Raw genomic sequence first — 113,458 nt, forward strand, 5'->3', positions numbered from 1 at the left:
GCATGATTTCCCCTCCATATGACAAGGATACATGCATATATATAATAAGTCTTATTATTTATGACGCACTACACTAGCAAACTGCGCCCACTTCCCATGCCACCGCCACTGACAGCCATGCTAACGAGCCTGCGTACCCTGCCCCCGCGCATTTACTGGGGCGCCTGGGCGCTTGCGGGCGGCTACAATTTCTTGCGCGCGATCTTCGACGTGCCGCTGTATATGAACTTCGTCTTCAATGCCGCGCACTTCGGCGCCTGGGCGCTGCTTGGCTTGCTGGTCCTGCCGCTGATCCGGCGCTATCCGCTGCGCATGCACTGGCGTTCGTGGCTGTTTCATCTTCTGCTGGGCGGCGTCACCACCCAGATCGACATCACGCTGGGGCACTGGCTGTTTGCCGGCCTGACCACGGCGTTCATGGACAAAACCGCCTACCAGCTGATCTTCATCGCCTTTCAAAACTGCTTCCACATTGGTCTGCTGACCTACTTCGGCTTTGTCGGCATCGTCCAGTTGAACGACGCTCTCAAGCTGGCGCGCCGGCGCGACTTGCAGATCGCCGAACACAAGACCGCCTGTGTGCGCGCGCAGCTGCAAAGCCTGAAGCTGCAGCTGCAGCCGCACTTCCTGTTCAATACCTTGCATGCGATCGGCTCGCTGATGCACTATGACGTTGCCACCGCCGACCGCATGCTCAATCGCCTCAGCGATATGCTGCGCACCTCGCTGCGCGAATCGGACAAGCCGCTCGTCACGCTCAAGCAGGAGATAAGCTTCATCGAGGCCTACCTAGATATCGAAAAAATCCGCTTTGAGCAGCGCCTCGCGGTCGAATGGGCGATTCCCGACCATTTGCAGGACGAGTCGATTCCGCCCTTTATCTTGCAGCCGCTGGTGGAAAACGCGATCAAGTACGGCGTGGCGCCGCGCGCCGACGGCGGGCGCATCGTGATCCGCGCCTACGCGCGGGGCGCCTCGCTGCTGCTGGAAGTGGAAGACGACGCCCCGCCCCAGGCGGCGCAGCAGAAAGGCTTCGGCATCGGCCTTAGCAATACGCGTTCGCGGCTGGAAGCGCTGTATGGCGCCGCCCAGGAACTGGCGCTGGTGCGCTCGGCGTGCGGCACCATCGCGCGCATCAGCATTCCCCTGCGCGCGCCGCTGCGCGCGGCGGCATGAGCGCCCCTATCCGCGTGCTGCTGGCCGATGACGAAACGTCGGCGCGCAAGCGCCTGTCGCAGTTCCTAGCCGGCCATATTGATTGCGAGGTGGTGGGCGAATCGCGCAACGGGCGTCAAGCGTGCGACGACATCGCGCGATTGACGCCCGACCTGGTGTTTCTGGACGTGGAAATGCCGGAGCTGAACGGGCTGGAAGTGGCCGCGCGCATCGGCGCGGCGAACATGCCGGCGACCATCTTCGCAACCGCGTACGACCATTATGCGCTGGGCGCCTTCAACGCCAACGCGATGGATTACCTGGTCAAGCCGTTCGACCAGCAGCGCTTTACGGTGGCGATGGACAAGGCCAGGCGCTGGCTGGGCGCCGGGCAGGAACAGTTCCGGGATCAATTGGGGGCGGTGCTCAAGGAAGTGGCCGCAGCCAGGTCCGGACAGGACCGCATTCTGGTGCGCAGCGGAGAGGCGCAACACCTGGTGCGCGCGGCGGACATCATGCATATCAGCGCCGAGGGCAATTACATACGGCTGCATACGGTCGGCGGCGAGCACCTGATGCGCGAACGGATGGCGGGGATCTTGGAGCGGCTGGACGGAACCGTGTTCAGGCGCATTCACAGGTCGCATATCGTGAACCTGGACCACGTGAAAAAGCTGCTGCCGTGGTTTGGCGGGGATCTGTTGGTGATGATGAGCGACGGGAGCAGGCTGACGCTGAGCCGCAATTACCGGGAGGCGCTGCGGGAGTTTGGCACCGCGGGAGCGGCGTTGTAGGTCGGAAAAGCGAAAGCGCATTCCGACCTACTCTTTGCACAAGCCCCTGCCAGGAATCAGTACAGCACCACCGACCGGATCGACTCGCCGCTCTTCATCAGATCAAACCCTTCATTGATCCGCTCCAGCGGCAGCCGGTGCGTGATCAGGTCGTCGATATTGAGCTTGCCTTCCATGTACCAGTCGACGATCTTGGGCACGTCGGTGCGCCCGCGCGCGCCGCCGAACGCGGAACCCCTCCACACGCGCCCCGTCACCAGCTGGAACGGCCGCGTCGAGATCTCTTGCCCAGCCGCCGCCACGCCGATGATGATCGACTGGCCCCAGCCCTTGTGGCAGCACTCGAGCGACTGGCGCATGGTCGTCACATTGCCGATGCACTCGAAGCTGTAGTCGGCGCCGCCGTCGGTAAGACCGACGATGGCATCGACCACGTTCTCGACCTCGGTCGGGTTGACAAAGTGCGTCATGCCGAACTTGCGCGCCATCTCCTGGCGGCCCGGGTTGATGTCGACCCCGATGATCTTGTCGGCGCCGACCATGCGCGCGGCCTGGATCACGTTCAGGCCGATTCCGCCCAGCCCGAACACGACTACGTTGGCGCCCGCCTCCACCTTGGCCGTAAACAGCACCGCGCCCACGCCGGTGGTCACGCCGCAGCCGATGTAGCAGATCTTGTCGAACGGCGCATCCGAGCGCACCTTGGCCAGCGCGATTTCGGGCACTACGATGTAGTTCGAGAACGTGGACGTGCCCATGTAATGGAAGATCGGTTTGCCGTCGATGGAAAAGCGGCTGGTGGCGTCGGGCATCAGGCCGCGGCCCTGGGTCGAGCGGATCGACTGGCACAGGTTGGTCTTTTGCGAGAGGCAAAATTTGCACTGGCGGCATTCCGGGGTATACAGCGGAATGACGTGGTCGTCCTTGCGGATGCTCTTTACGCCCGGGCCGACATCAACCACGATGCCGGCGCCTTCATGCCCCAGGATGGACGGGAAAATGCCTTCCGGGTCGGCGCCCGAGAGCGTGTAGTAATCGGTATGGCAAATGCCGGTGGCCTTGATTTCGACCAGCACTTCGCCTTCTTTCGGGCCTTCCAGTTCTACCTCTTCAATTGTCAGCGGTTGTCCCGCCTTCCATGCGATCGCTGCTTTGGTTTTCATGTTTTTTCCGGGCCTGAAGAATGGGTGTTCACCATCATAGCAAGCCGGGGCGCGCCATGCCAGCGCATCCTCAAGTGAGCGCAGCCTCGTGCTTGTTCCACATGGAATGCAACTGGCCCGTCAGGCGCATCGGCAGCACCGGCTTCGGGATCACGCCGATGGCGCCGGCGTCCATGTAGCGCGCGATGTCGGCTTCCGAGGTCAGGCCCGTGACGAACAGCGCCGGCACGTGCGCCAGGTGCGGCATGCGGCGCAGCATGGTCAGGGTAGTGACGCCGTCCAGCTCGGGCATGAGCACGTCGAGCAAAATCAGGTCGGGCGCGAAGTCGCGCGCGGCCAGCAGCGCTTCGCGCCCCGAGCTGCAATCGCGTACGTCGAACTTGCCGATCACTTCCATCACCAGCTTGGCAGTGGTGCGTACGTGCAGGTCGTCTTCCACGTACAGGATCGATTTGAGCACTTTGCTCATCCTTAGTCTCCCGCGCTCAGTGCGCTTGTGTTCCACAGCATGGCGGACATTGCCGTCCACAGCTGGCGCGCCGTGGTCGACGATTTCGACAAACGCACGCTCGGCAAAGCGTCGCGCCAGGCAACAGGCTGGTCGGTATAGACCAGCAAGGGCGTGCCGTCCAGCAGCGTTTGCAGCTCCGGCAGCGCGCTCGCGGCGGCGTCCGGCAAGGCAGGATCGAGGATCACCAGCGAAAAAATCTGCTCCTGCAGCAGCCGGCGCGCCTGCGCCAGCGTGCCAACGTGGGTGACGTGCACGCCGCTGCCAAGCAGGCTGGCGAGCACGGCGGCGGTGCCGGTTTGGGTGTCGATATGCAGCACGCGCGGAAACCCAGTGTCGGCCGGCGCCAGTTGCCGATATTGTTTGGCGGCGCCCCGGGTAGCGCAAGCAACAGCAACAGTTAGAGCAACATCAACAGCGGCAACAGCGGCGACGAGGGCGGCATCCGCCTGCCCTGGCGCCGTCCGGTGACGCGCCGGTGTGTGGGCGCAGGCCAGCGTGCCGGCCTTGCCGCTACGCACCAAGTGGCGGGCGGCTGACAGGCAATGGGTGGCAGGGTGCGTCGGCTTCATGGCAACTTCCTTTCGTATTCGGACAAACAAACGGCCGAATCCGGGCGCGCCAAGCTGTGCGCGCATCAGGTTCGGGAACTGAAGCGGCGGAGCTGGGCCGACAGGAAGATACTTGGCGCCGCGTGCACAAGGCGGCTGGGTTGGGTCGCGCGGCGTGCGCGTTTTTGGGGCGAACACCGTGGGGACAACGAGCGGCAAACAAATTAGACGCCGCTGAACAGATCATAGCGCAAGCCTGCCTTGCACTGATGCAACTTATCGATAGAATTTGTCTATTCTGCGCATAGTAGAAATTCCATCAATATTCCAGCGCTCAGGATGACTTTGCTTTCAGCCGCTCGGCAAAGGCGCTGTGCAGGCTGTTGAGCGTCTCCTCGGCCGCCAGCAACTGGTCGGCCACTTCATTAATCTTGCGCCGGCTCGAACGGGCATGGTCGCGCAGCACCTCGAAGGCGGTGTTGCGGTCGGTCTGAAACTTGCCCATCAACAGGCCCACCGCCACGCTGGTTTCGCGCCCGGCGACCAGCGCCGCATTCAGGTTCACTTCGGTGCGGCGCAGCTGGCGGATATCGTCGGCGCGCGCCAGGCCTGCTTCGAAAGCCGGCATCAGGCGCGCCGCGTCAACCGGCTTGACCAGGTAGCCGACCGCGCCGTGCGCCGCCGCCTGGCGCGCCGACTCGCTGTCGTCCACGGCCGAGAGAAACATGAACGGCACGCTGGTGTCTGCCTTCAGCCTTGCCGCCAGCTCCAGGCCGCTCATGCCGGGCATGGTGATGTCGAGCAAGGCCAGGTCGGGCTCGCCCGTGGCGATGACGGCCAGTGCTTCCTCGGCGCACGAGGCGGTGACGGTGTCGTAGCCGGCGTGGCCGATGACTTCGGTCAGGAAAGTGAGCAGGAGCGGATCGTCATCGACGACGAGGATGCGGCGTTTGACGGCGGGAGCGGCGCTCATGGGCAAGATTTCCTCGATTACATCGTGTTGGTGAGCCAGAAGTTTGCCCTATATTGTTGCCCTGTGTCCAGCGCGCGCGAACAGTGCGTCGAAAGCGCGCACGGCCGCCCCCGGATCGTCGGCCATGTAGACACTGGTAATGGCCGCGACCAGGGCCGCGCCGCGCTCGACCAGCGGGGCGGCGTTGGCGCTCGTCATGCCGCCGATGACCACCACCGGCACGGCCAGTGCGGCGCGCGCGTGCAGCACGATGTCGGGCTCGGTGCTGACGCTGTACTGCTTGACGGTGGACGGGTAAAAACCGCCGAAGGCGGCGTAGCTGGCGCCGGCCCGTTCGGCTTCGCGCGCCAGCGCCAGGTCGCCGTAGCAGGAAGCGCCGACGATTTTGTCGGGCCCCAGCGCGGCGCGGGCCTCGGCCACCGACACATCGGTGCCGCCCACGTGCACGCCATCGGCGTCGAGCGTCAGGCACAGCGCCACATGGTCGTTGATGACCAGCGGGCGGCGGTAGCGGCGGCACAGCGCCAGCAAGGCGGCGCCCTGCTGGCGCAGCAGTTCGGCGCCGGCGTGCTTGTGGCGGTACTGGACCAGGGCGGCGCCGGCGGCCAGCGCGCGTTCGGTACAGGCCAGCAGTTTTGCGGTGTCGTCCCAGTTGGGGGTGACCAGGTACAGGCCTTGCATAGTATTTACCATCGATCGATTCCGGGTTCAGGGTCCAAGCTTGGGGTCCAGGATTGGATGCGGCGCGGGATGCGCTGGCCGGGGCCGATGCTGTAGGCCCCGGCCAGCGTGGCGTGCACAAAGGCCTGGGCGGCGCCGAGCGCGGCGCCGATGTCGTCGCCCAGCGCCAGCCGGGCCGCGATGGCGGCGGCCAGCGTGCAGCCGCTGCCGTGAAACTGGCCGGGCAGGCGCGGCCAGCGCCAGAGTCGATCGTGGTGACCGTGGCCCGCGCCCAGATAGCGGTTGATCACGAACGGGCCGTCGCCGTGGCCGCCGGTGACCAGCACGTGCGGGCACGGCGAACAGTCAAGCGCCGCGGCCTCGGCCAGATTGGGCACGACCAGCGTGGCCAGCGCCAGCAGCGGCGCCAGCGCGGCGCGCGCGTCGCCCACGGCGAGCGCGTCGCCATGGCCGCTGGCCAGCACCGGGTCGAGCACCACGGGCAGGCGCGGGTTCTTTTCACGCAGGCGGGCGATGATGCGGGCGATGACTTCAGCGTTGGCGCCGCTGCCCGGGATGCCGATCTTGACGGCGTCGATGCGCAGCGCGCCCGTCAACGCGTCGGCCTGGCGCCCCAGCATGGCGCTGTCGACCGGCTCGACGCCATACACACGGTTCTGGTCCTGCACCGTGAGCGCCGTGATGATGGGCAGCGCGTGCACGCCGTGCGCGGCGATGGCGGCCAGGTCGGCCGCGATGCCGGCCCCGCCCGAAGGATCGAGGCCGGAAAAGACCAGCACCGAAACGCAGGTGCCCCCGCTCGTCACGTCATGCGCCCGGCCACGGGCGACGAGGGCGAAGCGGCAAAGCGGCGCGGCATGCGCCCGGCTAGAAACGCTTCACGCCCGCCCTGCACCGCAAGACGCATGGCGCCGGCCATGCGCACCGGGTCGCGCGCGAGCGCGATGGCGCTATTCATCAGCACCCCGTCGCACCCCAGTTCCATGGCGATGGCCGCGTCGGACGCGGTGCCCACGCCGGCGTCGACCAGCACCGGGACCTTGGCCTGCTCGATAATCAGCGACAAATTCCACGGATTGAGGATGCCCATGCCCGAACCGATCAGGGACGCGAGCGGCATGATCGCCACGCAGCCGATGCCTTCCAGGATGCGCGCCTGGATCGGGTCGTCGCTGCAGTAGACCATGACGTCAAAGCCGTCGCGCACCAGCGTTTCGGCCGCCAGCAGCGTTTCTGGCATGTGCGGAAACAGCGTTTTTTCGTCGCCCAGCACTTCCAGCTTGACCAGTTTGCGCCCGCCGAGCAGTTCGCGCGCCATTTGCAGCGTATAGACCGCATCCTTGGCGTTGTAGCAGCCGGCGGTGTTGGGCAGGATGGTGTACTGGTCGGGCGGCAGCACGTCGAGCAGGCTGGGCGCGTTCACGTCCTGGCCGATGTTCACGCGCCGGATCGCCACCGTCACGATCTCGGCGCCGGCCGCGTCGGTGGCCGCGCGCGTTTGCGCCAGGTCGCGGTATTTGCCGCTGCCCACCAGCAGGCGCGATCGGTAAGCCTTGCCGGCGATGGTCAGCATGTCGTCTTGTTTCATGATTGTCTCCATGGGTTTCAGCCGCCGCCAATGGCGCGCACGATGTCAATTTTGTCTTGCGCGAGCAGCACCCGCATTTTCCACAGCTGGCGCGGCACCACGTTGCGGTTGACCGCCAGCGCCACGGCCTGGTTGGGCACGGCGAGGTGCTCGATCAGTTCCTGCAGCGTCATCCAGGTGGCCACGGTTTTGGGTTCGCCGTTTACTTCGATATCGATCATGGTTACGCCTTGCGGTACAGTTGCGCGCCGTTTTTCACGAACTCGATGGCTTTGACTGCCATGCCCTGCTTGAGCGCGTCGACCTCGCTCACGCCAAAGGCGGCGGCGTATTCGCGCACTTCCTGGGTGATCTTCATCGAGCAGAAATGCGGGCCGCACATCGAGCAAAAGTGCGCCACCTTGGCCGAATCCTTGGGCAGCGTCTCGTCGTGAAATTCGCGCGCCTTGTCCGGGTCCAGGCCCAGGTTGAACTGGTCGTCCCAGCGAAATTCAAAGCGCGCCTTGGACAGCGCGTTGTCGCGGATTTGCGCGCCCGGATGGCCCTTGGCCAGGTCGGCCGCATGGGCCGCGATCTTGTAGGTGATGATGCCGTCCTTGACGTCCTGCTTGTTGGGCAGGCCCAGATGCTCCTTGGGCGTCACGTAGCACAGCATGGCGGTACCGTACCAGCCGATTTGCGCCGCGCCGATGCCCGAGGTGATGTGGTCGTACCCGGGCGCAATATCGGTTGTCAGGGGGCCGAGCGTGTAGAACGGCGCCTCGCCGCACTGCTCGAGCTGCAGGTCCATGTTTTCTTTAATGAGCTGCATCGGCACGTGGCCGGGGCCTTCGATCATGACCTGCACTTCGTGCTTCCAGGCGACCTGGGTCAGTTCGCCCAGGGTTTTCAGTTCGGCCAGCTGGGCTTCATCGTTGGCGTCGTAGATGGAACCGGGGCGCAGGCCGTCGCCCAAGCTGAAGGCGACGTCGTAGGCCTTCATGATTTCGCAGATATCCTCGAAGTGGGTGTACAAAAAGGATTCCTTATGGTGCGCCAGGCACCACTTGGCCATGATCGAGCCGCCGCGCGAGACGATGCCGGTCAGGCGCTTGGCCGTCATCGGCACGAAGCGCAGCAGCACGCCGGCGTGGATGGTGAAGTAATCGACGCCCTGCTCGGCCTGTTCGATCAGGGTGTCGCGGAAAATCTCCCAGGTCAGGTCTTCGGCCTTGCCGTTGACCTTTTCCAGCGCCTGGTAAATGGGCACCGTGCCGATCGGGACCGGGCTGTTGCGGATGATCCATTCGCGCGTTTCGTGGATGTGCTTGCCGGTGGACAGGTCCATCACATTGTCGGCGCCCCAGCGGATGGCCCAGGTCATTTTTTCCACTTCCTCGCCGATCGACGACGTCACCGCCGAATTGCCGATATTGGCATTGATCTTGACCAGGAAATTGCGCCCGATGATCATCGGCTCGCTTTCCGGGTGGTTGATGTTGGCCGGGATGATGGCGCGGCCGCGCGCGATTTCCTCGCGCACGAATTCGGGCGTGATCAGATCTGGAATGCTGGCGCCGAACGACTGGCCCGGGTGCTGGCGGCCCATCAGCGCGGCGGTGCGCTTGCCCATCGGGCCGGACGCTTCGAGTTCGATCAGGTACTCCTGGCGCCGCAGGTTTTCGCGGATCGCGACGAACTCCATTTCGGGCGTGACGATGCCGCGCCGCGCATAGTGCATCTGGGTGACGTTGGCGCCGGCCTTGGCGCGGCGCGGCGTGCGGTGCAGGTGAAAGCGCAGCTTGGCCAGCTCGGCGTCTTGCAGGCGGGCGCGCCCGTAGGCCGAGCTGGGGCCGTCGAGCTGAACGGTGTCGCCGCGCTCGACGATCCAAGGCAGGCGCGGCGCGGCCAGGCCCGAGCGGATATCGATCGCCGCGCGCGGGTCCGAGTAGGGGCCGGAGGTGTCGTACAGGTAGACGGGCGGATTGGGCTCAGCGCCGAACGAGGCGGCCGTATCGGCCTGGCTGACGGCGCGCATCGGCACGCGGATATCGGGCCGGCTGCCTTCGACATAGATCTTGCGGGAATTGGGCAGCGGCGTGATGGCGGCCTGGTCCACCACGGCGGTGGCGGAATCGAACTTCAGTGGGGCATTCATGTGGCTCCTTTTGCTTGCAGGAGCCAGCAAAAGAAGACAGGAGCGGCACGCGTCCCTGGAAGGCAAGCGTGCCGCTCACAAGCTTCCCTTCGCTGGCATTATCCAGATCAGGTTCAGAGGGTGTTTCTCACCCGCGCATCGCAACATTGCGACTTGCAGGACCCCTAGCGTGTGTGCCACCTTGCGGCAGCGGAATGCATTATAACCGCATGCATCCATGGCACTATAGAAATTCCCACATCCCTGCCTTTCCCCAGGGAAGCTCGTTGCCTGTACACCAGGGTCAGACCACTTTTGCAAAACGGCAAAAGTGGTCTGATCCTGGTGTACTGGCAACAGAGGAAACAGGGTGGAGGCAAGCGTACGGGCCGCTTTGGGGGACTTTTTTTTGCGCTGCAGCGTTGACCGATGGCAGTCCTACTATAATGGTTCCTTTCGCAAAAATTACACGATAAAACCATGGAATTAGCCAAGTCTTTCGAGCCAGCCGACATTGAACAGTTCTGGCGCACCGAGTGGGAACAGCGCGGTTACTTTGCCGCCACCCAAGATGCTGCCAAGCCATCCTTCTCGATCCAGTTGCCGCCGCCGAACGTCACCGGCACCTTGCACATGGGCCACGCCTTCAACCAGACCATCATGGATGGCCTGACCCGCTACTACCGTATGCGCGGCTTTAATACCGCGTGGATTCCGGGCACCGACCATGCGGGCATCGCCACCCAGATCGTCGTCGAACGCCAGCTCGATGCGCAGAAAATCTCGCGCCACGACCTCGGCCGCGAGAAATTCGTCGAGAAAGTGTGGGAGTGGAAGGAGAAATCGGGCAACATCATTACCGGCCAGATGCGCCGCATGGGCACCTCCCCCGACTGGGCGCGCGAATATTTCACGATGGATGAGCCACGCTCGAAGGTTGTCACCGATGTCTTCGTGCGCCTGTTCGAACAAGGCTTGATTTACCGCGGCAAGCGCCTGGTCAATTGGGACCCGAAACTGGGCACCGCCGTGTCGGACCTGGAAGTGGTGTCGGAAGAAGAAGACGGCTTCATGTGGTACATCCGCTACCCGCTGGCCGACGGCGGCGGCGCCATCACGGTGGCCACCACGCGCCCTGAAACCATGCTCGGCGACGTTGCCGTGGCGGTCGACCCGACCGACGAGCGCTACAGCGCGATGGTCGGCAAGATGCTCAAGTTACCGTTATCGGACCGCGAAATCCCCCTGATCGCCGACGAATACGCCGACAAGGCATTCGGCACCGGTTGCGTCAAGATTACCCCGGCCCATGATTTCAACGATTACCAGGTCGGCCAGCGCAACAAGCTGCCGATGATCGAGGTGCTCACGCTCGACGCCAGGATCAGCGATGCCGCTCCCGCCGCCTACCGCGGCATGGACCGCTTCGCTGCGCGCAAGCAAATCGTGGCCGACCTCGACGCCCAGGGTTTCCTGGTCGAGGTCAAGCCGCACAAGCTGATGGTGCCGCGGGGCGACCGCACTGGCGTGGTCATCGAACCGATGCTGACCGACCAGTGGTTCGTGGCAATGAGCAAACCTGCGCCGGAAGGCACTTTCTTTCCAGGCAAGTCGATTGCCGAAGTGGCGCTGGAAAAAGTGGCGAATGATGAAGTCAAGTTTGTTCCGGAAAACTGGAGCACGACCTACAACCAGTGGCTCAACAACATCCAGGACTGGTGCATCTCGCGCCAACTGTGGTGGGGCCACCAGATCCCGGCCTGGTACGACGACGCCGGCAATATTTTCGTGGCCAAGACCGAGGCCGAAGCCACCGCCAAGGCGCTCGCCGCCGGCGTGACGGCGCCGCTGCGGCGCGACGACGACGTGCTCGACACCTGGTTCTCGTCCGCGCTGGTGCCGTTCTCGACCATGGGCTGGCCAGAGGAAACGCCGGACATGAAGATGTTCCTGCCCTCTTCCGTGCTGGTGACGGGCTTTGACATCATCTTTTTCTGGGTTGCGCGCATGGTCATGATGACCGCCCACTTCACCGGCAAGGTGCCGTTTGAAACCGTGTATGTGCACGGCCTGGTGCGCGACGCAAGCGGCCAGAAAATGTCCAAGTCGAAAGGCAACACGCTGGACCCAATCGATTTGATCGACGGCATCGATCTTGAGTCGCTGGTGGCCAAGCGCACCACCGGCCTGATGAACCCGCGCGACGCGGAAAAAATCGCCAAGGCTACGCGCAAGGAATTCCCGGCGGGCATCGCGCCGTATGGCACCGACGCCGTGCGCTTCACGATGGCCAGCTACGCTTCGCTTGGCCGCAACATCAACTTTGACCTGGGCCGCTGCGAAGGCAACCGCAACTTTTGCAACAAGATGTGGAATGCGACCAAGTTCGTGCTGATGAATACCGAAGGCCACGATTGCACGCCGAACGACGCGGCCTTGTCGCTGGCCGACCGCTGGATCCTGTCGATGCTGCAGCGGGTTGAACTGGAGGTGGCGAAAGGCTTCGCGGATTACCGCTTCGACAATATCGCCGCGGCCATCTACAAGTTTGTCTGGACCGAGTATTGCGACTGGTACCTGGAAGTGTCCAAAGTCCAGGTCTCGCAGGGAACGCCGGCGCAGCAGCAAGCTACCCGCAACACGCTGCTGCGCGTGCTGGAAGTGGCGCTGCGACTGACGCATCCGCTGATGCCGTTCGTCACCGAAGCGTTGTGGCAAACCATCGCCCCGTTGGCGGGCAAGCAACTTGATACAGATTCTGGCTCAATCATGCTGCAGCCGTATCCTATTGCCGACAGCGCGCTGATCGATGAAGCGGCCGAAGCCTGGATGGGCGAACTCAAAGCGCTGACGGACGTTCCGCGCAACTTGCGCAGCGAAATGCAATTGGCGCCCTCGGTGCGCGTGCCGCTGTTTATCGAGGCCCACGATCCGCTTGAGCGCGCGCGCCTGGAATCGTTCGCGCCCTATATTGCCTCGCTGGGCAAGCTGTCGGAAGTGAACATCGTCGATGCGCTGCCGGATTCGCCGGCGCCCGTGTCGGTGGTCGGCACCACCAAGCTGATGCTCAAGGTCGAGATCGACGTGGCCGCCGAGCGCGAGCGGATCGGCAAGGAAATCGTCCGCATCGACGGCGAAATTGCCAAGGTCAACGCCAAACTGGGCAATGAGAGCTTTGTCGCGCGCGCGCCGGCGGCCGTGGTGGCGCAGGAAAACGAGCGGCTCGTCAATTTTTCAGCAACACTTGCCAAATTGCGCGAGCAACTTGCTAAACTGTAGGGCTGTATTGACGACCTTTCCCGGAGACCGACCATGAAGACCCTGTTTTGCGCCAGCCTGATCATCTTGCTGGCGGCGCCTGCCTTTGCGCAAGACGCATCCCCGGTCGGACTCTGGAAAAATATCGATGACGTCACCGGCAAGCCCAAGGCCTTGATCCGGATCACCGAAAACAAGGGTGAAGTGCGGGGCCAGATTGAAAAACTGTTCCTGGCCGCCGGCCAAAACCCCAATCCGCGCTGCGACAAGTGCCAGGGCGCCCACAAGGATCAGCCGGTGCTGGGCATGGTGTTCATGTCCGGCTTGCACAAAAACGGCGATGAATACAGCGGCGGCGAAATCCTCGATCCCGATTCCGGCAAGGTCTACCGCAGCAAGCTGACGCTGCTCGACGGCGGCAAAAAAATGAGCGTGCGCGGCTATGTCGGCGTGCCCATGCTGGGCCGTTCGCAGACCTGGGTCCGCCAGGACTGAGGCCTCACCGCGCCCAATGCGCACCGGCCAGAGTTTGTCAATCCGAAAAAATTGCCAGAACTGCATTTGCACCGCATAATCGGCCTGCATTTCGCACCGGACAAACTCAAGGGATTCACATGCACACTGAAGACGGCATCGTCACGCCAGACAAGGTTACCACCATTCGCCACGTCGACATCAACCGCGGCATCGAATGGATCGCGGCAGGCTTTAACTTGTTTATGAAAAAACCTGGCGAGCTGATCATTGCTGGCCTGGTGCTGTTCATCGTGACCTTTATCCTCCAGAAGATTCCCCTTGTGGGCAGCGGGCTGGCCACCATGCTGGGCGTTCTCGCCACCGGCGCCCTCATGCTCTTTTGCCGCGCATGCGAGGATGGGCAGGACGTGCTGGCCGCCGCGCAAAAAGCGGCCAACATCACACCGCTGTGGATGCTGGCGCTGATCGCCGCCGGCATGGGCGTGGCCATTGCGTTTTTGGGCTCGGTGCTGGGCGCGGCCGTGCTGGTCTCCGTCTTTGCCAGTCCATTGCTTGCCATGGCCCTGGGCGCCATCAGTTTGCTGCTAATGATGCTGCTCTCGATTCCCGTGGTCATGGCGCTCTGGCTCGCCCCCGCCCTGGTGGTCCTGAAGGGCACCGCGCCAGTCGATGCGATTCGCCTCAGCTTTGCCGCCGCAGTCAAGAACTTCCCCGCGTTCATTATTTTCTATGTGCTGTCCTGGGTTGCCACCTTCGTCGGCAGCCTGCCGCTGGGCATCGGATTGATTTTTGTGTATCCGGTCGTGCTGTGCGCTACCTACATGGCGTACAAGGAAATTTTCGCCACGGCAGGCAATGGCGAAGCGGTCGGCTTCATGCGGGACGCGCCTTAACATTACACGGCCGCCATTCACGGCAGCGCTATGTGAGCTGCCTGTTTGCTCATTGGCGTTTGGCGTGGCGGTGCAGGTGGCGGTCGAGCTGATTGGCAAAGTGCTGGCGGTCGGCCTGGCCGAAGGGCGCGGGGCCGCCCGTATCGACACCACTGCCGCGCAATTCATCCATGAATTTGCGCATCGTCAGTTGTTGCGCGATATTGTCCACCGTATAGAATTCGCCGCGGGGATTGAGCGCGAAGCCACCCTTGGCCAGCACATCGGCGGCCAGTGGAATGTCGCCCGTCACAACCAGGTCGCCCGGCGCCAGCAGGCGTACGATCTCGGCGTCGGCCACATCAAATCCCGCAGGCACTTGCACGGCGCGCACGAAGCGCGATGCAGGTACGCGCATCAATTGATTAGCCACCAAGGTAACGTTCAGCTGCAGCCGTTCCGCCACGCGGTACAAGATCTCCTTGATGACGACCGGACAGGCGTCGGCATCGACCCAAATTTGCATCATGTGCGACTTGCCTTTCATATCCACAGCAATAGCGCTGCCCAGCACTGCTAGCCGTTGAGGTTATCCCACAAGTCGCCGCTCGGGCTGGTGCGCGGGGCGGCCACGCCAAAGTGCTGGTAAGCGAGCGGCGTGGCGATGCGTCCGCGCGGCGTGCGCTGCAAATAACCTTGCTGGATCAGGAAAGGCTCGAGCACGTCTTCAATGGTGTCGCTCTCTTCGCCAATCGCCGCCGCCAGATTGCCGATGCCGACCGGGCCGCCGCCAAACTTGAACAGCACCGCTTCGAGCAGCTTGCGGTCCATCACGTCAAAGCCCACTGAATCGATGTCGAGCATAACGAGCGCGGCATCCGCCATGGGCTTGGTAATTTCGCCATTGCCTTTGACTTCTGCATAGTCGCGCACCCGGCGCAGCAAGCGGTTGGCGATGCGGGGCGTACCGCGTGCACGCATGGCAATTTCGCGCGCGCCTTCTTCGACGATCGGCGCGTTGAGCAGCGCTGCGCTGCGCGTGACGATGCGGGTCAGCTCGGCCGGATTGTAAAATTCGAGCCGCGCGACGATACCGAAACGGTCGCGCAGCGGATTGGTCAGCATGCCGGCGCGGGTGGTGGCGCCAACCAGCGTGAACGGCTGCAGGTCGAGCTTGACGGAGCGCGCCGCCGGCCCTTCGCCGATCATAATATCGATCTGGTAGTCTTCCAGCGCCGGGTACAAGATTTCTTCGACCACGGGTGAGAGGCGGTGGATTTCATCGATGAACAGGACGTCGTTCGCTTCCAGGTTGGTCAGGATGGCGGCCAGGTCACCCGGGCGTTCCAGCACCGGGCCCGAGGTTTGGCGCAGGTTCACGCCCATTTCACGGGCGATGATGTGCGCCAGCGTGGTCTTGCCCAGGCCGGGCGGTCCGAACAGCAAGGTATGGTCCAGCGCTTCCTTGCGCTTGCGCGCCGCCGCGATGAAAATTTCAAGCTGGCCGCGGATCTTTTCCTGCCCCACGTATTCATCGAGATGCTTGGGCCGCAATGCGCGCTCGATCGCCTCTTCATTGGGCGAAGCCGGTGTGGCGGCAATAATACGCTGCTCGCTGAAATCGTCGGTCTGAATGCTCATGACGTACTGTTAACCTTTGGATAGCGCCTTGAGCGCAAACTTGATACCGTCGGAAACGGTACTGCCAGCCGGCATGTTCTTCAGCGCGGCCACTGCTTCCTTGTCAGAATACCCCAAAGCGAGCAGCGCATTGAGGATATCCGATTGGGCGTCGTGCTGCACCACGCCGCCCGGCGTGCCCAGTTCCGCGCCCAGCTTGCCTTTCAATTCCAGCAGCAAACGCTCGGCTGTTTTTTTGCCGATGCCGGGAACTTTGACCAGGCGCCCGGCTTCTTGCAGCGTGACCGCTTGCGCCAGGTCGGCGATCGTCATGCCCGACAGAATCGACAGCGCCGTACGCGCACCAACGCCGGTAATCTTGATCAGTTGGCGAAAGACGGCGCGCTCGGCTGCATTGCCAAAGCCAAACAGCAAATGCGCATCTTCGCGGATCGCCTGGTGGGTAAACAGCGTGACCTTTTCGCCCAGTTGCGGCAGGTTGTAATAGGTGCTCATCGGCACGTCGACTTCGTAGCCTACGCCATTGCAATCGACCAGCAATTGCGGCGGATTTTTTTCAAGCAAAATTCCGGAAATACGTCCGATCATGGGAACCCTTATACGAGACGGCCGCGCTTCATGCGCAGGCCGGAAAGCGATGGCGCCAAGGCGCCGAGCAGCGCCAGCGCATCGACACTGTTGGCGTGACAAATGGCAACGCCGAGTGCGTCGGCGGCATCGGTGCCGGGCAAGCCAGGCAGCACCAGCAGGCGCGCGACCATGGCCTGCACCTGATCCTTGGCGGCCTTGCCGTGGCCTGTGACAGCTTGCTTCACTTGCAGCGCGGTGTATTCGGCTACATCAAGGTCGGACGCGACCAACGCCGTGATCGCCGCGCCGCGCGCTTGCCCGAGCAGCAAGGTGGACTGGGGATTGACGTTGACAAACACTTTCTCTACCGCCGCGCAATCGGGCTGGTAGGTGCGGATGATCTCGGCGATACCGTTGAGAATGATCTTGAGGCGACCGGGAAGCTCGCTTTCGGACACCGTCTTGATGGTGCCGGAGGCGATGTAGCGCAACTTGTTGCCCTGCTTTTCAATCAGACCGAAACCCGTGGTGCGCAGGCCTGGATCAATGCCAAGAATAATCATCTCCGAATGTTATACCGGCGAGCAAGGTTTGGTGGGAAATTTGGTAAGGAAATTTCGAACCATGCATCAACGTCGCCCTCACGCGAGGGCGACGCAGTGGGCCAATGTCAGGGCTGATTAATGGCGGAAATGGCGCGCGCCCGTGTACAGCATGACCACGCCCCGCTCATCGGCGGCGTCGATCACTTCCTGGTCGCGCATCGAGCCGCCCGGCTGGATCACGCAGGTCGCGCCCGCATCGACCACCACGTCGAGGCCATCGCGGAACGGGAAAAACGCATCCGACGCAACGGCCGAACCTGCCAGCGTCAAGCCCGCATTTTGCGCCTTGATCGAGGCGATGCGGGCCGAATCGATACGGCTCATCTGGCCGGCGCCCACGCCGAGCGTCATGCCGTTGGCACAGAATACGATCGCATTCGACTTGACGAACTTGGCCACGCGCCAGGCGAACATCATGTCCTGCAATTGTTGCTGGGTAGGCTGAGCCTTGGTGACCACGCGCAATTCGCCCAGGCCCACATTTTTAGCGTCCGGCAACTGCACCAGCAAGCCGCCGCCAACGCGCTTGACGTCGTACGGATTTTGTCCGGCGCCCAAGGCAATTTCCAGCAAGCGAACGTTTTGCTTGGCCGCCATGATGGCGCGCGCTTCGCTCGAGAACGACGGGGCGATCAAGACTTCCACGAACAGCTTGGCAATCGCTTCGGCGGTCTTGCCGTCCAGCTCCACGTTGAGTGCAATGATGCCGCCGAAAGCGGACGTCGGATCAGTCTGCAGCGCGCGGCTGTAAGCGTCGAGCGCATCGACGCCGATGGCCACGCCGCAAGGATTGGCATGCTTGACGATGACGCAACCGGCGCTCTGGCCCAGGCCGCCCAGCGACTTGACACATTCCCACGCGGCATCGGCGTCGGCAATATTGTTGTACGACAGCTCCTTGCCTTGCAACTGGGTGTAGGCGGACAAGGAGCCGGCCGCCGGCGCCAGGTCGCGGTAAAAGGCAGCCGACTGGTGCGGGTTTTCGCCGTAGCGCATGTCCTGCACTTTTTCAAACGTCATGTTCAGCGTCTGCGGATAGGCGGCGCGGGTCGCGTGCGCCTTGTCTTCACCCAGGCTGGTCAGATAATTGGTGATGGCGCCGTCGTATTGCGCCGTGTGCGCGAAAACCTTTTTTGCCAGCATGAACTTGGTGTCATAAGCAATCTCGCCCGCGTCCATTTCTTCCAGCACGCGCTGGTAGTCGGCCGGGTCGCAGACCACGACCACATCCTTGTGGTTCTTGGCCGCCGAACGCAGCATGGTCGGGCCGCCGATGTCGATGTTCTCGATCGCGTCTTCCAGCGAGCACGCTTCCTTGGCCACGGTGGATTGGAAGGGATACAGGTTGACCACCACCATGTCGATGGTGGGAATATCGTGTTCCGTCAGCTTGGCGACATGCTCGGGGAAATCGCGGCGGGCCAGGATGCCGCCGTGCACTTTTGGGTGCAGCGTCTTGACGCGGCCATCGAGCATTTCCGGAAAGCCCGTGTAGTCCGCCACTTCGGTAACCGGCACGCCATTGTCGGCCAGCAGCTTGGCGGTGCCGCCGGTGGACAGGAGCTTGACGCCCTTGGCGGACAAGGCGCGCGCGAACTCGAGTACGCCGGTTTTATCGGAAACGGAAAGGAGAGCTTGTTTGATCATAAGAGTGGCCTAGTTGATGAGAATTCGATGCACTGGCGCGCCACGCGCGATTGGCTCGCGCGACGGTAGCACGGGCCACTCAGTGTGCTAATGCTGTTAGAGCAATCCGTGTTCCTGCAGCTTCTTTCGCAAGGTATTGCGATTGATGCCCAGCATCTGGGCCGCGTGGGACTGGTTGCCCTCCGCGCGCGTCATGACGACTTCGAGAATCGGCCGTTCGACGGTCAGCACGACCATATCGTAGATGTTCGTCGCTTGCTGTTCGCCCAGGTCATTGAAATACTCTTCAAGACTTTTCTGGACGACTTCCTGGATACTTTCTTTGCTCATGTTTTCGTGCTTCACTTGGCTGGATTAGTTTCTAAGCGCTGCTCTTGCTGGCAGCGTTGCCCCACATGCTTGTTTCCTGGCGTTTTTATTCTGCCAATTTATGCTGCCAATGCAACTTGCGAAATGCTGGCGGGCCGGTATTGTAACCGCTCGTCGAAACTATGTTGAGATTCGAAAAAAACATCTACTGCGCGCAACTGTTGTTCTGTGGACTCCAACAAGTTCATTTGCTGCCGGAACTCTTCACCGCCGATAAGATCGCGCACGTACCAGCCGATGTGCTTGCGCGCCGTGCGCACGCCTAAAAATTCGCCGTAAAACGCGTAGTGCGCCTGCAAGTGTTCGTCCATCAAGGTGCGCACTTCATCGACCAAGGGCGCCGGCAAGTATTCGCCTGTGCGCAGGAAATGGTCGATCTCGCGGCAGATCCACGGCCGCCCTTGCGCCGCGCGCCCGATCATGACGGCGTCGGCGCCAGTCTGGGCCAGCACCAATCGCGCTTTTTCGGGGGTCGTGATGTCGCCGTTGGCCACCACGGGAATGCGCACCGACGCCTTGACGGCGGCAATCGTGTCGTACTCGGCTTCGCCCTGGTAGCCGTCGGCGCGCGTGCGTCCGTGCAGCGTCAGCATCTGGATGCCAGCCTGTTCGGCAATGCGGGCAATGCGCAGCGCATTTTTGTTTTCGCGGTTCCAGCCGGTGCGAAACTTGAGGGTGACCGGCACATCGACGGCGCGTACCACGGCGTCCAGGATTTTTTCGACCAGGTCTTCATGTTGCAGCAGCGCCGAGCCACACCAGCTGTTGCACACCTTCTTGACCGGGCAGCCCATATTGATATCGATGATCTGGGCGCCGCGGTCGACGTTGAATTTGGCGCAGTCGGCCAGGTCTTGCGCCACGGCACCGGCGATCTGGACCGCCTTCGGTTCCATTTCACCTTCATGGTCAAGGCGACGCGTGCTTTTTTCGGTGGCCCACAGGCGCGGGTTGGACGCCGCCATTTCGGAGACGGCATAGCCGGCGCCGAGCTGCTTGCACAGTTGCCGGAACGGCCGATCCGTCACGCCCGCCATGGGGGCAACGAAAACATTATTGCGCAACAAGTAAGGACCAATATGCACAGGCAAAGACCGGAAGGTTGGAGGGAACCGACTATTTTACCCGATTTACTGCTCAAATAATAAGCACTATTTATTATGAAGCAAATGCTTTCTAGATCGATTGAATGCTTGCAAAGTCTTCAAAAGGCAGGTCCCCGGGGCCTGCCGCGCCGTTAGCCGCGCTGTTAGCCAAGTTCGTCCAGCACGCCGGTTTTGAGGTGGGCTACTTCGCCCCAGCTGTGCAGCGACAACACCCCGCCGTGCACGCTGAAACGGTTGATGCTCGCGTTCATCACGGGAAAGTCGCGCGGCGTTTCCAAGGACAGTCCCAGCGCCGAGCGGTAAGCGCACTCGAGCACGCCGCCATGGGCAACCAGCGCCAGCTTGCGCCCGGGATAACGCTCGGCAATGCCTGCAATGGCGTCCACGCAGCGCCGGTAAAACTGCCGAAAGCTTTCCGCCTCGCGCACGCCGGCCGGCATCACGCTGTCGATGTCGCGCGCCTGCCAGGCGGCAAATTCACGCGGGAAGCGCAGTTCGATCTCGGCATACAACAGCCCTTCAAAGCCGCCGTAACAGCGTTCGCGCAGGCCGCTGTCGGCATGCACCAGCATGCCTTGCCGCCTGGCCAGCGCCTCTGCCGTCTGGTGAGCGCGCTGCAGGTCGCTGGCATAGATGGCGTCGAAGTGCTCCGCCGCCAGCGCGCCGGCCAGGGCAGCGGCCTGGCGCAAGCCTTCCCCGTTCAAGGCGATGTCGATATGGCCCTGCAGGCGGCGTTCGGCGTTCCAGGCGGTTTCGCCATGGCGGATCAATACAATTTGTGTGATGGGCATTTAATCGAGCGTGTCGGCAAGGTCGGGATTGAGCGAATACACGCCAAAAATTTGTGCTTCATCAAGAATGTGGCCGCGGATGGCGCGCCGCGCCTCGGCCCCGGTAAAGCGCCCTTTCAGGCCCAGCTGCGGCACATCGAGGGCGTACAGGCAAAACAAGTAGGTGTGCACACGCTCATCGTTCCACGGCGGGCACGGGCCGTCATAGCCGTAATATTCACCGGCCATGGCCGGATCGGCGAGGAACCAGCTGGTGTAGTCGTTGATGCCCTGGCGCAGCTGATGCTCCGTGCCGTTTTTAACCGTGAACGGCACCAGCGGCCCGCTCTTGCCGTGCGGCGTGACCAGTTCGGAAAACATGCCCAGCGCAATGAAGCGCATGGCCACGGGAATATCGACCAGCGTCCAGTGATAAAAATCGACGCGCGGCAACTCCAGGGGAACCACCCGCCTTTCCTGGTTGACATCGGTGGCGATGGAAGGGGCATCGATGTCGCGGCACAGCAAGACCAGCGACTGCGTGCCGGCCGGCACGTCATCCCAGGCCAGGTGCGGATTGCGGTTGCTTGCCAGGCGCACGCGCGTGGTCGGATCGATGACGGCGAATGCGCATTCCGCCGGTATGGCCCCGCCTTCGGTAAAAGAATCACTCCACAATCTCATCGCAACCTCCCTGCCCTGATGATATTGACCACAAATCGGTCCACAGGTTTCACTTGGGCGCCACCTGCAACCAGAAAGTCACCGGGCCGTCATTGGTCAGCGACACTTTCATGTCCGCGCCGAACTGGCCGGTCTGCACTGTTGCGTGGCGTGCTCTTGCCTGGCCAACAAAATAGTCGAACAGGCGCAAGCCGTCGGCGGGCGCTGCCGCCGGCGTAAAAGATGGCCGGGTGCCCGACTTGGTGTCGGCCGCCAGCGTAAATTGCGGAACCAGCAACAAGGCGCCGGCCACGTCGGCCACGCTCAGGTTCATCTTGCCCGCGGCATCGCCAAACACGCGGTAGCCGAGCAACTTGACCAACAGCAGGTCAGCTTCCTTTTCGCTGTCGCCCCGCTCGGCGCACACCAGCACCATCAGGCCGGCGTCGATCGCGCCGATCAACTGGCCGTCGACCAAAACGCTGGCCTGGCTGACCCGTTGCAGCAAAGCGATCATGCGCTTAGGGTAACACGGGCGAACTTGCGTTTTCCCACTTGCAGCACAATCGTGCCGGCCTGCACTTGCAATGCCTTGTCGGTGACGACGGCGCCATCGATCCGCACCCCGCCCTGGTCCACCATGCGCATCGCTTCGCCGGTGGAGGCGCACAGACCGGTGTGTTTCAGCAAGTGCGCCACGCCCATGGGTGCGCCCGACACTGCCACTTCGGGCACATCGTCGGGAACGCCGCCCTTGGAGCGGTTGACGAAATCGGCCAGCGCATCGTCGGCCGCTTGTGCGCAATGGAATCGGGTGACAATTTCCTTGGCGAGCGCCACTTTTGCGTCGCGCGGATTGCGGCCACCGTCGGTTTGCGCCTGCAGCGCAGCAATGTCGGCCAGGGAACTAAATGACAGCAATTCGTAATAACGCCACATCATGACGTCGGAAATGCTCATCAGCTTGCCGAACATCATATTGACAGGCTCGGTGATACCTATATAGTTGTTCTTCGACTTGGACATCTTGTCGACGCCATCGAGGCCTTCCAGCAAGGGCATGGTCAGGATGCACTGCTGCTCCTGGCCATAGTCCTTCTGCAGCTCGCGGCCAACCAGCAAGTTGAATTTTTGATCTGTTCCACCCAGCTCAAGGTCAGCCTTTAAAGCAACCGAATCGTAGCCTTGCATCAAAGGATAAAGGAACTCATGGACCGAGATCGGTGTCCCACTCTTGTAGCGCTTGGTAAAATCGTCCCGTTCCATCATCCGGGCTACCGTGTAGCGCGACGCCAGTTCGATCATGCCGCGCGCGCCCAGCGGGTCGGACCATTCGGAGTTGTAGCGAATTTCCGTGCGCGCCGGGTCGAGCACCAGCGACGCCTGCTTGAAATAGGTCATCGCATTGAGCTCGATTTGCTCCTTGGTCAGGGGCGGGCGCGTAATGTTGCGTCCCGAGGGATCGCCGATCATCGACGTGAAGTCGCCGATCAGGAAGATCACCTGGTGACCCAGATTTTGCAATTGCCGCATCTTGTTCAGTACCACCGTGTGCCCCAGATGCAGGTCGGGCGCGGTGGGGTCCAGGCCCAGTTTGATGCGCAGCGGCTTGCCGGACTGTTCCGACCGGGCCAGTTTTTGAGCAAATTCGCTTTCGATGAGCAGTTCGTCCACACCGCGTTTGGTGATTGCAAGTGCTTCCAAAACACTGTCCGTCAGGGGCAAGGAAGGGGTGGCGACAGTCTTGGAGGATACAGGAATGGTCATGTTTAACTTATAACAGAATGAGGCGGAATAACGAAAAAGTTGGGCTACTTCAATTATTTGATATAATGCTCGATCCGATTAATCTTGCCCGACGAAAACTAAACATAATAACAACAAGAAAAAGTAGCGCTCTTCGTGAATGTTCAAGCGGCAAATTTTAACTGATTGCATGAACCCTATACATAAAATCACAGCCAAAAGCTGGACCGGACTACTAGGAAGCACACGCAAGGCCCGCATCACGCGCGCTGGTGCGGTCTTCCTCACGGTGTGCGCCTTCGGCGCCGCGGGCGTAGCGCCTCTGGCTCCCGACGCGTCGGACCTGCCGGTCAAGTCGATCGCGCAAGACCTCGAACTGCCGAACCTGGCCGATCAGATCGCTGCGCTTCAAAAAGACGAGCAGAGCTTCATTCACGAAGAGAAAATCCGCGCAGGCGACACGCTTGCCGTTCTGCTCCAGCGCCTCGGCGTTGACGATCCTGCCGCAGCCCAGTTCATCAAATCCGACAAAACCGCCAAGACCATCATGCAGCTCAAGACCGGCAAGCGGGTCCAGGCGCAAACGGATGAAAACGGCGACCTGCAATGGCTGCGCGGCACCCTCGTCGATGCCAGCGACAACCCGGTCACCCAGGTGATGATCACCCGCCAGGGCGACAAGTTCGTGGCCAAGGCGTCCCCGGTGCAGCTCGAGCGTCGCGTCGAAATGCGCGCCCGCGAAATCACCACGTCCCTGTACAGCGCGACGGACTCCACCACCGACGGCGGCAAGCTGCCCGATACCATCGTGGCCCAGATCGTTGAAATGTTCTCGACGAGCATAGACTTTCGTACCGACCTGAAAAGAGGCGACCGCTTCAACGTCGTCTACGAAACGTTTTGGCAAGACGGCGAAATGGTACGCGCAGGCCGCATCCTGGCTGGCGAATTTACCAACCGCGGCGTGACGTATCAGTCCGTCTGGTATGAAGATCCGGTCACCAAGCAGGGCGGCGGCTACTATACCTTCGACGGCAAGGCGCTCAAGAAGGGCTTCCTCAAGTCGCCGCTTGAGTTCTCGCGTATTTCGTCGGGTTTCTCGAACCGCGTGCACCCGATTACCGGCGAATGGAAAGCCCACAAGGGCATCGACTTTGCCGCCTCGCTCGGTACGCCGATTCGCGCCTCGGGCGACGGCGTGGTCGATTTCGCCGGTGTTCAGGGCGGCTACGGCAATTTCATCGTCCTCAAGCACTGGGCCAACTACACCACCGCCTACGGCCACATGAGCCGCTTTGCCACGGGCATGCGGCGCGGCCAGCAGGTCAAGCAAGGTGATGTTATCGGCTATGTCGGCTCGACCGGCTGGTCCACGGGCGCCCACCTGCACTATGAATTCCGAGTTGGAAACGAAGCACGCGACCCGCTGTCGGTCAAGGTACTGGCACAGGCACCACTGTCGAGTTCGGAAATGGCTCGCTTCCAGATGGCCGCCAACGACATGACGCATCGGTTTGCCCTGCTGCGGCCAACCGGCACGGCGATGGCAGTGCGCTGACGGAAACAGTCGTGCAACGGTAGTACAAAAATTTGGGCCCGGTTTTCCGGGCCCTTTTGTTTTTCCGCGCACCCTGTATGATTGGGTGCATGACGACTTCCTCCCTTTTCATCGGTTTAATGTCCGGCACCAGCATGGACGGCGTCGACGGCGTGCTGGCCGACTTTGCCGACGACAGCATCTCGACCATCGCCGCCGCCTTCATTCCTTTCAGCACCGAACTGCGCGCCAGCCTGATGGCCCTGCAAGCGGCCGGCCCGGATGAAATCTTGCGCCAAGCCATCTCCGCCAACAACCTTGCCGTTTGCTACGCGGCCTGCGTGGAAGTGCTCAAGCCCGCCGCTGACCGGCCCATCGCGGCAATCGCCGCGCATGGCCAGACCATCCGCCACCGTCCGGAACTCGGCTTTACCGTGCAGGCCAACAATGCCGCCCTGCTGGCCGAACTAACCGGCCTTGACGTCATTGCCGATCTGCGCAGCCGCGACGTGGCCGCAGGCGGCCAGGGCGCGCCACTGGTGCCCGCGTTTCATCAGGCATGCTTTGCCAAGGCGGGCTCAAACCGCGTCGTGGTCAACATTGGCGGCATTGCCAACATCAGCGTGCTGCACGCGGACGGGCGCGTCAGCGGTTGCGATACCGGCCCCGGCAACGCTCTGATGGATGCATGGATTGGACGCCACCAAGGCTGCGATTACGACGCTGACGGAGCCTGGGGCGCCGCCGGCAGTGTCAACCACGACCTGCTGGCGCGATTCCTGGGTGAACCCTATTTTGCCCGTCCGGCGCCCAAGAGCACGGGCCGCGACCTGTTTCATGCTGCGTGGCTGGACGCCATGCTGGACCAGGCTGGCCCGCTGGCCGCGCAAGACGTGCAGGCCACGCTGGTGGCGCTCACCGCGCACAGCATTGCCGACGCCATCCTGGAAAGTGCGCACGAAGTGGAAGCGGTGTACGTCTGCGGAGGCGGCGCGTACAACAGCGCCCTGCGGCGCGCCTTGACGGCGGCGCTGGGTGGGAAAACACGGGTGGAATCGACTGCGGTGCTGGGCGTGGAGCCCAACCGGGTGGAAGCGCTGGCGTTTGCGTGGCTAGGTTACCGCTTCACCCAACGCGAAGCGGGCAATCTGCCGGCCGTGACGGGAGCAAAGGGACCCAGAATCCTGGGCGCCCTGTACCCCGCGTAAAGCGTGACTGCGGCCGTCACGCCGAGAACGACGAACCGCAACCGCAGGTCGAGGTGGCGGTCGGGTTCTTGATGACGAACTGCGCACCTTCGAGGTCATCCTTGTAATCGATTTCCGCGCCCACCAGATACTGGTAGCTCATCGAATCGATCAGCAGTTGCACGCCATTCTTGACCATGGTGGTGTCGTCTTCGTTGACGATTTCATCGAAGGTAAAGCCGTACTGGAAGCCGGAACAGCCGCCACCTTGCACGAAAACGCGCAATTTCAGGTCGGGATTGCCCTCTTCCTCGATCAGCTGAGCAACTTTTTGGGCTGCGCTGTCGGTGAAGATGATCGGGGCTGGCATTACGTCTGGGGCTTCGGCAACTGCGTTCATGTGATACTCCTACTGGAAACAATTTGAGTCATTATAGACTGTTGGCGTCCCTCACGCTTCGGATACCTTGAAGATACTGGGGGGCGACATCGCAAGATGGAATTCCGGCTCGCCCGACTCCTGGTGGGTGAGCGTCCCGGCGACGGTGGCGCCGCTGTGCATTTCGAGCCGCTTGTAGTGGACATTGCCTATGATGCGGCCTTTCGGCTGTAATTCAAGTAGTTCGGTCGCATACACGTCGCCTGCGATATAGCCTTCGACGATCAGCGTGGCGCAGTGCACGTTGCCGGCGATGCGCGCATGTTCCGACACGATCAGCACGTTTTCGGCACTGTCGCCGCCGATCACATCGCCATTGACTTCGCCGTCAATGCGCAGCCCCCCGGTGAAACACAGGTTTCCTTCGATCCGGGCGGAAATTCCGACCAGGCTGTCAATTTCCGTCTTTGCGTTACGACCGAACATGATTGGCACTCCTCAAAGCGACAGGTTGCTGAATCGCACCTGCCCGTCGAGGGCCGCGTGCGGACAATGTGGGCCTTGCCAAATCGACCAGAGCCAGAGTTAATTTACCGCCATCACTACCGGGCGGCGTTGATCTGGATCGCGTGCGCGTCTGGCAACTTGCCGATAGCACCACAAAGTTCCACACAGCTCACGGCTGACCGGGCCTTACGGCAGCAGCGCGACGATCTGCAAGCCCTTGCCCTCGTCCAGGCCAAACATCAGGTTCATGCACTGAACTGCCTGGCCGGAAGCCCCCTTGACCAGGTTGTCCTGCACCACCAGGATGACGACCGTATTGCCGTTCCCGGGGCGATGCAGCGCCAGGCGCAGCATGTTCGAGCCGCGCGTGGAACGGGTTTCCGGGTGCGATCCGAACGGCATGACGTCGACAAATGGCGCGTCCTTGTAGGCATCTTCAAACAATGCCTGCAGCGCCTCATTGTCGATGCTGGTGGTCAGGCGCGCGTACAGCGTCGAATGCATGCCGCGGATCATCGGCACCAGGTGCGGCGTGAAGATCAGCGCAACCGGCATGCCCGTGTAGCGCTGCAACTGAGCAACCGTTTCGGGCGTGTGGCGGTGTCCCGACACGCCGTAGGCCTTGAAGTTGTCGCTGGACTCTGAAAACAGCGTGCCGATCTCGGCCTTGCGTCCGGCGCCGGACACGCCGGATTTGGCATCGGCGATCAGCGCGCTGGTATCGACCAGATTCGCCTTGAGCAAGGGATAAAAACCGATCTGCATCGTGGTCGGGTAGCAACCGGGATTGGCGACCAGGCGCGCGCCCTTGATGGCTTCACGGTTCAGTTCCGGCAAGCCGTACACTGCCTCTTCCAGCAATTCCGGGCAGGTATGGGGGATTTTGTACCACTGCTCGAAGCTTGCCTGATCCTTCAGGCGGAAGTCAGCCGCCAGGTCGATGACCTTCACGCCGGCAGCGAGCAACTCGGGCGCCTGGGCCATGGCAACGCCGTGCGGGGTGGCAAAAAAAACGACATCGCACTGCTTCAGATCGACCTTGTCGGGTGCCGAAAACGCCAGGTTCACCCGTCCGCGCAGCGAGGGAAACATGTCGGCGACGGGCAAGCCATCTTCCTTGCGCGACGTGATGGCGGTAATTTCCACATCCGGGTGGACCGACAGCAGCCTGAGCAGTTCAACGCCCGTATATCCCGTACCGCCGACGATGCCAACTTTGATCATGATATTCCTTGAAGAAAATAGTGGGCCAAGCCCGAAGAAATGCAATTTTAACAGTGCCGGAAAAACCCCGCGCTCCGAACCAAAGCCGGGGTCAGACCACCTCTATAAAACTATTGTTTAATTGGGGTCAGACCTCAAGAATGTGGAAATTAAGTTCATTTTAGCAACAAAACGCGCGTTTTTTCTTCCACCAATCCAAAAGTTCCCGTGCAAGTAGCAGTAGTTCGTGAGAATCTGGATTCTGTTGCTCGAACCGCGAGGTCTGACCCCAATTAAAAAACACTTTCACAAAGGTGGTCTGACCCCGGTTGGGAGGCAATAAAAAAGCCGCACGGCTTTGCAGCTGGCGGCTTTTTGGATGCAGCACCCGAAGGCGCTGCGAAGGAAACGAATTAACGCTTCGAGAATTGCTTTGCGCGACGTGCTTTGCGCAGACCGACTTTTTTACGCTCGACTTCACGTGCATCGCGGGTAACGAAACCGGCACGTGCCAGGTCGCCCTTCAATGCTGCGTCATAGTCGATCAGTGCGCGGGTGATGCCGTGGCGAACTGCGCCAGCCTGGCCGGACTCGCCGCCGCCGTGAACGTTGACCTTGATGTCAAAACGCTCGACATTGCCGGTCAGTTCCAGTGGTTGACGAATGACCATCAGGCCCGTCTCGCGCGAGAAATAATCCTGCGCCGGCTTGCCATTAACGATGATTTGGCCAGTGCCAACCTTGATGAACACGCGAGCGACTGCACTCTTGCGACGGCCGGTGCCGTAATTGTAGTTACCGATCATGTCAGTTCCTTACTTGAAGAGCACGAGTGCTTTAGGTTGCTGGGCCGCGTGCGGGTGGGAACCTTCTGCGTACACTTTCAGCTTCTTGATCATGGCGTAGCCAAGCGGGCCCTTAGGCAGCATGCCCTTGACCGCTTTTTCAAGCGCACGACCCGGAAAACGCTCTTGCATTTTCTTGAAGTTGGTTTCGTAGATACCACCTGGGTAGCCGGAGTGACGGTAGTACGTCTTCTCGGTTGCCTTGGTACCGGTCACGCGCAGTTTGCCTGCATTGATGACGACGATGAAATCGCCCGTATCGACGTGAGGAGTAAATTCCGGTTTGTGTTTGCCGCGCAATCGGAGTGCCACTTCGCTGGCAACACGTCCGAGGATCAGATCCGTCGCGTCAACCACTAACCAATCGCGCTGGACTTCATGGCCCTTAGCGGAAAAAGTTTTCATGTTGACTTCCTAAATATAAAACTTATTAAATCGCTCAAATGGTGGTTCCGCCCTTGTTGCCTGCGTACTCTGCCTTATTAGTCTTTCCTGAGCAAACGGAAAGCTGACTACTATAGCCTGCTTTGCCTAGCGCCGTCAACCCCGCCCCGCGTTCCTGCCTGGCGCCGCAACGAGACGTCACAACTAGATGTAGCGCAACCGCCCCAGCCGGACCTCGCCATAGACTCTCACATATTCTCCATGGGAAATATTTTAAGCGCCAAGCGCTCTGCGGCACGGCCGTTTTGTGTGCATACCAACTTTTCATTGACTGCGCAAAGAGCCGACCTTTAGTATGTCTGAGCAACCAACGACGGAGACCTAGTGAAACCAAGCCTGATCCTGACCTTCTCGCTGTGCGCGCTGCTCGCTTTCCCCGCCGGCGCCAAGCCCGTCTCGCAGCAAGGCCGCAGCTGCCACCTGCCCGGCTCCGAAGAAGCGCTGCGCTGCGTGACCGTGCCCCTGCCGCTCGACTACGCCAAGCCCACCGGCCCCACCCTCAAGCTGCACGTGACCGTCGCCCCGGCCTTTCGCGAGGCCGCCCGCCCCGATCCGCTGTTCATTCTGGCCGGCGGCCCGGGCCAGGCCGGCACCGATGTGCTGGTCCTGCTGAACCACTCGTTTCGGCGCGTGCGCGCCACGCGCGACATCGTCGTCATCGACCAGCGCGGCACCGGCCTGTCCGACAAGCTCGATTGCCCGGCCGTCGCCAACGAAGAGACCATGCCCGCGGCCGAACAGGAGCAGGCCGCGCGCAATTGCATCGCCGCCGTCAAGCGCCCGTTTTCCGCCTACGGCACGGCCAGCGCCGCGCGCGACATCGAACAGGTGCGCCTGGCGCTCGGCTACGACACCATCAACCTGTGGGGCGCCTCGTACGGCACGCGCCTGGCCCAGCATTACGCGCGCGCCTACCCGGCCAAGGTGCGCGCCCTGATCCTCGACGGCGTGGTCGCGCCCGACCAGGTCATCCCGGCCGGCGGGCGCGACGCCGCCGCCGCGCTCGAACTGGTGTTCTCCGACTGCGCCGCCAATCCCGCGTGCCAGCTCGCCTATCCCGCCCTGCGCCAGGAATATGCGGCCGTGGCCGCGCGCGTGGCCAGCGGCGCGGTCGAACTCGAGCTGCCCGATCCACGCACCGCGCGCGCGGTCAAGGTGCAGATGAACAGCGAGCGCTTCCTGGGCACCGTGCACGGCATCCTGTACAGCGCGGCCGACACGCGCCGCTTGCCGTTCCTGATCCACAGCGCCTATGCCGGGCGCTGGCAGCCGTTCGTGGCGCGCCGCAACGCCGCCGGCGACTTTTCCTCGGAAGGCCCGGTGGCCCAATTGCTGCACCTGGCCGTGGTGTGCGCCGAAGACGTGCCGCGTCTGACGCCGGCGCTCAGAAAGGACGACGACTCGCCGTTGACGGCAGCGCTCACCACGCGCATCACGTCGCTGTGCGCGCTGCTGAACGTGGTGCCGGCCGCGCCGCAGGCGAGCACCGCGATCAAGGCGCCGGTGCTGATGCTGTCGGGCGAAAACGATCCGGTCACGCCGCCGCGCCGCGCGCGCGCCGCCGGCGAACTGATGGCCCGGGCGCAGCACTTGACGGTGGCCCACGTCGGCCACGGCATTTCGCAACTGGGCTGCTCGCCGCGCCTGTTGCGCGAGTTTCTCGACAAGCCGGAGCAGCAGGTCGACGCCGCCTGCCTCAAGGAGATTCCCGCGCCCACCTTCCAGCTCGGCAGCGCCGGGCCGCAACCCTGACAGCGAGGCCGCCATGATTGACGTGAACGATGTGCGCAAAAAATTCGGCGCCGTGCAGGCGCTCGGCGGCGTGAGCTTTTCCGCGCGCGACGGCCAGATCACCGCGCTGCTCGGCCCCAATGGCGCCGGCAAGACCACCTTGCTGCGCCTGCTCGTGGGCCTGCTGCGGCGCGACACCGGCACCATCCGCATCGATGGCGTGGACCCGGAAGTGGACCCGATGGCGGTGCGCACCAACATCGGCTTTCTGACCGACCAGTTCGGGCTGTACGAGCGCATGTCCACGCGCGAATACCTGCTCTACTTCGGCGAGTTGAACGGCATGGCGCCGGCGGCGGCCAACCGCCGCATCGACGAAGTGTCGCAGCTGCTGGTGATGGACGATATCCTCGAGCGCCGCTCGAAGGGCTTTTCGCAGGGGCAGCGCATCAAGGTCGCGCTGGCGCGCACGCTGCTGCACCGTCCGCGCAACCTGCTGCTCGACGAGCCGTCGCGCGGACTCGACGTCATGAGCACGCGCGCCTTGCGCAGCGCCCTCGAAGTGCTGCGCGCGGACGGCTGCTGCGTCATCATGGCCACCCACGTGATGCAGGAAGTCACCCACCTGTGCGACGACGTGATCGTCATCGCCAAAGGCCACACCGTGGCCCAGGGTTCGCCCGCCGACCTGTGCGCGCGCACCGGCATCGCCAATCTGGAAGACGCTTTTGTGAGCCTGGTCGGCACCGACGAAGGAATCGCCGCATGAAGCCGAAGGCGCAGGCAAGGCAGCAGTTAAAATCGAAATTCACCATCGTCTTTTTGAAAGAACTCAAGGAGCACATGCGCGACAAGCGCTCGCTGGTGATGCTGGCGGTGTTCGTGTTGATGTTCCCGCTGATGATAGGCTACATGCTCAACACCATGATCGAGCGCAGCACCAAGCCGGAGCGCGAAGGCATGGAGCTGGCCGTGATCGGCGGCGCCCAGGCGCCCACGCTGATGGCCCAGCTCAAGCAAAAGAACATCACCGTCAAGCAGCTCACGCCCATGAGCGAAGAGCAGATCGGCGCCCTGCTCAAGGAGCGCCGCGCCGTCGCCGTGCTCAAGCTCGACCCCCAGTACGCGGCCGACTACAACGATATGCGCCCGGCCAAGATCGAGCTGTGGTACGACTCTGCCAGCGACGACGCCCCGCGCCGGCGCGATATCGAAGACGTGCTCAATGCCTACAGCTCGAACATCGCCAGTGCCCGCATGCTGGCGCACGGCGTCTCGCCGGCCACACTTTCGCCGCTGCGGCTGCAGCGCTACGACACCGGCAGCAACGCCTCGCGCTCGGCCCAGTTCATCGGCGTGCTGCTCGGCGTGCTGTTTTTGCCCGCCTTTACCTGCTGCCTGTCGGCGGCGGTCGACAGCACCGCCGGCGAGCGCGAACGGCGTTCGCTCGAAGTGCTGATGGCGCAGCCGGTCAGCCCTTACGTGCTGGTGGCGGGCAAATGGATGGCCGCTGCCGCGCTGGGCGTGTGCGGCCTGTGGCTGGGCCTGGGCTTGATGCATGCGATCCTGTCCTGGCTGCCGCTGGAAGAAGTGGGCATGTCGTGGCGCGTCACCTCGGCCGACCTGGTGCGTGTGTGCTTTGCCGCCATTCCCCTGTGCCTGTTCGCGGCGGCGGCCGAAATCACGATGGCGATGAATTCGAAGTCGTACAAGGAAGCGCAAAGCGTACTGAGCTTTTTCACGCTGCTGCCGATGGTGCCCGGCCTGGTGGTGTCGATCATGGAACTGGAAACCGACACCTGGATGTACACGGTGCCGATGCTGGCTAACCAGACGCTGCTGCGCGAGCTGGCCAAGGGCCAGGACATGGGCATGCTGCCGTTCACGCTCACGTTCCTCAGTTCCCTGTTGCCGGCGCTGGCCATCATCGCGTTTGCCGGCTGGCGCATGAAGAGCGAGCGCTACGTTCTGGCGGTCTGAAGCGGACACTGCACGCCGCGGCACGGCCTCCTTTACAATACCGGCATCGCTTATTGGAGAATGCAATGGAAGTCAAAGTCAGCTGGAACGGTCCGGCAGGAATGAGTTTCCGGGCCCAGACGGGTTCCGGCCACATGGTGGCGATGGATGGCGCGCCCGAAGGCGGCGGCCACAACCTGGCGCCGCGGCCGATGGAAATGGTATTGCTTGGCACGGGCGGCTGCACCGCCTACGACGTGATCCTGATCCTCAAGCGCGGGCGCGAAGACGTGCGCGGCTGCGAAGTGACGCTCAAGGCCGAACGCGCCGAGATTGACCCCAAGGTATTTACCAAGATCCATTTTCACTTTGTCGTGACGGGGAAAAACCTAAAACCGGCTGCGGTCGAACGCGCGGTGAGCCTGTCGCATGACAAATACTGCTCGGCGTCGATCATGCTGGCGCAAATGGCCGCAATCACCCACACCTTCGAGATCGTCGAGGGATAAAGTCAATCGGCTACGCGCTTTTCCGCCCTACATTTTGCTCTCGGCCGGTCAGATGTAATACGCGGTCGTGGTCATCACCTTGGCCATCACCGACATCACGCCGCGCACCGGCGCCGGCGCCTCGAGCGCTCCCAAGTCCCTGGCCGCCTGCCCGTGCGCCACTTCATCGACGCGCATCTGCTCGACAATCGCGCGCGACTTGGCGTCTTGCAGCGGCAGCTTGTCCAGGTGCCCGGCCAGATGCTCCTCCACCTGGCGCTCGGTCTCGACCACAAAGCCCAGGCTGCGCTGGTCGCCCAATTGCGCGGCGACGGTCCCCATCACATACGCCCCCGCATACCACAGGGGATTGAGCAGCGACGGCTGCGAGCCCAGCTCGGCCAGGCGCTGCGCCGTCCACGCCAAATGGTCTTCTTCCTCACGCCCGGCCTGCGCAAACTGCGCCTTCATGGCGTCGCTCTTGGCAAAGCGCGCCTGCGCGTTGTACAGCGCCTGCGCGCATACCTCCCCCACGTGATTGACGCGCATCAGGCCGGCGGCATGGCGCTGTTCGGCGCTGTCGAGCTGGCCGTCGGCGGCACGCGCGGCCGGCGTGGGGCGCGAAGCGGACGCCACCCCGGCGATCACGCGCAGCGCCTTGTCCATGCCGACGATCAGGTGGTCGAACGGATTGCTGGAACGGGTGTCTGACATGGGATGCTCGCTTGCTGTGAAAAGGTGATTATAGGACGTCCGAAGGCGATGGCGCGCCATCTTGCACGGGCGTGGGCTGGCGCTCGATCCAGTCGAGCAAGGCGCCGCCGATATCAACCTTGGAAATATTCTTGGCCACGCCCAGGTTCAGCGACAGCAAAAACGGAATCGACTTGGCCGGCACTTGGGGGCAATGCGCGGTAAAGGCGGCAATAAAACGGGGGGAATCGACCACGGCCACGACTTTTTCGCCACTCATGAATTGCAGCACGCTGGTGATGCTGTGCCCCTTGCCGATCGACTGGTAAATGAAGCGGTTAAAATCCTTGTCGATCAGCTTGAAGTCAAGCGCCTCATCGGTCATCAAGCCGGTCAGGTAGTGCAGGCCAAGGGCGACCCGGAACCACGCGGTCGCTTCTTCGGCGCCGCGTCCGCAGCGCGTGACGGCCAGTATACTTTGTTTGACATCGCTATCCATGCGGCCATTATCCACGTTTCCATACAGATGTGTGATGCATCAAGTGTTGCTGGTACGAATTTTTGCACGAGCCGCACATCGTCACCCTGAATGAACCGACCACGCCTGGACGTGATGTCGGCCACAATCGTGGTCCATGTTCAAGAAGTCCGAAAACGCTGAGCTGACCTGCGCCGTGTTCGGCAAGGCCAAGTTCCTGGCGTTGTCGACCGTGGGCCGGTATCGCGGGGATTCTCGGTATATTTATACAGCGAACTTCCAACTCGGGACACTGGTGGCATGCCGATCGTGGTTCAACCGGGAACAAGCCTTGTTCCGCACGTAAATGTCAACCACAGCGCGCGCCCCGCTCCCCCGTTTGTGCACTCTGGGGCAGCCAAATGACCGTGCGTCGCAAGGCGATGCCCCGGCCCTGCTCGAATTTAATACAATGCAACTATAAAAGCAGAGCCGGCGCACTTGCCGGGCCGCACTTAGGAGTCAGGAATGGAATTACGCATCCGCAATTTGTCCAAGACCTACGCCAATGGCGTGGTGGCATTGGACAAGGTCAGCCTTACCATCCCCGCCGGGATGTTCGGCTTGCTCGGCCCCAACGGCGCCGGCAAGTCGACGCTGATGCGCACCCTGGCCACCTTACAGGAATGCGACGCCGGTTCGGTCTTCTTCGGCGAACTCGACGTGCTTGACGACAAGGACGACATCCGCCGCCTGCTCGGCTACCTGCCGCAAGACTTCGGCCTGTACCCGAAAGTGACGGCCTACGAGCTGCTCGACCATTTCGCAACCCTGAAAGGCCTCTCCGGGCGCGGCCGGCGGCGCGAAATCGTCGACGGCCTGCTCCAGCAAACCAATCTGTTCGAAGTGCGCCACCAGCGCCTGGGCGGCTTTTCGGGCGGCATGCGCCAGCGCTTCGGCATTGCCCAGGCGCTGCTGGGCGACCCGCAACTGATCATCGTCGACGAACCCACCGCCGGCCTCGACCCGCAGGAGCGGGTGCGCTTTCACAACCTGCTCTCGGACATCGGCGAAGACAAGACGGTGCTGCTGTCGACCCATATCGTGTCCGACGTGTCGGACCTGTGCGCCAACATGGCCATCATCAACAAGGGCCAGGTGCTGCTGTGCGGCGAGCCGCAAAAGCTGATCGACGACATCGATGAAAAAATCTGGGCGCGCTTTGTCACCAAGGCCGAACTGCCCCACTTCCAGCGCGAGCACGACGTGATCTCGACCCGCCTGCTGACCGGGCGCACCCTGATCCACGTGTATGCCGAGCGCGACCCGGGCGAAGGTTTCGAGCCGATAGCCGGCGATCTCGAAGACGTGTATTTCGCCACCATCGCCGGGCGCCACGTCGCGGCCAGCAACTGTTAAGGTGGCCTCCATGTTGGCCATTGCCCTCTTTGAAGCGCGCCAGCGGCTCAAAATGCTGTCGACCTGGGTGTATTTCGGCATGTTCTTTGCGATCGCCATGCTGTGGATGGCCGCCGCCGGCGGCGTGTTCAAGGAAGCCTACGTCTCGTTCGGTAGCAATGCGCTGATCAATTCGCCGCAGTCGATTTCGATCACCGTCGCCTTTCTGGGCTGCGTGGGCGTGATTGTGATGGCGGCCATGGTCGGGCGCTCGGTGCAGCAAGACTTCGAGTACGACATGCACCACTTCTTTTTCAGCGCGCCGATCCGCAAATACGATTACGTGTTCGGCCGCTTCATTGGCGCCACCGCCGCGCTGGTGATCGTGTTTTCCTCGGTCCCGCTGGGCGCCTGGCTGGGCACCTATATTGCCGGAGTCGAGCCGGACCGGCTCGGCCCGGCCGCGCCGTGGCATTATCTGCAACCGTTCCTGGCGCTGCTGCTGCCCAACCTGTTCATCTTCGGCGCCATCTTTTTCGTGCTGGCCGCGCTCACCCGGCGCATGCTGCCGGTGTACGTGACGAGCGTAGTCATGATGGTCGGCTACATCGTCGCGCCCAGCCTGGCGCGCGACCTCGACTATAAAACGCTGGCCGCGCTGATCGACCCGTTCGGCACCACCGCCGTGTTCCGCATGACCGAATACTGGACCATCGCCGAGCGCAATACGCGCATGGTGCCGTTCGAGGGTGTGTATGCGCTCAACCGCGCGATCTGGGCCGGCTTTGCGCTGGTGGTGCTCATGCTCGGCTACTGGCGCTTTCATTTCGTGGGCACCATCGACAGCCGCGCCACCCGCCGCACCGAAGGCGAAACGCCGCTGATGCTCTCGCACAGCGCCGTCGACACCGCCGAAGCGCCCGACTTTGTCCAGCGCAGCATGTTCTTCCTGCTGCTCAAATCGACCTGGCTCAATCTGCGCGAATCGGTCAAGAACGTCTATTTCATCGTCATCGCACTGGCCGCGGCGCTGGCCATTTTTGCCTTTTCGCTCAACATGGGCGCCATGCAGGGCACCCAGACCTACCCCGTCACTTACCAGATGCTCGAGGCCATCCGCGCTTCGCAAGGCTTGTTCATGCTGATCGTGACAACCTTTTATGCCGGTGAACTGATGTGGCGCGAACGCGAGGCGCGCATCGACCAGATGCTCGACGCCATGCCGGTGCCGGCCTGGCTGCCGCTGCTGTCCAAACTGTTCGCGCTGGTCGCCATGCAGGCGCTGATGCTGGCCCTGGCCATGCTGTGGGCGATTCTGATCCAGGCCTTCCATGGCTACTTCACATTCGAGCTGCCGCTGTACTTTCAGACCCTGTTCCTGATCGAACTGCCGCATTTCGCGCTCGCTGCCGTGCTGGCCATCGCGGTGCAAGTGCTGGTCAACCAGAAGTACCTGGCTTACTTCGTCATGGTCTTGTACTACGTGGCGCGCGCCACCTTCGACACGCTGGGGCTGGACCATCCGATGCTGCTGTACGGCTCCTCGCCCGAATTCGTCTATTCGGCGATGAACGGCTACGGCCACTTTTTGGCGCGCGAACGCTGGTTCAACCTGTACTGGGGCAGCGCCGCGCTAGTGCTGGTGATGCTGTCGCTGGTATTTTGGCCGCGCGGCTACAACGCCGAACTGGGCAGCCGCATCCAGCTGGCGCGCCGCAACCTGTCGCTGCCGGTGCTGGTGTGCCTGGCCGCCGGCCTGGCCATGTTCGCCGGCGTGGGCGCCCTGCTCTACTACAACTTGAATGTCGTGGGCGGCTACCAGAGCACGTTTCGCAAGGAACAACTGCGCGCGCAGTACGAACAGCGCTACCACCAGTTTGCCGACGCGCCGCAGCCGCGCATCACCGACGTCGACCTGCAGGTGGCCATTGTGCCGGAGCAGCGCCGCCTGGCCGTGATGGGCCAGTACCAGCTTGAAAACAAGACGGCGCAGCCGCTCGCGCAGCTGTTCATCACGCAGCAGCGCGGCGCAGCCCTGGTGCTGCGGCCCGGGCAGGCCGCCCGGCTGCAACTGGCCGACCCGGAGCACGGCTTTTACATCTACCGCCTGGCTACCCCGCTCGCCCCCGGAGCGCGCATGGCGCTCGCCTTTGACCTGAGCTACGAGCCCAAGGGCATGTCCGGCATCGGCGGCGAAACCCCGGTGGTGGGCAACGGCACCTTCTTTACCAACGAACTGATGCCGCGCATCGGTTACCAGCGCAGCGCCGAACTGATGGACGACCGCGACCGCAAGCGCCACGGCCTGGCCCCGCGCGCGCCGATGCCAGCGGCGGATGACGCGCGCGGCGCGGCCAACAGCGGCGTTGCCAGCGACGCCGACTGGATCAACTTCAACGCCGTCGTCAGCACCAGTCCGGACCAGATCGCCATCGCCCCCGGCACGCTTGAAAAGGAATGGATCGCGGGCGGACGGCGCCATTTCCAGTACAAAATGGACAAGCCGATCCTCAATTTCTATGCCTTCCAATCGGCCCGCTACGAGGTGCGCCACGAGCGCTGGCAGGACGTCACGATCGACGTGTATTACCAGCCGGGCCACGAATACAACCTGGAGCGCATCATCAACGGAGCCAAGGCGGGCCTGGAGTACAACACCAGCCACTTCAGCCCTTACCAGCACAAGGTGCTGCGCATTGTCGAGTTTCCCCGCTACGGCGACTATGCGCAATCCTTTCCCAACACGATTGCCTATTCGGAAAGCATGGGCTTTATCGCCAAGGTCGACGACAACAACCCGAAGGACATTGATTACCCGTTCTTCATCACGGCCCATGAAGTGGCGCACCAGTGGTGGGGCCACCAGGTGGTGGGCGCGGCCACGCGCGGGGGCACGGTGCTGTCTGAAACGCTGTCGGAATACGCGGCGCTGATGGTGATGAAGCAGCAGGTGGGCCCGGCCAAAATGCGGCGTTTTTTGCGCTACGACTTGAACGGCTACCTGCACGGACGCGCGATGGAAAAACGGCGCGAGCTGCCGCTGGCGCACAACGAGAACCAGCCCTACATCCATTACCGCAAGGGCAGCCTGGCCATGTACCAGCTGCAGGAAGTGCTGGGCGAAGCGACCGTCAACAAGGTGCTGCACGAGCTGGTCACGCGCTATGCCTTCCAGGGCGCCCCGTATCCGGGCGTAACGGTGCTGGTGGACGCCTTGCGCGCCGTCGCCAAACCGGACCAGCAATACCTGATCGACGACCTGTTCAACGCCATCGTCCTGTACGAAAACCGGGCGGTGCGCGCCAGCGCCGTCAAGCGGCCTGACGGTAAATACGTCGTCACCTTGAAGGCCAGCGCCGGCAAGGTGCGCGCCGGTCCCCTTGGCGAGGAACGGGAAGCGCCGCTCAAGGACTACATCGAGTTCGGCGTGGACGACAAGGACGGCAATGCGCTGTTGCGCGAGCGGCGCCTGGTCAGCGACAAGGAACTGACCTTGACCATGGTGGTGGCCGGGCGACCGGTGAAGGCTGGCATCGATCCGGACTTCAAGCTGATCGACCGCAAGCCCACCGACAACATGGTGGAGGTCGAGCATTAGCAGCCGGTCCGACTCCACGAGACGGCATGCTACGGGGCAAAAAGATCTCTTCGGATAGAATTGGTCTTTTAGTAGCGGAAGACAAGCATGCTCAGTGCCCTGATGGTTGACCAGACCAGTTTCAAACGCATCCTCACCCGCAATGTGACGTTGCCACTGGTTATAGGCGTGGCCAGCGCGGCGATCTTTGTCGGCATCATTGCGTACCTGCTGTCGGTCATCAATATGGTCGAGCATTCGGAACGCGTGATCCGCCAGGCCAACGAGGTCGCCAAGCTGGCGGTCGACCAGGAAACGGGCTTGCGCGGCTTTTTGATCACGGGCGACGAAGTGTTCCTTGAACCTTATATCGCCGGCAACGCCAAGTCGGGTGCGGCCATGAATTCGCTGGCCGAGCAAGTGGCCGACAATCCCGCCCAGCGCGAACGGCTGCGCCAGGTGGTCACTCTGCAAACCCAATGGAACGATTACGCGCGCGAGGGCATTGCCCTGCGCCGGGCCCAGCGCGACATCGTGGCGCTGGTGCGCAGCCAGCGCGGCAAGCTCATATTCGACCAGATCCGGGTCCAGTTCACCCAATTCCTGGCCGCCGAACAAAGCCTTCTGCTCAGCCGCAATGCGGACGCGCAGCGCGTCACCCGCTACGGCGTGGCCATTTACCTCATACTCAGCCTGGTGCTGGCCGGCCTGCTGGCCTGGTTCGGGCGGCGCGACCTGCTTGGCCTGTCGCACGCCTTTGGCGACGTCATCGAGCAGCAGCGCGCGCATGCCGACACGCTCGAACGCCAGGCCTGGCAGCGCAGCGGACAAACTGCGCTGGCTGAACGCTTTATCGGCCAGCAAGGCTTGAGCCGGCTTGGCAACGCCACGCTCGACTTTTTGGCCGAATACACGGGCGCGGCGGTGGGCGCGCTGTATGGCCGCGAAGAAGACGGCAGCCTGCGCCGCATCGGCGGCTTCGGCGTGCCGCCCCAGGACAGCCACCAGGCCGACGCCGACGCCAAGGGTCGCGACCTGGTGGCCCAGGCGCTGGCCTCGCAGCGCGCGCTGCTGCTGGCCGATCTGCCCGACCATTACCTGAAAATCAGCACCGGACTTGGCAGCGCCAGCGCGCGCCACCTGCTGCTCTCGCCAACGGCCAACGACGGCGAAGCCAATGGCGTTATCGAACTGGGCTTCATGCAGCTGCCGCCCCCGCGCACGCTTGAATTCATTGAACTGGTCGCGCCCAACATCGGGCGCGCAATCGAAGGCGCAATGGCGCGCCGGCGCCTGCAAGACGCGCTCGCTGAAACCCAGCAGCTTAACGAAGAGCTGCAGGTGCAGCAGGAAGAACTGCGCACCGCCAATGAAGAACTGGAAGAGCAGTCGCGCGTGCTCGAAGAGTCGCAGGCCATTTTGGAAAACCAGAAGGCGGAACTGGAGCAGACCAACGAGCAGCTGGCCGAGCAGGCCAGCGCGCTGGACCTGAAAAACAGCGCGCTGGGCGTGGTGCAGGCCGAACTTGAAGCGCGCGCGCAAGAGCTGCAGCGCGCCTCCAGCTACAAGTCGGAATTTCTGGCGAATATGTCGCACGAGCTGCGCACCCCGCTCAACAGTTCGCTGATTTTGGCCAAGCTGCTGTCGGAAAACCCGAAAGGCAACCTGGACCCCGAACAGATCCAGTTCGCCAACACGATCTATGCCGCCGGCAACGACCTGCTCAACCTGATCAACGATATCCTCGACATTTCCAAGGTCGAAGCGGGCAAGCTGGAACTGTCGCCCGAGCCGATCGCCTTGCCCGCGCTGGCCGACGCGATGCGCTCCATGTTCGCGCCGCTGGCCGGCCAGAAGCGCCTGGTGTTTACCGCCGCGGTCGACCCCGGCGCGCCGGCCAGCCTGGTCACCGACGGCCAGCGCCTGCAGCAGATTTTGAAAAATCTGCTGTCCAACGCCATCAAGTTCACCGACGACGGCCAGGTCTGTCTGACCATCGAAGGCCGGCCGGACGACATGATTGCCTTTGCGGTGAGCGACTCGGGCATCGGCATCGCCCCCGACCAGCAGGCGCTGGTGTTTGAAGCGTTTCGCCAGGCCGACGGCACCACCAGCCGGCGCTACGGCGGCACCGGCCTGGGCCTGTCGATATCGCGCGACCTCGCAGCACTGTTGGGCGGAGCCATCGACATCCGCAGCACGCCGGGCAAGGGCAGCACCTTCACGCTGCTCATGCCGGCGCTGATGCCCGAGCGCGCTGCGCCGCCGGCGGCGCCCGCCGTTCCTGGCGTGCCGGCCCGAATGGTGGCTTCTGCTCCTGCGCCATCAGCCCTGCCCGCAGCGCGCGGCGAGCAGTTTCCCGACGACCGCGCCGTGGCCGGCAGCGGCAAGCGCACCGTGCTGGTGATCGAAGACGACGTCACGTTTGCGCGCATCCTGTTCGACCTGGCGCGCGAACTGCAGTACCGCTGCCTGGTGGCGCACAACGCCGCCGACGGCCTGCAGGCAGCCGACGAACAACTGCCCGACGCCGTCCTGCTCGACCTTGGCCTGCCCGACGGCTCCGGCCTGGACGTGCTGCAAAAGCTCAAGGACACGCCGCGCGCGCGCCACATCCCGGTCCACATCGTCTCGGCCAGCGACCGCGCCGAAGCAGCCCTGCAGATGGGTGCGATCGGCTACGTGGTCAAGCCGGCCACGCGCGAACGCCTGAAACAAGTGTTCCAGACGCTGGAAGGGAAATTCACCCAAAAGCTCAAGCGCGTGCTGCTGGTCGAAGACGACGAGCGCCAGCGCGAAAGCGTGGTGCGCCTGATCGGCGACGACGACGTCGAGATCACCGCCGTGGCCACCGGCGCCGAAGCGCTGGCCCTGCTGCGCGCCCAGGTCTACGACTGCATGATCATCGACCTCAAGCTGCCCGACATGCACGGCCACGAACTGCTGCGCACCATGGCCGCCGAAGAAATCCGCTCCTTCCCGCCGGTGATCGTCTACACCGGGCGCACGCTCACGCGCGCCGAGGAAGCCAATCTGCTCAAGTACTCGCGCTCGATCATCATCAAGGGGGCGCGCTCGCCGGAACGCCTGCTCGACGAAGTGACGCTGTTTTTGCACCGGGTCGAGTCGCAGATGTCGGCCGAGCGCCAGAGCATGCTCAAAACGGTGCGCAGCCGCGACCGCGTGTTCGACGGGCGCCGCATCCTGCTGGTGGACGACGACGTGCGCAATATCTTTTCCCTCACCAGCGCGCTGGAACAAAAAGGCATCACCGTCGAGGTCGGCCGCAACGGCTTCGAGGCGCTCGCCCGGCTCGACGAGATGCCGGACATGGACCTGGTGCTGATGGACGTCATGATGCCCGGCATGGACGGCCTGGAAGCGACCCGCCGCCTGCGCCAGGATTCCCGCTTTGCCAAGCTGCCGGTGATCGCCATCACCGCCAAGGCCATGAAGGACGACCAGGAACAGTGCATGAAAGCCGGCGCGTCGGACTACCTGGCCAAGCCGATCGACCTTGACCGCTTGTATTCGCTGCTGCGGGTCTGGCTGCCGAGCGTGGAGCGCCTGTGATGAGCAACCAGGACAGCAGCACCATCGAACTGCGCTTGCTGATCGAGGCCATCTACCTCAAGTACAGCTACGATTTTCGCGACTACTCGGGCGCCTCGCAAAAGCGCCGCGTGCACCATGCGCTGCACCAGATGGACTGCGCCAGCATCTCGGAGCTGCAGGCGCGCGTGCTGCACGACCCGGACGCCTTCATGCAGCTGCTGCAGTACCTGACCATCCCCACCAGCGAGATGTTCCGCGACCCCGGCTTCTTTCGGGCGCTGCGCGAACAGGTCGTGCCGCACCTGCACACCTACCCGTCGCTCAAGATCTGGATCGCCGGCTGCAGTACCGGCGAAGAAGTCTATTCGATGGCCATCATGCTCAAGGAAGAAGGCTTGCTGGAGCGCTCCATCATCTACGCCACCGACATCAATCCGCAATCGCTGGAGCGCTCCCGCAAAGGCGTCTATCCGCTCGATCGCATGCGCGCCTATACCGCCAGCTACCAGATGGCCGGCGGCAAAGGCGCTTTTTCGGACCACTATACGGCCGCCTACGACAGCGCCCTGTTCGATCGCAGCCTGATCGAGAACGTCAGCTTTGCCGACCATAGCCTGGCGACCGACAGCGTATTTTCGGAAACCCACCTGGTGTGCTGCCGCAACGTGCTCATTTACTTCAACCGCAAGCTGCAAGAGCGCGCGCTCGGACTGTTTCACGAGTCGCTGTGCCACCGCGGCTTTTTGGGACTGGGCAGCAAGGAGACGATCGATTTTTCCGCGTATGCGGGAGCCTTTACGCCGCTGGTCAAGGCCGAGCGCATCTACCGCAAGGCGGCCGCATGACGCCGCAAAAAAAGCGCAGGATCGAAGCGCTGGTGATCGGCGCCTCGGCCGGCGGCATCGGCGCCCTGCTGCGCATTTTGCCTGGCCTGCCCGCCGCCATGCGCTTTCCCGTGGTGGTGGTGCTGCACCTGCCGGACGAGCGAGAGAGCCGCCTGGCGGAAGTCTTCCAGCAGCATCTGCCGATGCCGGTGTTGCAAGCGCAAGACAAGGCGCTGCTGGCGCCCGGCACGCTGTACTTCGCTCCGCCCGGCTACCACCTGTCGATTGAAAACGAGCGCAGTTTTTCGCTCAGCCAGGAAGACCCCGTGCATTTTTCGCGTCCGGCGATCGATATACTAATGATGTCGGCAGCTGACGCCTATGGCCCCGCCTTGTGCGGTATGCTGCTCACTGGCGCCAGCGGCGACGGCGCCGCCGGCATGGCCGCCATCGGCGAAGCCGGCGGACTGACCATTGTGCAAGACCCCGAGGACGCTGAAATGTCGACCATGCCTGCGGCGGCGATTCGCCTGCGCGCGCCGAGCTTGATCCTGCCGCTGCGCGCCGTGCGCGCGCTGCTGGCCACCCTGGAGACCATGTGACGGCAACCCACCAGCACACCACCAAACTCTTGATCGTCGACGACCTTCCGGAAAACCTGCTCGCGCTGTCCAAGATCATCGAGCAGGATGACCGTATCATCTACCAGGCAAGTTCTGGCGAAGAAGCGCTTTCGCTGCTGCTCGAACACGACTTCGCCCTTGCCATCCTGGACGTCATGATGCCGGGGATGGACGGCTTCGAACTGGCCGAACTGATGCGCGGCACCGAGCGCACCCGCAATGTGCCGATCGTATTCGTCAGCGCGGCCGGCAAGGAGCTCAATTATGCGTTCAAGGGTTACGAGAGCGGCGCCGTCGACTTCCTCTACAAGCCGCTCGACATTGCCGCCGTCAAGAGCAAGGTCAATGTATTCGTCGCGCTGTGCCTGCAGCGGCACGAGGTCAAGCGCCAGGTCGAGGCGCTCGAACAGAGCCGGCGCGAACTGCGCGCCACGCAGGCCGAACTGGAACGCTCGCTCAAGATGCGCGACGACTTCATGTCGATGGTGGCGCACGAGCTGCGCACGCCGCTTAACACCCTGTTCCTGGAAACGCAGTTGCGCAGCATGCAGCTCGACAAAAGGAACATGGAACCCTTCAGCGCCGATAATTTGCAGCGCATGGTGGCGCGCGACGGACGCCAGATCCAGAGCATGATCCGGCTGATCAACGACATGGTCGACGTCTCGCGTATCCGCAGCGGCAAGCTGTCGATCCGGCCTGCGCAAACTGAATTGTCGGCGCTGCTCGAACGCATCGTCAGCGACCTGGCGCAGCGCACCGAGGCGGCCGGCGGCACCATTGCGGTGGAGGCGCCGCAGCCCGTGGAAGGGGTGTGGGATGAATTCCGGGTCGAGCAGATCATCATCAACCTGTTGACCAACGCGCTGCGCTACGGCGGCAGCAAGCCGGTGAGAATCACGCTGGCGCAGAACGACGGACGGGCCGAGATCGTGGTGCGCGACCAGGGCGTGGGCATTGCGCCGGACGACCAGGCGCGCATTTTTGATCCGTTCGAACGCGCCGGCACCAAGGATGTGCGCGAGGGGCTGGGACTGGGGCTGTATATCGCGCGCCAGCTGGCCGAGTCGCATGGCGGGACGCTGGAAGTGGACAGCGCGCCGGACCAGGGGGCCGCGTTCAGCCTGACGCTGCCGCTGCAGGTGCGCTACGACCCTGAGTAAATCAAGCCGGCGACGCGAGCGTGCGCGCCAGAACGTGCTGCCACTGTGCGCCGCTGGCGCTGTCCCACACCAGGAACGCCTGCTCGGTACAGCGAAACGCACAATCGGTCACGTGGATGCGCACCAGGTCAGCGTCAACCAGCGCAAAATCCGGCAGGTACGCCAGCGCACTGCCGGACCGGACAAACCCCAGCAGCAACTGCAGATCATCGGTCCAATAGCGGATCCGGCGCGGCAGTTGATCGTCGCGCCAGCCGTCCGACCTGGCGCCCCGCTGCACCCCGCAAAACAGGGACCGCGGCGGGCACGCAAAGTCGTGTTCCAGCACCTGCGCGCTACTCGCCTCCACCGCCCCGCCTTTCTTGCGGCGTGCCAGCGGATGCGTCTTGCCGGCCACCAGCTGCAAATTGAGCTCTCCCAACGGTGTCGCCTCCCAACCGGCACGCCACTCGGCCCCGCGTGCGGCGATCGCTTCACCGGTCACAATGGCGCCATTGATGTCGCCGCGCGCCAGGGCCGCCAGCGCTTCAACCTCGAACATCGCCTGCAGCGACAGCGTGGCGTCAGGCCAGGTGCGCAGTGCTTCGGCGGCGCCCTGCCCGTGGCGCCATAGCAGCAGCGCCGGCCCGCCCAGCCTGCAGGCCAGCGCCGCGCGCTCGCCCATCACGTCGGATTTGGCCTGGTCGGCCAGCGCCAGCAAGGCGCGCGCCCGGGCTAGCAGGCGCTGGCCGCTGTCGTTGAGAACCAACTGCTTGGCCGTGCGATCGAACAGCGGCGTGTCCAGGCTAGCCTCCAGCCGGCGCAGCGCCTTGGACACTGCCGACGGCGTCAAATGCATGTCGACGGCAGCTGCGCCCAGCGAAGGACGCAGCGCGGCGCTGACAAAAATACGCAGGTCGGTCAAATTCATGGTTTCTAAACGAGACACAAACCATGATTATATGTTGCTTTACGCGACCGCACGCGGGAAGTAGCATGGCACCTTCGTTAAAGGAGACCACATGCAACCCATGCACCGCCAATGGATCTATCGCCGCCGTCCCGACGCCACCGTGGGCAGCGAACACTATGCACTGATCGAAGCGCCGCTCGAGAGCACGCTGGGCGCCGGCCAGGTCCTGATCGAGGCGCGCTACTTTAGCGTCGACCCTTACATGCGCATCGGCCAGTCGGGCAAGCCGACCTACGACGCCGATGCCCATCCGCTGAACGTGGTGCAGCAGGGCGGCGTGGTGGCGCAGGTACTGGCCTCGAACGCTGACGGCTTTGCATCCGGCGACTGGGTGCGCAGCTATACCGGCTGGCAAACGCATGCGCGCGTGGCCGCCGGCGAACTGACGCTGCTCGATCCCGCGCTGGCGCCTGTCACCACGGCGCTCGGCGTGCTCGGCATGCCGGGGCGCACCGCCTGGTTCGGGCTGACCGAGGCCGGCCGCCCGCACGCAGGCGACGTGGTGGTGGTGTCGGGCGCCGCCGGCGCGGTCGGTTCGCTGGTGGTGCAGTTCGCCAAGCGCCACGGCGCGCGCGTGCTCGCCATTGCCGGCGGCGCGGCCAAGTGCGGCTGGCTGCGCGACAAACTCGGCGCCGACTGGACGCTCGACTACAAGGCTTTTGGCGACGCCGACGCCATGGGCGCAGCCATTAAGGCCATGGCCGGCGGCGTGGACGTGTATTTCGATAACGTGGGCGGCATCGTCACCGACGCTGTAATCGCGCTGATCAACCGGCGCGCGCGCATCGTCATCTGCGGGCAGATCAGCCAGTACAGCGGCGGCCTCGATGCGCCCGAGATGGGTCCGCGCCTGCTGCACCACATGCTGTACCAACGCGCCACCATGCAAGGCATCCTGGCGCGCGACTACGTGCACCGGATGGACGAGATGACGCGCATCGTCGCGCCGTGGGTCCGGGCAGGCGAGATCGTATTCGAAGAAACCGTGATCGGCGGTTTTGACCAGCTCCCGTCGGCGTTGAACTCTCTGTTTACCGGCGAGCATCGCGGCAAGCTGCTGGTGCAGGCATGATCAGAAAGCTGATCGCCTTCGCGCTGCTGCTGTGCGCCGCCGGCGCGGCACTCGCCGCCGGGCCGTCATTCGGCTCGCACGGCATGCTGCTGTTCGGGGGCCCCGGCGCGCTGTACGCGTCGCACCTGCCGATGTTCCATGCCCCGCACGACTACCAGGTCATCTTGCAGCTGCGTCTGGCCGACCAGGCGCAAGACAAGGCGCTACGCGCGCGCCTGGACGCAGGCATCCAATTGTGGACGCTGGACCCGGAAAAATTCGAGCTCGACCGGTTTGCGCCGGGCGCCAGGGCGAACCAGCGTTTCAAGGCCGATCTGGTGCTCGGCCATTTTGAACAGGGCGGCAAGGTCGCGTACGCGGGCGCGGACGTTATCGTGGAAAAAGTGCTGTACTTTCGCCGCTTGTCGGCCGCTCCCGCCCGTTCGGCCGCGGCGCGCTATCTGCAGCTGGGCGACGGCGCCCAGCGCTTCCTGGTCAAGCAGATCGACAGCCGGCCCGACTTTGATCATGTCCTGGCCGTCCGGGCGCGCAAGGGGGTGCGCGGCGGCGCGGTGGTGCTGGCCAAGTCCGCCCTGCTGCAACCGTCGGCGGCGGCCATTGCGCAGGCACTGCCGGGACTCGATGTGGCGGGAACCGTCTACTTTTCGACGCAAGACCTGCAATAGACGCCGTAACTTGTCAGCGGGCCCGATCTTCGCTACCCTGAGAAGCTTGGGCGTCCCGCCGGGATGCCCTGTTCAACTGACAGCGCAGCCATTTATGAGAAAAATCGCATTTTCGGGCACACTCGACCCGATCACCAATGGCCATATGTGGGTGATCCAGGAGGCGCGCGAACTGGCCGACGAAGTCATCGTCTTCCTGTCCGAGAACCCTGCCAAAAAAGCGCAGTTCACCGCGCCCCGGCGCAAGGAGATCGTCGAGCAGAGCGTGGCGGCGCAGGGCTGGACCAACGTGAGCGTGGTCGTCGTGTACGGCGACTACACGGCGCGCGCGGCCAAGCGCCAAGGGATTGATTTTCTGATCCGCGGCATTCGCAACACGTCCGACTTCGATTATGAAAACCTGATCCAGCAAGCCAACGTCGACGTGCTGCACGGCGCCAAGACGCTGTTCGTGATGCCCCCGCGCGACTTGGGTTCGGTCAGCTCCAGTTTCGTGCGCGGCCTGCAAGGGCCCGTTGGCTGGCATTGGACCACCAAGCAGTTCATGCCGGCGCCGGCTTACTGCGCCTGGATCGTGGACTGGCTGCGCAAGGACTGGGACAAGCTGTGGCCGGCCGGCGCGCCGGAGGCCGCGCAGTGGTTCGAGCGGCTCACCGGCGAGACGGCCTATGGCGCGCCGGAACGGGCGTATCACAACCTCGATCACATGGTTCACGGACTCACCGAAATCACCGCCTGGGCGTCGAACACCTGTGCGTCGCAGGAGGACGTGGCGACGCTGAAAAAGGCATTCTGGTTCCATGACGCAGTGTACGGTGGCGCGCGCGATGGCTTGTCGAATGAAGAGCAGAGCGCGAGGCTGTGGCTGGACGCAGGCCTGGACAGCGGCGCGCAGGCCGAGGATGTTGCGGCGCTGATCAGGGTGACCGAGCACGCGCGCCCGCAAACGGCGTCGCACCGCCTGCAAAACGCGATGCTGGGGGCCGATCTGGCGATTCTGGGGCAGCCGGAGGATGTGTACGACAATTACGCGAGGTCGGTGCGCGCGGAGTACAGCCATGTGGATGACGAGAGCTACAAGGCGGGCAGGAAGAACGCGCTGAATCACTTTTATCGGATTGCGGAAGCCGACGCCTTGTACGCGGACCGGTACTTTTCGAACCTGTACACGGGGCAGGCGCAGGACAACATCGCGCGCGAAATCGCGACCCTCGCGTAACCCCTGCATCGTTCTCGCGCACGAGGGGACCCATGGAACTGACGAATCGTGTTTCCCTTGAATCGAGCTGCTTGCTGTAACGCATTGATTCGAATCGACCTATTGGCATCTGTTCTATGGGTCCCCGCGTTTGCGAGGACGATGTGGTTTAGGTTTTCGAGTTGCGAAATGTCGCGATGTTTGTGCGGTCAAAGGGTCGTGAATCGTTGAGCCACACCCGCGTGCGCGAGGACGATGTACGGGCATGAAAAAAGCCGCGACCCTCACGGGTTCGCGGCTTTTTTGTCGGTGGCAAAGCTTACTTTGCGGCCGCTTTCTTGGCCGGTGCCTTCTTGGCCGCAGCTTTTTTCGCCGGGGCCTTTTTCGCAGCAGCTTTCTTTGCCGGCGCCTTCTTCGCGGCCGCCTTCTTGGCCGGCGCAGCAGCCTCGCCATCTTCTTGCGGATCGGCCACCGGCGCCGCCTTCACCTTGGCGCCCGGCTTGGCCTTGCGCTCTTCAAACTCGAAGCTGATTTTGCCGTCCTTGCCCTTGACCAGGAAGGCCTTGAACGGACGGCGCGTGCGCTGCGAGACAAACCCCGGCATCAGATCGGTCTTGCCGTCATTGAGCAGCTTGACCATTTGTTCCGGCAAAATCTCCTGCTGCAAGATGATGCGCCCGCTGCGGAAGTCGCACGTCTTCGGCTTGGCCACGCTGTGCTCGCACACGTAGGCCAGGCCCATCTCGTACACGCCCGCGGCGCACTTCGGACAAGGTCCAAGCGGCGTCTGGCCGGTGAAGTCGACGCCTTCGCCGTCTTCGCTGTCGTCGTTCTGGCCAAAGTCGAATTCAAGCTTGCTGTTCTTGATCTCTTCATCGCGCACGATGCGCAAAATGGCGGCAAATGGACGCCCCATCTTCGAGCGGAACCCCTGCATCGGGCCGATGGTGCGCTTTTCCAGCAGTTCTTCCACTTCGGCGATCTCGAACTGGCGGCTACCCGGCGTCTTGCTCATGTTGAATTCGCACTTGGTGCAGGCAAAACGGCGGTAGTTTTCCTTGACCACGCCGCCGCAATTCGGACACGGTGTCGCAAGCGTCGCATAATCGCCCGGGATCGTGTCGTTGTTGTATTCCTTGGCGCGCTTGACGATGATCTGGGTCATCTGGGCGATCTCGCGCATGAATTCTTCGCGCGAGATTTTACCCTTCTCCATTTGCGAGAGCTTGTATTCCCACTCGCCCGTCAATTCCGGCGCCGTCAGTTCGTTCACGCCAAGGCCGCGCAAGAGCGTCATCAGCTGCGACGCTTTCGCGGTCGGCATCAGCTCGCGCCCTTCGCGCAGCAAGTAGCGCTCGCCCAGCAAGCCCTCGATGATGGCCGCGCGCGTGGCCGGCGTGCCCAGGCCCTTGCCGGCCATCGCGTCGCGCAGCTCGTCGTCGTCAATCAGCTTGCCGGCGCCTTCCATGGCCGACAGCAGCGTCGCCTCGGTGTAGCGCGCAGGCGGCTTGGTCACCAGGCCATTGGCGGTGACGGTTTCGGTTTGTACTTTTTCGCCCTTGGCCACGGGGACCAGGTTGCCGCCCGTGTTGTCGTCCTTGTCGCTGTCGGTCGATGCTTCCTTGCCGTAGATCGCCAGCCAGCCCGGATTGGTCATGACCTTGCCTTCGGTCTTGAACTGGTGGCCCGACACCTCCGTAAAGCGGGTCGTGACCTGGAACTCGGCCGGCGGGAAAAACACCGCCATGAAGCGGCGCGTCACCAGGTCATACAGCTTTTGCTCGGGCTCGGACAGGTTCTTGGGCGCGAGCGTGGTCGGGATGATCGCGAAGTGATCCGAAATCTTGGTGTTGTCGAAGATCCGCTTGTTCGGCTTGACCCAGCCCTTGTCGGTGATCTGCTTGGCGAACTGGTGGTAGTTATTATTTTCCGCCAGGCTGGCCATCGTTTCCTTGACGGTGTCGATGTAGTCTTCCGGCAGGTGGCGCGAATCGGTACGCGGGTAGGTCAATACCTTGTGCTTTTCGTACAGCGCCTGCGCCAGGCCGAGCGTGTTCTTAGCTGAAAAGCCGAACCGGCCGTTCGCTTCGCGCTGCAGGCTGGTCAAGTCGAACAGCGCCGGCGCCATCGACGTGGTCGGCTTCGATTCCTCGGTGACCACGCCTTGGCGGCCCTTGCAGGCCATGGCGATGGTGTCGGCTGCGGCGCGGCTCCACAGGCGCTCGGGACGGCGCTCAGGGTCGTTCTCGTCCTTCTTGAAGGCCTGGTCGAGCCAGCGCCCTTCGTAGATGCCGGCCGCGCACACGAATTCGGCGCGCACTTCCCAGTAGTCGCGCGACACGAAGCGCTTGATCTTGTCTTCTCGTTCGACCACGATCGACAGCGTGGGCGTTTGCACCCGGCCCACGGTGGTCAGATAAAAGCCGCCCTCTTTCGAGTTGAATGCCGTCATGGCGCGCGTGCCGTTAATCCCGATCAGCCAGTCGGCTTCGGAGCGGCAGCGCGCGGCATCGGCCAGCGGCAGCATCTCGGCGTCCGAGCGCAGCTTGGTGAAGCCTTCGCGGATCGAGGTTGGCGTCATCGACTGCAGCCACAGGCGCTGAACCGGTTGCTTGGCTTTCGCGTTTTGCTGGATCAGGCGGAAAATCAGTTCACCCTCGCGCCCGGCGTCGCATGCGTTGATCAGCTGCGTGACGTCCTTGCGCTTGATCAGCCGGTTGAGCACCTTCAGGCGCGCTTCGGTCTTGGCGATCGGGTTGAGCGCGAAGTACGGCGGAATCATCGGCAGATGCGCAAAGCTCCATTTGCCGCGCTTGACGTCATGTTCCTCGGGCACCGCGATCTCGAGCAAGTGGCCGACCGCCGACGAGAGCACGTATTGGTCGGACTCGAAGTACTCATCGTGCTTGGTGAAGCCGCCCAGCGTCTTGGCGATATCGTTCGCGACGGAGGGCTTCTCGGCGATGATGAGGGTTTTTGTCATATGGTTTCTCAGCGTACTTTATAGGGGTTCGGCTCGCGCATCATACATGCATGTCCGCAGCCACTGGCATTTTCTGGTTGTTGATACACGAATTGTAACAATCCGACCGCGGCCAATGATAAGCGGGTTGCCGGGCAATCTGCAAGAGGACTGTGCACGCGGGCGGCCAGAAACCGGCGCAAAGTGACGCGCGGCGTTGTATAGACAGGTGCGAGCGGAAAATTTTAGTGCAGCAGGCGCGGCGTTTGCTCGTCGTCGGAGCCGAACAAGTCATCGAACATCAGTGCGTCCGGCTCTTTTCCCTGGCTCCAGAGCAGCATCAAGACAATGATCTTGAGCTTGCCCAGGCCCACGGGCGACTCTTCCAGCGCCAGTGCGCGCTCGATGACAATTTCGCGCTGCACGGGCGAGAGCACGCTGGCGCTTTCGAGGAACTGGATGAAGCCGATAGCTGGCGTACCGAGCGCGTCGTACTCGGACTCGACGTAAAACCGGGTGCCGGAGGACGAAAACGCGGCGCTCGGTTCGGCGCCGGCCATTTCGGTCAAGTCATTGAGCCAGACGATGGCTTCGGAAATTTCAACGTCGTCAAAACCCACCGCCGACAATTTGCGAGCAAGCGCTTCCGGCTCGGGACAGGCGTCCGGACGGTAGTAGGTCTCGTAAAGATAGACAAGGATATCGAACATGGCGCTACTCTATCAGCTAAGCTCGGTCCTGCACAAGTGGCGCACGGTTCCGCCCGGGGATTGACGGTGCGAACCATCCAGGCGGACGCGCGCGCGCGTGGCGAAAGCTGAGGGTGCGGAAAACCATGCGCGCCAGCAGAAACCTCCGTTGCCAAAAATCAATATGCTACAATAATCCCATTTTAATTGTAGGGACATTCATGGCAATCGAACTTTTCAACAATGGAGAACATATCTGCCTGATGTTTTCCGATCTTGTGGAGGCTTCCGAGGGCGAATCGGTCCAGTCCAACCAGTTCCTGATTGTCCGCGAAGGTAACGGCATCTTGCTCGACCCGGGAGGCATCCTTACTTATAACGAGCTGTTTTTGGCGATGAGCAAATTCTTTCCGCCGAAGCAGCTCAAGTATGTATTCGCCTCGCATGCCGACCCCGATATCATCGCTTCCTTGCCTCGCTGGTTGAATGGTTCCGAGACCAAGTTGCTGATTTCCGAAATTTGGTCGCGTTTCGTGCCTCATTTTTGCGCCCAGGGAAAAACCGAAGGCCGCATCATCGCCATGCCCGATGAAGGCACCCTGCTTCCATTCGGGGGTGCAACCTTTCAGATTCTCCCCGCGCACTTCCTTCACGCGGAAGGCAATTTCCAGTTTTACGACGACGTCAGCAAAATTCTGTTTTCCGGCGACATGGGCGCCTCCATGCTGCCGGCCTCGCTCTCGACCCAGCCGGTGCAAGACTTCGATCAGCACTTGCCGTACATGCGCGGCTTCCATTCGCGCTATATGGTGTCCAACAAGGTATGCCGCTATTGGGTCAACATGGTGCGCAAGCTCGACCCCGAGTGGATCGTGCCACAGCATGGCGCACCCTTCAAGGGACGGGCCATGATCGCGCGCTTTCTCGACTGGATCGAAAGCTTGCCCTGCGGTGTAGACTTGATGACGCAGGAAATGTACCAATCCCCGACCATGCTCACCGTGGCGCTCTGACACTGGCGTTTTAGCTCTGCGGGAGAAACCGGCGGGCAAGCATTGATGGCTTCAGCGATTGATGCGCTGGAATAATCCACCCGGCAAGCGTTCAATGTGACCGGCAAGTTCCAGCGTCAATAACTGGCCGGCCAGAAAAGCGGGCGCCGTCTGCGTCAGCGCGGCGAGCGCGTCGGTGTTCACCGGTCCCTGCCCCATCGCTTCGAGCAAGGCGTGCGCGGCCCCGCAATAGCCGGGCGCCGTCTCCGCGCTCGGTTCAGCCATTGGTGAGAGGCACAGTTCCGTGAGCAAGTCCCCCACCGATTCGACCAGTTTCGCGCCTTCCTTGATCAGCTTGTGGCAGCCTTTGGCCAGCGCCGAGTGGATCGAGCCGGGAATGGCGAACACGTCGCGCCCCTGCTCGAGCGCCATGCGCGCCGTGATGAGCGAACCCGACCCGGCGGCAGCCTCCACCACCAGCACCGCGCACGACAAGCCGCTGATGATGCGGTTGCGGCGCGGGAAGTTGGCGGACGCGGGCGGCGTGCCAAGTGAGTACTCACTAATGATGCAACCCTCTTCCGCAATGCGGCGCGCCAAGCGCTCGTTGCGGCGCGGGTAGATGCGGTCGGCCCCGGTCCCGATCACCGCCACCGTCGAGCCGACGCCGCGCAAGCCGCCCTCGTGCGCGGCCGCGTCGATGCCCAGCGCCATGCCCGAGACGATGGTCAGGCCCGCTTCGCTGAGCGCATGGCCGAAGTTGCCCGCATTGGACAAGCCTTGCACGCTCGCATTGCGGCTGCCGACCATGGCCACGGCGGGACCGGCCAGCAGTTCGGTGCGGCCAATGGCGTACAGCAAAAAGGGAGGATCGGGAATATGCCGCAACAAGCCGGGATAGGCCGCATCGTCGGGCGTGAGCAAGTGGCGCCCGGGTGCGTCAAGCCAGGTCAGCGCGGCATCGATGCGCTGTGCGACTAGTTGGGAGGGTGGTTCGGACAAGACGCGCGCCCGGGCGGGAGAAACCAGCCCGGCCAGCACGTGATAGCCGGCCGAAAAAATCGCCTGCGGCGTGCGCAAGCGCTCGAGCAGGCAGTGCACCGTGACCCGCCCTACGCCCGGGGTTAGCTCCAGGCGTATCCAGGCGGCCAGGCTTGCGGCCTGGTCAAGTGGAGGGGCGGGATCCGTGTCTTGCACGGCGATATTACTCCGGTGATTTAGCCACGTCGCCGACTTCAACCGGCGTCGTCACTTGCATGATCAGACCATACGAGATGTTCTTGAACACGCGGAAAATAAACAAAGTGCCCGATTCTTCGTCCGGCAGCTTGACCATGGCCGACTGGCCCATCATGCCGGCCTTGATGGTCGGATCCTTCACGGTTCTGCCAAGATTGTAGAGCTGCACGACGGCGCCCACATCGAGTCCGTCAACCGAACCGCGATTAACGCTGACCACCTGGTTTTGTCCCGCATACGTCACACCGGAATAAATGCCCAGTACGCGCGCATTGATGGCGCGGTCAGGCTGATGCGGCACATAGTTGCGAATTGCCGTAGGGGGCGCGAGCACGAGTTGGTCCCCGACCCCCATTTCCATCTTGGAACTGGCGATCGTGAAAGTGTGCACGTCGGCTGGCGGCTTCGCTTCGCTTTGCAGCTTGGCCGTGCCCAGGTAGACCGCCTCGTAGGCGAGCAACTTGCCGGTTTCCGGATCTTTCAAAGGCGTTCCGGGACGGAACACCTGGAACGAGCTGCCGCCTTTCAGGTTGCCGCGAACATAGACTTTATCGTCCTTGCCCAGGTAAAAGTGTCCTTCGACGCCAGCAACGATGCGCGGCTGCGTGGCCAGTTCATTGACGCCGACGATCAGCGGCTGCGACAGGAAGGGGTCGATGATGTCCGACGGGATCGATGCGATGGCGTCGATGCCCAGCCCTTCGGTGCGCACCTGGGGCGACAGGCGCAGGGTGCCGGTAGCGCCGCCGGAGCCGTCCGAACCCGGACGGTTGAGCGACAGGCGCCCGGTGGCGCGGTCGAAGTAGACAATCTGGCCCGGATAGATCCAGTGCGGATTCTTGATCTGCTCCTTGTTCAGGCCCCATACCTGGGGCCAGCACCAGGCGTGCTCGAGAAATTTTCCCGAAATATCCCACAAGGTATCGCCCTTGACGACCAGGTGCTGGTCGGGAGCGTTGGGACGAAAGTTGCAAGACTTTGGTGCCGCCTGCGCGGGCGCGGCGAGGACGCCTGCGAAAAGCGCTGCAACTGCTATGCGGGCGCTGACTGTGCTAAAATTTTTCATTGAGATGTCCGTTAAGTGCGGCATTAACACGGAATTGCTAGCTGGACTCATAACCTTTGCCAGCCATAGCGCAAGAAAGAGCAGGATTTATCGCTACCCTATCGACGTTTCTGGGGACAAAGCTTGCCGAACTGGATCAAATTCTGCACATAAATCCTTGAAGTAGCAAGAAAAACCGCGATCTGCCCCCCTCCGGACGTGTTGCGTTTTTGTTGTATTGCGGCATCTTAAGCGCAGTTGCTGACGAATCAATCACCGAACAGTTATCGAACTTATTACACCTATGGCAATTCTGAATATTCTCCGCTACCCGGATGCACGCTTGCACAAGGTTGCCAAACCGGTTACCGAATTTGGCGAGCGGATCAACAAGCTGGTCGCCGACATGGCCGAAACCATGTATGACGCCCCCGGCGTCGGGCTCGCCGCCAGCCAGGTTGATGTGCATGAGCAACTGATCATCGTTGACACCACCGACACCAAGGATGCGCTGCAAGTGTTCATCAATCCCAAGATCATCTGGGCCAGTGCTGAAAAGCAGGTCTACGATGAAGGCTGCCTGTCGGTGCCCGGCATCTATGATGGCGTGGAGCGCCCGGCGCAGGTCAAGGTCAGCGCCTTGGACGTGAACGGCCAGCCGTTCGAGCTGTCCGCCGATGGCTTGCTGGCGGTCTGCATCCAGCACGAGATGGACCACTTGATGGGCAAGGTCTTCGTCGAATACCTGTCACCGCTCAAGCGCAACCGGATCAAGGCCAAGATGCTCAAGGAAGAGCGCGGCATCGAACGCGAAGCAGCATTGCGCGCCGCCGGCCGGCGCCATTAACCGATGAAAGTCGTTTTCGCCGGCACGCCCGAGTTTGCCGCGGTTGCGCTCGCGGCGCTGCACCAGGCCGGCTTCGAGATCCCGCTCGTGCTGACCCAGCCCGACCGTCCCGCCGGGCGCGGCCTGCAGCTGCATGCGTCGGCCGTCAAGCAGTTCGCGCTGGCCAATGGCATCGAGGTGCTGCAGCCGCTGTCGCTGCGCACCGACAGCAAGGATCCGGTGCGCGCCGCGCAGGCGCAGGCCGCCCACGAACGCTTGCTGGCGCTCGACTACGATGTGATGGTAGTGGCCGCCTACGGCCTGATTCTGCCGCGCAGCACGCTGGACATCAAGCCTTGCATCAATATCCACGGTTCATTGCTGCCGCGCTGGCGCGGCGCCGCACCCATCCACCGTGCCATTGAGGCGGGCGATGTTGATACGGGCGTGACGATCATGGAAATGGAAGAAGGCCTGGATACCGGGCCAATGCTGCTGATGGAGCGGTTGGCCATTGGTGCGTCCGAGACCACCGGGGCGCTGCACGACCGCCTGGCCAGGCTGGGCGCGGACATGATTGTGCAGGCATTGAAACTGATCGGCCAGGGCAAGCTGCTTGCCGTGCCGCAGCCGGAAGCCGGCGTGACCTACGCGGCCAAGATTAGCAAGGATGAAGCCAAGCTCGATTTTGATCGTCCGGCTCTGGAGCTGTGCCGCAAGATACGCGCGTTCAACCCGTTTCCCGGCGCACATGCCGAGGTCAACGGCGTGACGATCAAGATCTGGGGGGCGCAGGCGTTGGAAGCGGGCAGCGATGCGCTGCCGGGGCAAGTGTTGGCCGCCGATGCACAGCACGGCATTGTGATTGCATGCAAGACCGGCACGCTGCGCCTGACGGAACTGCAAAAACCCGGCGGCAAGCGCTTGCCGGCTGCCGAGTTTCTTAAAGGTTTCCCGCTGGCTGAACTGATGTTCGATTGAAGCGGCAGGTCCCAACAGGCGACTGTCGCAGAAGGGTTGACCGGCGCGCTCGGAAAAGGCCGAAGTCGCCTCGGCGCCCCCCTTTTCCGACAAATGCCGTCGACACGCTTGGCGCAATGCGGGCCTTGCCCTTTTCCGCCCTACAGTTGGCGCTACCAGTCCAGCAGTATTGCTACGCCCTCGCGGACGCGCTGACCCATGGAACCGTTGATATTAAGCAGCAGCACCTTTGTCAGCCTTTTGCGCATCCATATGGTCGCGCAAGATCTGGTTGATCCGGGTCTGATACCCGGGCCCTGCCGCCTTGAACCAGTTCAGCATGTCCACATCCAGGCGGATCGTCACAATCTGCTTGAGTGGAAGGCTGCTCGGCGCGCGCGCCGTGGTGTCGGTGTTGGTGTCAGTGTGCATGGGTGTGTGTTCCGGCCAAGTTGCTTGAAAATCATCATTCATGTTTTATCCCCTATCGACAGTTGTTGCCGCATCACTAGCATTGTCGTACGGATATGTATCTTGGAGATTGCGCACACGTATTGTTTTGTATCGTAAAGTATCAAACCGGTTCGGCAATACATAAAGATACAAAACGGCGCCCTCCAAAATCCATTCGGCATTGTTGACGTATAATTTTGGACCCGGTCCCGTCCCGGCCGTTTCGCCAACAGAAAGCACACAGATGAACACCCCCACCTCCGCCGTCTCTCCGACTGAAACCCTGCTGCGTGACATTCTTTCGCGCCGGATCATGATCCTCGACGGCGCGATGGGCACCATCATCCAGCAGTACAAACTAGACGAGCAAGCCTATCGCGGCGGCGCCGACGGCCGCTTCGCCACCTTTGCCGCCCCGTCCGGCAGCGGCGCGCGCGAACTGTTCGTCAAGGGTAACAACGAACTGCTGACGCTGACGCAGCCGCACATCATCCAGGAAATTCACGAGCGCTACCTGGCGGCCGGCGCCGACATGATCGAAACCAATACCTTCGGCGCGACCGGGATCGCGCAGGACGACTACCACATGGCCCACCTGGCCTTTGAAATGAACGTGCAAGCGGCCAGGCTGGCGCGCGCCGCCTGCGACAAATACTCCACGCCCGACAAGCCGCGCTTCGTCTGCGGCGCCCTCGGGCCCACGCCCAAGACGGCATCGATCTCGCCCGACGTCAACGACCCGGCCGCGCGCAACGTCACCTTCGACCAGCTCGTCGCGTCCTACCATGAGCAGGTGCGCGGCCTGGTTGCCGGCGGCTCCGACATCCTGCTGGTCGAAACGATTTTCGACACGCTCAACTGCAAGGCGGCACTGTTCGCCATCGACCTGTACTTCGACGAAAACCCCCAGCAACAGCGCCTGCCGCTGATGATTTCGGGGACCGTCACCGACGCTTCGGGGCGCATCCTGTCCGGCCAGACTGTGCCCGCCTTCTGGAACTCGGTGCGCCACGCCCGGCCGCTGACCATTGGTCTGAATTGCGCGCTGGGCGCGGCGCTGATGCGCCCCTATGCCGAAGAGCTCTCGAAAATCGCCGACACCTTCGTCTGCATCTACCCGAACGCCGGCCTGCCCAACCCCATGAGCGACACCGGCTTTGACGAACTGCCGGCCGACACCTCGTCGCTGCTGCGCGAATTTGCCGACAGCGGCTTTGTCAACATCGCCGGCGGCTGCTGCGGCACCACGCCGGAACACATCAAGGCGATCGCCGACATGCTGGCCGCCACCGCGCCGCGCGTGGTCCCGGACATCTTGGTCGCACAACGCCTGTCGGGCCTGGAACCGTTTACGATCGATGAAAATTCGCTGTTCGTCAACGTGGGCGAGCGCACCAACGTCACCGGCTCCAAGGCGTTCGCGCGCATGATTCTCAATGAGCAGTACGACGAAGCGCTGTCGGTAGCGCGCCAGCAGGTGGAAAACGGCGCCCAGGTCATCGACATCAACATGGACGAGGCGATGCTCGACTCGCAGGCGGCGATGGTTCGCTTCTTGAACCTGATCGCCTCCGAGCCGGACATTTCGCGCGTACCCATCATGATCGACTCGTCCAAATGGTCGGTGATCGAGGCGGGCCTCAAGTGCGTTCAGGGCAAAGCGATCGTCAACTCGATCTCGATGAAGGAAGGCGAGGAAGAATTCATCCGCCAGGCCAAATTGTGCCGCCGCTATGGCGCCGCCGTCATCGTCATGGCGTTCGATGAAAAGGGCCAGGCCGACACCTTCGAGCGCAAGACGGAAATCTGCGCGCGCGCCTACAAGGTGCTGACCGAGCAGGTCGGCTTTCCGCCCGAAGACATCATTTTTGATCCAAACATCTTTGCCATTGCCACCGGCATCGAAGAGCACAACAATTACGCGGTCGACTTCATCAACGCCACGCGCTGGATCAAGGACAACCTGCCGCACGCGAAGATCTCGGGCGGCGTGTCGAACGTGTCGTTCAGCTTTCGCGGCAACGACCCGGCGCGCGAGGCGATCCACACCGTATTCCTGTACCACGCGGTCAAGGCGGGCATGACGATGGGGATCGTCAACGCCGGCATGATGGGCGTGTATGACGACCTCGCGCCCGAGCTGCGCGAGCGGGTCGAAGACGTGGTGCTGAACCGCCGCCCCGATTCGACCGAGCGCATGATCGACATTGCCGGCACCTTGAAAGCCGGCGGCAAGCAGCAGGAGCAGAACCTCGAATGGCGCGCAGGCACGGTGCAGCAGCGCCTGTCGCACGCGCTGGTGCACGGCATCACGCAGTGGATCGTGGAGGACACCGAAGAAGCGCGCCAGGAATTGCTGGGCAACGGCGGGCGCCCGATCCACGTGATCGAAGGCCCCTTGATGGATGGCATGAACGTGGTCGGCGACCTGTTCGGCCAGGGCAAAATGTTCCTGCCGCAGGTGGTCAAGTCGGCGCGCGTGATGAAGCAGGCCGTGGCGCACCTGATTCCATTCATCGAGGAAGAAAAGCAGCTCGAGGAAAAGCGCACCGGCATCGTCGCCAAGCCGAAGGGCAAAATCGTGATTGCCACGGTCAAGGGCGACGTCCACGACATCGGCAAGAACATCGTCTCCGTGGTCCTGCAGTGTAACAACTTCGAGGTCGTAAACATGGGCGTGATGGTGCCCTGCTCCGAGATCCTGGCGCGCGCCAAGGTTGAAAACGCGGACATGATCGGCCTGTCGGGCCTGATCACGCCGTCGCTGGAAGAGATGGCGCACGTGGCCAAGGAAATGCAGCGCGACCCGCACTTCCGGATGCTGAAGATCCCGCTGCTGATCGGCGGGGCCACCACCAGCCGCGCCCACACCGCCGTCAAGATCGCGCACAACTATGAAGGCCCGGTGGTGTACGTGCCGGACGCATCGCGCTCGGTGTCGGTGGCCCAGTCGCTGCTCACGCCCGAGAGCCGCGACAAGTACATCGAAGACATCGAGCTTGATTACGTGCGCATCCGCGAGCAGCACGCGAATAAAAAAGCGCTGCCGATCCTGTCGCTGGCCGCCGCGCGCGCCAACAAGATGAAGCTCGGCTTTGCGCCGGTACGTCCGAAATTCATCGGCCGGCGCGAATTCAAGAATGTCGACCTGGCCACGCTGGCCCGCTACATCGACTGGGGTCCGTTCTTCCAGACCTGGGACCTGGCCGGCCCGTTCCCGGCGATCCTGACCGATCCGGTGGTGGGCGTTGAAGCGAGCAAGGTCTTTGCCGAAGGCCAGGCGTTGCTGAAAAAAGTCATTGAAGGGCGCTGGCTGAGCGCCAACGGCGTCATTGCGCTGCTGCCGGCAAACAGCGTCAACGACGACGACATTGAAGTCTACACCGACGAATCGCGCACCAGCGTGGCGTTCACCTATTACGGCCTGCGCCAGCAGGGCGTCAAACCGCTGGTGGACGGCGTGCAGCGCCCCAACCAGTGCCTGGCCGACTTCATCGCGCCCAAAGCGTCGGGCGTGAACGACTACATCGGCCTGTTTGCGGTGACGGCCGGCCTGGGCATCGAAAAATACGAGAAGCGCTTCGAAGACGCGCACGACGACTACTCGTCGATCATGTTGAAGTCCCTGGCCGACCGCCTGGCCGAAGCGTTCGCCGAATACATGCACGAGCGCGTGCGCACCGACCTGTGGGGCTACGCCCACGGTGAAGACTTAAACAATGAAGACATGATCGCCGAGCGCTATGCCGGCATCCGCCCGGCGCCGGGCTACCCGGCCTGCCCCGAGCACACCGTCAAGGCCGACATGTTCAAGACGCTGCAGGCGCAGGAGATCGGCATGGAACTGACGGAGTCGTTCGCCATGTTCCCTGGCGCGGCCGTGTCCGGCTTTTATTTCGCGCATCCGGAAGCGAAGTATTTCGTCGTCGGCAAGATCGGCGAAGACCAGTTGAACGATATGGCGGCGCGGCGCGGCGTCGACAAGGCGGTGCTTGAGCGCTGGCTGGCGCCTAACCTGTCCTGATCCCAGCCAGGCAGTCCGCCCCTACATCGTCCTCGCGCACGCGGGGACCCATAGAACGGTTTAACTGAGCAACTGTTCCATAGGTCCCCGCGTGCGCGAGGACGATGTGGCAGGGAGATGCTGTTCCAACCGGCATCGCCCCCCGTCAGCCGCGCTGCTCGCGCTTGAACTTCCACAGCGCGAGCAGCCCGAACACCGCGCCAAAGGCCAGCTGCACGCCGATCGCCATGAGCGCCGCATCCATCCCCTGCCCGCGCCACGTCATCGCATCAAAACCGTCAATGGCCCACTTGGTCGGCACCACCGTCGCCGCCGACTGCACCCACGCCGGGAACATGAACGACGGCACCCACGCCCCGCCCAGCATCACCATGATCAGCGTGGCAAACACGGCAATCCCGCGCGCCGCTTCCGGCGTCTTGCCGAACGCGGCGATGAACAGCCCGAAGCTGGCCGTCAGCACGGAAAACGCGATCGCCACGCCGGCAAACCCGACCGGATTGCTAATGCGCACCCCCAGCACCGCCACCGCAAACGCGAAGATCGTACACAGCAAGAACAAGGCAATCACCGCCGCCGACGCCGCGCGCGCCAGCAGCACCGTCTGCAGGCTGACGGGGGCGGCCAGCAAGCGGTTGAAAATGCCGCTGCGCCGCGCCAGCAGGACCCCGATGCCGATATCGATCCCCAGAAACAGGATGAACTGCACGCCCATACCGGCAAATGAATGCGCATAGCCGTTGTAGCCTTCCAGCTTGCTGCCGGAACTGACCTGCTCTTCGCTGGTCGAAAACGGCGTTGACAGCGCACCCTTGGCGCCGCCGCTGGCCGCTTGCGGACGCTGCCGGTATTTGTTCACGCTGCCCAGCATTTCCCTCAGCGCCACGCTGTCCGGGTCGTCCCGCTGGTCCAGCGCGGCCATGCTCTTGCCGGTGAAATCCTGCCCCGCCTGGCCATTGAACATCTCCGCGCTGACCACCTGCATCACCTGCTGCGTGAGCATGCCCTTGACCATCGCCAGCACTACCTGCTGCGACGGGTCGTACAGCAGCGCGATCGCCGGCTTTTCCCCGGCGCCGAACAGCGCCGCGCCGGCCGCCTGGCCAAAACCGCGGGGGATCACAATGGCCGCCTTTTGCCTGCCCTTGCCCACTTCCTTGCGCGCCTGCTCGAGCGTCATCTCGCTCACGGCCAGGCTGGCGTCGCCCTTCAAGCCGGCGGCGATCTTTGCCGACACCGGATCGGCGTCAAGCTGCACCAGCGCGACCTCGATCCGGCTGGTCTCCGATTTTCCGGAGCCGCCGAACAGGTAGCCAAAGAAGGTGGCGATCACGATCGGCAGCACCAGGTTGACCAGCAGCGCGCGCCGGTCCGAGAAAAACAGCAGCAGGTCCTTGCGCACCAGGGCGATAAAAGCAGTCATGTCAGTCGCGCAGCGAGCGCCCGGTCAGGTTGAGGAAAATGTCTTCGAGCTTGGTCCGCGCGGTGGCAAAGTGCAGCGGGCGGCAACCCTGCCCGTGCAGCCACGCCATGACGCTCAGCGCGTCAGCGCCGGTGCCCAGCGCGATGTCGAGTCCGCCCGGCCCGGCATGCACGCTTGTGACGCCCGGCAGCGCCGCCAGGGCGTCGACCAGCGCCTTAGGCGCGCCATCGGCCAGCTCGATTCTCAGCGCCGCCTGCGACGGCAGGCGCCGGTACAGCGCTTCCGGGCTCTCGTCGGCCAGCACCTTGCCATGATCGATGATGACGATATGGTCGGCCAGGCGCTCCACTTCTTCCATGTAGTGGCTGGTGTAGATCAGCGACCGGCCCATCGCCTTGAGCTTTTCCAGCGTGTCGAAAATCGCGTTGCGGCTTTGCGGATCCACGCCCACGGTCGGCTCGTCAAGGATCAGCAATTGCGGGTCGTGCATCAGCGCGGCGGCGATGTTCAGGCGCCGCTTCATCCCGCCCGAAAAGGTGGATGGCTTGTCGCCCGCGCGGTCACTTAAGTTGACCAGCGAGAGCACCTTGTCGCAGCGCGCCGTCATCTGCGCGCCCTTGATGCCATACAGGGCGGCGAACAGGCGCAGGTTTTCACGCGCCGACAAATCCTCGTACAGGGCCAGGTCCTGCGGCACAAAACCGATCTTGCGCTTGACGTCCGACGCGCCCGCGCCGATCGCCACGCCATCGAGTTCTACACTGCCGGCATCGGCGCGCAGCAAGCCGCACACGATGCCCACCGTAGTCGACTTGCCGGCGCCATTGGGGCCGATCAAGCCGACCGTCTGGCCCGACTGCACCTGGAATGAGACGCCGTCGACGGCGCGCCGCTCCCCGTACAACTTGGACAAACCGCACACATTGAGTAAAAGGGTCATGCAAAGGTCCGATCAAAAAAAGTCAGATGGCAAAGCGTACAACGTTGTCAGTCCATTCAAAGGCGGCCACTTCGAGTTCGACCAGCTCGTCGGTTGACAGCGCGAGCTGGCGCAAGGCCGGCGCCACCAGGCTCTCCTTTTCTTCCATGCGCTCGATGCATTCAGCCAGGTGCAGCAGTTCGCCGAAAAAGCCGCTGCGCCGCAGCAGCGCGTCGGCCACTTCGTCGATCACGGGGATCTGCGCCAGGATCTCTTGCATGTCGATCCCGAACAGCGTGTCTATCAGCGACATGATGCCGACCGTGAAAGCGACATCGGCCACGCTGCGCTGCCCCGGGCGCAGGCGCTGCGCCAGCAATTCGAGCATGCGAGCGCGCGTGCTGGCCAGCGCCAGCAGCGGCGTCATGCCGGCGCCGGCGCGCGCCGGTTCGGCGTACAGCATGATCTGCAGCCAGCGCTGCAATTGGCGCCGCCCCAGGACGTTGATGGCCTGGCTGAGCGAATCGATGCGGTAGCGCGCCCCGATCGCGGCCGAATTGACCAGCCGCAGCAAATTCAGTCCCAGCGTTACGTCGCGCTTGACGGCGCGCTCGATGGCGACGTTGTCGGCGTCGGACGTCACCAGCGCCATCAGTTCGATCACCGCCAGCTGCGACGGCGAGAGCTTGCGCCCGCGAATGATGGCGGGTGTGGCGAAATAAAAACCCTGGAAATAATCGAAGCCCAGGCCCAGGCAGGCGGTGTAATCGTCCCGCGTTTCCACTTTTTCGGCCAGCAGCTTCTTCTTGCCCTGCTTGAACAGCGCGGCCAGGCGCGCCACATCGGCGGCGGCAATGTCGCGCAGGTCGAGCTTGATGAAATCGATGAAGGGCAGCAGCTTTTGCAGGTCAGGCGAATCGCGCACCACGTCGCCGAGCGCGAAGCGAAAACCATGGTGCATCAGCTCAGTGATGCGCGCCAGCACGGGCGGTGTCACCGGCAGGCTGTCCATGATTTCAAGCACCACTTTTTCGCGCGGCATGAACACGAAAATGTCGCTCATGATCACTTCGGCGTCGACATGGATGAAGCCCAGGGCGTCGCCGATCACCCGTTCCAGCCCGAGCTGGGCGGCGTGGGCGATCACACTGGCGGTGGCGGCGATGGCAGTGTCGACATTGGCGGGGCCGGCGGCCGTGCTGCGAAACAGCAGTTCATAGCCAAACAAGGCTTGCTTGCGGTCCAGGATCGGTTGGCGCGCCAGATAAAAGTCACGCGCGGGAGCGCTCAAGGTCGGGTCGTTCATCGGCATCCCTGTTGACAAGTAACAAGAGTGCTAATGTACCCGAAACCGTGGCATTTGTGACTATTTTGCTATCAGCTTCACACAGGCAAGCCGTCGACGAATACTTTCATTTCGCCGGGAGCAAACTTGGTCCACGTCTCGTTGGTCGTCAGCGGTTCGGTCACGATGATCGCCACCCGGTCCTGAGGCGTCGTTACTTGTGAAAAATCAACCGTCACATCTTCGTCCGACAATTTAGCGGTGACGAAAGGATATTGGCGCACGACATAGTGCAGGCTGGTGGAACAGTGCACGAACAAGGCCGAGCCGTCCGATAGCATCAGGTTGAAGGTACCGTGCTCGGCAATGATGCGCACCAACTCGGCCAGCGCTGCCCGCAGCGCAGGCAGCGCAGGCGCCTGGTCGCCGAAGCGGGAGCGCAACTCTTGCAGCAGGAAGCAAAAAGCTTGCTCGCTGTCCGTACTGCCTACCGGGCGGAAGGGCCCGTTAAGCGTGGGCGCGAACTCCTTTAAGTCGCCGTTGTGGGCAAACACCCAATAGCGGCCCCACAGTTCGCGCACGAACGGATGGCAATTTTCCAGCGCAACCTTGCCTTGCGTTGCCTTGCGGATATGCGCAATGACATTCTTTGACTTGATGGGGAAGCTTTTGATCAGTTCGGCGACGGGCGATGCAACGGCAGCCTGGTGGTCGACAAAATGGCGCACGCCGGCGCCTTCAAAAAACGCGATGCCCCAGCCGTCATGGTGGGTATCGGTTCGCCCGCCCCGCATGGCGAAGCCGGTAAAGCTAAAAACAATGTCTGTAGGGACATTGCAGTTCATTCCGAGTAATTGGCACATGGCGCAAGAATACCATGGCACGGCGCCGCCGCGCCTCTGCGTAGTCAGTCTGCCTTGCAAGGCAGACTGACTACGCAGCACTACTTTTAATGCAGCAAGACCGGCTGGCTCATCAGCGAATCATACGAGCCAAGGAACTCGTCGATTTCTTCCATCGTCGGTTCGCTGGCGATCAGGTTGTTGACGTCGCGCCTGAAGGATTGGGCCAGCTTGCCGCAAATGAAAGCTTCGCAGCGGCCGGATTTGTCGACGATTTCATAGCCCCCGAAACGCAGGGCCTCGAGGTTATGATCGACGCCGAATTCGACCACGCTGTACTGCTCGCTGTTGTAGATCATGTTCATGCTCACTCCTTCGCTCGATCAGACTTTCCACTTCGCTCTTGTAAGCAAAGGTGGGGCTAACCGGACCGTTTTCAAGTGCTTGGCAAGTCCGGGGTCAGTTCCAACAGCTGATCGTATGGCGGGTTTTGCAGCCACGATCGCAACTGATCAAGGTGGTCAACACTTGCTACTCCGACAAATAATCTTTCGGGGCGCAAACGAAGTATCCGGTTTAATGTTACACGCAAAACGAGATTGCCGGTGCAGCAAAGGCAAGCGGGCGCAATTCTGTGCACATCGAGGAGGGAGGTAGGAGAAAGAACGGCATGCCCGTCAGGCAAGCCCTCGAGGATGACGGCGCAGCGCTGCCCGGCAGGCACGCTGGCGGCGATCGCAGCTTCGCGCAGCGCCGCCGTGGCGCCGGGTACCAGCGTGGCGCGCACCCGGGCCAACGGCAGTTGAGGGTTCATCCCCCTTTTTTGGCAAGCTTGCCCGGCTCCACGCCGAGCTGCTTGAGCTTGCGGTACAGGTGGGTGCGTTCCAGGCCCGTTTTTTCAGCCACGCGCGTCATGCTGCCGCCTTCGCGGCCCAGGTGATGTTCAAAATACATGCGTTCGAACGCGTCGCGCGCTTCGCGCAGCGGCAAGTCGAAACTGAGCGAAAAGCCATGGCCTTCGCCGGCCGGCATGCCGCCGATGCGCACCGGCACGCTCGACTGCGGTGGCTGGGTCGAAAACATGGTCGCGCCGCTACTGATGTTTTCTTCCGGCTGGGGCGCGAGCATGGGGCGCGGCGCGATGGCCGGGGCGCGCACCGCTTCCTGGGCGCGCGTCAAGCCTTGCTGTACCGCCTTGAGCAACTTTTGCAAGGCAATCGGTTTTTCCAGGAAGTTGAGCGCGCCGATGCGAGTCGCTTCAACGGCGGTGTCGATGGTGGCGTGGCCGGACATCATGATGACCGGCATGGTCAGCAAACCGTCGCGCTGCCACTCCTTGAGCAGCGTAACGCCGTCGGTGTCGGGCATCCAGATATCGAGCAGCACCAGGTCGGGAGCCCCGGCCGCGCGCGCATCGCGCGCCTGCTGGGCGTTTTCGGCCAGCGTGATCGCATGGCCTTCATCGCCCAGGATCTCCGAGAGTAACTCGCGGATGCCCATTTCATCATCAACTACGAGAATGTTCGCCATCTATATATGCCTTCCTGGTTGGCCGGGTTGCCCGGCATGCAGCGCATGCCGGTGAGCCGTATTCTATGCGTGAATTCAGCCTTAAGCCAATACACTATCCATGCATAACTTTAACAGCAAAATCAAGACCGATGCGCCAGTTCCGTCCGCGCGATTGGCGATCTCGATCCGCCCGCCATGTTCGTCAATGATTTTCTTCACCATCGGCAAGCCCAGCCCGGTGCCGCGCGCCTTGGAGGTGACGTACGGCTCGAACGCGCGCGACAGGATCTTGGGCGCGAAACCAGGGCCGTTGTCGACGATCGCCAGCCGCACCGCAGTGCCGGCGGTGCCGTCGGCGCTGCGAAAGTGGATCGCCTCGGTAGTGACGTCAATGTGCGCCGGCGGCGCATCCGGGCCGCGGTCGTTCATCGCATCCTGCGCATTTTGCAGCAGGTTGTGGATCACCTGGCGCAGCTGGGTCGGGTCGCCCATCACCGCCGGCAGGCCGGACGCGAGCGCCGGGTGGATGATGTCGCTGCCGTCGCCGGCCAGGTACATGTGCAAAATATCTTCGATCAGTGCGTTCAGGTCAAGCTTTTGCAGCACTGCCGGCGGCGCCTTGGCGTAGTCGCGGAAGTCGTCAACCATGCGCTTCATGGCGTCGACCTGGTTGACGATGGTCGTGGTGCCGCGGTTGAGCAAGTCGCGGTCCTTTCCCTCCAGGCGCGATTCGAGCTTCATCTGCATCCGTTCGGCCGACAGCTGGATCGGCGTGAGGGGATTCTTGATTTCGTGGGCCAGGCGGCGCGCCACCTCGCCCCAGGCGATCGAGCGCTGGGCCGAGATCACGTCCGAAATATCGTCGAACACGACGATAAAGCCGCTGCCGGCGCGCACCGGCAGACGCGAGCCGCGCGCCAGCAGCGTGATGTCGTGGTCTTCCCCGCTGCCCAGCCGGCGCGGAATTTCCAGTTCCTGCTGCCAGTGCCCCACCTTGCGCGCACCGCCCGCGGCCGACGCGCTTTGGGCCGAAAAGGCGCGCGTGACGGCCGCGGCAAAGGCGTCCATGCCCTCGATGCTGGAAAGACCTTGGCCGATGTGACGGGCCACGTTGTGCTGCAAGATGCGTTCGACCGCCTCGTTCGAGGTGACGACGTTAAATTCGGCGTCCAGCACAATCACGCCGGCCGACATATTTTCAAGCACCGATTCAAGGTGGGCCTTGGCGCTTTGCAGCGCGGCGCGGTTGCGCTCGACCGAACTGCGGGCCTCGAACAGCTGGCCGGTCATGGTGTTGAACGATTGCGTGAGGGTGCCCAGTTCGTCGGACGTGGCCACGATCGGGCGCGGCGACAAGTCGCCTTCGGCCACCGCGCGCGTGCCCTCGGCCAGCACCAGCAGCGGCTGGGCCAGGTTCCCGGCAATCACAAAGGCACTCGCCACGGCGCCAAAAATGGCAAGCAGCAGCGTGAGCGTCAGCGTTTCGATGTACATACGGCGCAAACCCACGCGCGCGACAAAGCGTTCCTGGTATTCGGTGTAGGCGGTCGAGAGCACCTGGGCGTTGGTGGCCAGGTTGGCCGGCACCGACTGGATCACCTGCAAAAAGCGCGGCTGGGCGCCGGGCGGCTCGGGAATGGCCAGCACCACGCGCTGGCGCAGACCGGGAGAAGCGTCCGCGCCTTGATTGGCGAGCGCCGGGCTGTCGTCCTTGAAATCGCGGTCGGCCCCTTCGGTGCGCGCATACCCGCCCGGCATCACGGCCTGCAGCAGCATGGGCGCGGTCGGCGTGTCGGGCGCCAGCGACAGGCGCCGGTTGGCCGCCGCGCTTTGCACCACCTTGCCGTCCACGCCGATGATCATGGCGCTGATCATGCCGTCGCGCTCGCCGATCAGGCGGGTCAGGATATCCTGGGTGCTGGGGCGGTCCTGGCCGGCCAGCGTGGTGGCGGTGATTTCGGCGCTGGCGCCCAGTTCGCCGAGCGACTGGTCGAGCGCGGCCAAGCCCAGGTTCACGCCCGATTCGAGCGCCGCCTCGATCTTGACGTTGAACCAGGAATCGATCGAATGGGAGACGAACTGCACCGACACCAGAAAGATCACCAGCCCCGGCAAGATGCCGATGCCGGCGAACAGCAGCACCAGGCGCGTCATCAGGCGCGAGCCGAACTTGCCGCTCTTGTAGCGAGCGTAAAGACGCGCCAGCGCCACCACCACGAACAGCAGCAGCGCGCCGGCAATGGCGGCGTTGAGGCCCAGCAGCCAGGAATAATAGCGGTCGAAAAATCCGGAATTGGAGGACGCGGTGGCCAGCAGGAACAGCAAAATGCTGACAATGGCGCCGCCGACGATGAATGCGTAGCGCAGGGCTTGGCTCACGGCTTATTCGGCCTTGTACTGGAACTTTTTATCGCGCGACTCCAGGCGCCACTGCGAATTGCTCGAGGCATTGACCTGGATCGGCTTGGGCAGGCGTTCGCGGTCCATGAACATGCGCAGCGTGACGTCGTACGTCTCGCCGGGTTTAAGCGCCCCGCGCGGGGCCACCATCCAGCGCGGCGGCCGGCGCACCAGCACCATCGCGTCTTCGAGCGTGGCGAAGCTTTGCTGCATGCTGCCCAGTACCGAGACCTGGTATTGACGCGTGAGGATGTCGTAGTGGATGCGCGTGGTCTGACGCTTGTCGACCGCCTGCTCGTCATACCAGTACCAGCGCGGGCGCGTCAGTTCCACTTCGGTGGTGAAGTACAGCGACACGCCATGCTGGATCGCGTCTTCCAGGCCGTGATTGAGCTCGAACGCATACACCGACGAGAGCCGGTAACCTTCCTCGGACAGCTCGATGTTGGCGCGCGTGATATCGATGCCGTCCGCCGCCTGCGCCTGCGCGCACGCAAACACCAGCAGCAGCTGGCAGGCAAGGAGTCGGAGAAAGCGTGAGATCACAGGTGAGCCAGAGCCTTAAAAGTCGATCGCATTGTCGGAAGACCGGTTACGCCGCGTTTTTCTGAAACAGGGCGTAGAACAAACCGTCGTGATCGGCACTGGCACTGCCCTCTGGAAGCAGTTGGCCTGGCGCGTCCAGGCGCGTTGCATTGTGGCGCACCGCGAAAGCGGCCGCCTGTGCCTCCGATTCCTGGGGCCAGATCGAGCAAGTCACGAACAGCAATTTACCATTCGGGCGCAGCATCTGCCAAAGATTGTCGAGAATTTTGGCCGAAAGTGTTGCAAGTTGGAGCGTGTCGCCCTTGCGCCGCAGCCAGCGGATGTCGGGGTGGCGCCGCACGATGCCCGAGGCCGTGCACGGCACGTCGGCCAGGATGCGGTCGTACTGCTGGCCGTCCCACCATACTGTGGTTTGCGCTTCAAAGGCCTTCAGGGTGGCGCTCAAACCCAGGCGTTCAAGATTTTCCTCGACCCGCACCAATCGCTTGGGGTCCGAATCGATGGCGGTGACGTCGACCTCGGCCAGCTCCAGGATGTGGCACGTCTTGCCGCCGGGCGCGGCGCAGGCGTCGAGCACGCGCATGCCCTTGTGCAGGTCGAGCAGCGTTGCGGCCAGCTGGGCGCCGGCGTCCTGCACCGAGCTCAAACCCTGGTCGAAACCGGGAATGGCGGCCACGCCGATCGCCTTGTCAAGTCGCACGGCGGACGGGCCGATCTGGGTGGCGCCAATGCCGGCGTCCTGCAGCAGTTGCAGGTACGCGGGCACGCTCGTCTTGCGGACATTCACGCGCAAGGTGAGCGGCGGCTGCGCGTTGCCGGCCGCGAGGATGGCTTGCCAGGCGCTCGGATAGGCGGCCTTGGCAGCGTCGATCCACCACTGCGGGTAGTTATACTGCGCCACCGGCTGCGTCAATACCTGCGTGACCAGCTCGGCGCGTTCGCGCAGGAAGCGGCGCAGCACGGCGTTGACCATGCCCTTGGCGTGCGCCATGTCGGGATGCGAGGCGGCGACGGTCACGGCCTGGTCGACAACGGTAAATTCTTCATACGGGGCGGCGGCGCCCTCGGGCGAGTCGATCAGCGAGATGGCGCAGCACAGCAGCGCGGCGAGCATGGCCGGCTCCGGCGCCTTGGACGTCATCAGGCCGAGCAGCGCTTCGCTGCGCCCGAGCTGGCGCATGGTGCGGTACGCGATGTCCTGGATCGCGCCGCGGGTCTGCGGCGTGGCATTGGTGACGCCAAAGGCGGTCAGCAGCGCCTGCGGCAAGGCCGCGCCGCCGCGCACCTGGGCCACCGCGTTGGCCGCGCCCAGCAGGGCCAGCGCCAGCGAATCGGGCTTCAGGTTGGGCCGGTAGCCCGGCTGCAGCACCGGCTTGACTTCGTAGCTGGCGCGAACGCGGGGCGCAGCCGGCTTGGCCGCGGCGGGCTTGATGGAGAGCGTCGGGCGCTTGTTGGTCATGGCAGTGGCGATCTTGATGCTTTATAAAGACGCAATTGTACCGGGTTAGACTTGCGCGAGGCTTAAGCACGCTCGGGTGGCTGATAAAACAACACCGCATCGCGGTCGGCTGGACACAGGCATGTCTGACCCGGGTGCGGCGGGGACTTAGGGCAGGCTGCCGGCGCCGCCGTCGAACCGGGCTCAGACCCCCTAAAAGAAACACCGGGGTCCGACCCCGCGCCAACACTGCTCAGCCCCTGCCCAAACCAGTATAATTGGACCCAACTATGCCTGTGGCCCGGCCACCGCTCTTTTACTCTATAGAACACCGCACATGCTCGCCTCGCAAAAACAAGAAATCGTCGCCCTGTTCCAGGACGCCCTCGCCCCCATTCTGGAAGGGGCCGGGGGAACGCACATTACCGCCAACGTCGTGCTGGAACGCCCGCGCGACGCCTCGCACGGCGACGTCGCCTGCAATATCGCCATGCAGCTGGCCAAGCAGCTCAAGATGAACCCGCGCGAGCTGGCCCAGAAAATCGTCGCCGCCCTGCTCGAGAACCCGGCCGGCAAGGCCCTGGTCGAAAGCGCCGACATCGCCGGCCCCGGCTTCATCAACCTGCGCGTGGCGGCGTCGAGCAAGCAGGCGGTGGTCAAGGCCATTTTGGACCAGAAAGCCGCTTTCGGTCGCAGCACAGCCGGCGCCGGCAAAAAAGTCATCCTCGAATTCGTCTCGGCCAACCCGACCGGCCCCCTGCACGTGGGCCATGGCCGCCAGGCCGCCCTCGGCGACGCCTTGTCCAGCCTGTTCGACTCGCAAGGCTTTGACGTCACGCGCGAGTTTTACTATAACGACGCCGGCGTGCAGATTGCCACCCTGGCAGCTTCGGTGCAGGCGCGCGCCAAGGGCTTCAAGCCGGGCGACGCGCAGTGGCCTGAAGCTGCCTACAACGGCGACTACATCGCCGATATCGCAGCCGACTTCATGGCCGGCAAGACCGTGTCGGCCAGCGACAGCGCGCCCGTCACCGGCAGCGGCAATGCAGACGACCTCGATTCGATCCGCCCGTTCGCCGTCACCTACCTGCGCAACGAGCAGGACATCGACTTGCTCGCATTCGGCGTCAAGTTCGACAACTACTATCTCGAGTCGTCGTTGTACGCAGACGGCAAGGTCGAGCAGGCGGTCGAGGCGCTGATCAAGTCCGGCAAGACGTACGAGCAGGATGGCGCGCTGTGGCTGCGCACCACCGACTTTGGCGACGACAAGGACCGCGTGATGCGCAAGTCCGAAGGCGGCTACACCTATTTTGTGCCGGACGTGGCGTATCACCTCGTCAAGTGGCAGCGCGGCTTCGGCCAGGCCATCAACATCCAGGGCAGCGACCATCACGGGACGATCGCGCGCGTGCGCGCCGGCCTGCAGGCGCTTGACCAGGGCATCCCGCAGGGCTTCCCGGACTACGTGTTGCATAAAATGGTCACCGTCATGAAGGACGGCGCCGAAGTGAAAATCTCCAAGCGCGCCGGCTCGTACGTGACGGTGCGCGACCTGATCGAATGGTCCGGCGACGGCAACATCGCCAAGGGGCGCGACGCGGTGCGCTTTTTCCTTATTTCGCGCAAGGCCGACACCGAATTCGTGTTCGACGTCGACGTCGCCCTCAAGACGTCCGATGAAAACCCCGTGTATTACGTGCAGTACGCCCATGCGCGCATTTGCCGCATGCTCGAGCAGTTCACCGGCGACGAAGCCGCGCTGGCTACGGCCGACCTGTCGCCCTTGACCGCGCCCACCGAACTGACGCTGCTGGCCACGCTGGCGAGCTACCCGGAAGTGCTCGCGCGCGCGCAGAGCGAACTTGGCCCGCACCAGATCGCGTTCTACCTGCGCGACTTGGCCGCCAACCTGCACAGCTTTTATTTTGCCGAGCGCGTGCTGGTCGAGGACGCCACGCTCAAGATGGCGCGCCTGGCCTTGATGCATGCCACGCGCCAGGTGCTGCGCAATGGCCTGGCCTTGATCGGCGTCTCGGCGCCGGTCCAGATGTAAAGCCGTCCCGTCACTGCCAACCCAGATGTAATCGTCGCTTATTAAAAGACTTCCATGACATTCGCTTCCACCACCCTTTTCCGCCAGCGCGGCAATACGCTCACCGGCGTCATCATCGGCCTGATCGTGGGCCTGGTCATCGCCGTGGCCGTCGCGCTCCTGATCACCAAGGGCGGCACGCCGTTCACCGACAAATCCGGCAAGGCGGGCAAGATGGCCGACCCGAGTCCGGACCAGATCGCGGACCCGAACAAGCCAATGTACGGCAACAAGGAAGCGGCGCGCCAGGCCAACAAGGAAGTGGCGGACAAGCAGAAGCAGGATGATCCGCTGGGCGAGGCGGTCAAGAAAATGGATCCTCCGGCGGCGGCAGCGCCGGCCAAGACGGCCGACGCCAAGCTGGCCGAGGCCAAACCTGCGCCTGAAGCTAAACCTACGACCGAAGCCAAGATGGCGCCGGAGTCCAAGCCGTCCGAGGCGGCCAACATCCAGCCCAAGCCGGTGGCGCCCGACACGGGCGACGAAAAGGTGACGTACTACCTGCAGGCCGGCGCCTTCCGCGAAATCGACGACGCCGAAAACACGCGCGCCAAGCTCGCGCTGCTCGGCTTTGAAGCGTCGATCAGCGAAAAGCCCAACGAGAGCGGCGTGCTGCACCGGGTCCGGGTCGGCCCCTTCCCGCAGGTGGAAGCGATGAACAAGGCGCGCGCCAAACTGATCGACAGCGGCATCGATGTCGCCATTGTCAAAAACCAGAAGTAACCACGGAGACCCACCATGCGTTTGATCCAGAAGCTGTTGTTTGCCCTGACCCTGGGCGTTGCCGCAAGCGCGTCCGCCGCCGACGCTCCCGTCGAGGGCAAGCAATACCGCGTCCTGCCCAACGTCCAGAACACCGACGCCGGTAAAAAGGTCGAAGTCACCGAATTCTTTTCGTACGCCTGTCCGCACTGCCACGCGTTCGAGCCGGCGCTGGCCGACTGGGTCCGAAAAAACCAGAACAAGGTCGTCTTCCGGCGCGTGCACGTGGCCTTCAGCGCCGCCGAGCAGCCGCTGCAGCGCCTGTATGTGACGCTGGAAGGCATGGGCGTGCTCGAGCAAAACCACGCTAAGGTATTTGACGCCATCCACGTCAGCAACCTGCGCCTGACGAGCGACGAAGCCATTCTTGGATGGGCGGGCGGCGCCGGCCTGGACCGCGCAAAGCTGGGCGACGCCTACCGTTCCTTCGGCACCGCCTCGCGCGTCAACCGCGCCAAGGGCCTGGCCGAGGCTTACCAGATTCGCCAGTGGCCGACGGTTGCCATCGATGGCCGCTTCATCACCTCGCCGCAGCAGGTCAGCTCGGCCGTCACCCCGCCGCTGGGCGAAGCGGACAGCCAGCAGGCCGCCCTCAAGGTCATGGACTATCTGGTGGCCAAAGCGCTGGCAGAAAAGAAGTGACGCTGCACGCGGTCGGCGCATGATGCGCGTTTTCATCACCGGCGCCTCGAGCGGCATTGGCGCGGCGCTCGCGCGCGAATACGCCGCGCAAGGCGCGATGCTGGGCCTGGTGGCGCGGCGCGCCGAGGTGCTTGCCGCCCTGGTGGCCGAATTGCCGCATCCCGAACGGCACGCCGTCTATGCGCTGGACGTGACGGACCATGCCGCCTTGACCAGCGCGGCGCACGACTTCATCGCGCGCGCCGGGGGCGCCGACATCGTCATCGCCTGCGCCGGCGTCTCGCACGGCACCCTGACCGAACACCCCGAAGACCAGCAAGTTTTCGACGCCATCCTCAGCACCAACGTGAGCGCCACCTTCGCCACCTTCTCGCCCTTCATCGAGAGCATGAAAGCCCAGACCGGGCGGCGCCGCCTGGTCGGCATCGCCAGCGTGGCCGGCGTGCGCGGCCTGCCCGGCGCCGGCGCCTACAGCGCCTCGAAAGCGGCGGTGGTGTGCTACTGCGAGTCGCTGCGGCTGGAGTTAAAACCCTACGGCATTGACGTGGTGACCATCGCGCCCGGCTATATCGCCACTCCGATGACCCAAAAAAACACCTATCCGATGCCGTTCCTGATGCCGGCCGAGCGCTTTGCCGCCAAGGCCGCGCGCGCGGTCGCCAGCGGCGTCAGCTACCGCGTCATCCCGTGGCAAATGGGCGTGGTGGCCAAGCTGCTGCGCATGCTGCCCAACTGGTTGTACGACTTCGCGTTTTCCAAGGCGCCGCATAAAGCACGTAAAGACCCGGCCCGCATCGACCCCGCACGTAAAGACCCGGCAGGCGAAGCATGAACGGCGCGGCGATTGCCCGCATTTGCGGCCCCGCATTCAACGCGGTAGCCGACATTGAAGTGGTCGCTGAAACCGGCTCCACCAATGCCGACCTGCTGGCACGCAGCGCGCACCAGGCGCGCAACACGGTCTTGATCGCCGAGCGCCAGAACGCCGGGCGCGGCCGGGCGGGCCGCAGCTGGCTGTCGGCCGAAGGCGGCTCGCTGACGTTTTCAGTGGCGTGGAAGTTCCACTGCCCGCTGCACGCGCTGGCAGGCTTGCCGCTGGCCGTGGGCGTGGCGCTGGCTGAAACGCTGGCCAGCCTGAGCGTCAACGTGCAGCTCAAGTGGCCCAACGATTTGCTCAAGGATGGCGCCAAGCTGGCCGGCGTGCTGATTGAAACCCGGAGCGCCCCGGACGACGCCGTGTGGGCAGTAATCGGGATCGGCCTGAACCTGCATTTGCCCGACGAACTCGAACAGCGCATCGGCCGCCCTGCAGCCAGCGCGCCATGGCTGGCGGCAATGGACCGCGACGCCCTGATGGCAGCCCTGCTGTCGAACCTCGCGGCTAGTCTCGACCAGTTCGGCCAGCTTGGCTTTGCGGCCTTCAGCGCGCGCTGGAACCGCCTGCACGCCCACCAGGGCAGCATGGTGCAGATTGTCGACGGCGGCGTGACCGTGGCCGAAGGCATTGCCGCCGGCGTTGACGACAGCGGCGCGCTGCTGCTCGACAGCGCCGCCGGCCGCATCGCCATCGTGGCCGGCGACGTGTCGCTGCGCGCGCAGGCATAAGCCGATGCTGCTGCTGATCGACGCCGGCAATACGCGCATCAAGTGGGCCTTGGCAGAATCCGGCGCGCCTTTGGGCCAGTGGGTTGACGCGGGCGCCGTGTCGCACGCCGAACTCAATTATCTGCCGGCCTGCTGGCAGGGCCGCAGGGTCGTGCGCGCGGTGGTGGCCAACGTGGCGGGAGCCAAGCTGCGCGACCAGCTGCAGCTGATGCTGCCCACCACCACCATCGACTGGTTCGCGTCGCTGCCCCAGCTGGACGGCATGCGCAACGGCTACCGCAATCCCGGCCAGCTCGGGTGCGATCGCTTTGCCGCCGCGCTGGGCGCGCGCGCGCTGGCCCCTGGTCAGGCACTCGTAGTGGCCACCTGCGGCACCGCCACCACGATTGATGCCGTCAGCGCCGACGGACGTTTTTTGGGTGGCATGATCTTGCCGGGCCTGGGCCTGATGGCCGCTTCGCTGGCCAGGAACACCGCGCAGTTGCCTTCAGTTGAACTGGGAAAAACGCTCACGGCCGGCTTTGCCGACAATACCGACGACGCCATTATGGCAGGCTGCCTGTCGGCGCAGGCCGGCGCCATCGAACGGGCCTGCGCGCTGCACCGCGCGCAAGCGTGCATCGTCTCGGGCGGCGCCGCGCCGTTTATTGCGCCGGTGCTGACAGTGGCGCACCGGATGGTCGATAATATCGTCCTGATCGGCCTGCAACGGGCCGCCGCCGCTTCACACCCCACAACGGGATAGCCTGTGCTGAAATTAATCTTCTGGACTTTGCTGGGCCTGAACGCCGTGCTGTTCGCCTATGACCATGGGGCGCTCGGCAGCTTCAAGGCCGGCGAGCGCGAACCGGGGCGCATCAAGAACCAGATCAATACCGACAAGCTGCGCCTGCAGCCGGCGGGCCTGCCGCCGGTTCTCCCAACCTCGCCGGAGGCCGCGGCACCAGCGGTGACAGAGACGAGCGCCGCCGGCGCGCTGATCGCGTGCACCGAGATCGGCAACTTCGCCGCCGCCGAGGCGCGCCGCTTCGAGCGCCAGGTGGCGCCCTTGCAGCTGGCCGACAAGCAGTCGCAGGAAGAAGTGACGGGGCAGGAAATCACTAGCCACATGGTGATGATCCCGCCTTTGGGCAGCAAGGAAGCGGCCGACAAAAAGGCGGCGGAACTGAAAGCGCAAGGGGTGAGCAACTTCTTCATCATGAACGACAGCTCGCCGACCAAGTGGGCCATTTCGCTGGGCGTATTCAAGTCGGAGGCGGCGGCGCAGACGCTGATGGCGGCACTCAAAAAGCAGGGCGTGGTCGGCGCCAAGGTGGCCGGCCGCTCGAGCGCCGCAACCAGGCTGGTCTACCGCTTCCGCAATATCGATGCCGACACGCGCGCCAAGCTTGACGCTATCGCCGCAAAATTCACGGCCGATACGCGCACCTGCAAGTAAGTCTATCGCTTTATCACGATCGGGCGCAGCCCGAGCGAACCGGCCACGTCGCGCGCCGCGTCCTGCGCTTCGGCGCGGGTGCCAAACGGGCCGCTCAGCACACGGTGCAGCGCACCGAAAGACACAACGTCCAGTCCCGCACCGGCCCAGCCATTGCCCATGATCCTGGCGCGGATCTCGGCCGCCTTGTCGGCCCGGCTGAAAGCGCCCATCTGCACATAAAATCCGCCCGCCGGCGCGGCCACCGCTACCGCCATCGGCGCTTCATCGGAGCCGTTCGCCGGATGCACCTTCAGGGCCTTGATCTCGGCCTTGTTCTCGACAATCAGCTGATTAAGCTCGGCCGCCGCCTGCAGCGGACCCTGGCGCGCTTCATCGGGCTCGGTGGCGTTGCGGCGCACCGTCGCCAGACGCGTGCCGGCGTCCGGCAGCAAGCGTTCGAGCCGCACTTCGTGGCTGCCGTTTTGCAGCAGCCCCAGTTTGACGGCCGCCGTGTACGAGACATCGACGATGCGCGACGCATGAAAGGGACCGCGGTCGTTGATGCGCACCACCACCTGCTTGCCGCTGGCCACGCTGGTGATGCGCGCATACGAAGGAATCGGCAGCGTCGGATGGGCGGCCGTCATCTTGTACATATCGTAGAGCTCACCCGACGAGGTTTTCTGGCCGTGGAATTTTTTGCCGTACCAGCTGCCGACGCCGCGCTGAATGAAAGGCTGCTCGTTCAACAGCGGCGTGTAGCTTTTGCCAAAGACGACATACGGCCGGTTCGCATAGCGCGAATACGGCTCGAAGCGCACCTGCGCATCGGGCACCTGTTCCAGGTTGGGCGGGGGCGAGTCTTCCGGACCGTCGTCCATGTAGTAGCCGCCCGGTCTGGTCGCCGGCGGGGGCAGCGCGGGCAACTCGGCGCGCAGGGGAGGATGGCTGGCGGCGCGCAGCGGCGGCGCCGGCATGTGGCCGCGCCCGCCGACCAGCGGCGTTTCGGCGCAGCCCGACAGCAGCGCCAGCAAGCTGGCGGCGATGATCAGTGGGGGGTGTCTCGACACGTTCATCGCGCCTTTCGTATCAGGTTTGTATTAGTTTTCGATGCCTCTGAATACTCATCAGGATACCTGCACCGAGCCCGAGTGTACCAAACGCGGTGCCGCCATAGCTCATGAACGGCAGCGGCACGCCGACCACCGGCAAAATCCCGCTCACCATGCCCATGTTGACAAAGGCGTAGGTGAAGAAAATCATGGCAATCGCCCCGGCCAGCAGGCGCGTGAACAGGCTCGGTGCATTGGCGGCGATGATCAGCCCGCGCCCGATCAGCAGCAGGTAGATCAGCACCAGTCCCAGGATGCCGACCAGGCCGAACTCCTCCGAGTACAGCGAAAAAATGAAGTCGGTGGTGTGCTCGGGGACGAATTCGAGGTGCGACTGGGTCCCCTTGAGCAAGCCCTTGCCCGAAAAGCCGCCCGAGCCGATCGCGATGATCGACTGGATGATGTGAAAGCCCTTGCCCAGCGGGTCCTTGGTGGGATCGATCAGCGTCATGATGCGGTCGCGCTGGTAGTCGTGCATCAGCGACCAGGCCACCGGCAGGCTGGCCGCGCCAGCGAAGAACAGCCCGCCCAGCGCCTTCCACGACAGCCCCGCCAAAAAGATGACGTAAAAGCCCGACGAGAGCACCAGCAGCGAGGTGCCCAGGTCCGGCTGCAGCTGGATCAGCCCCACCGGCACGGCCAGCAGCACCGAGGCGATGGCAAAATTCTGCCAGCGCGCCATGCCCGCGCGCTGGTGGAAATACCAGGCCAGCATCATCGGCATCGCGATCTTCATGATCTCGGACGGCTGGATATCGGTGCCGATATAAAGCCAGCGGCGCGCGCCCTTCTTGACCACGCCGAACAGGAACACCGCCACCAGCAGCGCCACCCCGACCGTGTAGATCGGCACGGCCAGGCGCATCAGCGTTTGCGGGGGTACCAGCGCGGCGGCCCACATGATCAAAAAGGCGATCAGGGTGTTGCGCATCTGCGCTTCAAAGCGGCCCGGGAACTCGATCCCGGCCGAGTACATCGTCAGTAGGCTGGTGGCCAGCAGCAGGAACAGGATCATCGCCAGCGGCGCGTCGAAGACCAGGATGTACGGTTTCATGCGCCGCCAGAGCGAGCGCCGTTCATTGATACGCATGCGGTTATTCCTTGGGCGCGGGCGCCGGGGCGCCCGGTTGAAATAGCGTCTCGGGCACCGGGTCGGGCGGGACGGCGTCGAGCTCTTCGACCGCAACCGCGGTTGGCACGGCGGCGCCCTTGCCGCCCGGGCGCTTGCCCAGCAAGTGGTAGTCGAGCGCCTTGCGCGCGATCGGAGCGGCAATCGCGGCGCCAAAGCCGGCGTTCTCCACGATCAGGGCGAGCGCGATGCGCGGCTTGTCGGCCGGGGCAAAGGCGACGTACAGCGAATTGTCGCGGAAGCGTTCATTCATCGCCTTGGCATTGTATTTTTCGCCGCGTTTCAAGCCCACGGTTTGCGAAGTGCCGGTCTTGCCGCCGGCCGAGTAGCCCGCGTTGGCAAAGGCCAGCTTGCCGGTGCCCTCGAGCGTGACGCCGACCATCGCGTGCTTGATGATGTCGATGTTGGCCTGCTTGAGCGCGATCTTGAAGCTCGGCGCAGCCACCGTCGGCTTGCGCACGCGCGTGGTGCCGTCTTCGATCATCTTGACCAGGTGCGGCTTCATGACCACGCCGTCGTTGGCCAGCGTGGCCACCGCATGCGCCAGCTGCAAGATGGTATAGCTGTTGAAGCCCTGGCCGATGCCGATGTTGACCGTGTCGCCCTTTTGCCACTGCTGCATCGCCTTGTTCTTGGCGAAGTGCGTGCGCTTCCATTCCTTGGACGGCAGCACGCCCTTGCGTTCGCTGTCGAGGTCAATCCCGGTCAGGCGGCCAAAGCCGAACGGCTCCATGAAGTCGTGGATGGCGTCGATGCCCAGGTCGTTGCCAAGCATGTAGTAATAGGTATTGCAGGAGATAACGATCGAGCGGTACATGTCGACCGCGCCGTGGCCGCCCGCCTTGTCGTCCATCCAGCGGTAGCCGCCCAGGCTGAACGAACCCGGGTCGGAGAGCGTGTAGCCGGCCGTGCGCTTGCCCAGCTCGAGCGCGGCCAGCGCCATGAAAGGCTTGAAGGTGGAACCGGGCGGATAGGTGCCCTGCAGCGGGCGGTTCAGCAGCGGCCGGTCGAGCGAGGTATTGAGTTCGTTCCAGCTTTGGCTGTCGATCCCGTCGACGAACAGGTTGGGATCGAAACCGGGACGCGAGACATACGCCAGCACGTCGCCGGTGGACGGCTCGATCGCCACCAGCGCGCCGCGAAAGTCGGCAAAGGCGTCCTCGAGGATCTTCTGCAGCTCGATGTCGATCGACAGCACCAGGTTGTTGCCGGCGGTAGCCTCCGTGCGCGACATGGTGCTCACCGCGCGTCCGCCGGCGGTCTTGATGACTTTTTGGTAGCCGGTCTGGCCGTGCAGCTGCGCTTCGTAGCTTTTCTCGATGCCTTCCTTGCCAATGTGGTCGGTGCCGCGATAGTTGTTGCCGTCGCTGCCCTCTTCCAGCGCCTTGGCTTCGCGCTCGTTGATGCGGCCAATAAAACCGATCACGTGCGCCGCGCTCTCGCCCATTGGATACTGGCGAAACAGGCGTGCCTGCACGTCCACGCCGGGAAAGCGAAAGCGCTGTGCCGTAAAGCGCGCCACTTCGTCGTCGGTCAGGCGCGTGCGCAGCGGTACGCTTTCAAAGTTCTTGGACTCGGCCAGCAGGGTGCGAAAGCGCTTGCGGTCCTTCGGTTCGATCACCACCAGCGTGGCCAGTTCATCGATGACCGAGTCGAGCGTGGCGCGCAGCTTGGAGGGCGTGATTTCGAGCGTGTAGGCCGAAAAATTACGCGCCAGGACCACGCCGTTGCGGTCCACGATCAAGCCGCGGTTGGGGACGATCGGCACGATGGCGATCCGGTTGCCCTCGGCCAGCGCGGCGTAGTCGCTGTGCTTGACCACCTGCAGCCACACCACGCGCGCCACCAGCAGCGAAAAGCAGATAAAGACCAGGCCGAACAGCGCCGTGACGCGCAGGCGGAAAAGATGGATCTCGCGATCGTTGTTTTTAATTTCTGTCATTGCGCGAGCGGCATCAGATCGGGCGCGTGTCGTCGCGGTCGACGGCGCGGCGCTGGGGCGCCAGCAGCATCCAGGTGATCAGGGGCCACAGCACGATGCCGACCGCGCTCTCGGCAAAGTACAGCAGGCCGGAGCTTTTGCCGGTGATGATGTAGCGTACCAGCACCTGGGTCGCCTGCGTCATGAGCAGCAGCGGGAACACGTGCAGGGCCTGCGTCAGGACCGGAAACCACAGCACGCGGCGGTGGATCATGATCGCGAAATAGGACAGCAAGGTGTAAGCCAGCGCGTTCTCGCCGAGTAGCGTGGCCTCGTGCACGTCCATCAACAGGCCCATGAAAAACGCCATGCCGATGCCGACCTTGCGCGGCTGGTGGATACCCCAGAACACCAGCACCAGCGCCACGAAGTCGGGCGCGCCGGCAAAATGCCCCCAGGGCAGCATATTGACCAGGAAGGCCACCGTCAGGCTAAAGCCGATGAACAGGGGGCTGACGGGCAGCAGGATGTAGTGCGGGCGATTCATCGGGTAACTCCCGGGGTGGGCGCCGGCGCACGTACCGCTGGCGTGGCGCGATTGGTGGCAGCCGGAGCGGCGGTCGGGGCCGCGGGCAGCAGCGCAGGAGCCGCCGGCACCAGCGCTGCTGCCGTCTGTGAATCGGGCGGCGCCAGTACCGGCGCGCCGCTTGGCGTCATTTTGGGCAGGGCCGACTTCTTGACCGGCTTGACCGTTTCCTCGGGTGGGCGCGGCGCCAGCTTGGTGAGCGCCATCAGGATCAGCAGCTGGCGATGGCGGTCGATGCCGGCCAGCGGCTGGCACACCACGCCGCCAAAGGCGCCGGCGGCGCTGTTTTCAACGCGGATGACCTTGGCCACGGCCAGCCCGGCCGGGTACACCCCGTCCAGGCCCGACGTGATGAGAATGTCGCCGACCAGAATGTCGGCGTTGGGCGTGACGAAGCGCAGGTCCAGCAAGCCCGATTGGCCGCGCCCATACGCCACGCTGCGCAGGCCGTTGCGCAGCACCTGCACGGGAATGGCCTGCTCGCGGTCGGTCAGCAGCGTCACTTCGGACGTGAACGGGAACACGCGCGTGACCTGGCCGACCACGCCGGCATTGTCGATCACGGGCAGGCCCAGGACGACCGCGTCGTTGCCGCCGCGGTCCAGCACGATCTTGCGGCTTGACGGGTCGCGCGCGTCGTACAGGATTTCGCTCATCAGGGTGGGCACCGGCAGCGCTTCGCGCGCGCCCATCAGCTTGCGCAATTGGACGTTCTCGGCCAATTGCTGCTGCGCCTGCTGCATGGTCTGGGCGGCGGCAACTTCGGCCATCTTTAGTTCGCGCACCTGCTTTTCCAGCGCCGACAGGGATGAAAAATAGGTCCCCATGGCGCCCAGCGCGTCGCGCGGCACCATCGCTACTTTTTGCAAAGGATAGAGCACCGTGGCGGCAATCTGGCGCACATAGGCGAGCGCGTGGAAATGCGAATCGACCACCAGCAGGATGATCGAAATGAACGCGAAAACTGTCACCTTGACACGGGCGGATGCACCTTGTTTGAAGAGTGGCGGCGGACTGTATTCCATGACTTCCAATAATGACGGCGCGCGGCACCAGAGGCCAAGGCGGCCAAGGCGGCCGGTGCAGCCGGTGCGGCCGGTGCAGCCGGTGCGGCCGGTGCGGCTGGAACAGCCACCGCCCGGCCAAGTGCTTTATTCGTACGAGAAGATCGAACCGAGTTTGTCCATGCGCTCGAGCGCCATGCCCGAACCGCGCACCACGCAGGTGAGCGGATCTTCGGCCACCAGCACCGGCAGGCCGGTTTCTTCCATCAGCAGGCGGTCCAGGTCGCGCAGCAAAGCGCCACCGCCGGTGAGCATCATGCCTTTTTCGGCGATGTCGGCGCCCAGTTCCGGCGGGGTTTGCTCGAGCGCGTTCTTGACGGCCGAGACGATGTTGTTGAGCGGGTCGGTCAGCGCTTCGAGGATCTCATTGGACGAAATGGTAAACGAGCGCGGAATGCCTTCGGACAGGTTGCGGCCCTTGACTTCCATTTCCTTCACTTCCGACCCGGGGAAGGCCGAACCGATGGCCTTCTTGATCGCTTCGGCGGTCTGCTCGCCAATCAGCATGCCGTAGTTGCGGCGGATGTAGTTGACGATGGCTTCGTCGAATTTGTCGCCGCCCACGCGCACCGAACCCTTGTAGACCATGCCGCCGAGCGAAATGATGCCCACTTCGGTGGTGCCCCCGCCAATGTCGACCACCATCGAGCCGGTGGCGTCCGACACCGGCAAGCCGGCGCCGATGGCCGCTGCCATGGGTTCTTCGATCAGGTAGACCTGCGAAGCGCCGGCGCCCAGCGCCGACTCGCGAATCGCGCGCCGCTCGACCTGGGTCGAGCCGCAAGGCACGCAGATGATGATGCGCGGGGAAGGACGGAAGAATTTCGAGTCGTGCACCATCCGGATGAACTGCTTGAGCATCTGTTCGGTGACGGTGAAGTCGGCGATCACGCCGTCTTTCATGGGGCGGATCGCCTCGATATTGCCCGGTACCTTGCCCAGCATTTGCTTGGCTTCCTTGCCCACTGCCTGGATCGTTTTTTTGCCATTCGGGCCGCCTTCCTGGCGGATTGCGACGACCGACGGCTCATCGAGCACGATGCCCAGGCCGCGTACATAAATCAGTGTATTTGCCGTACCCAGGTCAATTGCAAGATCGTTCGAAAAATAGCTGCGTAAAAAACCAAACATGTGTGTCCTGATGCGCAAGCGCTGCGCGTGATCATTAATATGGAAACTGCGTAAAACACAGGCTGCGCGCTTGCACGTACCCGCACCGGCGCGGCCTTGCTGATGCTGCGGCGAACCCTATTCGGTGCCGTCAACGCATTAGCCCGCCATTCTACCTTATAATTTAGGCGTTAATTGCTGAAAAACCGGTGTATTGCGCGCCTGACTCCACAGTGAAATCGGCGGCATTGACAAGCTTTTATCCGATTTAGCGCACTGTTATTCAAATTTCACTATCCATTTCCATAACATTTTGAACACGGTCCGCCCCGTGCATCCCGCCATGTCTCTCACGCTTTCAGACGTAAAACGCATTGCCAACCTGGCCCAGCTCCACATGGACGACGCCCATGCCGAGGTGGCATTGACAGAATTGAACGGCATTTTCGCACTGGCCGAGCAAATGCAGGCAATCGATACCACCGGGGTGGCGCCGCTATCGCAGCCGCTGGCCGCCTTATTGGGCAATTTGCCGCTGCGCCTGCGCGAAGACCAGGTCACCGAAGAAAACCGGCGCGACGATTATCAATTGAGCGCACCGAAAGTCCAGGACGGCCTGTACCTGGTTCCGCAGGTTATTGAATAAATACGAACCGACTATCAGACATGCATACCAAAACATTAAAACAGCTGTCCGCGCTGCTGCATTCAAAACAAGTATCGAGCACCGAGCTGACCGCGCATTACCTGCAGCGCGCGCAAGCGAGCGACCTGAACGCCTTTTTGCACGTGGACCCTGCCCTCTCGCTGGCCCAGGCGGCGGCCGCCGACGCGCGCCTGGCCGGTGGCGGCGCGGGCGTGCTGACCGGGATCCCGATCGCGCACAAGGATATTTTCGTCACGCGCGACTGGCGTTCGACGGCCGGCTCGAACATGCTGGCCAATTACACCAGCCCTTTCAACGCCACCGTGGTCGACAAGTTCGCCATGGCCGGCATGGTCACGCTGGGCAAACTCAATTGCGACGAATTTGCGATGGGCTCGTCGAACGAGAACTCGGCCTTTGGCGCCGTCAAGAACCCGTGGGACAAGCTGGCGGTGCCGGGCGGCTCCTCGGGCGGCTCGGCTGCGGCAATTGCCGCGCGCCTGGCGCCGGCGGCTACCGCCACCGACACCGGCGGCTCGATCCGCCAGCCGGCCGCGTTTTGCGGCGTGACCGGCATCAAGCCAACTTACGGGCGCGTCTCGCGCTACGGCATGATCGCGTTTGCGTCCTCGCTCGACCAGGGCGGGCCGATGGCGCAAACGGCCGAAGACTGCGCCTTGCTGCTCAATGAAATGATCGGCTTCGACGAGCGCGACGCGACCAGTCTGACGGCCGAACAGGGCAATGTGCGCGAAGACTTTACGCGCGACCTGAACCAACCCTTGACGGGCTTGCGCATCGGCCTGCCGAAGGAATACTTCGGCGAAGGCTTGGCCAGCGATGTGGAACAGGCCGTGCGCGCAGCGCTTGAGGAATTCGTCAAGCTGGGCGCCACGCTGGTTGACATCTCGCTGCCCAAGACGGCGCTGTCGATTCCCGTGTACTACATCATCGCGCCGGCCGAAGCCTCGTCGAACTTGTCGCGCTTTGACGGCGTACGCTACGGGCACCGCGCCGCCGAATACACCAACCTGAACGATATGTACAAGAAGAGCCGCGCCGAGGGTTTCGGCGCTGAAGTGCAGCGCCGCATCATGGTCGGCACCTACGTGCTGTGCCACGGCTACTACGACGCCTATTACGTGCAGGCCCAGAAGATCCGGCGCCTGATCGCCGACGACTTCAAGGCGGCGCTGGGCGAGCAGTGCGACGTGATCATGGGGCCGGTGGCGCCGACCGTGGCGTGGGACCTGGGCGCGAAATCGAACGACCCGGTGGCCAACTACCTGGCCGACATCTTCACGCTCTCGACCAGTCTGGCAGGCTTACCCGGCATGTCGGTGCCGTGCGGCTTTGGCCAAGGCGAGAAAAACAGCAGCCGCCCGGTGGGCCTGCAAATCATTGGCAACTATTTTGCCGAAGCGAAGCTGCTGGGTATCGCGCACCAGTACCAGCAAGTGACCGACTGGCATACCCGCGCGCCTGCCGGCGCTTAAACGCTCGAGCTAAAACGCTCAAGCTAAAACGCTCACGCTAAAAGACAACAGAGAGAATTCTATGCAATGGGAAGTCGTCATCGGTATTGAGAACCACGTTCAACTCACGACCAACTCCAAGATCTTCAGCGGCAGTGCGATCGCCTTTGGCGCCGCGCCGAACACGCAGGCCAGTCCGGTCGACCTGGCGCTGCCGGGCGTGCTGCCGGTGATGAACAAGGGCGCCGTCGAGCGCGCGATCCGCTTTGGGCTGGCGGTGGGCGCCACCATCGCACCCGAGTCCATTTTCGCGCGCAAGAACTACTTCTATCCGGACCTGCCAAAGGGTTACCAGATCAGCCAGTTCGCCGACCCGGTGGTCATCGGTGGCAAGGTCACGTTCGGTTTTGAAAAGGATGGCAAGTTCGAAACGCGCACCGTCAACCTGACCCGCGCCCACCTCGAAGAAGACGCCGGCAAGTCGCTGCACGAAGACTATGCGGGCATGACCGGGATCGACTTGAACCGGGCCGGCACGCCGCTGCTGGAAATCGTCTCCGAGCCGGAAATGCGCAGCGCCGCCGAAGCGGTCGCGTACTGCAAGGCGCTCCATTCGCTGGTGGTGTGGCTGGGGATTTGCGACGGGAACATGCAGGAAGGCTCGTTCAGGTGCGACATCAACGTATCGGTGCGGCCGGTGGGGCAGACCGAATTTGGCACGCGCTGCGAGATCAAGAACCTGAACTCGTTCCGGTTCATTGAAGAGGCGGTGCACGTGGAAGTGCGGCGCCAGATCGAACTGATCGAAGACGGCGGCAGGGTAGTGCAGGCCACGCGCCTGTATGACCCGGACCGCAAGGAAACGCGTTCGATGCGCAGCAAGGAAGACGCGCAGGACTACCGCTACTTCCCCGACCCCGATTTGCCGCCGCTGCTGATATCGGAAGACTGGATCAGCCGCATCAAGGCCGACATGCCCGAGCTGCCGGGCGCGATGCGCGCGCGCTTCGTGGGCGACTACGCTTTGCCCGAATACGACAGCCTGATCATGACGTCGTCGCAGCAGATGGCCGGCTTTTTTGAAGCCGTGGTGGCCAAGGCCGGCAAGGAAAACGCCAAGCTTGCCGCCAACTGGCTGATGGGCGACGTCGCCTCGACGCTGAACCGCGAAGGCGTCGATATTGCCGATTCGCCGGTCGAAGCGTCGCAGCTGGCGCTGCTGTTAAAGCGCATCGCCGACGGCACCATCTCGAACAAGATCGCCAAGGAAGTGTTTGCGGCGATGTGGGAAGCGAAGTCGAGCGACGAAAACATCGCCGACGCCATCATCGACCAGAAGGGCTTGCGCCAGATATCGGATAGCGGCGCGCTGGAAAAGATCGTGGACGACGTACTGGCCGCCAACGAGAAATCCGTCGAACAATACCGCGCCGGCAAGGAAGCGGCCATCAACGCGCTCATCGGCCAGGCGATGAAAGCCTCCAAAGGCAAGGCCAACCCGGCCCAGCTGACGGAACTGCTGAAGAAAAAGCTGGCCGGCTAAGCAGCAAAAAAGTTGCTACACAACCGGGGTCAGATGCCGTAGCGGGTGCGGTAGGCGGAGACGGCGTCCTTGTATTGCAGCAGCTCGGGGTCGGCGCCGGCGCCGTTCAGGTAGCTGAACAGGTCGTCGAGGTTGCCGATCGATACGACCGGGATGCCGAATTCCTGGCTGACTTCTTGTACCGCGGAACTGGCCGACAGCTCGCCGTCCTTGCCGGAGCGCTCCATCCGGTCCAGTGCGATCAGCACGGCGCATGGCTCGGCGCCGGCGGCGCGGATCATGTCCACCGATTCGCGCACCGAGGTGCCGGCCGAAATCACGTCGTCGATGATGACCACTTTGCCGGCAAGCTTGGCGCCGACGATGGTGCCGCCTTCGCCATGGTCCTTGGCTTCCTTGCGGTTGAAGGCGAACGAGGTGTTGTGCCCTTTGCCGGCCAGTGCGACAGCGGTGGCGGACGCGAGCGTAATGCCCTTGTAGGCCGGCCCGAACAGCATGTCGAACTGCACACCCGAGTCGAGCAGCGTCTGTGCGTAAAACTGGGCTAGCCGGGCCAGGGTGGCGCCGTCATGGAACAGGCCGGCATTAAAGAAATACGGCGACTGGCGCCCCGCTTTGGTGGTGAAGTTGCCAAAACGCAGCACACCCGTGGACACCGAAAACGCGATAAACTGTTGGCGCAAATTGTTCACGTTATTGCCTCATTGTTGAATTCATTGTTAGTAACTGGCCGTATTTTACGCCACCCCTCCCCCTGGAACCATGCCAAAAATTATTTCCGCCAACCTGAACGGGATCCGCTCCGCTCACAAAAAAGGCTTTTTCAACTGGATGGCCTCCCAAACCGCCGATTTTGTCTGCGTCCAAGAACTCAAGGCTCAGCTGCCCGACATGACCGAGGATTTCCTCGCGCCGGGCGGCTACCACGGCCACTTCCATTACGCCGAGAAAAAAGGGTATTCGGGCACCGGCATCTATAGCCGCACCAAGCCCGATGCGGTACGGGTCGGCTTCGGCAGCCCGGAATTCGATGCGGAAGGGCGCTACGTGCGCGCCGATTTCGGCAACCTGACCATCATTTCGGTGTATTGCCCGTCCGGCTCGTCCTCGCCCGAACGCCAGGAAGCGAAATTCCGCTTCATGGCGCTTTTCCTGCCGCATCTGCTCGAGCTGCGCAAGGAAGGGCGCGAAGTGGTCATTTGCGGCGACTGGAATATCGCGCACCATGAAATCGACCTGAAAAACTTCAAAGGCAACAAGAAGAATTCAGGCTTCCTGCCGGAAGAACGCGCCTGGCTCACGCGCGTGTTCGACGAATTGGGATTCGTGGACGTCCATCGCGGCATCGACAAGCGCCCGGAGCAGTACACCTGGTGGAGCAATCGCGGCCAGGCGTATGCCAAGAACGTGGGGTGGCGTATCGATTATCACGTCGCCACGCCCGGCATCGCGGCGCAGGCCAAGGCGGTGTCGGTGTACAAGGATGAACGGTTCTCCGACCATGCGCCCTTGATTATCGACTACTCGCTGTAATCGTTCAGAGCGTGCGGACGCTTTCAAAGCGCCGCCGCTCACCGCTCACCGGATCGTCAAACGCTATCGCGCGCGCCAGCAGTTTGAGCGGATTGATAAAATCATCTTCCTTGATCGGCAGGGCGACCGGATAGAACGCATCGTTCAAAATCGGTGCGCCGAGGGCCGCCATGTGCACGCGCAGCTGGTGCTTGCGCCCCGTGCGCGGCTGCAGCCGGTACAGCATGCCCTCCGCGCGCGGTTCAATCACATCGATCAGCGTTTCGGAATTCGGTTCGCCCGGCGCTTCTTCCATGCGAAAAAACGGCGTGCCGTCGACCATCCGGCTGCGATGGATGAAGGGGAATGCCCGATCCGGCATCGCCGGCGCCAGCGCTTCATACACTTTTTCCACGCTGCGCTGCTGGAACAGCGACTGGTACGCCCCGCGGTTCTCGGCGCGCAGCGAAAACAGCACCACGCCGGCGGTCTCGCGATCGAGCCGGTGGATGGGAATGAGCTGCTCTTCGCCCAGCTTGTGCTTCAGGCGCACCAGCAGCGACTCGTGCAGGAAGCGCCCGCCCGGCGTGGTCGGCAGAAAGTGCGGCTTGTCGACCACCAGCAGGTGCGCGTCGCGGTACAGGATCTGCTCTTCGAATGGAATCGGGGTTTCGTCGTCGAGCTCGCGGTAGTACCAGATGCGCAAGCCGCGCCGCAGCAGGCTGTCGGGGCCGAGTACCACGCCGCTGCCGTCGATCACTTCGCGGCGCGCCATGCGGTCGCGCCAGGTCGACTCGGTCACGTCGGCAAAGCGCGCCAGCAGATAGGCCAGCGCCGGGCCGGGAGCGAGCTCCTGGACCCACATGTAGCTGGGCGCCACGCCGTCGCGCATGGGCAACAAGGGCAACAACATCGCACTGGCGTCGGCAGGCCCGCCCATTTAATTCATGGCGGTCGTGCGGTACGGCGGCAGGCTATTGACCGAGGTGCCTTTGGCGCGCGCATACAGCGGCAGCAGCACGTTCATGTGGTTGTTCATCTGCTCGATGCGTTCGCGACCGCCCGGGTGGGTCGACATCCAGGCCGGCGGCGAGCCTTTGCTGGAGGCGGCCATTTTCTGCCATAGCACCACGCCGGCGCGCGGGTCGTAGCCGGCGCGCGCCGCCAGGTCCAGGCCGATCAGGTCAGCCTCGCGCTCGTCGTCGCGCGAAAACTTGAGCGAGGCCAGTTGCGAGCCATACTGGGCAACGGTACCGGTGATGTTGGGGTCAATGCCCAGCCAGGATGACAGCAAGGCGCCGCCCAGGCGCGCGCCAACATTGGTGGCGGTGGACTTGACCATCTGTTCGCGCCCGTGCTCGCGCAGCGCGTGGGCGATTTCGTGGCCCATGATGGCGGCCGCTTCATCGTCGGTCAGCTTGAGGGTGGTGAGGATGCCGCTGAAAAACGCAATGCGCCCGCCAGGCATGCAAAAAGCGTTGACCTGCTGCGAACCGAGCAGGTTGACTTGCCAGTTCCAGTTGGCCGCCTCCGGATTCCAGCGCGTGGTGTACGGGATGATGCGCTTGGCGATACTGCGCAGGCGGATCACTTGCGCATTGTTGGCCGGCGCCAGCGCCCCCTTGCTCTGGGCTTGCTGCATCAGCTGCAGATACTGCTCTTTCGATTGCGCTTCCATGGTCTCGGCAGAGGCAATCTTGCGCCATTTGGGCATGGGGCGCAGCTGGATGCCATCTTGCACCGTAGCCTGCCCGCTATTGCGCCCCTGCGTCTGTTGGCTGGCCCGTTCGGGCGCCTGTTCGGTATTGCGTTCGGGCGCCTGTTCGGTATTGCGTTCGGGCGTCTGTTCGGAACTGACCGACGATATCTGGCGCGGCAAACTCTGCTGCGCGTGAGTAGCGCCGACGCAGCCGATCAAAGCAATGGCGAGGGTGACTTTTTTTAATTGATTCATAATGGTATTCCATGCTGTGAACTTGATAACACTATCATCGCAGGAAATGCTGCTTTGAGGCACACGATACCGCCTACGGCACGACAAGTGTTTTTTTGCGCAGCCGAAATACTGCCAAGCTGCCGCGCAGGTTGGGCAAGAACGAGACCGGCTTGCCATTGACCAGCGCCACCCGCTCCAGTACTTCGAGTCCGCATTCGGCGGCGAGTTCCTCAAAATCATAAATGGTTGCGCAGCGCACGTTGGGCGTGTCGTACCACTGATAAGGGAGCGACTTGGACACCGGCATGCGCCCTTTGATCAGCGCCACCCGGTGCGGCCAGTACGCGAAATTGGGGAACGAGACAATGGCCTCATTGCCAACCCGGACGATATCGCGCAGCAGCGGCTCGACGTGCTGCATCATTTGCAGCGACGACAGGCACAGCACGGTGTCGAAGGAATTGTCGCCAAAAATCGACAAACCTTTTTCCATGTCCTGCTGGATCACGTTGATGCCGCGCTTGGCGCTGGCCAGCAGCGAAGCGTCGGCAATTTCAATGCCGTAGCCGGTGCATTGTTTCCCGCTTTGCAGGTAGTGCAGCATGGCGCCGTCGCCGCAGCCCACGTCAAGCACGTGCGAACCCTCGCGCACCCAGTGCGCGATAAAGGCCAGGTCGGGCCGCAGGGTGGACAGGTCGTTGAAGTTCATGGCTTGCCTTTCGCGGCAAGGCCGTCCCAGATGCGTTCGTAATAGGCGCGCACCATGTTGATGTAGCGCGCGTCTTCCAGCAGGAAGGCGTCGTGGCCGTGCGGGGCGTCGATTTCGGCGTAGGTTACGCGGCGCCGGTTGCACACCAGCGCCTGCACGATCTCGCGCGAGCGCTGCGGCGAAAAGCGCCAGTCGGTGGAGAAGGAGGCTACAAAAAATTCGGCGCGGGTGGCGGCCAGCGCGCGCGTCAGGTCGCCGTCAAAGGCGCGCGCCGGATCGAAGTAATCGAGCGCCTTGGTGATCAAGAGGTAGGTATTGGCGTCGAAGTATTCGGAGAATTTGTCGCCCTGGTAGCGCAGGTAGGATTCGATTTCGAAGTCGACGCCAAAGTCGAATTTGTACTTGTTGCCTTCGCCCGCGTTGCGCAGCTTGCGGCCGAATTTTTCGGCCATGTCGTCGTCCGACAGGTAGGTGATGTGGCCCACCATGCGCGCCACGCGCAGCCCGTTTTTTGGCACCACGCCGTGCGCGTAAAAGTCGCCGCCGCGGTAGTCGGGGTCCGACAAAATGGCCTGGCGCGCGACGTCGTTAAAGGCGATGTTTTGCGCCGACAGCTTGGGCGTGGAGGCGATCACCACGCAGTGGCCCAGGCGCTCCGGGTACATCATGCTCCAGGCCAGCGCCTGCATGCCGCCCAGCGAGCCGCCCATCACGGCGGCAAAGCGCGCGATGCCCAGTTGGTCGGCCAGGCGCGCCTGCGCGGCCACCCAGTCTTCCACCGTCACGACGGGAAACGATGCGCCATAGGGCTTACCGGTGGCCGGATTGTCGTGCATCGGGCCGGTCGAGCCGAAGCACGAACCGAGGTTGTTGACGCCGATGACAAAAAACCGGTTGGTGTCGACTGGTTTACCGGGGCCGACCATGTTGTTCCACCAGCCGGGGTTCTGGTCGCCTTCGTACATGCCGGCCACGTGGTGCGAGGCGTTGAGCGCGTGGCATACCAGCACGCCGTTGGAGCGCTCGGCGTTGAGCGTGCCGTAGGTCTCGTACATGAGCGTGTAGTCGGCCAGCGCCGCGCCGCCCTGCAGTTGCAAAGGCTCGGCAAAGCGCATCGTTTGGGGTGTGACGATTCCAATGGATTGCATGTGGCTCGCTAAGTGATTCAATATATGGATAAACTTGCAGAAAACCGTATCAAATGATCTGTAGCTGTTCGACCGCTTCCGCAATTAAGTGCGGCTCCATGGTGCGCAAGATCTTGCGCGTGTGCGGGGTGATCGTGGTCAGGTCGCAGTTGAGGATTTCCTGCTTGACCGACAGCAGCTGCGCCGGATGCATGGAAAATTCGCGCAGCCCCATGCCCAGCAGCAACCGCGTGAGCTTGGTGTCGCCCGCCATTTCACCGCACACGGCCACGTCGATGCCGGCCTTTTTGCCGGCCATGATGGTCATCGCAATCAGTTGCAAGATGGCCGGATGGAGCGGGTTGTACAGGTGCGCCACTTCGTAGTCGACGCGGTCAATCGCCAGCGTGTACTGGATCAGGTCATTGGTGCCGATCGACAGAAAGTCCATGCGTTTGACGAACATCGGCAGCGCCAGCGCGGCCGCCGGGATCTCGATCATGGCGCCCACTTCAATGGCCGCGTCGTACTTGTGGCCGGCCTCGCGCAGCTGGGCCTTGGCCTGCTCGATCATGGCCAGCGACTGGTCGATCTCGAACGCGTGCGCCAGCATCGGGATCAAGAGGCGCACCTTGCCAAAGCTCGATGCGCGCAAAATGGCGCGCAACTGCGTCAGGAACAGCTGCGGCTCGGCCAGGCAGTAACGGATCGCGCGCAGGCCCAGCGCCGGGTTGAGCGCCGTGTGCTCGCTCTGGTCGAGCGGCTTGTCGGCGCCGATGTCGAGCGTGCGGATCGTGACCGGGCGCCCTTTCATGGCCGTCACGGCCTTTTTGTACTGCTCGAACTGTTCGTCTTCGCTGGGAATGCGGTGCGCGTGGCCGGCGCGCGCCATGAACAGAAATTCGGAGCGGAACAGGCCCACGCCTTCGGCGCCGGACTCCAGCGCGCCGGGGCAGTCGTCGGGCAGCTCGATGTTCGCGTGCAGCGTGATGGTGGTGCCGTCGCGCGTGACGGCGGGGGTTTTCTTGAGCTTGAGGAGCTTTTTGCGCGCCTTTAGCATGGCGCCCTGGCGCGCGCGGTATTGGTCGAGCACCAGCGCACTGGGGTTGGCGATGACGACGCCGGCGTCGCCGTCGATGATGACCCAGTCATCCTGTTCGATCAGCGAGGAGGCCTGCGACATGCCGACCGCCGCCGGAATATCCAGGCTGCGCGCGACAATGGCGGTGTGCGAATTCTGCCCGCCCACGTCGGTCACAAAACCGATGAAGGAGCGGTCGCGAAACTGCAGCATGTCGGCCGGCGAAATGTCATGCGCGACGACGATCATCTGCGGCTGGAACTGGTCGCCCGTGGCCGGTGCGCTCGCCAGCTGCGCGGTCCCCATCAGCACCTTGAGCACGCGCTCCGCCACTTGCTGGATGTCGGCCTTGCGTTCGCGCAGGTACTCGTCTTCAATCTCGTCGAACTGCGCCGACAGTTCGTCGATCTGCGTGACCAGCGCCCATTCGGCGTTGTAGTGGCGGGTGCGGATGATGTCGAGCGGCGCTTCGGAAATCATGGGATCCGACAGGATCAGCGCATGCACGTCGATGAACGCGCCCAGTTCGGTGGGGGCGTCTTTCGGCAGGTCGGTCCACAGGGCCTGCAGGCCGCGGTGCACGTCGGCCAGCGCATCTTGCAGTCGCCGCACTTCGTTCTCAAGCTGCTCTTCGGCCACCAGGTAGTGCTTGACGTCCAGCGCGGCAGGCGTGAGCAAGTGCGCGCGCCCGATCGAAATGCCGCGGGAGACGGGGATGCCGTGGAGCGTGAACGATGCCATTGGTAGTCCTGGGTGTCCGAAGTGTCCTGGGTTTCCTGCTATTAAGCGGCCTGCCGTACGGTCCAGCGGCATTACTCGCCTTCGCCGAACTTGTCGTTGATCAGCGCGGCCAGCGCCTCGACACACTCCTTTTCATCGGCACCGTCGGCCTCCAGCGAGACTTTGGCGCCCTTGCCGGCGGCCAGCATCATCACGCCCATGATCGACTTGGCGTTGATGCGGCGCGCGTTGCGGGTCAGCCAGACGTCGCTCTTGAATCTGGCGGCCAGCTGGGTGAACTTGGCCGAAGCGCGCGCGTGCAGGCCCAGTTTATTGATAATCTCAAGATCTTGTTGAATCATTTTTGTTGTCGTCTTTATTGAAGGTCTCGATGCCCATGCAACAGCCTATGGCCGATGCGCCCTTAACTTTACGCCGGACCTACCCGGACCCGGTTGTCGACCCGTACCGCGCCGCTTTGCGCGCCGGCCAGCGCCATTTCGACCACCACGTCGAGCGTGTCGCGCCGGTACGTGATCGCCCGCAGCAGCATCGGCAGGCTGATGCCGGCGATGACTTCCACCCGGCCGGCGTCGGCCAGGCTGTTGCAGCAATTGGCCGGCGTGCCACCCTTGATGTCGGTGATCACCAGCACGCCGCTGCCGTCGTCCAGACGGGTAATCGCGTCGCGCGCCATGGCGTTCACTTCGAGCAGATCCTGGTCGGCGTTGACGTCGATCGCCTCGAAGCGCTCGGTGGGGCCGCGAAACACGTGCGCCACGGCGGCGATGAATGCCTGCCCCAGCGGCGCGTGGGTCAGCAACAGGATGCCGACCATATTATGCCCGCCCTGCCTGCAGCTCCAGCGCATCGATGAACATCGCGGCCACGTCAAAGCCGCTCTGGTCGGTGATCTCCTGGAAGCAGGTCGGGCTGGTCACGTTCACTTCGGTGAGGCACTCGCCAATCACATCCAATCCTACCAGCAGCAAGCCGCGCGCGGCCAGAATCGGCCCGATGGCCTCGGCGATGTGGCGGTCGCGCGCGGTGAGCGGCTGCGCCACGCCCACGCCGCCGGCGGCCAGATTGCCGCGGATTTCATCGCCCTGCGGGATGCGCGCCAGCGCGAACGGCACCGGTTTGCCATTGATGACGAGGATGCGCTTGTCGCCCTTGACGATCTCAGGGATGTAGCGCTGGGCCATGATGGTGCGCGCGCCGTTGAGGGTCAAGGTTTCAATGACTGAACCGAGATTCATGCCGTCGCTCTTGATGCGGAAAATGCCGGCGCCGCCCATGCCGTCGAGCGGCTTGAAAATCACATCCTGGTGGCGCACGTGAAAAGCGCGCAGGCGCGCCGGATCGGACGAGACCAGCGTGGGCGAGGTGTATTCGCTGAACTGGGCGATCGCCAGCTTTTCGTTATGGTCGCGAATTGCCGATGGCTTGTTGAACACGCGCGCGCCCTGGTTTTGCGCCAGTTCGAGCAGGTAGGTCGCGTAGACGTACTCCATGTCGAAGGGCGGATCCTTGCGCTGCAGGACGGCGTCGAATTCGGACAGGCGGCAGGCGGCCTTGGGAGCGGGCACGAACCAGTTGTCAAGCTGGCCGGTGAGGGTAATGTGGGCCACGTTGGCCGTGACGACGCCTTCGTCGAGCGCCATGTCGCTTTGCTCGAACGCGTGGATCGTGTGGCCGCGGCGGGCCGCCTCGCGCATCATGGCGAAGGTCGAATCCTTGTACGTTTTGAAGCCTGCCAGCGGATCGGCGAGGAAAGCGATTTTCATGGACGTTTCCAGTGGGGGTAATGAGCTGATTTTAGCCGGAAACGGCAATGTTGGCTTGACAAGGGCAGATCAGGTCGCGGGAACGCGGCGCAATGCGCGGCAAATCCCGTCTATCCGTAGGGCGCAACAGCGCAGCGCATTGCGCCAAGCGCCGCCAGGAACGCGTCAATACACCTCGGGATTGGGATCCGTGCGCTCCATCTCCAGCGACGCGGCCAGCAAGCCCAGACGCGCCACCACCCCATATACATAAAACCGGTTGGGCGCGGCCGTCCCCGGCTTGGCTTTCAAGTCCGGCACGGCATGCTGCTGGGCAAACGCCAGCGGCACATATTGCGAACCGGGGGCGTTCAAGTTCTGGTCGACCCCGCGCTCGGCATGGATCCGGTAAAAACCGCCCACCACATAGCGGTCGATCATGTACACCACCGGTTCGGCCACCGCATCCTGAACACTTTCAAAGGTCGGCACGCCTTCCTGAATGATGACGTCGGTAATTTCGACCCCATCCTTGATCACGGACATCTTGTTGCGCTGCTTGCGGTTCAGGTCCTTCACTTCGCTCGCGTCGCGCACCGTCATGATGCCCATGCCGTAGGTCCCAGCATCGGGCTTGACGATGACGAAGGGCTTTTCCTTGATCCCGTATTCCTTGTACTTCTTGCGGATCTTGGCCAGCAGCATGGTGACATTGTCGGCCAGGCATTCGGAGCCGTTGTCTTCCTGGAAATTGATCTCGCCGCACTTGGCGTGGAAGGGATTGACCATCCACGGGTCGACATCGATCAGCTTGCCGAATTTTTTCGCTACTTCATCGTAGGCGGCCAGGTGGTTGCTCTTGCGGCGCAGCGCCCAACCGGCATGCAGCGGCGGCAGCAGCGACTGCTCATGGATGTTTTCCAGGATCGCCGGGATGCCGGCCGACAAATCATTATTCAGCAAAATGGTGCAGGGATCGAAGTCCACCAGCCCCAGCCGGCGCCCATTGCTTGACCTGACCATCGGCTCGATCACCAGCATGTTGCCATCAGGCAGCGCCAGCGGCGTGGGCTGGGTGATGTCCGGCGACAGCGAGCCGAGCCGCACGTGCAAGCCCGTCTGGCGGAAAATCTGCATCAGACGCGCGACGTTTTGCAGGTAGTGGGGATTGCGGGTGTGACTTTCGGGCACCAGCAGCAGGTTGCGCGCGTCCGGGCAATACTTGTCGATCGCCGCCATGGCCGCCTGCACTGTCAGCGGCAGCATCTCGGTGGCAAGATTGTTGAATCCACCGGGGAATAAATTGGTATCGACCGGGGCCAGCTTGTAGCCAGCGTTGCGCAAGTCGACCGAGCAATAGAACGGCGGCGTGTGTTCCTGCCACTCCATCCGGAACCAGCGCTCGATGGCGGGCGTGGCCCCCAGAATTTTTTTCTCGAGGTCGAGGAGCGGGCCGGTGAGGGCTGTGGCGAGGTGGGGAACCATGGAGTGACGTCCTTAAGGCTTCATCGATAATGTGTTCCGCATAAATCGGGGCGGATTCCTTATTTTAAAGTGTTTCGGGGCCCATCAACGCAAAAAGGCGCCCCGTGGGGCGCCCGGACGACCCGTTTGCGCGGGCCGAAGGTCAGAAGCAATCAGGAATGGTAGGCCGACTCGCCGTGGCTGGTAATGTCCAGACCTTCCCGCTCTTCTTCTTCCGGTACCCGCAGACCGATGACCAGGTCCACCAGCTTGTAGGCAATGAAGGCCACCACGGCCGACCAGAGAATGGTCGTGCCGACGGCGGTTGCCTGCGTGATCACCTGGCCGCTGATCGAATAGTCGGCCGACGGCTTGTTCGCCACATAATCCCAGATGCCGGTGCCGCCCAGCGACGGCGAGGCAAATACGCCGGTCAGCAAGGCGCCCAGAATGCCGCCCACGCCGTGCACGCCGAACACGTCCAGTGCATCGTCGGCACCGATCAGGCGTTTCAGGCCATTCACACCCCACAGGCAAATAATACCAGCCAGCAACCCGATCACCAAACCGCCCATCGGCCCGACGAAACCGGCCGCAGGGGTGATGGCCACCAGGCCGGCCACGGCGCCGGAAGCGGCGCCCAGCATCGATGGCTTGCCCTTGGTGATCCATTCGCCGAACATCCACGACATGGTGGCGCAGGCGGTGGCCAGCAGCGTATTGATGAAGGCCAGCGCGGCAACGTCGCCCGCTTCGAGGGCCGAACCGGCGTTAAAGCCGAACCAGCCGGCCCACAGCAGCGAAGCGCCGATCATGGTCATGGTCAGCGAGTGCGGCGCCATGGCTTCGCGGCCGTAGCCGACGCGCTTACCGATCATGATCGCGCCCACCAGGCCGGCGATGGCCGCGTTGATGTGGACCACGGTGCCGCCCGCAAAGTCGAGCGCGCCCTTCTGGAACAGCCAGCCCGCTTTGGCGCCTTCGATGCCTGCCGAGGCGGCGTCGGTGATCATGTCAGGGCCGGTCCAGAACCAGACCATGTGCGCTACCGGCAGGTAGCTGAAGGTGAACCACAGCACCATGAAAGCGAGCACGGCCGAGAACTTGATGCGCTCGGCAAAGGCGCCGACGATCAGCCCGCAGGTGATGGCGGCAAATGTGCCCTGGAACGCGACGAAGGCGAACTCGGGAATGACGACGCCCTTGCTGAACGTGGCAGCGTAGGCGAAGGTGCCCTTGATCGGATCGAAGATACCGCCCAGCATCAGACGATCGGCGCCGCCAAAGAAGGCATTGCCGCCGGTGAACGCAATCGAGTAGCCGTAAATGCACCACAACACGATGATCAGCGCGAACACGGTAAATACTTGCATCAAGACCGACAGCATGTTCTTGGTGCGCACCAGGCCGCCGTAGAACAGCGCCAAGCCGGGGATCGTCATGAGGATGACCAGGATGGTGGCGATGAACATCCAGGCGGTGTCGCCCTTGTTGGGCACCGGCGCGGCAGCCGGGGCTGCTGGCGCAGCTGCAACAACTGCTGCTGCGGGAGCCGGCGCAGCAACCGCGGCTGCGGGCGCCGCAGCTGCGGCCGGGTCCGTTACGGTTGCCGTTGCTGCCGGCGCATCGGCCGGGGCCGCGTTTTGCGCCGCCACCGGCAGCGCACTGAAGGCGAACAGCAGGGCCGCCGCACCCAGCCATTTTGTGATCGTGTTGTTCATCGAACTTTCTCCTTAAAGAGCTTCGTTGCCGGTTTCGCCAGTACGGATACGCACGACTTGTTCCAGGTTATAAACAAAAATCTTGCCGTCGCCAATCTTGCCGGTGCGCGCAGCCGATTCGATCGCTTCGATCACCTGCTCGACGATGGCGTCGTCGACGGCCGCTTCGATCTTGGTCTTGGGCAGGAAGTCGACCACGTATTCGGCGCCGCGGTACAGCTCGGTGTGGCCCTTCTGGCGGCCGAAACCTTTTACTTCGGTCACGGTGATGCCTTGCACGTTGATGGCCGACAGCGCTTCGCGCACTTCGTCGAGCTTGAACGGCTTGATAATGGCGGTAATGAGTTTCATGCGCTGCCTCGATCAGAAAGTTTTGGAAAGGGTCAGAACGGCGCCGGTGCGGCCCAGGTTCTTGCCATTGCGGGCACTGACGTAAATATCGGTGCTGGTGTCCACCACCGCCAGCGACAGCGACGCAAAGCCCAGATCCTTGGTGACGCCGATCTTGTAGTCGTTGTAGCTCAGCACGCCAAAGTGACGGACGATCTGGCGCCCCGCATGCAGGTTCAGCATCAAACCCGGCGAGAGTTCGATGTTGGCGCCCACGTCGAGGTAGCCGCTGCCCTTGGTGTCGGCGGTGCCGAACAGGTTGGTCGTCGAGCGCGAGTACTTGATATAGGCCGGGCCGTAGCCGAGCTGGCCGTACAGTTCAAAGGTGTTCGCATCGGGATCGAGGTTGTAGGACGGATAAGCATAGTACAGGCCGCCCACGTCATAGCTCAGGCCGGGGGCAATTTCGCCTTTCTTGCCGCCGTACAGGTCGATTTCGACGTTGCCGTCGGCGCCCAGGTCATGGGTCCACTTGATGGTCGATGCCCAAACGCCGGCGTACAGGCCGCTTGGGCTGTGGGTATAGTCGGCGCCGCCTTGCAGGGCCGGCTGCAGGCGGCTCTGGGACAGGCCGCGGTAGCGATAATCGGTGGTCACGGCCGCATTGTAGGTCAACGCATGCTCAGGAACGGCATCGGCAGCCTGGGCGGCTGAAGCACCGAGTGTGGACAGGACGAGCGTGAGCGCGGCGGCGAGCGAGAACTTGGTGGTCAGGTTTTTCATTGCGATTTCCCTAATGGTTTGAACGTGTGGCGCGGTTGCGGTTTAAAATCCTGGGTGGAGCATCGGTGAAGCATCACTCGGCTACTGCTTCTTTAGCAGAAGTCGTGCCAGCTCCAAAACGGCATCGCAGGACTTGTTTTTGCGCCTGGCCTCCTTAACTTGCTCATAATAAATTGTAAAACCCGGTGGGCAGGGGTCGGAAAACACCAGGATCGCACCAACTTGATGCGGTGCGGGCACCACAACGGTGCGAATAGTCACTCACAAGGATTTGACATGGATATGAATAGTTTTTTCAACGACTTGCAAGGAAAGATCAACCAGGCCATCGAGTCTTCGCCGGCCAAGGACATCGAGAAAAACGTCAAGGCGATGATGACCCAGGGCTTTTCCAAGCTCGACCTGGTCACCCGCGAAGAGTTCGACATCCAGAACCAGGTACTGGCCAAGACGCGCGCCAAGCTCGAAGCGCTCGAGATGCGCGTGCAACAGCTTGAAGAAAGCCTGGCCAGCCAGAAAGTGTGACGCCCGCTTCCCTGTTCAGGAAAGCGGGGCTGGGGGTGCTGGGTGGCGCGGCGCTGCTGCTGCTGGCGGGCCTTGGCATCAGCGCGGCCGGCATGGCGGACGACTTGCGCCCCACCGACGTGGGCATTGTGCTCGGTTCCAAGGTCGAGCTAGACGGCCAGCCGTCAGCCCGGCTCGCCGCCCGGCTGGACCGCGGGGCAAATCTGTATGCGCAGCGCGTGTTCGCGCACCTGATCGTTAGCGGCGGCACCGGCGTCGAAGGCTTCGACGAGGCAGCCGTGATGCGCGCTTACCTGCTGAAAAAAGGCGTGCCGGCCAGTGCCATCCTTGTTGACAGCGCGGGCAACACCACTGACGCGAGCGCGCGCAATTGCGCCAGGCTGATGGCCAGCCATGGCTTTACGAGCGTCACCGTCGTCAGCCAATACTTCCATGTACCACGCACCCGCCTGGCGCTGCGGCGCTACAACATTGCCCGTATCGGCTCGGCGCACGCATATTTTTTTGAACTGCGCGATTTGTATTCGATCGCCCGCGAAGTAGCCGCCCTGCCCGCCTACTGGCTGAATAGCCGCCATCCCTGAACGCAGACTGCGCTGCGTTCGTTCAGCGCGTAATTGCGTTGCTGCCCAACCGGTTATAAACGGGCTCGTAAGCGTAGCCCGGCGCGCTGATGCCCGTCACCGTGTAGGTGAACGTGCCGCCGCTTTTGACCAGCGGCGAACTGGCAAAGGCCACGCCTGCGGCATTCGTCGTTGCCACCGCCGCGCCGGCCACGATGCCGCTCCAGTTACCCGACACCGTGGCGCCCGCAATCACGCGCCCATTGCTGTCCTTGACGGCAACGCCGGCCTGCGCATACGACTCGCCTGCCCGACTGCCCGTGCCAAGCGCCATGGTGATGGTCTCGACATGCATGGCCAGCAGCGGCGTGCTGGCCGTCGGCGCGCTCACCGTCATGGTGTAGCGGCCGATGCTGCCGTAGCTGCTGTAACCGGTACCTTGCGGGTTGCCATTGGCGGCACCCTGGATCGACAGGTAATACTGGCCTGCCGGTACCGCAATGCTGATCGCACTGCTGAGCAGCGCGGCCGGGTTGGCTTGGGCAAGCACGGCGCCGGCAGCGTCGCGCAGCGTGATCAGGATGTCGAGGTTGGGCGAACGCTGGAACGGCGTGGCGTTGATCGTGACGGTGCCGGCCGCCGCGCGCAGGCTGAACACGTCGGTGTCAAGCGGGGTTTCCACCACGCCATTGATGGTGTAAGAGCTCATGCCGTTCAGGTCGGTCGGCGACAGCGCGCGCGCCGTGCCCATGGTGTTGCCAAAATCATCGGCGGCGAACAGCACGCCGTTGCTTTGCATGACCAGGAAATCATCTTCCTTGTTGTTGGCGCCCGTGTACTCGCCTTTGCTGAACTGCACCAGTTCCTTCGAATAGCCCACGCCCATGATCGGCGCCCAGCCGGTCGCGCCGGAACCGTGGCCGCTGTAGTAACCCAGCGTGGCCGTGCCGTCGTGGCTGAGGCCCAGGTTGTGGCCGACTTCGTGCGAGACCGCCTCGGCAATGTTTTTCTCGCTGTTGCCCAGCATGTCCTGGAAAATGAAGGCGGTCTTGTAGGTTTCGACGGTATGGTCGAACACGCCCACATACGCAAAGCCGCCGCAGTTGCAATTGCCCTTGTTGCTGCCAACGGTGAAATTTTTGGTGATCAGCGCGCGCGCGCCGTAGGTGTCGTCGGTGCTGGAAACACGGGTCATCTGGTCGACGCTGGGCTGCTCGGTCGTCACGTCAACGTCGAACGGCGCATAGTCTTCGGCGACGCGGCGCCACACGTTCTGGATGAGCGCCAGTTCATTGGTATTGAAGGTGCCGGGCACGCCGTCGAGGTCGAACGCGGGGCTGACGATCGGGTCGCGTGCGTAACTGGTGTTCCAGGCCGACCCGGTGGTGGTATGGCCGTTGAAGTCAAGGTAGATCTTGCGCTTGGAACCCGGCCGCGAGTGCAGCACGAAGGTTTGTTCGGGCGGATAGATCACATTCGAGACGGCCAGGTCCGAGCCGGATGAGGTCAAGCCCTGCTCAATGAAGACCAGGCGGCCGCTCTTGTCGACCCAGGCGGAACGGTCGGTGCGCAGTTGCCTGGAAAATTCGCTGGCGCTCTTGCCGTAATGGGCTGCCACTGCCGGCAGGTGCGCGCCGAGCCTGGCGACCGCTTGCTCGCCATTGCTTTTTTCCTCCAGGCGCAGCGCGGGAAAAGCTGGCTTGACCGGCGCGCGCACGCTGCGCCCGGCGGCCGTTTGCGCAAGTGCCGCGCCAGGTGCGATGGCAGTGGCAAGCAGGACCGCGGCGGCGGCAGCGGCAAGCCGTTGTGTGGATGATGGATGCATGCAAGACTCCGATCGAGGACCAGGAAAATACCTTGGAGCAACTATATCAAGGGTCGAGCTTGTTTCACTAGAGAAATATCGCGATCGTCCGGAAGTGTATCCACACGGCAACTAAAAAGTGGCGCTTCAGTAAGGGACTTGTTCTCGATGCCACGACTGGTGATGGATCGACAGCGGCGCCGGCCACCGGTGCAAACGGCACGGCGACAAGGCGGTATAGTCAAGCCGCAGCGAGGAGACCTGCATCAAGGAGACCACATGGACGTGTTTGCCGACTACCTGGCGCACATCGCCGACCAGCAACAGCGTGCCCGCATGCACGACGTGCTGGCCTGGGTCACGGCGTCTTTCCCGCAGCTCACGCCAACCATCGCGTGGAAGCAGCCCATGTTCACCGATCACGGCACCTTCATCATCGGCTTCAGCGTGGCCAAACAGCATATGGCCGTTGCGCGGGAATTGGTTGGCATCACCCATTTTTCGCAGAACATCCTGCGCGCCGGCTTTCAGCGCAGCAAGATGCTGGTGCGCTTTCCGTGGGACCGTCCGGTCGACTTTTCACTGCTTGGAAAAATGATTGAATTTAATCTCGCGGACAAGGCGCACTGTGTTACTTTCTGGCGCAAATTTCGCAACATTGTGCCAGCGCCTGCTAGCTGATGAGACCGGTGCACTGCCTTGTGCATTCCCAAGGGCGCCCGCAGCGGCGGGCCTTAGATTGGTTGAGGGCCGGCTACCGCCAGGCCCGGCGGCAGTTGCCGCGACCAATTATTGGAGAATGCCATGCAAGCGCACCATCGTCTTTCCCGCATCATGCTGTGCCTCACCGTTGGCCTGGCCAATGCCGCCTGGGCCTACCCCGAATACCGCGTCACGGTGGTCGGCCCTGCCAACAGCTACGCCACCGACATTAACAAAGATGGCGTCGTCACCGGCGACTATTACATCAACGGCAGCTCGCCGCGCGGCTTCTTCAATCGCGGCAAGGGCGTGGTGTATCTGGGCACGTTTGGCGGCACGTCGAGCAATGCCGTTGCCATCAACGACAAGGGGCAAATACTGGGACAATGGACCACGACCGCCGGGCAAGTGCGCGGCTTGATTTACTACGCGGGAACGCGGCGCGACATCGGCATCATTCCCGGCCACAGCACGCGCTATACGGACATCAATAATGGCGGCTTCATCATCGCCCAGGGCACCCGGGAAGGTATGGTCGGACCGCGTAGTTTCCTGCGCGCGCCGGACGGCAAGTTGACCGATATCGGCACGCTGCCTTTCGATGACCCGATCGCGTACGCCAGCGCCATCAACAACCACAACACGATCGCCGGCGCCTCGGGACCGCTCACCTTCCCTGACCAGCCCTTGCGCGCCTTTACCTGGTCGCAAGGCGTGATGCGGGACCTGGGCGACTTTGGCTTCGCGCCCAACTATGGCGAGGCGATCAACGATTGTGGGCAGATTACCGGGTCGATGTCGGTACCGTACGGGCCGCACAATCGCATCGCGTATCTGTACACGAACGGACGGATGATCGACCTGGACGGGCGCCCCGTTAGCGCCGAGCGTGACAGCGCCGGAGCCGGAATCAACTGCCACGGCCATGTGGTCGGTTCCAGCAACCATCTTTCGGGCTTTGTGTATCGCGGCAGACGGATGCAAAGCTTGAATGCGCTGATTGACCCGGCGCTGCACTGGGATATCTTTTCCCCGCAAGCGATCAATGACGCGGGCCAGATTGCCGCCAACGCCATGCGCCACGGCGTGCAGTACGCCGTGCGCCTGGACCTGATCCGGCCGATGACCGCGCGCGTGCCGGAACTGGAAGCCGATGCCGCGACGCTGGCACCGGCCATCAGCGAGGCCGAGGCCAAGGCAGAGGCGCAGGCACAGGCGCGCGAAGTGGTGCATCCGGTTCAGCAGTAGCGAGCGTCCCCGCGATTGCCGGGCCTGGCTTTACGCGAGCGGCTTGTTGACGATTGCCATGCGCTCTGCGAAGGCCCTGCACAGCGCATCAAATGCGCTCGGGTCGGGCATGCAGCTTTCATAAATGACGAGCTCGCTCCGGGTGTGCGCAATGCACAGGCGGCGATACTTGCGCATCACTTGCATGTTGACTTGCCTGACATGCGCTTTTCCAACACAACCCCATTGCAGGAACTTCTCGCCACTTGGTTGCGACATGTACCACAATAGTCATTTTCCGAAATTGGATTTCCATGACACTTAAAAATTCCACCCCAGAATACCTCAAACAATGCAGGCATGCGCTTCATGAGCAGCAAACGAAGTCGCTTGCTGAAACAGAAAATTGGTCGCACGTCGACAAGCAGCAAGTGCATATCGACTGGGACCTCTTGTACAAGGAGCTGGCGCCGTTAGTGGACGATTCGCTGCCAACGTCGCCGCAAGTGCAGGCCTTGATGTCACGTCACTATTCAATCGCTGTCCGGTTCTACTCGCCCACACAGGAGGCCTACATTGGGCTGGGCCTGTTTTATCAGGACAACCCGGATATGAAGGCTTATCACAATGCCTTTCACCCTCTCATGGTGGATTTCCTTGGCGAGGCCATCTTTGTCTTCGCCCAGCGCAATCTGTAGCTCATAGGTTGGCGTCGTCGGGCACCTGGTTTTTCCAGACCCAATTATGCAATCTGCCGCGCGGCTCGATGTGATCCGGCCGATGACCATGCAGGCGCAGACCGAGGATGGGCGCGTCCAGCTAGGCCGGCTGAAGCCAAGGCGCAAGATGACGCGCAGACGCGTTAATTACTGATCCGGTTGCGCAATAATTTGAGCGCACACCCGGATCCGGCCACGCGCCGCAGGTTTCTCTATCAAGAAACGGAAGCGTTGGCGCAGGACGTCGGCTCTATTTGACGGCGTCGGGATCGGCCGCTGCCTCAGCCCTGGCTTCAGCGGAGCGCGTGTTTGCAGCTGCAACGGTCACGGTCGCTTTGCGGCCCAGCGCAGGAAAGGCCTTGCGCGCGGCCGCCAGTTGCTCCATCACGGACAACTTGACCAACTCGTTTTTGATCACCGTCGCGCGCACCATCTGTTTTGCCATCGCACATGCTTTTAAAATCTCGCCACGTTGCTTGTACAGCTCGTACTGTTCGCCGACCTCCTTCGGCAATCCAACCACGGCCGCCGCACGGCGTTTCTTGAGCGCTTCCATGGTGGCGGCGAACTCGTCCGACGGCTTTCGCGCCTTAAACCGCGCAGCCTGTGCCTTTGTCATGCCCGCTTCAATGGCTCGGTACTCGGCATGCGGGCCGTCGACATAGCTCTCCCATTCGTCGTCCAGTATTTTGTATTCGGCCGGAAAGGCAGCGACGACTTTCTGCGCGGTCTCACGGGTGTCACAGTCGTCGGCAAAAGCCGCGCCCGCCGCGGCGAACAGTGCAATTGCCAGGGTAAAGCGCAAAGGGGTGTGCATAGTTGCCGATCTGCTTGATTATCTTCACTCGCAATATACAGGAAAAAATATTGTCGAATAAAACATGGTTTGTCATCAGGACAATGAGACAACCGGGTCAGTGCCGACCTTGGACACGGCCTGAGCGAGAACGTCTGCTCCGCCTGCAACCGGTACAAATTTTTCTGCCCAGCCCGCACCTTTGGCCGCTCTCAACAAGTCATGGTCAGCGAGGACTACCATCTGCCGATCTTAGTTCGTTACCATCAGGAGCGCCATGAGCCTTGCCGTTTTACGCAGCCGCGCGCTGGCCGGCATGGAAGCGCTGTGCGTGAGCGTCGAGGTGCACTTGGCCAACGGCTTGCCGGGCCTGACCATCGTCGGCCTGCCCGACGCCGAAGTGCGCGAATCCAAAGACCGGGTGCGCGCCGCGCTGCAAAACGCGGGCTTTGAATTTCCCGCGCGCAGGATCACCGTCAACCTGGCGCCGGCCGACCTGCCCAAGGAATCAGGCCGCTTCGACCTGCCCATTGCGCTCGGCATCCTGGCTGCCTCCAAACAAATTCCCCACGCCGAGCTGGACAACTATGAATTCGCCGGCGAGCTGTCGCTGTCGGGTGAATTGCGCCCTGTGCGCGGTGCGTTGGCGATGACGTTTGCCATGCAAGGCGGGGCCAATCCGCGCGCTTTCATCTTGCCCATGGCCAACGCGGACGAGGCGGCGCTGGTCAGCCAGGCGGCGATCTATCCCGCCCACACACTGCTGCAGGTGTGCGCGCATTTCACGGCGGGCGGCAAGGAAAGCCGGCTGCTGCGGCATCGCCCGCGCCACCCTTGCAAGGCGGCCGACTACCCGGACTTTGCCGACGTCAAGGGCCAGGTCGCGACCAAGCGCGCGCTCGAAGTTGCCGCGGCCGGCTTGCACAGCCTGCTGATGATCGGCCCCCCCGGCGCCGGCAAGACCATGCTGGCGGCGCGTTTTACGGGCTTGTTGCCGCCTATGTCGGACCAGGAAGCGCTCGAGTCGGCGGCGGTGCAGTCGCTCACCGGCGGCTTTAGTGCCGAGCGCTGGAAAGCGCGTCCGTTTCGCAGTCCCCATCACACCACCTCGGGCATTGCGCTGGTAGGCGGCGGCGCGGTGCCGCGACCGGGCGAAATATCGCTCGCGCACCACGGTGTCTTGTTTCTTGATGAACTGCCTGAATTTGATCGCCGCGTGCTGGAAGTGTTGCGCCAGCCGCTGGAGTCGGGCCGCGTGACCATCTCGCGCGCGGCGCGCCAGGCTGACTTTCCGGCCCGCTTCCAGCTCATCGCGGCCATGAACCCCTGCCCCTGCGGCTACTTGGGCCATGCCTCTGGAAAATGCCATTGCACGTCCGAAGGCGTGCTGCGGTACCAAGACCGCATTTCCGGCCCCTTGCTCGACCGCATTGACATGCAGATCGAAGTGGCAGCGATGGATCCGCTCACGCTCTCGGGCGCCGCGGACGGTGACTCGAGTGCTGCCATTGCAGCGCGGGTCAGCCTGGCATACGAGCGCCAACTTGCCAGGCAGCACAAACCCAACCAGCGGCTGACAACGCGCGAAATTGACCGCTATTGCCGCCTTAACAGTGCCGGCGAACAGTTGCTGCGCCGGACCATGCTGCAGCTGCACTGGTCGGCGCGCGCCTACCACCGGGTGCTGAAAGTGGCCCGCACCATCGCGGACCTGGCAGGCACCGACAGCATCTCGGACGAAAATATCCAGGAAGCGATCCAGTCCCGGCGCGGCTTGCGCGAGCGCTGAGACGGCCAGACGACCGTCGCCCTTGCCGTCACCTCAGCCGGGAGCCGTCAGCCTTCAGCCAGTAACACTGAGCCTGCCCTCGATCGAATCGTCAAGCGTCACGCCAAGCGTCGCGCCGATCAGCATCTTGACCCCGGCTACCGCATTGCCGTGCTTGGTATCCCAATAGTAGCCATGCGACGGCGTCACTTTGATCACCGTGATGCGCGGATCGTCCTCGCCCCCGGTAAACCAGGTCTTGAGCACAAATTTCCACAGCTCCTTGATCTTGGCCTTGTCGCGCGAGACGGTCGCCTTGCCTTCGAGGTGCAAAAATTCGGAATGGGGCGAACCCTGGAAAAACAGCCGCACCGCCGGGTTGTTCTTGAGCTCCTCGTTCTTGTGGCTGTCGTCGGCGCTGAGAAACCACAGGTTGCCCTGCTCGTCGACTTGCTGCACGCTCATCGGCCTCGCATCGATATTGCCGTCGGGCGCAGCGGTGCAAAAGAAGCACGTCTGGGCTTGCTTGATCAGCCCGGCCATTTTTTCAATGGCTGCGGCGCCCGTCAAGTCTTCATGATTGTGTTCCGGCTGGTTTTTGTTGATTGAGTCCATGTTATTTCTCCGTCGAATTTGTCCCGGACAAATAATACGACGTCGCGAAGGCGCCGTTGGTTCGCCGTTTAACGCTGCGGGGCAATGGGGCCGATAGCCAGATCCTGCCGCCGCACGGCAAGTCCTGATAACATTCGTGTATGCGATCTTCTTTCCCACACATTTTTACGGCCACCCTCGCCATGCTCGCGCTGGCAGGCTGCAGCCCGGAATTCAACTGGCGCGACTACAGCAGCGAAGCGGCGCCCTACCGCGTGATGTTTCCCGACAAGCCATCCACGCATACGCGCACCATCGATCTGGACGGCATGAAGGTCGACATGACCATGACGGCGGCGCAGGTCAACGGCACCATGTTCGCCGTGGGCACCGCCGAAGCGCCCGATGCGCAGCGCGCCGAAGCGGCGCTGGGCGCCATGAAGAGCGCGTTGATCAAGAACATCGGCGCCACCATCAAGAACGAAAAAACAGGCAAGGCATCGTCGGCCAGCGGCAGCGCACGCGAGCGCAGCGCGGCCATCGATATCGAAGCCACCGGCTTGCAGAAAGGCGAGCCGATGCGCCTGGTCGGCCATTTCGAGTCGCGCAACAAGCGTTTTTACCAGGTCGTCGTCATGGGCAAGGAAAAAGACTTAACGCGCGAAAACGTGGACATGTTCATGTCATCCTTCACGCTGCAGTAAGCAGCGCATGCACGCAACCTTGCGCGGCCCGCGCGCCGCCCGCGTTTTCCTGTGTTTTGCGCTCGGCTACCTGCTCTCCTACGCGCTGCGCTCGGTCAACGCCGTGATCGCACCGTCGCTGGTTGCCGAGCTCGGCATGTCGAATGCCGACCTGGGCTTGCTCTCCTCCGCCTACTTTGTTGCCTTTGGCTGCATGCAACTGCCGCTTGGCATCTGGCTGGACAAGTACGGCGCGCGCCGTACCGAGTCAGCCTTGCTGCTGTGCGCGGCGGCCGGCGCGATTGTGTTTGCCACCAGCACCTCGCTGACCGGCCTGTGGCTTGGCCGCGCGCTGATCGGGGTCGGCGTGGCGGCCTGCTTGACGGCGTCGCTCAAGGCTTACCGCCAGTGGTTTTCCCTGGAACAGCAGCCGCAGCTGGCGAGCTGGATGCTGGTGGCGGGTACCGCCGGGGCGTTGGCGGCCACCTTGCCCGTGACGCTCGCGCTGCCGTCAATCGGGTGGCGCGGCGTGTTTTGGCTGGTTGCCGCGCTG

109 protein-coding genes and 1 riboswitch (1 of these 110 cut by a window edge) are annotated in these 113,458 nt (G+C 62.9%); of the genes, 43 read left to right on the forward strand and 66 right to left on the reverse strand.

The genetic code is table 11. From position 1 onward, the window contains the following. Positions 1-117 precede the first annotated feature (117 nt). Together ACP7BV_RS16080 and ACP7BV_RS16085 are read left to right on the forward strand one after the other, a co-directional pair. Positions 118-1,176 (forward strand): sensor histidine kinase, encoded by a 1,059-nt coding sequence (locus tag ACP7BV_RS16080; RefSeq protein WP_426105236.1) that lies wholly within the window; start codon positions 118-120, stop codon positions 1,174-1,176. Next, on the forward strand, positions 1,173-1,949 hold the full coding sequence (locus ACP7BV_RS16085; RefSeq protein WP_426105237.1) for a LytR/AlgR family response regulator transcription factor: 777 nt from the start codon (positions 1,173-1,175) through the stop codon (positions 1,947-1,949). The genes ACP7BV_RS16080 and ACP7BV_RS16085 overlap by 4 nt, the downstream gene beginning before the upstream one ends. 56 nt (positions 1,950-2,005) lie before the next feature. On the opposite strand, the gene ACP7BV_RS16090 is transcribed toward ACP7BV_RS16085, so the two are convergent. The 9 genes from ACP7BV_RS16090 to thiC all read right to left on the reverse strand — a co-directional run bounded on the left by ACP7BV_RS16090 (position 2,006) and on the right by thiC (position 9,550). Continuing rightward, positions 2,006-3,112 carry an S-(hydroxymethyl)glutathione dehydrogenase/class III alcohol dehydrogenase gene (locus tag ACP7BV_RS16090; RefSeq protein ID WP_426105239.1) on the reverse strand — a complete coding sequence of 369 codons (1,107 nt, stop codon included), beginning with the start codon at positions 3,110-3,112 and terminating at the stop codon, positions 2,006-2,008. 70 nt (positions 3,113-3,182) lie between these two features. Then, on the reverse strand, positions 3,183-3,581 hold the full coding sequence (locus tag ACP7BV_RS16095; RefSeq protein WP_426105240.1) for a response regulator: 399 nt from the start codon (positions 3,579-3,581) through the stop codon (positions 3,183-3,185). Between the two features lie 2 nt (positions 3,582-3,583). Next, a complete protein-coding gene (locus ACP7BV_RS16100) occupies positions 3,584-4,192 on the reverse strand; it encodes a hypothetical protein (RefSeq protein ID WP_426105242.1) in 609 nt (202 codons plus the stop codon). Positions 4,193-4,505: 313 nt separating this feature from the next. Further along, complete coding sequence (locus ACP7BV_RS16105) at positions 4,506-5,144, reverse strand: ANTAR domain-containing response regulator (RefSeq protein ID WP_426105244.1); 639 nt, start codon at positions 5,142-5,144, stop codon at positions 4,506-4,508. A 48-nt stretch (positions 5,145-5,192) separates the two neighbouring features. Beyond that, positions 5,193-5,825, reverse strand: coding sequence for a thiamine phosphate synthase (thiE, locus tag ACP7BV_RS16110; protein ID WP_426105394.1), 633 nt, complete (start codon positions 5,823-5,825; stop codon positions 5,193-5,195). Positions 5,826-5,830: 5 nt separating this feature from the next. Then, on the reverse strand, positions 5,831-6,631 hold the full coding sequence (gene thiD / locus ACP7BV_RS16115) for a bifunctional hydroxymethylpyrimidine kinase/phosphomethylpyrimidine kinase (RefSeq protein WP_426105245.1): 801 nt from the start codon (positions 6,629-6,631) through the stop codon (positions 5,831-5,833). Beyond that, entirely contained in the window at positions 6,628-7,413 is a 786-nt protein-coding gene (locus ACP7BV_RS16120) for a thiazole synthase (RefSeq protein ID WP_426105247.1), read from the reverse strand. Before ACP7BV_RS16120 ends, thiD begins: the two co-directional genes overlap by 4 nt. A 17-nt stretch (positions 7,414-7,430) precedes the next feature. Next, the gene (thiS, locus tag ACP7BV_RS16125; protein ID WP_426105248.1) at positions 7,431-7,634 is read right to left on the reverse strand and encodes a sulfur carrier protein ThiS; all 204 of its coding nucleotides are present in this window, start codon (positions 7,632-7,634) and stop codon (positions 7,431-7,433) included. Between the two features lie 2 nt (positions 7,635-7,636). Next, positions 7,637-9,550: a phosphomethylpyrimidine synthase ThiC gene (thiC, locus tag ACP7BV_RS16130; RefSeq protein ID WP_426105249.1), complete on the reverse strand. Its 1,914-nt coding sequence runs from the start codon at positions 9,548-9,550 to the stop codon at positions 7,637-7,639. A gap of 67 nt (positions 9,551-9,617) precedes the next feature. Continuing rightward, a riboswitch (TPP riboswitch) is annotated at positions 9,618-9,726 on the reverse strand. A 283-nt stretch (positions 9,727-10,009) separates the two neighbouring features. Between thiC and ACP7BV_RS16135 the strand changes: the two genes are divergently transcribed. From ACP7BV_RS16135 to ACP7BV_RS16145, 3 genes are all read left to right on the forward strand, one after another. Next, positions 10,010-12,808 carry a valine--tRNA ligase gene (locus tag ACP7BV_RS16135; RefSeq protein ID WP_426105251.1) on the forward strand — a complete coding sequence of 933 codons (2,799 nt, stop codon included), beginning with the start codon at positions 10,010-10,012 and terminating at the stop codon, positions 12,806-12,808. A gap of 33 nt (positions 12,809-12,841) precedes the next feature. Next, positions 12,842-13,282 (forward strand): DUF2147 domain-containing protein, encoded by a 441-nt coding sequence (locus tag ACP7BV_RS16140; protein WP_426105252.1) that lies wholly within the window; start codon positions 12,842-12,844, stop codon positions 13,280-13,282. Positions 13,283-13,401: 119 nt separating this feature from the next. Next, complete coding sequence (locus ACP7BV_RS16145) at positions 13,402-14,157, forward strand: BPSS1780 family membrane protein (RefSeq protein ID WP_426105253.1); 756 nt, start codon at positions 13,402-13,404, stop codon at positions 14,155-14,157. A gap of 49 nt (positions 14,158-14,206) precedes the next feature. On the opposite strand, the gene ACP7BV_RS16150 is transcribed toward ACP7BV_RS16145, so the two are convergent. The 11 genes from ACP7BV_RS16150 to tyrS form a co-directional block, all read right to left on the reverse strand. Further along, positions 14,207-14,662 (reverse strand): YaiI/YqxD family protein, encoded by a 456-nt coding sequence (locus tag ACP7BV_RS16150; RefSeq protein ID WP_426105395.1) that lies wholly within the window; start codon positions 14,660-14,662, stop codon positions 14,207-14,209. A 50-nt stretch (positions 14,663-14,712) separates the two neighbouring features. Beyond that, positions 14,713-15,777 (reverse strand): Holliday junction branch migration DNA helicase RuvB, encoded by a 1,065-nt coding sequence (ruvB, locus tag ACP7BV_RS16155; RefSeq protein WP_426105254.1) that lies wholly within the window; start codon positions 15,775-15,777, stop codon positions 14,713-14,715. Between the two features lie 9 nt (positions 15,778-15,786). After that, positions 15,787-16,365, reverse strand: coding sequence for a Holliday junction branch migration protein RuvA (ruvA, locus tag ACP7BV_RS16160; RefSeq protein WP_426105255.1), 579 nt, complete (start codon positions 16,363-16,365; stop codon positions 15,787-15,789). Positions 16,366-16,373: 8 nt separating this feature from the next. Next, a complete protein-coding gene (ruvC, locus tag ACP7BV_RS16165) occupies positions 16,374-16,910 on the reverse strand; it encodes a crossover junction endodeoxyribonuclease RuvC (protein ID WP_426105256.1) in 537 nt (178 codons plus the stop codon). Between the two features lie 117 nt (positions 16,911-17,027). Beyond that, entirely contained in the window at positions 17,028-18,599 is a 1,572-nt protein-coding gene (purH, locus tag ACP7BV_RS16170; protein ID WP_426105257.1) for a bifunctional phosphoribosylaminoimidazolecarboxamide formyltransferase/IMP cyclohydrolase, read from the reverse strand. 96 nt (positions 18,600-18,695) lie between these two features. Next, positions 18,696-18,929, reverse strand: coding sequence for a helix-turn-helix domain-containing protein (locus tag ACP7BV_RS16175; protein WP_426105259.1), 234 nt, complete (start codon positions 18,927-18,929; stop codon positions 18,696-18,698). 98 nt (positions 18,930-19,027) lie between these two features. After that, entirely contained in the window at positions 19,028-20,053 is a 1,026-nt protein-coding gene (gene dusB, locus ACP7BV_RS16180; RefSeq protein WP_426105260.1) for a tRNA dihydrouridine synthase DusB, read from the reverse strand. Positions 20,054-20,217: 164 nt separating this feature from the next. Continuing rightward, positions 20,218-20,865: a histidine phosphatase family protein gene (locus ACP7BV_RS16185; RefSeq protein ID WP_426105262.1), complete on the reverse strand. Its 648-nt coding sequence runs from the start codon at positions 20,863-20,865 to the stop codon at positions 20,218-20,220. Then, a complete protein-coding gene (locus ACP7BV_RS16190; RefSeq protein ID WP_426105264.1) occupies positions 20,866-21,528 on the reverse strand; it encodes a YbhB/YbcL family Raf kinase inhibitor-like protein in 663 nt (220 codons plus the stop codon). A 49-nt stretch (positions 21,529-21,577) separates the two neighbouring features. Then, positions 21,578-22,024: a D-aminoacyl-tRNA deacylase gene (dtd, locus tag ACP7BV_RS16195; RefSeq protein WP_426105266.1), complete on the reverse strand. Its 447-nt coding sequence runs from the start codon at positions 22,022-22,024 to the stop codon at positions 21,578-21,580. Next, positions 22,021-23,274: a tyrosine--tRNA ligase gene (tyrS, locus tag ACP7BV_RS16200; protein ID WP_426105269.1), complete on the reverse strand. Its 1,254-nt coding sequence runs from the start codon at positions 23,272-23,274 to the stop codon at positions 22,021-22,023. Before tyrS ends, dtd begins: the two co-directional genes overlap by 4 nt. 169 nt (positions 23,275-23,443) lie before the next feature. On the opposite strand from tyrS, the gene ACP7BV_RS16205 reads away from it, so the two are divergent. Next, a complete protein-coding gene (locus ACP7BV_RS16205) occupies positions 23,444-24,811 on the forward strand; it encodes a peptidoglycan DD-metalloendopeptidase family protein (protein WP_426105270.1) in 1,368 nt (455 codons plus the stop codon). A gap of 89 nt (positions 24,812-24,900) precedes the next feature. Continuing rightward, positions 24,901-25,998 carry an anhydro-N-acetylmuramic acid kinase gene (locus tag ACP7BV_RS16210; RefSeq protein ID WP_426105272.1) on the forward strand — a complete coding sequence of 366 codons (1,098 nt, stop codon included), beginning with the start codon at positions 24,901-24,903 and terminating at the stop codon, positions 25,996-25,998. 16 nt (positions 25,999-26,014) lie between these two features. Here ACP7BV_RS16210 and erpA read toward each other — a convergent pair whose 3' ends face one another. The 5 genes from erpA to rplM form a co-directional block, all read right to left on the reverse strand. Further along, positions 26,015-26,377, reverse strand: a complete 363-nt coding sequence (gene erpA, locus ACP7BV_RS16215) for an iron-sulfur cluster insertion protein ErpA (RefSeq protein ID WP_426105273.1) — start codon at positions 26,375-26,377, stop codon at positions 26,015-26,017. Positions 26,378-26,428: 51 nt separating this feature from the next. Then, positions 26,429-26,842: a bactofilin family protein gene (locus tag ACP7BV_RS16220; protein ID WP_426105274.1), complete on the reverse strand. Its 414-nt coding sequence runs from the start codon at positions 26,840-26,842 to the stop codon at positions 26,429-26,431. A gap of 207 nt (positions 26,843-27,049) precedes the next feature. Then, complete coding sequence (gene argC, locus ACP7BV_RS16225; protein WP_426105276.1) at positions 27,050-28,087, reverse strand: N-acetyl-gamma-glutamyl-phosphate reductase; 1,038 nt, start codon at positions 28,085-28,087, stop codon at positions 27,050-27,052. Between the two features lie 392 nt (positions 28,088-28,479). Then, entirely contained in the window at positions 28,480-28,872 is a 393-nt protein-coding gene (gene rpsI / locus ACP7BV_RS16230) for a 30S ribosomal protein S9 (protein WP_426105277.1), read from the reverse strand. Positions 28,873-28,881: 9 nt separating this feature from the next. Further along, positions 28,882-29,316 carry a 50S ribosomal protein L13 gene (rplM, locus tag ACP7BV_RS16235; protein ID WP_426105278.1) on the reverse strand — a complete coding sequence of 145 codons (435 nt, stop codon included), beginning with the start codon at positions 29,314-29,316 and terminating at the stop codon, positions 28,882-28,884. 363 nt (positions 29,317-29,679) lie between these two features. On the opposite strand from rplM, the gene ACP7BV_RS16240 reads away from it, so the two are divergent. From ACP7BV_RS16240 to ACP7BV_RS16255, 4 genes are all read left to right on the forward strand, one after another. Then, entirely contained in the window at positions 29,680-31,107 is a 1,428-nt protein-coding gene (locus ACP7BV_RS16240; protein WP_426105279.1) for an alpha/beta fold hydrolase, read from the forward strand. 13 nt (positions 31,108-31,120) lie between these two features. Next, entirely contained in the window at positions 31,121-31,855 is a 735-nt protein-coding gene (locus ACP7BV_RS16245) for an ATP-binding cassette domain-containing protein (RefSeq protein ID WP_426105281.1), read from the forward strand. Then, the gene (locus ACP7BV_RS16250) at positions 31,852-33,066 is read left to right on the forward strand and encodes an ABC transporter permease (RefSeq protein ID WP_426105282.1); all 1,215 of its coding nucleotides are present in this window, start codon (positions 31,852-31,854) and stop codon (positions 33,064-33,066) included. Before ACP7BV_RS16245 ends, ACP7BV_RS16250 begins: the two co-directional genes overlap by 4 nt. Before the next feature lie 65 nt (positions 33,067-33,131). Continuing rightward, on the forward strand, positions 33,132-33,554 hold the full coding sequence (locus ACP7BV_RS16255) for an OsmC family protein (RefSeq protein ID WP_426105283.1): 423 nt from the start codon (positions 33,132-33,134) through the stop codon (positions 33,552-33,554). Positions 33,555-33,602: 48 nt separating this feature from the next. Here ACP7BV_RS16255 and coq7 read toward each other — a convergent pair whose 3' ends face one another. Both coq7 and ACP7BV_RS16265 read right to left on the reverse strand, forming a co-directional pair. Further along, on the reverse strand, positions 33,603-34,247 hold the full coding sequence (gene coq7, locus ACP7BV_RS16260; protein WP_426105284.1) for a 2-polyprenyl-3-methyl-6-methoxy-1,4-benzoquinone monooxygenase: 645 nt from the start codon (positions 34,245-34,247) through the stop codon (positions 33,603-33,605). A gap of 28 nt (positions 34,248-34,275) precedes the next feature. After that, positions 34,276-34,725, reverse strand: coding sequence for a hypothetical protein (locus ACP7BV_RS16265; RefSeq protein WP_426105286.1), 450 nt, complete (start codon positions 34,723-34,725; stop codon positions 34,276-34,278). A gap of 486 nt (positions 34,726-35,211) precedes the next feature. Between ACP7BV_RS16265 and ACP7BV_RS16270 the strand changes: the two genes are divergently transcribed. From ACP7BV_RS16270 to ACP7BV_RS16295, 6 genes are all read left to right on the forward strand, one after another. Further along, positions 35,212-36,102 carry an ABC transporter ATP-binding protein gene (locus tag ACP7BV_RS16270; RefSeq protein ID WP_426105287.1) on the forward strand — a complete coding sequence of 297 codons (891 nt, stop codon included), beginning with the start codon at positions 35,212-35,214 and terminating at the stop codon, positions 36,100-36,102. Positions 36,103-36,112: 10 nt separating this feature from the next. Next, positions 36,113-39,679, forward strand: a complete 3,567-nt coding sequence (locus ACP7BV_RS16275; RefSeq protein ID WP_426105289.1) for a M1 family aminopeptidase — start codon at positions 36,113-36,115, stop codon at positions 39,677-39,679. A gap of 87 nt (positions 39,680-39,766) precedes the next feature. Next, positions 39,767-43,231: a response regulator gene (locus ACP7BV_RS16280; protein ID WP_426105291.1), complete on the forward strand. Its 3,465-nt coding sequence runs from the start codon at positions 39,767-39,769 to the stop codon at positions 43,229-43,231. Continuing rightward, on the forward strand, positions 43,231-44,058 hold the full coding sequence (locus tag ACP7BV_RS16285) for a CheR family methyltransferase (protein WP_426105292.1): 828 nt from the start codon (positions 43,231-43,233) through the stop codon (positions 44,056-44,058). Before ACP7BV_RS16280 ends, ACP7BV_RS16285 begins: the two co-directional genes overlap by 1 nt. After that, on the forward strand, positions 44,055-44,639 hold the full coding sequence (locus tag ACP7BV_RS16290; RefSeq protein WP_426105293.1) for a chemotaxis protein CheB: 585 nt from the start codon (positions 44,055-44,057) through the stop codon (positions 44,637-44,639). Before ACP7BV_RS16285 ends, ACP7BV_RS16290 begins: the two co-directional genes overlap by 4 nt. Next, complete coding sequence (locus tag ACP7BV_RS16295) at positions 44,636-45,823, forward strand: hybrid sensor histidine kinase/response regulator (RefSeq protein WP_426105294.1); 1,188 nt, start codon at positions 44,636-44,638, stop codon at positions 45,821-45,823. The genes ACP7BV_RS16290 and ACP7BV_RS16295 overlap by 4 nt, the downstream gene beginning before the upstream one ends. A gap of 1 nt (position 45,824) precedes the next feature. Here the strand turns inward: ACP7BV_RS16295 and ACP7BV_RS16300 are convergent, their stop codons facing one another. Next, entirely contained in the window at positions 45,825-46,733 is a 909-nt protein-coding gene (locus tag ACP7BV_RS16300; RefSeq protein WP_426105296.1) for a LysR family transcriptional regulator, read from the reverse strand. Positions 46,734-46,824: 91 nt separating this feature from the next. Here ACP7BV_RS16300 and ACP7BV_RS16305 point away from each other — a divergent pair, with 91 nt between their 5' ends. The 3 genes from ACP7BV_RS16305 to coaD all read left to right on the forward strand — a co-directional run bounded on the left by ACP7BV_RS16305 (position 46,825) and on the right by coaD (position 49,731). Next, positions 46,825-47,847 carry an NADP-dependent oxidoreductase gene (locus ACP7BV_RS16305; RefSeq protein ID WP_426105298.1) on the forward strand — a complete coding sequence of 341 codons (1,023 nt, stop codon included), beginning with the start codon at positions 46,825-46,827 and terminating at the stop codon, positions 47,845-47,847. Then, positions 47,844-48,512 carry a hypothetical protein gene (locus ACP7BV_RS16310; RefSeq protein ID WP_426105299.1) on the forward strand — a complete coding sequence of 223 codons (669 nt, stop codon included), beginning with the start codon at positions 47,844-47,846 and terminating at the stop codon, positions 48,510-48,512. Before ACP7BV_RS16305 ends, ACP7BV_RS16310 begins: the two co-directional genes overlap by 4 nt. 94 nt (positions 48,513-48,606) lie before the next feature. Beyond that, positions 48,607-49,731 (forward strand): pantetheine-phosphate adenylyltransferase, encoded by a 1,125-nt coding sequence (coaD, locus tag ACP7BV_RS16315; RefSeq protein ID WP_426105300.1) that lies wholly within the window; start codon positions 48,607-48,609, stop codon positions 49,729-49,731. Between the two features lie 298 nt (positions 49,732-50,029). On the opposite strand, the gene ACP7BV_RS16320 is transcribed toward coaD, so the two are convergent. Further along, a complete protein-coding gene (locus tag ACP7BV_RS16320) occupies positions 50,030-52,693 on the reverse strand; it encodes a DNA topoisomerase III (protein ID WP_426105301.1) in 2,664 nt (887 codons plus the stop codon). Between the two features lie 224 nt (positions 52,694-52,917). Then, on the reverse strand, positions 52,918-53,382 hold the full coding sequence (locus ACP7BV_RS16325; RefSeq protein ID WP_426105302.1) for a DUF494 family protein: 465 nt from the start codon (positions 53,380-53,382) through the stop codon (positions 52,918-52,920). Between the two features lie 200 nt (positions 53,383-53,582). On the opposite strand from ACP7BV_RS16325, the gene ACP7BV_RS16330 reads away from it, so the two are divergent. Then, entirely contained in the window at positions 53,583-54,374 is a 792-nt protein-coding gene (locus tag ACP7BV_RS16330; protein ID WP_426105396.1) for an MBL fold metallo-hydrolase, read from the forward strand. Between the two features lie 51 nt (positions 54,375-54,425). Here ACP7BV_RS16330 and dprA read toward each other — a convergent pair whose 3' ends face one another. Next, complete coding sequence (gene dprA, locus ACP7BV_RS16335) at positions 54,426-55,550, reverse strand: DNA-processing protein DprA (RefSeq protein ID WP_426105303.1); 1,125 nt, start codon at positions 55,548-55,550, stop codon at positions 54,426-54,428. A 7-nt stretch (positions 55,551-55,557) separates the two neighbouring features. Then, entirely contained in the window at positions 55,558-56,658 is a 1,101-nt protein-coding gene (locus ACP7BV_RS16340) for a LysM peptidoglycan-binding domain-containing protein (RefSeq protein WP_426105304.1), read from the reverse strand. A 283-nt stretch (positions 56,659-56,941) separates the two neighbouring features. Here ACP7BV_RS16340 and def point away from each other — a divergent pair, with 283 nt between their 5' ends. Beyond that, positions 56,942-57,484, forward strand: coding sequence for a peptide deformylase (gene def, locus ACP7BV_RS16345; RefSeq protein WP_426105306.1), 543 nt, complete (start codon positions 56,942-56,944; stop codon positions 57,482-57,484). Between the two features lie 3 nt (positions 57,485-57,487). Continuing rightward, entirely contained in the window at positions 57,488-58,444 is a 957-nt protein-coding gene (fmt, locus tag ACP7BV_RS16350) for a methionyl-tRNA formyltransferase (RefSeq protein WP_426105308.1), read from the forward strand. Positions 58,445-58,657: 213 nt separating this feature from the next. On the opposite strand, the gene ACP7BV_RS16355 is transcribed toward fmt, so the two are convergent. Beyond that, a complete protein-coding gene (locus ACP7BV_RS16355; RefSeq protein WP_426105310.1) occupies positions 58,658-58,855 on the reverse strand; it encodes a BrnA antitoxin family protein in 198 nt (65 codons plus the stop codon). Between the two features lie 265 nt (positions 58,856-59,120). On the opposite strand from ACP7BV_RS16355, the gene metH reads away from it, so the two are divergent. Further along, on the forward strand, positions 59,121-62,900 hold the full coding sequence (metH, locus tag ACP7BV_RS16360) for a methionine synthase (RefSeq protein ID WP_426105312.1): 3,780 nt from the start codon (positions 59,121-59,123) through the stop codon (positions 62,898-62,900). Positions 62,901-63,045: 145 nt separating this feature from the next. On the opposite strand, the gene ACP7BV_RS16365 is transcribed toward metH, so the two are convergent. The 10 genes from ACP7BV_RS16365 to rsmB form a co-directional block, all read right to left on the reverse strand. After that, on the reverse strand, positions 63,046-64,323 hold the full coding sequence (locus tag ACP7BV_RS16365) for an ABC transporter permease (protein WP_426105313.1): 1,278 nt from the start codon (positions 64,321-64,323) through the stop codon (positions 63,046-63,048). Between the two features lies 1 nt (position 64,324). Further along, complete coding sequence (locus tag ACP7BV_RS16370) at positions 64,325-65,263, reverse strand: ATP-binding cassette domain-containing protein (protein ID WP_426105314.1); 939 nt, start codon at positions 65,261-65,263, stop codon at positions 64,325-64,327. A 22-nt stretch (positions 65,264-65,285) separates the two neighbouring features. After that, positions 65,286-66,548: an EAL and HDOD domain-containing protein gene (locus ACP7BV_RS16375; RefSeq protein ID WP_426105315.1), complete on the reverse strand. Its 1,263-nt coding sequence runs from the start codon at positions 66,546-66,548 to the stop codon at positions 65,286-65,288. Positions 66,549-66,625: 77 nt separating this feature from the next. Continuing rightward, a complete protein-coding gene (locus ACP7BV_RS16380) occupies positions 66,626-67,390 on the reverse strand; it encodes a class II glutamine amidotransferase (protein WP_426105316.1) in 765 nt (254 codons plus the stop codon). 86 nt (positions 67,391-67,476) lie between these two features. After that, positions 67,477-67,734, reverse strand: a complete 258-nt coding sequence (locus ACP7BV_RS16385) for a BTH_I0359 family protein (protein WP_219882611.1) — start codon at positions 67,732-67,734, stop codon at positions 67,477-67,479. A 71-nt stretch (positions 67,735-67,805) separates the two neighbouring features. Further along, positions 67,806-68,183, reverse strand: a complete 378-nt coding sequence (locus ACP7BV_RS16390) for a GTPase (protein WP_426105318.1) — start codon at positions 68,181-68,183, stop codon at positions 67,806-67,808. Beyond that, positions 68,180-68,899: a response regulator gene (locus ACP7BV_RS16395; protein WP_426105319.1), complete on the reverse strand. Its 720-nt coding sequence runs from the start codon at positions 68,897-68,899 to the stop codon at positions 68,180-68,182. The genes ACP7BV_RS16390 and ACP7BV_RS16395 overlap by 4 nt, the downstream gene beginning before the upstream one ends. 81 nt (positions 68,900-68,980) lie before the next feature. After that, positions 68,981-71,260, reverse strand: a complete 2,280-nt coding sequence (locus ACP7BV_RS16400) for an ATP-binding protein (RefSeq protein WP_426105320.1) — start codon at positions 71,258-71,260, stop codon at positions 68,981-68,983. A 3-nt stretch (positions 71,261-71,263) separates the two neighbouring features. Next, positions 71,264-71,827 carry a DUF4390 domain-containing protein gene (locus ACP7BV_RS16405; protein ID WP_426105323.1) on the reverse strand — a complete coding sequence of 188 codons (564 nt, stop codon included), beginning with the start codon at positions 71,825-71,827 and terminating at the stop codon, positions 71,264-71,266. 46 nt (positions 71,828-71,873) lie between these two features. Next, positions 71,874-73,286 (reverse strand): 16S rRNA (cytosine(967)-C(5))-methyltransferase RsmB, encoded by a 1,413-nt coding sequence (rsmB, locus tag ACP7BV_RS16410; RefSeq protein WP_426105324.1) that lies wholly within the window; start codon positions 73,284-73,286, stop codon positions 71,874-71,876. A 316-nt stretch (positions 73,287-73,602) separates the two neighbouring features. On the opposite strand from rsmB, the gene argS reads away from it, so the two are divergent. The 7 genes from argS to ACP7BV_RS16445 are packed head-to-tail and all read left to right on the forward strand — an operon-like array spanning position 73,603 to position 79,807. Next, positions 73,603-75,321, forward strand: coding sequence for an arginine--tRNA ligase (argS, locus tag ACP7BV_RS16415; RefSeq protein ID WP_426105326.1), 1,719 nt, complete (start codon positions 73,603-73,605; stop codon positions 75,319-75,321). A 54-nt stretch (positions 75,322-75,375) separates the two neighbouring features. Next, entirely contained in the window at positions 75,376-76,083 is a 708-nt protein-coding gene (locus tag ACP7BV_RS16420; protein WP_426105327.1) for an SPOR domain-containing protein, read from the forward strand. A gap of 15 nt (positions 76,084-76,098) precedes the next feature. Next, complete coding sequence (locus tag ACP7BV_RS16425; RefSeq protein ID WP_426105328.1) at positions 76,099-76,764, forward strand: thiol:disulfide interchange protein DsbA/DsbL; 666 nt, start codon at positions 76,099-76,101, stop codon at positions 76,762-76,764. Positions 76,765-76,783: 19 nt separating this feature from the next. After that, the gene (locus ACP7BV_RS16430) at positions 76,784-77,596 is read left to right on the forward strand and encodes an SDR family oxidoreductase (RefSeq protein ID WP_426105329.1); all 813 of its coding nucleotides are present in this window, start codon (positions 76,784-76,786) and stop codon (positions 77,594-77,596) included. After that, complete coding sequence (locus ACP7BV_RS16435; protein WP_426105331.1) at positions 77,593-78,369, forward strand: biotin--[acetyl-CoA-carboxylase] ligase; 777 nt, start codon at positions 77,593-77,595, stop codon at positions 78,367-78,369. The genes ACP7BV_RS16430 and ACP7BV_RS16435 overlap by 4 nt, the downstream gene beginning before the upstream one ends. A 4-nt stretch (positions 78,370-78,373) precedes the next feature. Next, complete coding sequence (locus ACP7BV_RS16440) at positions 78,374-79,114, forward strand: type III pantothenate kinase (protein WP_426105332.1); 741 nt, start codon at positions 78,374-78,376, stop codon at positions 79,112-79,114. Between the two features lie 3 nt (positions 79,115-79,117). Beyond that, complete coding sequence (locus ACP7BV_RS16445; RefSeq protein WP_426105333.1) at positions 79,118-79,807, forward strand: SPOR domain-containing protein; 690 nt, start codon at positions 79,118-79,120, stop codon at positions 79,805-79,807. Between the two features lie 2 nt (positions 79,808-79,809). Here the strand turns inward: ACP7BV_RS16445 and ACP7BV_RS16450 are convergent, their stop codons facing one another. The 6 genes from ACP7BV_RS16450 to ACP7BV_RS16475 form a co-directional block, all read right to left on the reverse strand. Continuing rightward, positions 79,810-80,865 carry a septal ring lytic transglycosylase RlpA family protein gene (locus ACP7BV_RS16450; protein ID WP_426105335.1) on the reverse strand — a complete coding sequence of 352 codons (1,056 nt, stop codon included), beginning with the start codon at positions 80,863-80,865 and terminating at the stop codon, positions 79,810-79,812. A 13-nt stretch (positions 80,866-80,878) separates the two neighbouring features. Continuing rightward, positions 80,879-81,991 carry a rod shape-determining protein RodA gene (gene rodA, locus ACP7BV_RS16455; protein WP_426105336.1) on the reverse strand — a complete coding sequence of 371 codons (1,113 nt, stop codon included), beginning with the start codon at positions 81,989-81,991 and terminating at the stop codon, positions 80,879-80,881. A gap of 4 nt (positions 81,992-81,995) precedes the next feature. After that, the gene (mrdA, locus tag ACP7BV_RS16460) at positions 81,996-83,972 is read right to left on the reverse strand and encodes a penicillin-binding protein 2 (protein ID WP_426105339.1); all 1,977 of its coding nucleotides are present in this window, start codon (positions 83,970-83,972) and stop codon (positions 81,996-81,998) included. Positions 83,973-83,985: 13 nt separating this feature from the next. Next, on the reverse strand, positions 83,986-84,498 hold the full coding sequence (mreD, locus tag ACP7BV_RS16465; protein ID WP_426105341.1) for a rod shape-determining protein MreD: 513 nt from the start codon (positions 84,496-84,498) through the stop codon (positions 83,986-83,988). After that, positions 84,495-85,562: a rod shape-determining protein MreC gene (mreC, locus tag ACP7BV_RS16470; protein WP_426105343.1), complete on the reverse strand. Its 1,068-nt coding sequence runs from the start codon at positions 85,560-85,562 to the stop codon at positions 84,495-84,497. Before mreC ends, mreD begins: the two co-directional genes overlap by 4 nt. A 126-nt stretch (positions 85,563-85,688) precedes the next feature. Beyond that, a complete protein-coding gene (locus ACP7BV_RS16475) occupies positions 85,689-86,732 on the reverse strand; it encodes a rod shape-determining protein (protein WP_018057985.1) in 1,044 nt (347 codons plus the stop codon). A gap of 322 nt (positions 86,733-87,054) precedes the next feature. On the opposite strand from ACP7BV_RS16475, the gene gatC reads away from it, so the two are divergent. The 3 genes from gatC (at position 87,055) to gatB (ending at position 90,375) form a co-directional block, all read left to right on the forward strand. After that, positions 87,055-87,357, forward strand: a complete 303-nt coding sequence (gatC, locus tag ACP7BV_RS16480; RefSeq protein ID WP_426105345.1) for an Asp-tRNA(Asn)/Glu-tRNA(Gln) amidotransferase subunit GatC — start codon at positions 87,055-87,057, stop codon at positions 87,355-87,357. Between the two features lie 20 nt (positions 87,358-87,377). Further along, positions 87,378-88,853, forward strand: coding sequence for an Asp-tRNA(Asn)/Glu-tRNA(Gln) amidotransferase subunit GatA (gene gatA / locus ACP7BV_RS16485; protein WP_426105348.1), 1,476 nt, complete (start codon positions 87,378-87,380; stop codon positions 88,851-88,853). Positions 88,854-88,914: 61 nt separating this feature from the next. Then, entirely contained in the window at positions 88,915-90,375 is a 1,461-nt protein-coding gene (gatB, locus tag ACP7BV_RS16490; RefSeq protein ID WP_426105349.1) for an Asp-tRNA(Asn)/Glu-tRNA(Gln) amidotransferase subunit GatB, read from the forward strand. A gap of 29 nt (positions 90,376-90,404) precedes the next feature. Here gatB and pyrE read toward each other — a convergent pair whose 3' ends face one another. Continuing rightward, on the reverse strand, positions 90,405-91,067 hold the full coding sequence (pyrE, locus tag ACP7BV_RS16495; RefSeq protein ID WP_426105351.1) for an orotate phosphoribosyltransferase: 663 nt from the start codon (positions 91,065-91,067) through the stop codon (positions 90,405-90,407). Positions 91,068-91,137: 70 nt separating this feature from the next. On the opposite strand from pyrE, the gene ACP7BV_RS16500 reads away from it, so the two are divergent. Further along, positions 91,138-91,908, forward strand: a complete 771-nt coding sequence (locus ACP7BV_RS16500; RefSeq protein ID WP_426105353.1) for an exodeoxyribonuclease III — start codon at positions 91,138-91,140, stop codon at positions 91,906-91,908. A gap of 4 nt (positions 91,909-91,912) precedes the next feature. Here ACP7BV_RS16500 and ACP7BV_RS16505 read toward each other — a convergent pair whose 3' ends face one another. The 12 genes from ACP7BV_RS16505 to ACP7BV_RS16560 form a co-directional block, all read right to left on the reverse strand. Next, the gene (locus ACP7BV_RS16505) at positions 91,913-92,827 is read right to left on the reverse strand and encodes a pseudouridine synthase (RefSeq protein WP_426105354.1); all 915 of its coding nucleotides are present in this window, start codon (positions 92,825-92,827) and stop codon (positions 91,913-91,915) included. Then, positions 92,828-93,841 carry a M48 family metallopeptidase gene (locus tag ACP7BV_RS16510; RefSeq protein WP_426105355.1) on the reverse strand — a complete coding sequence of 338 codons (1,014 nt, stop codon included), beginning with the start codon at positions 93,839-93,841 and terminating at the stop codon, positions 92,828-92,830. A gap of 73 nt (positions 93,842-93,914) precedes the next feature. Next, entirely contained in the window at positions 93,915-94,532 is a 618-nt protein-coding gene (metW, locus tag ACP7BV_RS16515) for a methionine biosynthesis protein MetW (protein ID WP_426105357.1), read from the reverse strand. After that, a complete protein-coding gene (metX, locus tag ACP7BV_RS16520) occupies positions 94,529-95,647 on the reverse strand; it encodes a homoserine O-succinyltransferase MetX (RefSeq protein WP_426105397.1) in 1,119 nt (372 codons plus the stop codon). The genes metW and metX overlap by 4 nt, the downstream gene beginning before the upstream one ends. Positions 95,648-95,729: 82 nt before the next feature. Further along, positions 95,730-97,481, reverse strand: a complete 1,752-nt coding sequence (ptsP, locus tag ACP7BV_RS16525; protein WP_426105359.1) for a phosphoenolpyruvate--protein phosphotransferase — start codon at positions 97,479-97,481, stop codon at positions 95,730-95,732. Positions 97,482-97,552: 71 nt separating this feature from the next. After that, positions 97,553-97,822, reverse strand: a complete 270-nt coding sequence (locus ACP7BV_RS16530) for an HPr family phosphocarrier protein (protein WP_426105360.1) — start codon at positions 97,820-97,822, stop codon at positions 97,553-97,555. A gap of 68 nt (positions 97,823-97,890) precedes the next feature. Next, a complete protein-coding gene (locus ACP7BV_RS16535; protein ID WP_426105361.1) occupies positions 97,891-98,298 on the reverse strand; it encodes a PTS sugar transporter subunit IIA in 408 nt (135 codons plus the stop codon). Between the two features lies 1 nt (position 98,299). Further along, complete coding sequence (gene gshB / locus ACP7BV_RS16540; protein WP_426105363.1) at positions 98,300-99,247, reverse strand: glutathione synthase; 948 nt, start codon at positions 99,245-99,247, stop codon at positions 98,300-98,302. Between the two features lie 165 nt (positions 99,248-99,412). Next, positions 99,413-100,711, reverse strand: a complete 1,299-nt coding sequence (gshA, locus tag ACP7BV_RS16545; RefSeq protein ID WP_426105364.1) for a glutamate--cysteine ligase — start codon at positions 100,709-100,711, stop codon at positions 99,413-99,415. Between the two features lie 152 nt (positions 100,712-100,863). Beyond that, entirely contained in the window at positions 100,864-102,411 is a 1,548-nt protein-coding gene (locus ACP7BV_RS16550) for an ammonium transporter (protein WP_426105366.1), read from the reverse strand. A 12-nt stretch (positions 102,412-102,423) separates the two neighbouring features. Beyond that, the gene (locus ACP7BV_RS16555; protein WP_426105368.1) at positions 102,424-102,762 is read right to left on the reverse strand and encodes a P-II family nitrogen regulator; all 339 of its coding nucleotides are present in this window, start codon (positions 102,760-102,762) and stop codon (positions 102,424-102,426) included. 12 nt (positions 102,763-102,774) lie between these two features. Beyond that, positions 102,775-103,524, reverse strand: coding sequence for a TorF family putative porin (locus ACP7BV_RS16560; RefSeq protein ID WP_426105370.1), 750 nt, complete (start codon positions 103,522-103,524; stop codon positions 102,775-102,777). 276 nt (positions 103,525-103,800) lie between these two features. Here ACP7BV_RS16560 and ACP7BV_RS16565 point away from each other — a divergent pair, with 276 nt between their 5' ends. Together ACP7BV_RS16565 and ACP7BV_RS16570 are read left to right on the forward strand one after the other, a co-directional pair. Beyond that, a complete protein-coding gene (locus tag ACP7BV_RS16565) occupies positions 103,801-104,049 on the forward strand; it encodes an accessory factor UbiK family protein (protein WP_426105372.1) in 249 nt (82 codons plus the stop codon). Next, positions 104,046-104,633, forward strand: a complete 588-nt coding sequence (locus ACP7BV_RS16570) for a YdcF family protein (protein ID WP_426105373.1) — start codon at positions 104,046-104,048, stop codon at positions 104,631-104,633. The genes ACP7BV_RS16565 and ACP7BV_RS16570 overlap by 4 nt, the downstream gene beginning before the upstream one ends. Positions 104,634-104,655: 22 nt before the next feature. On the opposite strand, the gene ACP7BV_RS16575 is transcribed toward ACP7BV_RS16570, so the two are convergent. Then, positions 104,656-106,437 (reverse strand): zinc-dependent metalloprotease family protein, encoded by a 1,782-nt coding sequence (locus ACP7BV_RS16575; RefSeq protein WP_426105374.1) that lies wholly within the window; start codon positions 106,435-106,437, stop codon positions 104,656-104,658. A gap of 258 nt (positions 106,438-106,695) precedes the next feature. Here ACP7BV_RS16575 and ACP7BV_RS16580 point away from each other — a divergent pair, with 258 nt between their 5' ends. Together ACP7BV_RS16580 and ACP7BV_RS16585 are read left to right on the forward strand one after the other, a co-directional pair. Continuing rightward, on the forward strand, positions 106,696-107,097 hold the full coding sequence (locus ACP7BV_RS16580; protein WP_426105375.1) for an iron chaperone: 402 nt from the start codon (positions 106,696-106,698) through the stop codon (positions 107,095-107,097). A gap of 123 nt (positions 107,098-107,220) precedes the next feature. Next, a complete protein-coding gene (locus tag ACP7BV_RS16585) occupies positions 107,221-108,366 on the forward strand; it encodes an HAF repeat-containing protein (RefSeq protein ID WP_426105376.1) in 1,146 nt (381 codons plus the stop codon). Between the two features lie 30 nt (positions 108,367-108,396). On the opposite strand, the gene ACP7BV_RS16590 is transcribed toward ACP7BV_RS16585, so the two are convergent. Next, complete coding sequence (locus ACP7BV_RS16590) at positions 108,397-108,552, reverse strand: hypothetical protein (RefSeq protein ID WP_426105377.1); 156 nt, start codon at positions 108,550-108,552, stop codon at positions 108,397-108,399. Positions 108,553-108,659: 107 nt separating this feature from the next. Between ACP7BV_RS16590 and ACP7BV_RS16595 the strand changes: the two genes are divergently transcribed. Further along, a complete protein-coding gene (locus tag ACP7BV_RS16595) occupies positions 108,660-109,043 on the forward strand; it encodes a TipAS antibiotic-recognition domain-containing protein (RefSeq protein ID WP_426105378.1) in 384 nt (127 codons plus the stop codon). 271 nt (positions 109,044-109,314) lie between these two features. Here ACP7BV_RS16595 and ACP7BV_RS16600 read toward each other — a convergent pair whose 3' ends face one another. Continuing rightward, the gene (locus ACP7BV_RS16600; protein ID WP_426105380.1) at positions 109,315-109,881 is read right to left on the reverse strand and encodes a hypothetical protein; all 567 of its coding nucleotides are present in this window, start codon (positions 109,879-109,881) and stop codon (positions 109,315-109,317) included. A gap of 256 nt (positions 109,882-110,137) precedes the next feature. Between ACP7BV_RS16600 and ACP7BV_RS16605 the strand changes: the two genes are divergently transcribed. Further along, positions 110,138-111,649 (forward strand): YifB family Mg chelatase-like AAA ATPase, encoded by a 1,512-nt coding sequence (locus ACP7BV_RS16605; protein WP_426105382.1) that lies wholly within the window; start codon positions 110,138-110,140, stop codon positions 111,647-111,649. Between the two features lie 54 nt (positions 111,650-111,703). Here the strand turns inward: ACP7BV_RS16605 and ACP7BV_RS16610 are convergent, their stop codons facing one another. Further along, entirely contained in the window at positions 111,704-112,243 is a 540-nt protein-coding gene (locus ACP7BV_RS16610) for a pyridoxamine 5'-phosphate oxidase family protein (RefSeq protein WP_426105384.1), read from the reverse strand. A 140-nt stretch (positions 112,244-112,383) separates the two neighbouring features. Between ACP7BV_RS16610 and ACP7BV_RS16615 the strand changes: the two genes are divergently transcribed. Both ACP7BV_RS16615 and ACP7BV_RS16620 read left to right on the forward strand, forming a co-directional pair. Further along, a complete protein-coding gene (locus ACP7BV_RS16615) occupies positions 112,384-112,926 on the forward strand; it encodes a hypothetical protein (RefSeq protein WP_426105385.1) in 543 nt (180 codons plus the stop codon). Between the two features lie 7 nt (positions 112,927-112,933). Next, a protein-coding gene (locus tag ACP7BV_RS16620; protein WP_426105386.1) for an MFS transporter crosses the window boundary here: on the forward strand, positions 112,934-113,458 show its 5' end (the start). The gene runs 717 nt beyond the window's last position; only the first 525 of its 1,242 coding nucleotides appear in the window; the start codon lies at positions 112,934-112,936; its stop codon lies off the right edge, out of view.

It is taken from the genome of Massilia sp. TSP1-1-2, from assembly GCF_049896185.1.
Taxonomy (GTDB): domain Bacteria; phylum Pseudomonadota; class Gammaproteobacteria; order Burkholderiales; family Burkholderiaceae_D; genus Telluria_A.

Coding starts and splice junctions, on each gene's coding strand:
- ACP7BV_RS16205 (WP_426105270.1), top strand. CDS start 23,444: ATGAACCCTATACATAAAATCACAGCCAAAAGCTGGACCGGACTACTA.
- ACP7BV_RS16535 (WP_426105361.1), bottom strand. CDS start 98,298: ATGGTCGGCATCCTGTTGCTGACCCACGCGCCGCTGGGGCAGGCATTC.
- ACP7BV_RS16105 (WP_426105244.1), bottom strand. CDS start 5,144: ATGAGCGCCGCTCCCGCCGTCAAACGCCGCATCCTCGTCGTCGATGAC.
- metX (WP_426105397.1), bottom strand. CDS start 95,647: ATGCGCTTTGCCGAGCCTTTGCAACTGCAGGGCGGCGCGGCGCTGGCC.
- ptsP (WP_426105359.1), bottom strand. CDS start 97,481: ATGGCATCGTTCACGCTCCACGGCATCCCCGTCTCCCGCGGCATTTCG.
- ACP7BV_RS16355 (WP_426105310.1), bottom strand. CDS start 58,855: ATGCACACTGACACCAACACCGACACCACGGCGCGCGCGCCGAGCAGC.
- ACP7BV_RS16090 (WP_426105239.1), bottom strand. CDS start 3,112: ATGAAAACCAAAGCAGCGATCGCATGGAAGGCGGGACAACCGCTGACA.
- ACP7BV_RS16605 (WP_426105382.1), top strand. CDS start 110,138: ATGAGCCTTGCCGTTTTACGCAGCCGCGCGCTGGCCGGCATGGAAGCG.
- ruvA (WP_426105255.1), bottom strand. CDS start 16,365: ATGATCGGACGTATTTCCGGAATTTTGCTTGAAAAAAATCCGCCGCAA.
- ACP7BV_RS16420 (WP_426105327.1), top strand. CDS start 75,376: ATGACATTCGCTTCCACCACCCTTTTCCGCCAGCGCGGCAATACGCTC.
- ACP7BV_RS16255 (WP_426105283.1), top strand. CDS start 33,132: ATGGAAGTCAAAGTCAGCTGGAACGGTCCGGCAGGAATGAGTTTCCGG.
- ACP7BV_RS16440 (WP_426105332.1), top strand. CDS start 78,374: ATGCTGCTGCTGATCGACGCCGGCAATACGCGCATCAAGTGGGCCTTG.
- rpsI (WP_426105277.1), bottom strand. CDS start 28,872: ATGATCGGTAACTACAATTACGGCACCGGCCGTCGCAAGAGTGCAGTC.
- ACP7BV_RS16220 (WP_426105274.1), bottom strand. CDS start 26,842: ATGTTCGGTCGTAACGCAAAGACGGAAATTGACAGCCTGGTCGGAATT.
- ACP7BV_RS16600 (WP_426105380.1), bottom strand. CDS start 109,881: ATGCACACCCCTTTGCGCTTTACCCTGGCAATTGCACTGTTCGCCGCG.
- thiE (WP_426105394.1), bottom strand. CDS start 5,825: ATGCAAGGCCTGTACCTGGTCACCCCCAACTGGGACGACACCGCAAAA.
- ACP7BV_RS16100 (WP_426105242.1), bottom strand. CDS start 4,192: ATGAAGCCGACGCACCCTGCCACCCATTGCCTGTCAGCCGCCCGCCAC.
- coaD (WP_426105300.1), top strand. CDS start 48,607: ATGAGAAAAATCGCATTTTCGGGCACACTCGACCCGATCACCAATGGC.
- ACP7BV_RS16290 (WP_426105293.1), top strand. CDS start 44,055: ATGACGCCGCAAAAAAAGCGCAGGATCGAAGCGCTGGTGATCGGCGCC.
- coq7 (WP_426105284.1), bottom strand. CDS start 34,247: ATGTCAGACACCCGTTCCAGCAATCCGTTCGACCACCTGATCGTCGGC.
- rplM (WP_426105278.1), bottom strand. CDS start 29,316: ATGAAAACTTTTTCCGCTAAGGGCCATGAAGTCCAGCGCGATTGGTTA.
- ACP7BV_RS16210 (WP_426105272.1), top strand. CDS start 24,901: ATGACGACTTCCTCCCTTTTCATCGGTTTAATGTCCGGCACCAGCATG.
- mreC (WP_426105343.1), bottom strand. CDS start 85,562: ATGGAATACAGTCCGCCGCCACTCTTCAAACAAGGTGCATCCGCCCGT.
- ACP7BV_RS16390 (WP_426105318.1), bottom strand. CDS start 68,183: ATGAACCCTCAACTGCCGTTGGCCCGGGTGCGCGCCACGCTGGTACCC.
- ACP7BV_RS16250 (WP_426105282.1), top strand. CDS start 31,852: ATGAAGCCGAAGGCGCAGGCAAGGCAGCAGTTAAAATCGAAATTCACC.
- ACP7BV_RS16265 (WP_426105286.1), bottom strand. CDS start 34,725: ATGGATAGCGATGTCAAACAAAGTATACTGGCCGTCACGCGCTGCGGA.
- thiC (WP_426105249.1), bottom strand. CDS start 9,550: ATGAATGCCCCACTGAAGTTCGATTCCGCCACCGCCGTGGTGGACCAG.
- ACP7BV_RS16150 (WP_426105395.1), bottom strand. CDS start 14,662: ATGCAAATTTGGGTCGATGCCGACGCCTGTCCGGTCGTCATCAAGGAG.
- ACP7BV_RS16505 (WP_426105354.1), bottom strand. CDS start 92,827: ATGGGCGGGCCTGCCGACGCCAGTGCGATGTTGTTGCCCTTGTTGCCC.
- ACP7BV_RS16280 (WP_426105291.1), top strand. CDS start 39,767: ATGCTCAGTGCCCTGATGGTTGACCAGACCAGTTTCAAACGCATCCTC.
- ACP7BV_RS16560 (WP_426105370.1), bottom strand. CDS start 103,524: ATGAAAAACCTGACCACCAAGTTCTCGCTCGCCGCCGCGCTCACGCTC.
- ACP7BV_RS16340 (WP_426105304.1), bottom strand. CDS start 56,658: ATGAAAAATTTTAGCACAGTCAGCGCCCGCATAGCAGTTGCAGCGCTT.
- ACP7BV_RS16435 (WP_426105331.1), top strand. CDS start 77,593: ATGAACGGCGCGGCGATTGCCCGCATTTGCGGCCCCGCATTCAACGCG.
- gshA (WP_426105364.1), bottom strand. CDS start 100,711: ATGGTTCCCCACCTCGCCACAGCCCTCACCGGCCCGCTCCTCGACCTC.
- fmt (WP_426105308.1), top strand. CDS start 57,488: ATGAAAGTCGTTTTCGCCGGCACGCCCGAGTTTGCCGCGGTTGCGCTC.
- ACP7BV_RS16580 (WP_426105375.1), top strand. CDS start 106,696: ATGGACGTGTTTGCCGACTACCTGGCGCACATCGCCGACCAGCAACAG.
- ACP7BV_RS16375 (WP_426105315.1), bottom strand. CDS start 66,548: ATGAACGACCCGACCTTGAGCGCTCCCGCGCGTGACTTTTATCTGGCG.
- ACP7BV_RS16380 (WP_426105316.1), bottom strand. CDS start 67,390: ATGTGCCAATTACTCGGAATGAACTGCAATGTCCCTACAGACATTGTT.
- metW (WP_426105357.1), bottom strand. CDS start 94,532: ATGAACTTCAACGACCTGTCCACCCTGCGGCCCGACCTGGCCTTTATC.
- thiS (WP_426105248.1), bottom strand. CDS start 7,634: ATGATCGATATCGAAGTAAACGGCGAACCCAAAACCGTGGCCACCTGG.
- ACP7BV_RS16585 (WP_426105376.1), top strand. CDS start 107,221: ATGCAAGCGCACCATCGTCTTTCCCGCATCATGCTGTGCCTCACCGTT.
- ACP7BV_RS16430 (WP_426105329.1), top strand. CDS start 76,784: ATGATGCGCGTTTTCATCACCGGCGCCTCGAGCGGCATTGGCGCGGCG.
- ACP7BV_RS16085 (WP_426105237.1), top strand. CDS start 1,173: ATGAGCGCCCCTATCCGCGTGCTGCTGGCCGATGACGAAACGTCGGCG.
- ACP7BV_RS16140 (WP_426105252.1), top strand. CDS start 12,842: ATGAAGACCCTGTTTTGCGCCAGCCTGATCATCTTGCTGGCGGCGCCT.
- argC (WP_426105276.1), bottom strand. CDS start 28,087: ATGATCAAAGTTGGCATCGTCGGCGGTACGGGATATACGGGCGTTGAA.
- ACP7BV_RS16590 (WP_426105377.1), bottom strand. CDS start 108,552: ATGCAAGTGATGCGCAAGTATCGCCGCCTGTGCATTGCGCACACCCGG.
- argS (WP_426105326.1), top strand. CDS start 73,603: ATGCTCGCCTCGCAAAAACAAGAAATCGTCGCCCTGTTCCAGGACGCC.
- ACP7BV_RS16450 (WP_426105335.1), bottom strand. CDS start 80,865: ATGAACGTGTCGAGACACCCCCCACTGATCATCGCCGCCAGCTTGCTG.
- ACP7BV_RS16325 (WP_426105302.1), bottom strand. CDS start 53,382: ATGTTCGATATCCTTGTCTATCTTTACGAGACCTACTACCGTCCGGAC.
- ACP7BV_RS16310 (WP_426105299.1), top strand. CDS start 47,844: ATGATCAGAAAGCTGATCGCCTTCGCGCTGCTGCTGTGCGCCGCCGGC.
- ACP7BV_RS16610 (WP_426105384.1), bottom strand. CDS start 112,243: ATGGACTCAATCAACAAAAACCAGCCGGAACACAATCATGAAGACTTG.
- dtd (WP_426105266.1), bottom strand. CDS start 22,024: ATGATCGCTTTGCTGCAACGGGTCAGCCAGGCCAGCGTTTTGGTCGAC.
- ACP7BV_RS16395 (WP_426105319.1), bottom strand. CDS start 68,899: ATGGCGAACATTCTCGTAGTTGATGATGAAATGGGCATCCGCGAGTTA.
- ACP7BV_RS16270 (WP_426105287.1), top strand. CDS start 35,212: ATGGAATTACGCATCCGCAATTTGTCCAAGACCTACGCCAATGGCGTG.
- ACP7BV_RS16425 (WP_426105328.1), top strand. CDS start 76,099: ATGCGTTTGATCCAGAAGCTGTTGTTTGCCCTGACCCTGGGCGTTGCC.
- ACP7BV_RS16175 (WP_426105259.1), bottom strand. CDS start 18,929: ATGAGCAAAGAAAGTATCCAGGAAGTCGTCCAGAAAAGTCTTGAAGAG.
- erpA (WP_426105273.1), bottom strand. CDS start 26,377: ATGAACGCAGTTGCCGAAGCCCCAGACGTAATGCCAGCCCCGATCATC.
- metH (WP_426105312.1), top strand. CDS start 59,121: ATGAACACCCCCACCTCCGCCGTCTCTCCGACTGAAACCCTGCTGCGT.
- ACP7BV_RS16500 (WP_426105353.1), top strand. CDS start 91,138: ATGCCAAAAATTATTTCCGCCAACCTGAACGGGATCCGCTCCGCTCAC.
- rodA (WP_426105336.1), bottom strand. CDS start 81,991: ATGCGTATCAATGAACGGCGCTCGCTCTGGCGGCGCATGAAACCGTAC.
- purH (WP_426105257.1), bottom strand. CDS start 18,599: ATGATCAAACAAGCTCTCCTTTCCGTTTCCGATAAAACCGGCGTACTC.
- ACP7BV_RS16530 (WP_426105360.1), bottom strand. CDS start 97,822: ATGATTCAACAAGATCTTGAGATTATCAATAAACTGGGCCTGCACGCG.
- ACP7BV_RS16330 (WP_426105396.1), top strand. CDS start 53,583: ATGGCAATCGAACTTTTCAACAATGGAGAACATATCTGCCTGATGTTT.
- ACP7BV_RS16135 (WP_426105251.1), top strand. CDS start 10,010: ATGGAATTAGCCAAGTCTTTCGAGCCAGCCGACATTGAACAGTTCTGG.
- ACP7BV_RS16365 (WP_426105313.1), bottom strand. CDS start 64,323: ATGACTGCTTTTATCGCCCTGGTGCGCAAGGACCTGCTGCTGTTTTTC.
- ACP7BV_RS16275 (WP_426105289.1), top strand. CDS start 36,113: ATGTTGGCCATTGCCCTCTTTGAAGCGCGCCAGCGGCTCAAAATGCTG.
- ACP7BV_RS16475 (WP_018057985.1), bottom strand. CDS start 86,732: ATGTTTGGTTTTTTACGCAGCTATTTTTCGAACGATCTTGCAATTGAC.
- gatA (WP_426105348.1), top strand. CDS start 87,378: ATGCATACCAAAACATTAAAACAGCTGTCCGCGCTGCTGCATTCAAAA.
- ACP7BV_RS16080 (WP_426105236.1), top strand. CDS start 118: ATGCTAACGAGCCTGCGTACCCTGCCCCCGCGCATTTACTGGGGCGCC.
- ACP7BV_RS16145 (WP_426105253.1), top strand. CDS start 13,402: ATGCACACTGAAGACGGCATCGTCACGCCAGACAAGGTTACCACCATT.
- ACP7BV_RS16595 (WP_426105378.1), top strand. CDS start 108,660: ATGACACTTAAAAATTCCACCCCAGAATACCTCAAACAATGCAGGCAT.
- ACP7BV_RS16555 (WP_426105368.1), bottom strand. CDS start 102,762: ATGAAACTCATTACCGCCATTATCAAGCCGTTCAAGCTCGACGAAGTG.
- def (WP_426105306.1), top strand. CDS start 56,942: ATGGCAATTCTGAATATTCTCCGCTACCCGGATGCACGCTTGCACAAG.
- ACP7BV_RS16370 (WP_426105314.1), bottom strand. CDS start 65,263: ATGACCCTTTTACTCAATGTGTGCGGTTTGTCCAAGTTGTACGGGGAG.
- ACP7BV_RS16320 (WP_426105301.1), bottom strand. CDS start 52,693: ATGACAAAAACCCTCATCATCGCCGAGAAGCCCTCCGTCGCGAACGAT.
- tyrS (WP_426105269.1), bottom strand. CDS start 23,274: ATGACCATTCCTGTATCCTCCAAGACTGTCGCCACCCCTTCCTTGCCC.
- ACP7BV_RS16245 (WP_426105281.1), top strand. CDS start 31,121: ATGATTGACGTGAACGATGTGCGCAAAAAATTCGGCGCCGTGCAGGCG.
- ruvC (WP_426105256.1), bottom strand. CDS start 16,910: ATGATTATTCTTGGCATTGATCCAGGCCTGCGCACCACGGGTTTCGGT.
- ACP7BV_RS16190 (WP_426105264.1), bottom strand. CDS start 21,528: ATGAGATTGTGGAGTGATTCTTTTACCGAAGGCGGGGCCATACCGGCG.
- ACP7BV_RS16305 (WP_426105298.1), top strand. CDS start 46,825: ATGCAACCCATGCACCGCCAATGGATCTATCGCCGCCGTCCCGACGCC.
- ACP7BV_RS16550 (WP_426105366.1), bottom strand. CDS start 102,411: ATGAACAACACGATCACAAAATGGCTGGGTGCGGCGGCCCTGCTGTTC.
- ACP7BV_RS16615 (WP_426105385.1), top strand. CDS start 112,384: ATGCGATCTTCTTTCCCACACATTTTTACGGCCACCCTCGCCATGCTC.
- ACP7BV_RS16575 (WP_426105374.1), bottom strand. CDS start 106,437: ATGCATCCATCATCCACACAACGGCTTGCCGCTGCCGCCGCCGCGGTC.
- ACP7BV_RS16285 (WP_426105292.1), top strand. CDS start 43,231: ATGAGCAACCAGGACAGCAGCACCATCGAACTGCGCTTGCTGATCGAG.
- ACP7BV_RS16095 (WP_426105240.1), bottom strand. CDS start 3,581: ATGAGCAAAGTGCTCAAATCGATCCTGTACGTGGAAGACGACCTGCAC.
- ACP7BV_RS16120 (WP_426105247.1), bottom strand. CDS start 7,413: ATGAAACAAGACGACATGCTGACCATCGCCGGCAAGGCTTACCGATCG.
- ruvB (WP_426105254.1), bottom strand. CDS start 15,777: ATGAGCATTCAGACCGACGATTTCAGCGAGCAGCGTATTATTGCCGCC.
- gatC (WP_426105345.1), top strand. CDS start 87,055: ATGTCTCTCACGCTTTCAGACGTAAAACGCATTGCCAACCTGGCCCAG.
- mreD (WP_426105341.1), bottom strand. CDS start 84,498: ATGAATCGCCCGCACTACATCCTGCTGCCCGTCAGCCCCCTGTTCATC.
- mrdA (WP_426105339.1), bottom strand. CDS start 83,972: ATGACAGAAATTAAAAACAACGATCGCGAGATCCATCTTTTCCGCCTG.
- ACP7BV_RS16385 (WP_219882611.1), bottom strand. CDS start 67,734: ATGAACATGATCTACAACAGCGAGCAGTACAGCGTGGTCGAATTCGGC.
- gshB (WP_426105363.1), bottom strand. CDS start 99,247: ATGAAAATCGCTTTCCTCGCCGATCCGCTGGCAGGCTTCAAAACGTAC.
- rsmB (WP_426105324.1), bottom strand. CDS start 73,286: ATGACCAACAAGCGCCCGACGCTCTCCATCAAGCCCGCCGCGGCCAAG.
- ACP7BV_RS16510 (WP_426105355.1), bottom strand. CDS start 93,841: ATGAATCAATTAAAAAAAGTCACCCTCGCCATTGCTTTGATCGGCTGC.
- ACP7BV_RS16185 (WP_426105262.1), bottom strand. CDS start 20,865: ATGCCCATCACACAAATTGTATTGATCCGCCATGGCGAAACCGCCTGG.
- ACP7BV_RS16565 (WP_426105372.1), top strand. CDS start 103,801: ATGGATATGAATAGTTTTTTCAACGACTTGCAAGGAAAGATCAACCAG.
- gatB (WP_426105349.1), top strand. CDS start 88,915: ATGCAATGGGAAGTCGTCATCGGTATTGAGAACCACGTTCAACTCACG.
- ACP7BV_RS16300 (WP_426105296.1), bottom strand. CDS start 46,733: ATGAATTTGACCGACCTGCGTATTTTTGTCAGCGCCGCGCTGCGTCCT.